At 70.4% G+C, this 109,005-nt stretch carries 121 protein-coding genes and 1 pseudogene (2 of these 122 running past the window's edge); 52 read left to right on the forward strand and 70 right to left on the reverse strand.

What is annotated here, in order from left to right:
- The 3 genes in view from benC to benA are tightly spaced (at most 10 nt apart) and all read right to left on the reverse strand, a layout consistent with a single transcriptional unit that may run on beyond the window.
- Positions 1-28: the beginning of a benzoate 1,2-dioxygenase electron transfer component BenC gene (benC, locus tag VHD82_RS35295; protein ID WP_325713690.1), read on the reverse strand. Its footprint begins 2,471 nt before the window's first position; the window shows 28 of its 2,499 coding nt (coding positions 1-28); the start codon lies at positions 26-28; its stop codon lies beyond the left edge, outside the window.
- A 10-nt stretch (positions 29-38) separates the two neighbouring features.
- Positions 39-545, reverse strand: coding sequence for a benzoate 1,2-dioxygenase small subunit (benB, locus tag VHD82_RS35300; protein ID WP_325713692.1), 507 nt, complete (start codon positions 543-545; stop codon positions 39-41).
- On the reverse strand, positions 542-1,891 hold the full coding sequence (gene benA, locus VHD82_RS35305; RefSeq protein ID WP_325713694.1) for a benzoate 1,2-dioxygenase large subunit: 1,350 nt from the start codon (positions 1,889-1,891) through the stop codon (positions 542-544). The genes benB and benA overlap by 4 nt, the downstream gene beginning before the upstream one ends.
- 210 nt (positions 1,892-2,101) lie before the next feature.
- Here benA and VHD82_RS35310 point away from each other — a divergent pair, with 210 nt between their 5' ends.
- Genes VHD82_RS35310 through catC form a run of 4 tightly spaced genes read left to right on the forward strand, consistent with a single transcriptional unit; the run spans position 2,102 to position 5,267 of the window.
- The gene (locus VHD82_RS35310) at positions 2,102-3,010 is read left to right on the forward strand and encodes a LysR substrate-binding domain-containing protein (protein ID WP_325713696.1); all 909 of its coding nucleotides are present in this window, start codon (positions 2,102-2,104) and stop codon (positions 3,008-3,010) included.
- A complete protein-coding gene (locus VHD82_RS35315) occupies positions 3,007-4,110 on the forward strand; it encodes an enolase C-terminal domain-like protein (protein WP_325713698.1) in 1,104 nt (367 codons plus the stop codon). Before VHD82_RS35310 ends, VHD82_RS35315 begins: the two co-directional genes overlap by 4 nt.
- 29 nt (positions 4,111-4,139) lie before the next feature.
- On the forward strand, positions 4,140-4,985 hold the full coding sequence (gene catA, locus VHD82_RS35320; RefSeq protein ID WP_325713700.1) for a catechol 1,2-dioxygenase: 846 nt from the start codon (positions 4,140-4,142) through the stop codon (positions 4,983-4,985).
- A 3-nt stretch (positions 4,986-4,988) separates the two neighbouring features.
- Positions 4,989-5,267 (forward strand): muconolactone Delta-isomerase, encoded by a 279-nt coding sequence (gene catC, locus VHD82_RS35325; RefSeq protein ID WP_325713702.1) that lies wholly within the window; start codon positions 4,989-4,991, stop codon positions 5,265-5,267.
- 59 nt (positions 5,268-5,326) lie between these two features.
- On the opposite strand, the gene VHD82_RS35330 is transcribed toward catC, so the two are convergent.
- Positions 5,327-6,250, reverse strand: coding sequence for a polyphosphate kinase 2 family protein (locus VHD82_RS35330; protein ID WP_325713704.1), 924 nt, complete (start codon positions 6,248-6,250; stop codon positions 5,327-5,329).
- A gap of 48 nt (positions 6,251-6,298) precedes the next feature.
- Complete coding sequence (locus VHD82_RS35335; protein ID WP_325714006.1) at positions 6,299-7,423, reverse strand: AI-2E family transporter; 1,125 nt, start codon at positions 7,421-7,423, stop codon at positions 6,299-6,301.
- A 149-nt stretch (positions 7,424-7,572) separates the two neighbouring features.
- On the opposite strand from VHD82_RS35335, the gene VHD82_RS35340 reads away from it, so the two are divergent.
- On the forward strand, positions 7,573-8,001 hold the full coding sequence (locus VHD82_RS35340) for a DUF7144 family membrane protein (RefSeq protein WP_325713706.1): 429 nt from the start codon (positions 7,573-7,575) through the stop codon (positions 7,999-8,001).
- 11 nt (positions 8,002-8,012) lie between these two features.
- Positions 8,013-8,861, forward strand: coding sequence for a YhjD/YihY/BrkB family envelope integrity protein (locus VHD82_RS35345; protein WP_325713708.1), 849 nt, complete (start codon positions 8,013-8,015; stop codon positions 8,859-8,861).
- Here VHD82_RS35345 and VHD82_RS35350 read toward each other — a convergent pair.
- The 4 genes from VHD82_RS35350 to VHD82_RS35365 are packed head-to-tail and all read right to left on the reverse strand — an operon-like array spanning position 8,812 to position 12,129.
- Entirely contained in the window at positions 8,812-10,653 is a 1,842-nt protein-coding gene (locus VHD82_RS35350) for a glycoside hydrolase family 15 protein (protein WP_325713710.1), read from the reverse strand. The two genes, VHD82_RS35345 and VHD82_RS35350, sit on opposite strands and share 50 nt — an antisense overlap.
- 32 nt (positions 10,654-10,685) lie before the next feature.
- Entirely contained in the window at positions 10,686-11,249 is a 564-nt protein-coding gene (locus VHD82_RS35355) for a potassium channel family protein (protein ID WP_325713713.1), read from the reverse strand.
- Positions 11,246-11,662 carry an SHOCT domain-containing protein gene (locus VHD82_RS35360; RefSeq protein ID WP_325713715.1) on the reverse strand — a complete coding sequence of 139 codons (417 nt, stop codon included), beginning with the start codon at positions 11,660-11,662 and terminating at the stop codon, positions 11,246-11,248. The genes VHD82_RS35355 and VHD82_RS35360 overlap by 4 nt, the downstream gene beginning before the upstream one ends.
- Positions 11,663-11,688: 26 nt before the next feature.
- Entirely contained in the window at positions 11,689-12,129 is a 441-nt protein-coding gene (locus VHD82_RS35365; protein ID WP_325713717.1) for an archease, read from the reverse strand.
- 108 nt (positions 12,130-12,237) lie between these two features.
- Here VHD82_RS35365 and VHD82_RS35370 point away from each other — a divergent pair, with 108 nt between their 5' ends.
- Positions 12,238-12,852, forward strand: a complete 615-nt coding sequence (locus VHD82_RS35370) for an HdeD family acid-resistance protein (protein WP_325713719.1) — start codon at positions 12,238-12,240, stop codon at positions 12,850-12,852.
- A 6-nt stretch (positions 12,853-12,858) separates the two neighbouring features.
- On the opposite strand, the gene VHD82_RS35375 is transcribed toward VHD82_RS35370, so the two are convergent.
- Together VHD82_RS35375 and VHD82_RS35380 are read right to left on the reverse strand one after the other, a co-directional pair.
- Positions 12,859-15,372 (reverse strand): LuxR C-terminal-related transcriptional regulator, encoded by a 2,514-nt coding sequence (locus tag VHD82_RS35375; RefSeq protein WP_325713722.1) that lies wholly within the window; start codon positions 15,370-15,372, stop codon positions 12,859-12,861.
- Positions 15,373-15,516: 144 nt separating this feature from the next.
- Positions 15,517-18,135, reverse strand: coding sequence for a LuxR C-terminal-related transcriptional regulator (locus VHD82_RS35380; protein ID WP_325713724.1), 2,619 nt, complete (start codon positions 18,133-18,135; stop codon positions 15,517-15,519).
- A 148-nt stretch (positions 18,136-18,283) separates the two neighbouring features.
- Between VHD82_RS35380 and VHD82_RS35385 the strand changes: the two genes are divergently transcribed.
- Positions 18,284-19,597 (forward strand): hypothetical protein, encoded by a 1,314-nt coding sequence (locus tag VHD82_RS35385; protein ID WP_325713727.1) that lies wholly within the window; start codon positions 18,284-18,286, stop codon positions 19,595-19,597.
- Here the strand turns inward: VHD82_RS35385 and VHD82_RS35390 are convergent.
- From VHD82_RS35390 to VHD82_RS35405, 4 genes are read right to left on the reverse strand one after another with little or no spacing between them, the layout of a single operon-like run.
- Positions 19,586-20,062, reverse strand: a complete 477-nt coding sequence (locus VHD82_RS35390; RefSeq protein ID WP_325713729.1) for a hypothetical protein — start codon at positions 20,060-20,062, stop codon at positions 19,586-19,588. The two genes, VHD82_RS35385 and VHD82_RS35390, sit on opposite strands and share 12 nt — an antisense overlap.
- Positions 20,059-20,658 carry an RDD family protein gene (locus tag VHD82_RS35395; RefSeq protein ID WP_325713731.1) on the reverse strand — a complete coding sequence of 200 codons (600 nt, stop codon included), beginning with the start codon at positions 20,656-20,658 and terminating at the stop codon, positions 20,059-20,061. The genes VHD82_RS35390 and VHD82_RS35395 overlap by 4 nt, the downstream gene beginning before the upstream one ends.
- Positions 20,627-21,067 (reverse strand): hypothetical protein, encoded by a 441-nt coding sequence (locus tag VHD82_RS35400; protein WP_325713733.1) that lies wholly within the window; start codon positions 21,065-21,067, stop codon positions 20,627-20,629. The genes VHD82_RS35395 and VHD82_RS35400 overlap by 32 nt, the downstream gene beginning before the upstream one ends.
- On the reverse strand, positions 21,064-22,455 hold the full coding sequence (locus tag VHD82_RS35405) for a DUF2252 domain-containing protein (RefSeq protein ID WP_325713735.1): 1,392 nt from the start codon (positions 22,453-22,455) through the stop codon (positions 21,064-21,066). The genes VHD82_RS35400 and VHD82_RS35405 overlap by 4 nt, the downstream gene beginning before the upstream one ends.
- 109 nt (positions 22,456-22,564) lie before the next feature.
- Here VHD82_RS35405 and VHD82_RS35410 point away from each other — a divergent pair, with 109 nt between their 5' ends.
- The gene (locus VHD82_RS35410) at positions 22,565-23,917 is read left to right on the forward strand and encodes a diacylglycerol/lipid kinase family protein (RefSeq protein ID WP_325713738.1); all 1,353 of its coding nucleotides are present in this window, start codon (positions 22,565-22,567) and stop codon (positions 23,915-23,917) included.
- A 6-nt stretch (positions 23,918-23,923) separates the two neighbouring features.
- Here the strand turns inward: VHD82_RS35410 and VHD82_RS35415 are convergent, their stop codons facing one another.
- Positions 23,924-24,430 carry a DUF1269 domain-containing protein gene (locus tag VHD82_RS35415; protein ID WP_325713741.1) on the reverse strand — a complete coding sequence of 169 codons (507 nt, stop codon included), beginning with the start codon at positions 24,428-24,430 and terminating at the stop codon, positions 23,924-23,926.
- Between the two features lie 154 nt (positions 24,431-24,584).
- Between VHD82_RS35415 and VHD82_RS35420 the strand changes: the two genes are divergently transcribed.
- The gene (locus VHD82_RS35420; protein WP_325713745.1) at positions 24,585-24,998 is read left to right on the forward strand and encodes a DUF7144 family membrane protein; all 414 of its coding nucleotides are present in this window, start codon (positions 24,585-24,587) and stop codon (positions 24,996-24,998) included.
- 96 nt (positions 24,999-25,094) lie between these two features.
- Positions 25,095-25,559 (forward strand): DUF7144 family membrane protein, encoded by a 465-nt coding sequence (locus VHD82_RS35425; RefSeq protein ID WP_325713748.1) that lies wholly within the window; start codon positions 25,095-25,097, stop codon positions 25,557-25,559.
- Between the two features lie 7 nt (positions 25,560-25,566).
- On the opposite strand, the gene VHD82_RS35430 is transcribed toward VHD82_RS35425, so the two are convergent.
- The 8 genes from VHD82_RS35430 to VHD82_RS35465 form a co-directional block, all read right to left on the reverse strand.
- On the reverse strand, positions 25,567-26,946 hold the full coding sequence (locus VHD82_RS35430) for an MFS transporter (protein WP_325713751.1): 1,380 nt from the start codon (positions 26,944-26,946) through the stop codon (positions 25,567-25,569).
- 94 nt (positions 26,947-27,040) lie between these two features.
- The gene (locus tag VHD82_RS35435) at positions 27,041-28,813 is read right to left on the reverse strand and encodes a complex I subunit 5 family protein (RefSeq protein ID WP_325713754.1); all 1,773 of its coding nucleotides are present in this window, start codon (positions 28,811-28,813) and stop codon (positions 27,041-27,043) included.
- A 4-nt stretch (positions 28,814-28,817) separates the two neighbouring features.
- Positions 28,818-29,162, reverse strand: a complete 345-nt coding sequence (locus tag VHD82_RS35440; protein WP_325713757.1) for a cation:proton antiporter subunit C — start codon at positions 29,160-29,162, stop codon at positions 28,818-28,820.
- Entirely contained in the window at positions 29,159-29,884 is a 726-nt protein-coding gene (locus VHD82_RS35445) for an MnhB domain-containing protein (protein ID WP_325713759.1), read from the reverse strand. Before VHD82_RS35445 ends, VHD82_RS35440 begins: the two co-directional genes overlap by 4 nt.
- Positions 29,881-30,114, reverse strand: a complete 234-nt coding sequence (locus VHD82_RS35450) for a DUF4040 domain-containing protein (RefSeq protein WP_325713761.1) — start codon at positions 30,112-30,114, stop codon at positions 29,881-29,883. Before VHD82_RS35450 ends, VHD82_RS35445 begins: the two co-directional genes overlap by 4 nt.
- Positions 30,111-30,398 carry a monovalent cation/H(+) antiporter subunit G gene (locus VHD82_RS35455; RefSeq protein ID WP_325713763.1) on the reverse strand — a complete coding sequence of 96 codons (288 nt, stop codon included), beginning with the start codon at positions 30,396-30,398 and terminating at the stop codon, positions 30,111-30,113. The genes VHD82_RS35450 and VHD82_RS35455 overlap by 4 nt, the downstream gene beginning before the upstream one ends.
- Positions 30,395-30,646, reverse strand: a complete 252-nt coding sequence (locus tag VHD82_RS35460; RefSeq protein ID WP_325713765.1) for a hypothetical protein — start codon at positions 30,644-30,646, stop codon at positions 30,395-30,397. Before VHD82_RS35460 ends, VHD82_RS35455 begins: the two co-directional genes overlap by 4 nt.
- A complete protein-coding gene (locus VHD82_RS35465; protein ID WP_325713767.1) occupies positions 30,643-31,095 on the reverse strand; it encodes a Na+/H+ antiporter subunit E in 453 nt (150 codons plus the stop codon). The genes VHD82_RS35460 and VHD82_RS35465 overlap by 4 nt, the downstream gene beginning before the upstream one ends.
- 88 nt (positions 31,096-31,183) lie before the next feature.
- Here VHD82_RS35465 and VHD82_RS35470 point away from each other — a divergent pair, with 88 nt between their 5' ends.
- A complete protein-coding gene (locus VHD82_RS35470; protein WP_325713769.1) occupies positions 31,184-32,032 on the forward strand; it encodes a hypothetical protein in 849 nt (282 codons plus the stop codon).
- Positions 32,033-32,074: 42 nt separating this feature from the next.
- On the forward strand, positions 32,075-33,430 hold the full coding sequence (locus tag VHD82_RS35475; RefSeq protein WP_325713771.1) for a cytochrome P450: 1,356 nt from the start codon (positions 32,075-32,077) through the stop codon (positions 33,428-33,430).
- Here the strand turns inward: VHD82_RS35475 and VHD82_RS35480 are convergent.
- The 6 genes from VHD82_RS35480 to VHD82_RS35505 form a co-directional block, all read right to left on the reverse strand.
- Positions 33,396-33,998: a class I SAM-dependent methyltransferase gene (locus VHD82_RS35480; protein ID WP_325713773.1), complete on the reverse strand. Its 603-nt coding sequence runs from the start codon at positions 33,996-33,998 to the stop codon at positions 33,396-33,398. The two genes, VHD82_RS35475 and VHD82_RS35480, sit on opposite strands and share 35 nt — an antisense overlap.
- Positions 33,995-34,303, reverse strand: a complete 309-nt coding sequence (locus VHD82_RS35485; protein ID WP_325713775.1) for a hypothetical protein — start codon at positions 34,301-34,303, stop codon at positions 33,995-33,997. The genes VHD82_RS35480 and VHD82_RS35485 overlap by 4 nt, the downstream gene beginning before the upstream one ends.
- On the reverse strand, positions 34,294-34,422 hold the full coding sequence (locus tag VHD82_RS35490) for a hypothetical protein (RefSeq protein WP_325713777.1): 129 nt from the start codon (positions 34,420-34,422) through the stop codon (positions 34,294-34,296). The genes VHD82_RS35485 and VHD82_RS35490 overlap by 10 nt, the downstream gene beginning before the upstream one ends.
- A gap of 22 nt (positions 34,423-34,444) precedes the next feature.
- The gene (locus VHD82_RS35495) at positions 34,445-34,777 is read right to left on the reverse strand and encodes a plasmid stabilization protein (protein WP_325713779.1); all 333 of its coding nucleotides are present in this window, start codon (positions 34,775-34,777) and stop codon (positions 34,445-34,447) included.
- Positions 34,778-34,844: 67 nt separating this feature from the next.
- Entirely contained in the window at positions 34,845-35,234 is a 390-nt protein-coding gene (locus VHD82_RS35500; protein WP_325713781.1) for an STAS domain-containing protein, read from the reverse strand.
- 133 nt (positions 35,235-35,367) lie between these two features.
- Positions 35,368-35,592 carry a hypothetical protein gene (locus VHD82_RS35505; RefSeq protein ID WP_325713783.1) on the reverse strand — a complete coding sequence of 75 codons (225 nt, stop codon included), beginning with the start codon at positions 35,590-35,592 and terminating at the stop codon, positions 35,368-35,370.
- Between the two features lie 467 nt (positions 35,593-36,059).
- Here VHD82_RS35505 and VHD82_RS35510 point away from each other — a divergent pair, with 467 nt between their 5' ends.
- Positions 36,060-36,257: a DUF2795 domain-containing protein gene (locus VHD82_RS35510; RefSeq protein WP_325713784.1), complete on the forward strand. Its 198-nt coding sequence runs from the start codon at positions 36,060-36,062 to the stop codon at positions 36,255-36,257.
- Between the two features lies 1 nt (position 36,258).
- Here VHD82_RS35510 and VHD82_RS35515 read toward each other — a convergent pair whose 3' ends face one another.
- Together VHD82_RS35515 and VHD82_RS35520 are read right to left on the reverse strand one after the other, a co-directional pair.
- A complete protein-coding gene (locus tag VHD82_RS35515) occupies positions 36,259-37,473 on the reverse strand; it encodes a cytochrome P450 (RefSeq protein WP_325713785.1) in 1,215 nt (404 codons plus the stop codon).
- An 11-nt stretch (positions 37,474-37,484) separates the two neighbouring features.
- Complete coding sequence (locus VHD82_RS35520; RefSeq protein WP_325713786.1) at positions 37,485-37,997, reverse strand: PadR family transcriptional regulator; 513 nt, start codon at positions 37,995-37,997, stop codon at positions 37,485-37,487.
- 136 nt (positions 37,998-38,133) lie between these two features.
- On the opposite strand from VHD82_RS35520, the gene VHD82_RS35525 reads away from it, so the two are divergent.
- The 6 genes from VHD82_RS35525 to VHD82_RS35550 all read left to right on the forward strand — a co-directional run bounded on the left by VHD82_RS35525 (position 38,134) and on the right by VHD82_RS35550 (position 43,892).
- Positions 38,134-39,168, forward strand: a complete 1,035-nt coding sequence (locus tag VHD82_RS35525) for a GAF and ANTAR domain-containing protein (RefSeq protein ID WP_325713787.1) — start codon at positions 38,134-38,136, stop codon at positions 39,166-39,168.
- 155 nt (positions 39,169-39,323) lie between these two features.
- Positions 39,324-39,698 (forward strand): DUF6292 family protein, encoded by a 375-nt coding sequence (locus VHD82_RS35530; protein WP_325713789.1) that lies wholly within the window; start codon positions 39,324-39,326, stop codon positions 39,696-39,698.
- Positions 39,699-39,790: 92 nt separating this feature from the next.
- Positions 39,791-40,966, forward strand: coding sequence for an FAD/NAD(P)-binding oxidoreductase (locus VHD82_RS35535; protein ID WP_325713791.1), 1,176 nt, complete (start codon positions 39,791-39,793; stop codon positions 40,964-40,966).
- Between the two features lie 27 nt (positions 40,967-40,993).
- The gene (locus tag VHD82_RS35540; protein ID WP_325713793.1) at positions 40,994-41,938 is read left to right on the forward strand and encodes an acyl-CoA dehydrogenase family protein; all 945 of its coding nucleotides are present in this window, start codon (positions 40,994-40,996) and stop codon (positions 41,936-41,938) included.
- Complete coding sequence (locus VHD82_RS35545; protein WP_325713795.1) at positions 41,935-43,185, forward strand: bifunctional PIG-L family deacetylase/class I SAM-dependent methyltransferase; 1,251 nt, start codon at positions 41,935-41,937, stop codon at positions 43,183-43,185. The genes VHD82_RS35540 and VHD82_RS35545 overlap by 4 nt, the downstream gene beginning before the upstream one ends.
- Positions 43,182-43,892 (forward strand): glycosyltransferase family 2 protein, encoded by a 711-nt coding sequence (locus VHD82_RS35550; protein ID WP_325713797.1) that lies wholly within the window; start codon positions 43,182-43,184, stop codon positions 43,890-43,892. The genes VHD82_RS35545 and VHD82_RS35550 overlap by 4 nt, the downstream gene beginning before the upstream one ends.
- A gap of 146 nt (positions 43,893-44,038) precedes the next feature.
- On the opposite strand, the gene VHD82_RS35555 is transcribed toward VHD82_RS35550, so the two are convergent.
- Complete coding sequence (locus VHD82_RS35555; RefSeq protein ID WP_325713799.1) at positions 44,039-44,917, reverse strand: NAD(P)H-binding protein; 879 nt, start codon at positions 44,915-44,917, stop codon at positions 44,039-44,041.
- 70 nt (positions 44,918-44,987) lie between these two features.
- Between VHD82_RS35555 and VHD82_RS35560 the strand changes: the two genes are divergently transcribed.
- Complete coding sequence (locus VHD82_RS35560) at positions 44,988-45,602, forward strand: TetR/AcrR family transcriptional regulator (RefSeq protein ID WP_325713801.1); 615 nt, start codon at positions 44,988-44,990, stop codon at positions 45,600-45,602.
- A gap of 28 nt (positions 45,603-45,630) precedes the next feature.
- Here the strand turns inward: VHD82_RS35560 and mgrA are convergent, their stop codons facing one another.
- From mgrA to VHD82_RS35575, 3 genes are all read right to left on the reverse strand, one after another.
- Positions 45,631-46,677, reverse strand: coding sequence for an L-glyceraldehyde 3-phosphate reductase (gene mgrA / locus VHD82_RS35565; protein WP_325713803.1), 1,047 nt, complete (start codon positions 46,675-46,677; stop codon positions 45,631-45,633).
- A gap of 76 nt (positions 46,678-46,753) precedes the next feature.
- Positions 46,754-46,999: a hypothetical protein gene (locus tag VHD82_RS35570; RefSeq protein ID WP_325713805.1), complete on the reverse strand. Its 246-nt coding sequence runs from the start codon at positions 46,997-46,999 to the stop codon at positions 46,754-46,756.
- Positions 47,000-47,146: 147 nt separating this feature from the next.
- The gene (locus tag VHD82_RS35575) at positions 47,147-47,656 is read right to left on the reverse strand and encodes a glycosyl hydrolase-related protein (protein ID WP_325713807.1); all 510 of its coding nucleotides are present in this window, start codon (positions 47,654-47,656) and stop codon (positions 47,147-47,149) included.
- Here VHD82_RS35575 and VHD82_RS35580 point away from each other — a divergent pair.
- From VHD82_RS35580 to VHD82_RS35590, 3 genes are all read left to right on the forward strand, one after another.
- Positions 47,630-48,796 carry an ROK family transcriptional regulator gene (locus VHD82_RS35580; RefSeq protein ID WP_325713809.1) on the forward strand — a complete coding sequence of 389 codons (1,167 nt, stop codon included), beginning with the start codon at positions 47,630-47,632 and terminating at the stop codon, positions 48,794-48,796. The two genes, VHD82_RS35575 and VHD82_RS35580, sit on opposite strands and share 27 nt — an antisense overlap.
- 96 nt (positions 48,797-48,892) lie before the next feature.
- The gene (locus VHD82_RS35585; RefSeq protein ID WP_325713811.1) at positions 48,893-49,765 is read left to right on the forward strand and encodes a LysR family transcriptional regulator; all 873 of its coding nucleotides are present in this window, start codon (positions 48,893-48,895) and stop codon (positions 49,763-49,765) included.
- Positions 49,766-49,846: 81 nt separating this feature from the next.
- Positions 49,847-50,827, forward strand: coding sequence for an NAD(P)H-quinone oxidoreductase (locus VHD82_RS35590; RefSeq protein WP_325713813.1), 981 nt, complete (start codon positions 49,847-49,849; stop codon positions 50,825-50,827).
- 20 nt (positions 50,828-50,847) lie between these two features.
- On the opposite strand, the gene VHD82_RS35595 is transcribed toward VHD82_RS35590, so the two are convergent.
- The 3 genes from VHD82_RS35595 to VHD82_RS35605 form a co-directional block, all read right to left on the reverse strand.
- The gene (locus tag VHD82_RS35595) at positions 50,848-51,225 is read right to left on the reverse strand and encodes a VOC family protein (RefSeq protein ID WP_325713815.1); all 378 of its coding nucleotides are present in this window, start codon (positions 51,223-51,225) and stop codon (positions 50,848-50,850) included.
- 77 nt (positions 51,226-51,302) lie between these two features.
- Complete coding sequence (locus VHD82_RS35600) at positions 51,303-52,514, reverse strand: MFS transporter (RefSeq protein ID WP_325713817.1); 1,212 nt, start codon at positions 52,512-52,514, stop codon at positions 51,303-51,305.
- Between the two features lie 27 nt (positions 52,515-52,541).
- Positions 52,542-53,786, reverse strand: a complete 1,245-nt coding sequence (locus VHD82_RS35605) for an FAD-dependent oxidoreductase (RefSeq protein ID WP_325713819.1) — start codon at positions 53,784-53,786, stop codon at positions 52,542-52,544.
- A gap of 88 nt (positions 53,787-53,874) precedes the next feature.
- Here VHD82_RS35605 and VHD82_RS35610 point away from each other — a divergent pair, with 88 nt between their 5' ends.
- Complete coding sequence (locus VHD82_RS35610; protein WP_325713820.1) at positions 53,875-54,765, forward strand: LysR family transcriptional regulator; 891 nt, start codon at positions 53,875-53,877, stop codon at positions 54,763-54,765.
- On the opposite strand, the gene VHD82_RS36925 is transcribed toward VHD82_RS35610, so the two are convergent.
- Positions 54,741-55,343: a TetR family transcriptional regulator C-terminal domain-containing protein gene (locus VHD82_RS36925; RefSeq protein WP_414637629.1), complete on the reverse strand. Its 603-nt coding sequence runs from the start codon at positions 55,341-55,343 to the stop codon at positions 54,741-54,743. The genes VHD82_RS35610 and VHD82_RS36925 overlap by 25 nt on opposite strands.
- 183 nt (positions 55,344-55,526) lie before the next feature.
- Here VHD82_RS36925 and VHD82_RS35620 point away from each other — a divergent pair, with 183 nt between their 5' ends.
- From VHD82_RS35620 to VHD82_RS35630, 4 genes are read left to right on the forward strand one after another with little or no spacing between them, the layout of a single operon-like run.
- On the forward strand, positions 55,527-55,805 hold the full coding sequence (locus VHD82_RS35620; RefSeq protein ID WP_325713824.1) for an SDR family oxidoreductase: 279 nt from the start codon (positions 55,527-55,529) through the stop codon (positions 55,803-55,805).
- Positions 55,769-56,128, forward strand: a complete 360-nt coding sequence (locus VHD82_RS36930; protein ID WP_414637636.1) for a hypothetical protein — start codon at positions 55,769-55,771, stop codon at positions 56,126-56,128. Before VHD82_RS35620 ends, VHD82_RS36930 begins: the two co-directional genes overlap by 37 nt.
- A complete protein-coding gene (locus VHD82_RS35625; RefSeq protein WP_325713826.1) occupies positions 56,010-56,372 on the forward strand; it encodes a DUF4440 domain-containing protein in 363 nt (120 codons plus the stop codon). Before VHD82_RS36930 ends, VHD82_RS35625 begins: the two co-directional genes overlap by 119 nt.
- 39 nt (positions 56,373-56,411) lie before the next feature.
- The gene (locus VHD82_RS35630) at positions 56,412-56,672 is read left to right on the forward strand and encodes a hypothetical protein (protein ID WP_325713828.1); all 261 of its coding nucleotides are present in this window, start codon (positions 56,412-56,414) and stop codon (positions 56,670-56,672) included.
- Between the two features lie 497 nt (positions 56,673-57,169).
- On the opposite strand, the gene VHD82_RS35635 is transcribed toward VHD82_RS35630, so the two are convergent.
- Positions 57,170-57,664, reverse strand: a complete 495-nt coding sequence (locus VHD82_RS35635) for a MarR family transcriptional regulator (protein ID WP_325713830.1) — start codon at positions 57,662-57,664, stop codon at positions 57,170-57,172.
- A gap of 60 nt (positions 57,665-57,724) precedes the next feature.
- Between VHD82_RS35635 and VHD82_RS35640 the strand changes: the two genes are divergently transcribed.
- On the forward strand, positions 57,725-59,503 hold the full coding sequence (locus VHD82_RS35640) for a chloride channel protein (protein ID WP_325713832.1): 1,779 nt from the start codon (positions 57,725-57,727) through the stop codon (positions 59,501-59,503).
- A 67-nt stretch (positions 59,504-59,570) separates the two neighbouring features.
- Positions 59,571-60,353 carry a 2-keto-4-pentenoate hydratase gene (locus VHD82_RS35645; RefSeq protein WP_325713834.1) on the forward strand — a complete coding sequence of 261 codons (783 nt, stop codon included), beginning with the start codon at positions 59,571-59,573 and terminating at the stop codon, positions 60,351-60,353.
- A 268-nt stretch (positions 60,354-60,621) separates the two neighbouring features.
- On the opposite strand, the gene VHD82_RS35650 is transcribed toward VHD82_RS35645, so the two are convergent.
- Complete coding sequence (locus tag VHD82_RS35650) at positions 60,622-61,041, reverse strand: MarR family winged helix-turn-helix transcriptional regulator (RefSeq protein ID WP_325713836.1); 420 nt, start codon at positions 61,039-61,041, stop codon at positions 60,622-60,624.
- 75 nt (positions 61,042-61,116) lie between these two features.
- Between VHD82_RS35650 and VHD82_RS35655 the strand changes: the two genes are divergently transcribed.
- Positions 61,117-61,728, forward strand: a complete 612-nt coding sequence (locus VHD82_RS35655; RefSeq protein ID WP_325713838.1) for a maleylpyruvate isomerase family mycothiol-dependent enzyme — start codon at positions 61,117-61,119, stop codon at positions 61,726-61,728.
- 78 nt (positions 61,729-61,806) lie between these two features.
- Here VHD82_RS35655 and katG read toward each other — a convergent pair whose 3' ends face one another.
- The 4 genes from katG to VHD82_RS35675 form a co-directional block, all read right to left on the reverse strand.
- Positions 61,807-64,035 (reverse strand): catalase/peroxidase HPI, encoded by a 2,229-nt coding sequence (gene katG / locus VHD82_RS35660; protein WP_325713840.1) that lies wholly within the window; start codon positions 64,033-64,035, stop codon positions 61,807-61,809.
- On the reverse strand, positions 64,028-64,483 hold the full coding sequence (locus VHD82_RS35665; RefSeq protein ID WP_325713842.1) for a Fur family transcriptional regulator: 456 nt from the start codon (positions 64,481-64,483) through the stop codon (positions 64,028-64,030). Before VHD82_RS35665 ends, katG begins: the two co-directional genes overlap by 8 nt.
- A 202-nt stretch (positions 64,484-64,685) precedes the next feature.
- Complete coding sequence (locus tag VHD82_RS35670) at positions 64,686-65,540, reverse strand: SDR family oxidoreductase (protein ID WP_325713844.1); 855 nt, start codon at positions 65,538-65,540, stop codon at positions 64,686-64,688.
- Positions 65,537-66,181: a hemerythrin domain-containing protein gene (locus tag VHD82_RS35675; protein WP_325713846.1), complete on the reverse strand. Its 645-nt coding sequence runs from the start codon at positions 66,179-66,181 to the stop codon at positions 65,537-65,539. The genes VHD82_RS35670 and VHD82_RS35675 overlap by 4 nt, the downstream gene beginning before the upstream one ends.
- Positions 66,182-66,297: 116 nt before the next feature.
- Here VHD82_RS35675 and VHD82_RS35680 point away from each other — a divergent pair, with 116 nt between their 5' ends.
- Positions 66,298-66,801 (forward strand): MarR family transcriptional regulator, encoded by a 504-nt coding sequence (locus tag VHD82_RS35680; RefSeq protein WP_325713848.1) that lies wholly within the window; start codon positions 66,298-66,300, stop codon positions 66,799-66,801.
- Here VHD82_RS35680 and VHD82_RS35685 read toward each other — a convergent pair.
- The gene (locus VHD82_RS35685; protein WP_325713850.1) at positions 66,764-68,425 is read right to left on the reverse strand and encodes a hypothetical protein; all 1,662 of its coding nucleotides are present in this window, start codon (positions 68,423-68,425) and stop codon (positions 66,764-66,766) included. The two genes, VHD82_RS35680 and VHD82_RS35685, sit on opposite strands and share 38 nt — an antisense overlap.
- Before the next feature lie 49 nt (positions 68,426-68,474).
- Between VHD82_RS35685 and VHD82_RS35690 the strand changes: the two genes are divergently transcribed.
- On the forward strand, positions 68,475-68,810 hold the full coding sequence (locus VHD82_RS35690; protein ID WP_325713852.1) for a TfoX/Sxy family protein: 336 nt from the start codon (positions 68,475-68,477) through the stop codon (positions 68,808-68,810).
- Positions 68,811-69,172: 362 nt separating this feature from the next.
- Here VHD82_RS35690 and VHD82_RS35695 read toward each other — a convergent pair whose 3' ends face one another.
- Together VHD82_RS35695 and VHD82_RS35700 are read right to left on the reverse strand one after the other, a co-directional pair.
- Entirely contained in the window at positions 69,173-74,650 is a 5,478-nt protein-coding gene (locus VHD82_RS35695; protein WP_325713854.1) for a carboxyl transferase domain-containing protein, read from the reverse strand.
- Positions 74,651-74,873: 223 nt separating this feature from the next.
- Positions 74,874-75,119 carry a hypothetical protein gene (locus VHD82_RS35700; protein ID WP_325713856.1) on the reverse strand — a complete coding sequence of 82 codons (246 nt, stop codon included), beginning with the start codon at positions 75,117-75,119 and terminating at the stop codon, positions 74,874-74,876.
- A gap of 387 nt (positions 75,120-75,506) precedes the next feature.
- Between VHD82_RS35700 and VHD82_RS35705 the strand changes: the two genes are divergently transcribed.
- Entirely contained in the window at positions 75,507-75,908 is a 402-nt protein-coding gene (locus VHD82_RS35705) for a hypothetical protein (RefSeq protein ID WP_325713858.1), read from the forward strand.
- Here the strand turns inward: VHD82_RS35705 and VHD82_RS35710 are convergent.
- From VHD82_RS35710 to VHD82_RS35735, 6 genes are all read right to left on the reverse strand, one after another.
- Positions 75,883-77,046, reverse strand: coding sequence for an acyl-CoA dehydrogenase family protein (locus VHD82_RS35710; RefSeq protein WP_325713860.1), 1,164 nt, complete (start codon positions 77,044-77,046; stop codon positions 75,883-75,885). The genes VHD82_RS35705 and VHD82_RS35710 overlap by 26 nt on opposite strands.
- Positions 77,047-77,059: 13 nt before the next feature.
- Positions 77,060-78,211 carry an acyl-CoA dehydrogenase family protein gene (locus VHD82_RS35715; protein ID WP_325714008.1) on the reverse strand — a complete coding sequence of 384 codons (1,152 nt, stop codon included), beginning with the start codon at positions 78,209-78,211 and terminating at the stop codon, positions 77,060-77,062.
- 76 nt (positions 78,212-78,287) lie between these two features.
- On the reverse strand, positions 78,288-79,901 hold the full coding sequence (locus VHD82_RS35720; protein ID WP_325713862.1) for an AMP-binding protein: 1,614 nt from the start codon (positions 79,899-79,901) through the stop codon (positions 78,288-78,290).
- Positions 79,902-79,915: 14 nt separating this feature from the next.
- Positions 79,916-80,656 carry a 3-oxoacyl-ACP reductase family protein gene (locus VHD82_RS35725; RefSeq protein ID WP_325713864.1) on the reverse strand — a complete coding sequence of 247 codons (741 nt, stop codon included), beginning with the start codon at positions 80,654-80,656 and terminating at the stop codon, positions 79,916-79,918.
- 11 nt (positions 80,657-80,667) lie between these two features.
- The gene (locus tag VHD82_RS35730; protein ID WP_325713867.1) at positions 80,668-81,813 is read right to left on the reverse strand and encodes an acyl-CoA dehydrogenase family protein; all 1,146 of its coding nucleotides are present in this window, start codon (positions 81,811-81,813) and stop codon (positions 80,668-80,670) included.
- Between the two features lie 2 nt (positions 81,814-81,815).
- On the reverse strand, positions 81,816-82,619 hold the full coding sequence (locus VHD82_RS35735) for an enoyl-CoA hydratase-related protein (protein WP_325713868.1): 804 nt from the start codon (positions 82,617-82,619) through the stop codon (positions 81,816-81,818).
- Between the two features lie 121 nt (positions 82,620-82,740).
- Between VHD82_RS35735 and VHD82_RS35740 the strand changes: the two genes are divergently transcribed.
- Together VHD82_RS35740 and VHD82_RS35745 are read left to right on the forward strand one after the other, a co-directional pair.
- Positions 82,741-83,361, forward strand: coding sequence for a TetR/AcrR family transcriptional regulator (locus VHD82_RS35740; protein ID WP_325713870.1), 621 nt, complete (start codon positions 82,741-82,743; stop codon positions 83,359-83,361).
- Between the two features lie 30 nt (positions 83,362-83,391).
- A pseudogene (locus VHD82_RS35745) lies at positions 83,392-84,254 on the forward strand (alpha/beta fold hydrolase).
- A gap of 3 nt (positions 84,255-84,257) precedes the next feature.
- Here the strand turns inward: VHD82_RS35745 and VHD82_RS35750 are convergent.
- Positions 84,258-84,626 (reverse strand): nuclear transport factor 2 family protein, encoded by a 369-nt coding sequence (locus VHD82_RS35750; protein ID WP_325713872.1) that lies wholly within the window; start codon positions 84,624-84,626, stop codon positions 84,258-84,260.
- Positions 84,627-84,703: 77 nt separating this feature from the next.
- On the opposite strand from VHD82_RS35750, the gene VHD82_RS35755 reads away from it, so the two are divergent.
- Positions 84,704-85,312, forward strand: coding sequence for a sigma-70 family RNA polymerase sigma factor (locus VHD82_RS35755; protein WP_325713874.1), 609 nt, complete (start codon positions 84,704-84,706; stop codon positions 85,310-85,312).
- Here VHD82_RS35755 and VHD82_RS35760 read toward each other — a convergent pair.
- Positions 85,278-85,649 (reverse strand): DUF4267 domain-containing protein, encoded by a 372-nt coding sequence (locus VHD82_RS35760; protein ID WP_325713876.1) that lies wholly within the window; start codon positions 85,647-85,649, stop codon positions 85,278-85,280. The genes VHD82_RS35755 and VHD82_RS35760 overlap by 35 nt on opposite strands.
- Positions 85,650-85,732: 83 nt before the next feature.
- Between VHD82_RS35760 and VHD82_RS35765 the strand changes: the two genes are divergently transcribed.
- Entirely contained in the window at positions 85,733-86,305 is a 573-nt protein-coding gene (locus VHD82_RS35765; protein WP_325713878.1) for a TetR/AcrR family transcriptional regulator, read from the forward strand.
- Between the two features lies 1 nt (position 86,306).
- Here VHD82_RS35765 and VHD82_RS35770 read toward each other — a convergent pair whose 3' ends face one another.
- Genes VHD82_RS35770 through VHD82_RS35780 form a run of 3 tightly spaced genes read right to left on the reverse strand, consistent with a single transcriptional unit; the run spans position 86,307 to position 88,589 of the window.
- Positions 86,307-87,410 (reverse strand): YwqJ-related putative deaminase, encoded by a 1,104-nt coding sequence (locus VHD82_RS35770; RefSeq protein WP_325713880.1) that lies wholly within the window; start codon positions 87,408-87,410, stop codon positions 86,307-86,309.
- 11 nt (positions 87,411-87,421) lie between these two features.
- Complete coding sequence (locus VHD82_RS35775) at positions 87,422-88,117, reverse strand: hypothetical protein (RefSeq protein ID WP_325713882.1); 696 nt, start codon at positions 88,115-88,117, stop codon at positions 87,422-87,424.
- Positions 88,118-88,145: 28 nt separating this feature from the next.
- Positions 88,146-88,589 (reverse strand): YbaB/EbfC family nucleoid-associated protein, encoded by a 444-nt coding sequence (locus VHD82_RS35780; protein WP_325713884.1) that lies wholly within the window; start codon positions 88,587-88,589, stop codon positions 88,146-88,148.
- Between the two features lie 321 nt (positions 88,590-88,910).
- Here VHD82_RS35780 and VHD82_RS35785 point away from each other — a divergent pair, with 321 nt between their 5' ends.
- From VHD82_RS35785 to VHD82_RS35800, 4 genes are read left to right on the forward strand one after another with little or no spacing between them, the layout of a single operon-like run.
- Positions 88,911-89,447 (forward strand): YbaB/EbfC family nucleoid-associated protein, encoded by a 537-nt coding sequence (locus VHD82_RS35785; RefSeq protein WP_325713886.1) that lies wholly within the window; start codon positions 88,911-88,913, stop codon positions 89,445-89,447.
- 10 nt (positions 89,448-89,457) lie between these two features.
- On the forward strand, positions 89,458-89,814 hold the full coding sequence (locus tag VHD82_RS35790) for a type VII secretion target (protein ID WP_325713888.1): 357 nt from the start codon (positions 89,458-89,460) through the stop codon (positions 89,812-89,814).
- A complete protein-coding gene (locus VHD82_RS35795; protein WP_325713890.1) occupies positions 89,804-90,661 on the forward strand; it encodes a hypothetical protein in 858 nt (285 codons plus the stop codon). The genes VHD82_RS35790 and VHD82_RS35795 overlap by 11 nt, the downstream gene beginning before the upstream one ends.
- A 21-nt stretch (positions 90,662-90,682) precedes the next feature.
- On the forward strand, positions 90,683-91,333 hold the full coding sequence (locus tag VHD82_RS35800; RefSeq protein ID WP_325713892.1) for a hypothetical protein: 651 nt from the start codon (positions 90,683-90,685) through the stop codon (positions 91,331-91,333).
- Positions 91,334-91,365: 32 nt separating this feature from the next.
- On the opposite strand, the gene VHD82_RS35805 is transcribed toward VHD82_RS35800, so the two are convergent.
- Positions 91,366-92,277: an alpha/beta hydrolase gene (locus tag VHD82_RS35805; protein WP_325713894.1), complete on the reverse strand. Its 912-nt coding sequence runs from the start codon at positions 92,275-92,277 to the stop codon at positions 91,366-91,368.
- A 134-nt stretch (positions 92,278-92,411) separates the two neighbouring features.
- Between VHD82_RS35805 and VHD82_RS35810 the strand changes: the two genes are divergently transcribed.
- Positions 92,412-93,029 carry a GNAT family protein gene (locus VHD82_RS35810; protein ID WP_325713896.1) on the forward strand — a complete coding sequence of 206 codons (618 nt, stop codon included), beginning with the start codon at positions 92,412-92,414 and terminating at the stop codon, positions 93,027-93,029.
- Positions 93,030-93,049: 20 nt separating this feature from the next.
- Here the strand turns inward: VHD82_RS35810 and VHD82_RS35815 are convergent, their stop codons facing one another.
- Positions 93,050-93,202, reverse strand: a complete 153-nt coding sequence (locus VHD82_RS35815; protein ID WP_325713898.1) for a hypothetical protein — start codon at positions 93,200-93,202, stop codon at positions 93,050-93,052.
- A gap of 131 nt (positions 93,203-93,333) precedes the next feature.
- Between VHD82_RS35815 and VHD82_RS35820 the strand changes: the two genes are divergently transcribed.
- A complete protein-coding gene (locus VHD82_RS35820) occupies positions 93,334-94,503 on the forward strand; it encodes an acyl-CoA dehydrogenase family protein (RefSeq protein WP_325713900.1) in 1,170 nt (389 codons plus the stop codon).
- Between the two features lie 25 nt (positions 94,504-94,528).
- Positions 94,529-95,179, forward strand: a complete 651-nt coding sequence (locus tag VHD82_RS35825) for a GntR family transcriptional regulator (protein ID WP_325713902.1) — start codon at positions 94,529-94,531, stop codon at positions 95,177-95,179.
- Positions 95,180-95,202: 23 nt separating this feature from the next.
- On the opposite strand, the gene VHD82_RS35830 is transcribed toward VHD82_RS35825, so the two are convergent.
- Positions 95,203-96,135 (reverse strand): NADP-dependent oxidoreductase, encoded by a 933-nt coding sequence (locus VHD82_RS35830; protein ID WP_325713904.1) that lies wholly within the window; start codon positions 96,133-96,135, stop codon positions 95,203-95,205.
- Positions 96,136-96,225: 90 nt separating this feature from the next.
- On the opposite strand from VHD82_RS35830, the gene VHD82_RS35835 reads away from it, so the two are divergent.
- Entirely contained in the window at positions 96,226-96,786 is a 561-nt protein-coding gene (locus VHD82_RS35835) for a helix-turn-helix domain-containing protein (RefSeq protein ID WP_325713906.1), read from the forward strand.
- Here VHD82_RS35835 and VHD82_RS35840 read toward each other — a convergent pair.
- Genes VHD82_RS35840 through VHD82_RS35855 form a run of 4 tightly spaced genes read right to left on the reverse strand, consistent with a single transcriptional unit; the run spans position 96,770 to position 102,145 of the window.
- Positions 96,770-97,933: a pyridoxal phosphate-dependent aminotransferase gene (locus VHD82_RS35840; protein WP_325713908.1), complete on the reverse strand. Its 1,164-nt coding sequence runs from the start codon at positions 97,931-97,933 to the stop codon at positions 96,770-96,772. The genes VHD82_RS35835 and VHD82_RS35840 overlap by 17 nt on opposite strands.
- On the reverse strand, positions 97,930-99,225 hold the full coding sequence (locus VHD82_RS35845) for an MFS transporter (RefSeq protein WP_325713910.1): 1,296 nt from the start codon (positions 99,223-99,225) through the stop codon (positions 97,930-97,932). The genes VHD82_RS35840 and VHD82_RS35845 overlap by 4 nt, the downstream gene beginning before the upstream one ends.
- Before the next feature lie 18 nt (positions 99,226-99,243).
- A complete protein-coding gene (tcuA, locus tag VHD82_RS35850; RefSeq protein ID WP_325713912.1) occupies positions 99,244-100,617 on the reverse strand; it encodes an FAD-dependent tricarballylate dehydrogenase TcuA in 1,374 nt (457 codons plus the stop codon).
- A gap of 10 nt (positions 100,618-100,627) precedes the next feature.
- Complete coding sequence (locus VHD82_RS35855; protein WP_325713914.1) at positions 100,628-102,145, reverse strand: aldehyde dehydrogenase; 1,518 nt, start codon at positions 102,143-102,145, stop codon at positions 100,628-100,630.
- 157 nt (positions 102,146-102,302) lie between these two features.
- On the opposite strand from VHD82_RS35855, the gene VHD82_RS35860 reads away from it, so the two are divergent.
- Positions 102,303-102,947 carry a GntR family transcriptional regulator gene (locus VHD82_RS35860; protein WP_325713916.1) on the forward strand — a complete coding sequence of 215 codons (645 nt, stop codon included), beginning with the start codon at positions 102,303-102,305 and terminating at the stop codon, positions 102,945-102,947.
- On the opposite strand, the gene VHD82_RS35865 is transcribed toward VHD82_RS35860, so the two are convergent.
- A complete protein-coding gene (locus VHD82_RS35865) occupies positions 102,937-104,406 on the reverse strand; it encodes an amidase (protein ID WP_325713918.1) in 1,470 nt (489 codons plus the stop codon). The two genes, VHD82_RS35860 and VHD82_RS35865, sit on opposite strands and share 11 nt — an antisense overlap.
- 113 nt (positions 104,407-104,519) lie before the next feature.
- Between VHD82_RS35865 and cmtR the strand changes: the two genes are divergently transcribed.
- Genes cmtR through VHD82_RS35880 form a run of 3 tightly spaced genes read left to right on the forward strand, consistent with a single transcriptional unit; the run spans position 104,520 to position 106,280 of the window.
- The gene (gene cmtR, locus VHD82_RS35870) at positions 104,520-104,846 is read left to right on the forward strand and encodes a Cd(II)/Pb(II)-sensing metalloregulatory transcriptional regulator CmtR (protein WP_325713920.1); all 327 of its coding nucleotides are present in this window, start codon (positions 104,520-104,522) and stop codon (positions 104,844-104,846) included.
- The gene (locus tag VHD82_RS35875) at positions 104,843-105,439 is read left to right on the forward strand and encodes a cation transporter (RefSeq protein ID WP_325713922.1); all 597 of its coding nucleotides are present in this window, start codon (positions 104,843-104,845) and stop codon (positions 105,437-105,439) included. The genes cmtR and VHD82_RS35875 overlap by 4 nt, the downstream gene beginning before the upstream one ends.
- 52 nt (positions 105,440-105,491) lie before the next feature.
- The gene (locus VHD82_RS35880) at positions 105,492-106,280 is read left to right on the forward strand and encodes a DeoR/GlpR family DNA-binding transcription regulator (protein WP_325713924.1); all 789 of its coding nucleotides are present in this window, start codon (positions 105,492-105,494) and stop codon (positions 106,278-106,280) included.
- A gap of 3 nt (positions 106,281-106,283) precedes the next feature.
- Here VHD82_RS35880 and VHD82_RS35885 read toward each other — a convergent pair whose 3' ends face one another.
- The gene (locus tag VHD82_RS35885; protein ID WP_325713926.1) at positions 106,284-107,216 is read right to left on the reverse strand and encodes a LysR family transcriptional regulator; all 933 of its coding nucleotides are present in this window, start codon (positions 107,214-107,216) and stop codon (positions 106,284-106,286) included.
- A 126-nt stretch (positions 107,217-107,342) separates the two neighbouring features.
- Between VHD82_RS35885 and VHD82_RS35890 the strand changes: the two genes are divergently transcribed.
- On the forward strand, positions 107,343-108,578 hold the full coding sequence (locus VHD82_RS35890; protein ID WP_325713927.1) for an MFS transporter: 1,236 nt from the start codon (positions 107,343-107,345) through the stop codon (positions 108,576-108,578).
- 374 nt (positions 108,579-108,952) lie between these two features.
- On the opposite strand, the gene VHD82_RS35895 is transcribed toward VHD82_RS35890, so the two are convergent.
- Positions 108,953-109,005: the end of a hypothetical protein gene (locus VHD82_RS35895; protein ID WP_325713928.1), read on the reverse strand. Its footprint extends 208 nt past the window's final position; the window shows 53 of its 261 coding nt (coding positions 209-261); its start codon lies beyond the right edge, outside the window; the stop codon is at positions 108,953-108,955.

A 109,005-nucleotide genomic window follows, 5' to 3' on the forward strand; every position in this document is an offset into this window, starting at 1 on the left:
CAAAGGACAGCGCGACCTGGTGGGTCATGACGCTCCCCTCAGAAGTGGTAGACGTCCACGACGTGGTGGATGTAGTCGTTCTTGAGCACCACGGTCTTGCGGCGGATCAACGGGGATTCACCGGAGAAGTCGATGGTGTAGAACGACGTGCCGTAGTACGGATCCACGGTCTGGTAACGGAAGTACATGGTGTGCCAGTTGAACCGCACGTCCACCAGATCCCCGCGCCGCTCGATCAGCTCCACGTTGCTGATGTTGTGGCTGGTGCGCGGTTCCGGGATCGAGGTGGCGCTGGAGCGTTCGGTGCGAATGCGGAACACCCGGTCCTCCAGGCCGCCCTTGTTCGGGTAGTAGATCAGGGAGATCTCGGTCTGCGGGTCCTCGGTCAGCAGGTCGTCCACGCCCCACGACGGCATCCAGTAGACGACGTCGTCGGCGTAGCAGTCGAGCCACTGCTCGAACTCGCGGTCGTCGAGATACCGTGCCTCGCGGTAGAGGAACTGCTCGATGTCCTGCTGGGTAACGGTCCGTTCGGTGGTGGTCATTCCCGTGCTCCGATCGCGGCCCGCATGGTCTGCTGCCAGTAGCCGTGCTGGACCGGGTAGAGTCCTTCGTCTTCGTTCTTCTGCCCGGCCGAGACGACGCCCTTCATGCCGAGCGAAAGCGCCACCTCGTCCGGGCCGGTCAGCCAGTGCCGCGCGCCGCGGCTCAGGTCGTTCCACGGGGCGGCGGTGGCCTGGTAGGTGAGCTGGCAGGAGCGGAACTCCTCCAGGTCGTCGGGGGTGGCCATGCCGGAGGCGTTGAAGAAGTCCTCGTACTGCCGGATCCGCCAGGCACGCGCGTCGGCGCTCTCGCCCTTCGGCGCGATGCAGTAGATGGTGACCTCGGTCCGGTCCGGCGCGATCGGCCGGAAATGCCGGATCTGCGTGGAGAACTGGTCCATCAGGTACACGTTGGGGTACAGGCACAGGTTCCGGGACCCGCGCACCATGAACTCGCCCTTGGCATCGCCGAACTCGCGCTTGAGCTCGTCCATCCGGTTCCACAGTGGACGGTCCTGCGGGTTGCCTGCCCAGGTCCACAGGCACAGGTGCCCGTGCGGGAACGACCAGTAGCCGCCGCCGGACTTGCCCCAGCTGCCCGCGTCGAGGGTTTTGGTCTCGTTCTTGGATTCCCCGCTCCCGCGGCGGGCGGTGGTGGCCGCGTAGTTCCAGTGCGTCGCGGTGACGTGGTAGCCGTCGGCGCCGTTCTCGGCCTGCACCTTCCAGTTGCCGTCGTAGGTGTAGCTCGACGCGCCACGCAGCACCTCCAGCCCGTCCGGCGACTGGTCCACCAGCATGTCGATCACCTTGGTGGTGTCGCCGAGGTGCTCGGGCAGCGGCAGCACGTCGGGGTTGAGGCTGCCGAAGAGGAACCCACGGTAGGAGTCGAACCGGGCGACCTTCGTCATGTCGTGCGAGCCGCCGGTGTCGAACGAGTCCGGGTAGCCCGCGCCCTCGGGATCCTTGACCTTGAGCAGCTTGCCGTCGTTGCGGAACGTCCAGCCGTGGAACGGGCAGGTCAGGGTCATCCGGTTGTCGGTCTTGCGGCGGCACACCATCGCCCCGCGGTGCGCACAGGCGTTGATCAGGCAGTGCAGCTCGCCGCCGGAGTCGCGGGTGATCACCACGGGCTGCCGGCCGATGTAGGTGGTGAAGTAGTCCCCGGGCCCGGCCACCTGGCTCTCGTGCGCGAGGTAGATCCAGTTGCCCTCGAAGATGTGCTTCATCTCCAGCTCGAAGATCTCCTCGTCGGTGAAGATCCGGCGGTTCGCCCGGTAGATCCCGGCTTCGCGGTCCTCGACGAGAGCGTCGGCGAGCACGGCCGACAGATGCTCCTGGGTCTCGGTCATTGAGTCCTCCCACCGCCGTAATCGGCTTTGATCGGCGTCGTTCTCCTGACTGTGACGGGGCCCGCCCCGGCGCACACCAGGCAAATGCCCAGTCCTGACCCAGGGTGTTATTGATTGACATCGCCTATCAATGCGACGGAAATTAGTCTTTGTGTTGTCGCAATATCCGTATCTACGGTGAATCAATCGCACCAGAAGGGAGGTCCGGCGATGGAGTTGCGGCATCTGCGGTACTTCGCCGCCGTGGCCGACACCTGCCATTTCGGGCGGGCGGCCCAGCGGTTGCACATGGCTCAGCCGGCGCTGTCCCAGGCGATCCGCCAGCTCGAGGACGAGCTGGGCGCGCCGCTGTTCGTCCGCACCACCCGGCAGGTCGCGCTCACCCCGGCCGGCGAGTTCCTGCGCGGCGAGGTGCAGCGCGTGCTCGGCACGATCGACGACAGCGTGCGCGGCGTGCGCCGGATCGCCGACGGACGCCGCGGCTTGGTGCGCTTCGCGTTCACCGGCACCGCGGCCTTTTCCCACCTCCCGCGGATCGCGCGGGCGCTCAAGCTCGCCCTGCCCGAAGTCGCGGTGGAGGTGCACGCCGACCTGCTCACCCCCGCCCAGTGCGACGGGCTGCGCGCCGGGTCGCTGGACCTGGGCGTGCTGCGCCCGCCCGCTCGCGGCGAGGGCATCGAGCTGCGCACCATCGAGACCGAGCCGCTGATCGTGGCCGTCCCGGCCGATCACCGGCTCGCCGTGGAGCCCGTGGTGTCGGTGGCCGATCTGCGCAGCGAGGACTTCATCGCCTACGCGGGCAAGGACTCCGTCGTGAACGCGGCGGTGTTGCGGGCCTGCCGCGCCGCCGGATTCACCCCGCGCCTGGAGCATCTCGTGCCGGGCACCGCCGTGCTGCTGTCGCTGGTCGCGGGCGGGCTCGGCGTCGCGATGGTGCCCGCCTCGGCGCGGGCGCTGCCGCTGGCCGGCGTGGTGTTCCGCGACCTGGCCGGCGCCGGGAGCGTGGAACTCGCGCTGGCCTGGCGGCGGGAGGAGGAGTCCTCGCTGGTGCGCGCCGTGCTCGACGTCCTCGAAGACGCACTGACCGCCGAACGACACGCCGCCGAGGTGAGCCCGTGAAGATAGCCCGCGTGGAGGCGATCCCCTTCGCCATCCCGTACCGCAAACCGCTGAAGTTCGCCTCCGGCGAGGTCCGCGTCGCCGAGCACGTGCTGGTGCGGGTGCACACCGACGACGGGGTCGTCGGGGTCGCCGAGGCGCCGCCGCGGCCGTTCACCTACGGCGAGACCCAGTCCGGGATCGTCGCGGTGATCGAGCAGATCTTCGCCCCGCAGGTGATCGGGCTGAGCCTGCTCGACCGCGAGGTGATGGCCACCAGGCTCGCCCGCACGGTCGGCAACCCGGCCGCCAAGGCCGCGATCGACATGGCCGTGTGGGACGCGCTGGGCCGCACCCTCGACGTGCAGGTGACCGAGCTGCTCGGCGGCTACACCGACCGGATGCGGGTCTCGCACATGCTCGGCTTCGACGCGCCGGAGGCGATGGTCGCCGAGGCCGAGCGGATGCGCGAGGTGCACGGCATCACCACGTTCAAGGTGAAGGTCGGCCGCCGTCCCGTTTCGCTCGACACCGCGGTGGTGCGGGCGCTGCGCGAAGGGCTCGGCGAGGACGTCGAACTGTACGTGGACGGCAACCGCGGCTGGACGGCGTCGGAGTCGGCGAAGGCGATGCGGGACATGGCCGGTCTCGGGCTGTCCTTCGCCGAGGAACTGTGCCCCGCCGACGACGTGCTCGGCAGGCGGTGGCTGGTGTCGCAGTTGGACGTGCCGTTCATCGCCGACGAATCCGCGGTCACCCCCGCCGACGTGACCCGCGAGGTTCTCGGCGGCTCGGCCACCGCGATCAGCATCAAGACCGCGCGCACCGGCTTCACCCAGTCGCAGCGCACCCACCACCTCGCCGAGGGGCTCGGCCTGGAAGTCGTGATGGGCAACCAGATCGACGGCCAGCTCGGCTCGATCTGCACCGTCGCGTTCGGCGCGTCGTACCGGCTCACGTCCCGTCGCGCCGGCGAGCTGTCGAACTTCCTCGACATGAGCGACGACCTGCTCACCGAACCGCTGGAGATCCGCGGCGGGGAGCTGGCCATCCGGCCGGGCGCGGGGCTCGGGATCGAACTCGATCCCGGCAAGCTCGCCCACTACCGCCAGGACCGCTGAAGCGGCACCAAGGAATCAAGGAGGATCCCATGACCGCCACCCACCACGAAACCGCCACGGCCGCCGGCTCCGGCGCGGGCGCGACCGCCCGGTTCAAGAGCGACAAGACCGCCGGCGCCGGTACCCCGCCCGAGCGGGTCGACCTGCTCGCCCGCGAAGTGCTTTCGGCGGTACACGAGACCATCCGCCGGCACAAGGTCACCTACGACGAGTACAACGCGCTCAAGTCCTGGCTGATCAGCGTCGGCGAGGACGGCGAATGGCCACTGTTCCTGGACGTGTGGGTCGAGCACGTCGTCGAGGACGTCGCGACGGAACACCGCGAGGGCAACAAGGGCACCATCGAAGGCCCGTACTACGTGCCCGGCGCGCCGGCGCAGGGCACGCGGATTCCCATGCGGGACAACGAACCCGGCACGCCGCTGGCCTGGACCGGCCAGGTCCGCAGCACCGACGGCACCCCGCTTGCCGGGGCGAAGGTGGAGCTGTGGCACGCCGACGCCGACGGGCTGTACTCGCAGTTCGCGCCCGGCATCCCGGAGTGGAACCTGCGCGGCACCTTCACCGCGGACGACGAGGGCCGGTTCGAGATCCACACCGTGCGCCCCGCGCCGTACCAGATCCCGACCGACGGCGCCTGCGGCAAGCTGATCGCGGCCGCGGGCTGGCATTCGTGGCGCCCGGCGCACCTGCACGTGAAGGTTTCCGCGCCAGGGCACGAACTGCTCACCGCGCAGCTGTACTTCCCCGGCGACGCGCACAACGACGACGACATCGCCTCGGCGGTCAAGCCCGAGCTGATCCTCGACCCGAGGCCGTCCGGCGACGGCGAGACCATCGACTACGGCTTCGTCCTCGACCCCGAACGGAGCTGAGCGATGCTGTTCCACGTCAGGATGGACGTGCACCTGCCGCCGGATCTCGACGCGGGCGTCCGGCAGGACATCGTGGCCAGGGAGAAGGCGTACAGCCAGCAGTTGCAGCGGGCCGGGAAGTGGCCGCAGCTGTGGCGGATCGTCGGCGAGTACTCGAACATCTCGATCTTCGATGTCGATTCCGGCGACGAGCTGCACCAGCTGCTGTCGTCGCTGCCGTTGTTCCCCTACCTGGACATCAAGGTCACCGCGCTGGCCCGGCATCCCTCCAAAGTGGACTGAAGCCGCGGGCCCGGCCCCGGGGGCCGGGCCCGCTTCGCCCTTCGGGGGACGGGGAAAGGTCAGAGCGGCGCCTCGGCCTCCAGCACCTTCTTGATCTCGGCGAGGTCGCGGCGCGCCTCGTCGCCGACCTCGGGATAGGCCGGGTCGATCCCGATCAGGGTGTGGGCGAGGATCGCGCCGGCGCAGATCCTGGCGAACCACTTGCGGTCGGCGGGAATGACGTACCAGGGCGCCCATGCGGTGCTCGTCGCGGAGAGCATTTCGGAGAACGCCCGCTGGTAGTCGTCCCAGAAGCCGCGTTCGCGGACGTCGGCCGCCGAGAACTTCCAGTTCCGCTCCGGCACGTCGATCCGCTTCAGGAACCGCTTCCGCTGCTCCTCCTTGGACAGGTTCAGGAACATCTTCACGACCTTGAACCCGTTGTCGCTCAGATAGCGTTCCCAGTCGTTGATCTCCCGGTACCGGCGTTCCCACACGCCCTCGCGTCGCGCGCTGGGCGGCAGTTTCTGCCGGTCGAGGTTGTCCGGATGCACGCGCACCACCAGGACCTCCTCGTAGTGCGAACGGTTGAAGATGCCGATCTCGCCCCGGCCGGGCAGGCGTTGGGCGTAGCGCCACAGGTAGTCGTGCGCCAGTTCCTCGGCGGAGGGCACCTTGAAGCTGCTCACCCGGACGCCCTGCGGGTTCAGCCCGCTCATCACGTGCCGGATCGTGCCGTCCTTGCCGCCCGCGTCCAGCGCCTGCAGGCAGACCAGCACGCCATACGTCTCCTGCGCCGCGAGCCGGCGCTGGTACTCCGCGAGCACGCCGATCCCGGTGCGCAGCAACGCCTCGCCGTCTTTCTTGCCGAGGAAATCCGCCTTGTAGCGCGGATCGAAGTCCTCCGCCAGCCGCACCCTGCGCCCCGGCGCCACCCGCAGCGGTTCGATGAACTCCGCGATCTGTGCCGCACGCGCGCCGTCGAAGCGCAGGTCCTCGTCCATCCGCGGTCCACCTCCGTCCGCTGCGGACATCCCCGGCGTATCCCGTCATCATTCCAGCCCCGGCCCCTCCTTGTCGTCACCTGTTACGGGCGGCCGTTTCTTCCGTTCCGGCGCCCGCACCAGCGCGTCCGCCCACGTGGCCCGCGGATCGATGTCCACCAGCAGCGCCTTGGTCAGCAGGGTGGCCGGGATCGCGAGAATCGCCCCGAGCGGGCCGAGCAGCCACGCCCAGAACACCAGCGCCACGAACGTCACCAGCGCCGAGATGCCGACCGCGTCACCGACGAACCGGGGCTGGACCAGCGACTGCAGGACGAAGTTCAGCGCGCCGTAGACGGCCACGACGATCAGCAGTTCCCGCGGGCCACCGATCAACAGCCCGAGCAGCGCGGGCGGGGCCAGGCCGAGCAGGAAGCCGACGTTGGGGATGTAGTTCGTGATGAACGAAAGCAGGCCCCAGGTGAGGGCCAGCGGAATCCCGATGATCGCGAGCGCGATGGTGTCCAGTACCGCCACCGCGAAGCCGAACACCGTCGTCACCACGAGATAGCGCCGGGTTCCCCTGGCGAAGCTGTCCATCGCGTCGCTGACCGCCGGGCGGTCCGCCGCGATGGCGGCGATCCGGTCGGCCGCTCCCCCGGCCTCCAGGCCCAGGAAAAGCAGCAGTGCCAACAGGAACGCGAAATTGGACACCAGGCCCGCGACTGTGCCGAGCACGTCGGCCACCACGGCGGTGAGCTTGCCGAGGTCCAGCGAATGGGCGAGGCTCGCCAGCTGGTCCGGCCCGACCCCCAGCTTGCCGAGCGCCGACGTGAGCGACGCGGCCAGCTCGTCCGCCCGGTCCGCGTACTGCGGTAGCAACCCGGCCAGCCGGGCGATCGAGACGATGATCCCGAGCGCCAGCACGAGCATGATGCCGTAGACGAGCACCAGCAGCACGGCCGCGGTCAGCCAGGCCGGCCAGCCGCGCCGGCGCAGCCACGCCTGCACCGGCGCGACCGCGATCACGATCACCAGCGCGAGGAAGACCGGTCCCAGCAACCACGCCGACGCGCGTACGCCCGCCACGATGATCACCACCGCGGCGGCGCCCAGCAGCACGACCAGCGCCCGTGGTGGTCCGGCGCCGGGCAGGCCCGTCCGGTCGGGCGAACGCTGGGTGGCCCGGTACATCCTCATCGGCCGAAGCTAGCCACGGGCGCACCATGCCGAGATCACCCGACCTGGGCGAGAAGCCCGCGCTCACCCCGCGCAGGCGAAGCCACCGCCGCCCGCGGGCGGCACAGTCACCGCCAACCGCCCGCGCAGAGGGGACAGCGATCATGAACCAGCAAGCACACGGTGGCACCACCACGCTTCGCCCTGCCACGTCCGAGGGCAGCGGCTGGCTGACGTTCGGCGGGGCGATGCTCGTGCTCGTCGGCCTGTTCAACGTCATACTCGGGCTGGTCGGCCTGACCAAGAGCAGCTACTACGTCGTCGGCCCGGAGGGGCTGCTCGTCTTCGACCTGACCGCCTGGTCCTGGATCCACCTGACCGTCGGGGTGCTCACGGCGGCCACCGGGGTGGCCCTGTTCTTCGGCGCCACCTGGGCCAGGGTGATCGGCGCGCTGCTGGCCGGTTTCAACGCGCTCGCGCAACTGGTGTTCCTGTCGGCGAGCCCGTTGTGGTCCACCATCATCATCGCGCTGGACATCCTCGTCATCTGGGCCGTGGTCACCCACGGCGCCCAGACGCGTCCGGAGAGGTGAAGCAAACCCGGGTGACCCGCGCCCGGGAGACGGCCGTACGCCTCGCCGAGCGCACCGGAACCGGGATCGGCCGGGCCGCGGCCCGGTACCCGTGGGTGGCCACCGCCCTGGAGGTGCGCACCCGTGACCGGGACATCTCCGGCAGGCTGCTCGCCGCCGCGCTGGCGTTCCGGATCTTCCTGTGGCTGCTGCCGTGCACGCTGCTCGTGGTGGCGGTGCTGGGTTTCGGCGCGGGTCACGAACGCGAGGTGGCCGGGAAGGCGGGGCTGAGCCCGCTGACGGCGAGCCTGCTGGACCAGGTCGGAAACCAGGCGCACCAGAGCAGGTACGTGCTGGCCGTGCTCGGTGCGGCGTCGCTGTGCCTGGCGGGTTTCGCGCTGGGGCAGACCTTCGACAGCCTCCGGGCTCGCCTCGGCTCCGGGCCGGCGGCCGGCACCCCTCGCGCCATGCTGCTGAGAGCGGTGCGCTACTCGGCCGTCGTGCTGGGCCTCAGCCTCGGCTGCCTGCTCAGCCCGCTGCTGCATACGGCGGCGCACGTGCCGAAACCCGTGGTCTCGTTGTGCACGCTCGCGCTGTTCACCTGGCTGGGCATCCTGCTGTACCGGACCGGCAATTCCTTGCCGTACCGCGAACTCCTGCCCGGCGCGCTGGTGTTCGCGGCCGGGCTGGAGGCGCTGCGGCTGATCGCGGCGTACCTGTTGCCGTCGAAGCTGGGCCGGGCGTCGGAACTGTACGGAACGCTCGGGGTGGCGGCGGCTGTGCTGGTGTGGCTGACGCTCATCGCCCGGTTCGTCGTACTCGGCCAGCTGCTCAACGTCGTGCTGGCCGAACGCGCTCGTCCAGTGCGCGATCCAGGCTGAGCGCCGCCTCGATGAGTGCGAGGTGGGTGAAGGCCTGCGGGAAGTTGCCGACCTGCTCACCCGTCAGCGCGATCTCCTCGGAGTACAGGCCGACGTGGTTGGCGTAGGTGAGCATCTTCGAGAACGTCTGCCACGCCTCGTCCAGCCGGCCCGCCCTGGCGAGGGCTTCGGCGTAGGCGAAGGTGCACAAGGAGAACGTGCCCTCCTCGCCCTGCAGCCCGTCCGGGGAAGCCGCCGGGTCGTAGCGGTAGACCAGGCTGTCGGTGACCAGCTCCTGACGCATCTCGTCCAAAGTGGACAGCCATTGTGGATCGTCGGGCGCGACGAAGCCCGCCTTCGGCATCCGCAACAGCGCCGAGTCGAGCACCTCGGTGTCGTAGTGCTGCACGAACGCGTGCCGCCCGGGATGCCAGCCACGTTCGAGGATCTCCTCGTGGATCCGGTCGCGCTCGCCGGTCCACCGCGCCACCCCGCCGGGCAGCCCGTGCTCGGCCGCCAGCCGGATGCCGCGGTCCAGCGCCACCCAGCACATCAGCCTGCCGTAGGTGAAGGGCCGCCTGCCGCCGCGGGTCTCCCAGATGCCTTCCTCGTCCTGCTGCCAGTTGCGCCCGACCCAGTCCAGCACCTCCGTGATCGCCTGCCAGCCACGCAGCGGTATCCCCATCCCCGCCCGGTCGGCGATGAAGATGCTCTCCAGCGCTTCGCCGTAGATGTCGAGCTGCAGCTGGTCGGCGGCGTCGTTGCCGACGCGCACCGGGCGGGAGCCGTGGTAGCCCGACCAGAGCGGCAGCACCTCCTCCTTCAGCTCCGAGGTGCCGTCGACCCGGTACATGATCTTCAGCGGCCCGGAGGGGCCGCCCGCGCGCTCGCGCACCCGGTCGCCCAGCCAGCCGCCGAAAGCCCTTGCCTCGTCGACGAAACCGAGGCCGAGCAGCGAGCCGACGGAGAACGACGCGTCGCGCACCCAGGTGTAGCGGTAGTCCCAGTTGCGTTCGCCGCCGATCTGTTCGGGCAGGCCCATCGTCGGCGCGGCGACCAGTCCGCCGGTGGGCGCGTAGGTCATCAGTTTGAGGGTGATCGCCGAGCGGCTCACGGCCTCCCGCCACCGGCCCCGGTAGTCGGACCGGGCCAGCCACGACCGCCAGAATCCGACCGTACGATCGAACAGCTCGCCGATCTCGGCGGCCCGCAGCTCGCGCGGCGGCCCGTCCGGGTCGGATTCCAGCACCATGCCCCGCACCTGCCCGGCGGTCAGCTCGACGGTGATCCGCACGTCCCCGTCCGCGACCTCGGCCTCGGCCAGCCGGTCGTCGTCCGGTTCGCGGACCGCGTGCAGCGCGAGCCGGGAACCGTTGGCGGAGAACAACACTCCCTGTCCGGTCGGCTCGGTTTCGTGGGCCTGGCGGCCGTAGTCGAACCGGGGCGCGATGTCGACCTGGAACCGCAGCCTGCCGCGCACGCAGCGCAACATCCGCACGAGCCGGTGGCGGGTGGTGGCCGCGCCGGTGAGCGGGGGCATGAAATCGACCACCTCACCCACCCCGGTCGCGGTGAAGAAGCGGGTGATCAGCACCGCGGAATCGGGGTGGTAGACCTGTTTGGTGTGGTAGCCGAGCGCCGCGGGCCGCACCTGGAACCGCCCGCCGTCCGCTTCGTCCAGCAGCGCCCCGAAAACGCTCGGCGAGTCGAACCGCGGGCAGCAGAACCAGTCGACCGCGCCGTCCGTGCTGATCAGTGCCGCTGTCTGCAGGTCGCCCACGACCCCGTGGTCGGCGATGGTCGTCTCGGTCATCACTGTCCTCCTGGTCCGGTCCGGCAACCGCACTACCGCGAACGACTGTGCGCGTCATCCACCGCGGGTGACTCCTTCGGCCGCGCGCGGCCACGCTGCACCGCGACCAGGATCAGCCGCAGCACCAGCCCCAGCACGAGCAGATCGCCGATCATCTGGAAGGTCACCAGCACCCGCGCGGCCGTGCTCACCGCGACGATGTCGCCGAAACCGACCGTGGCGAACGTGGTGACCACGAAATACAGCGAGTCGGTCCGGGTCAGCGCCAGCGAGAAACTGCCCGGGTTCGTGCTTTCCAGGAAGTAGTAGGCACCGGCGAAAACGAGCAGGAACAAGGGAATCACCAGCGCGAGCGCCTGCACCCCTTGCAGGAGCGGATAAGGCGCGCGCAGGATCGCGCGCACCTCCCACACCACCACGAACACGACCGCGACCAGGCCGCCGATCAGCAGGATCAGCGCACCCCCGGCCGGCGACGGCGCCAAGGGCAGCACGTAGTAGACCGTGACCAGGATCGCCACGGTCAGCACGGCACGCACCGCTGCCCGCGCCACCGGGGCGGCGGTTCCGCCCGTCTCCCCGGCGGCTCCGCTCATCGCGCGAGTGCGCGGGACTTGAGAGTCTGATACTCGCCGTCGTCGATCGTGCCGTCGTCGAGCAGCTTCTTCGCGCGGGCGATCTCGTCCGCGCCACCGTCCTGCGGGCCGGCGGCCGCCACGGCGCGTACCTGATCGTCGAACCGGATGCGCGCGGCTTCCGCCTCGGCCTTGCGCCGTTCGCCCAGATGCCTGCCCTGCGCGATGAGATAGCACAGCACACCGACGAAGGGCAGCACGAGCACCAGTACCGTCCAGCCTGCCTTGCCCCAGCCGGAGATGTCCGTGCGGCGGAACAGATCGCCGAAGATCACGATGAGCAGCCAGAACCAGGTCACCCAGCCGAAGAACACCAGCATCGTCCACATGACATCCAGGAACGGGTATCCCGTGCCGGATTGCGCCAGAACCATGACTTCTCCTTCTCGCGGAAGTGCTTTCAGACGTCGATCCGTGCCGTGCAGCACCAGCGCCCGCCGCCCGGGCGCAGGCAGTGCGCGTTCCCCGGTGACACCCCCTTCGGGACCGGCCCGGCCGGCAGGATCGCGCCGAGGTCGACCACCGCGCACACCAGGCGCAGCCCGTCCGGGGTCGCCCGCACGTCCGCCGACAACGGGATCTCCTGCCGGGAGCGCAGGTTCGTGATCACCGCGCCGAGCACCGCGGCCAGCAGCTCGTCGTCGGTGTCCCCGCGTACCTCGCGGCTGAACGTCGTCGCGGGCGCCCGGAACCGGACGCGGACCAGGCTGTCGGTCAGCGCGGTCACGGCTTCGGCGAGGCAGGACTCCCTCGTCGGCGCCCAGGCCCTGATGTGCAGATCCGCGGCGTGCACCGGCTGGCGGGCCGCGCCTGCCGGTTTCGCGACTTCGAGCGAGCTCACCACCTCAGCGTCGGCGCCGCGCGCACGAACGGCACCACCTCCTGCGGGTGAGTCCGTCACGGGCGCGAACGGGCAGGCTGCGCGGGAAGCCGACGCCAAGGAGTGGCCATGACGGAAAACGCGGCAGGCAACCGGGATACCGCGACGATGGCGGCACAGCTCACCCAGTCCTCCTCGGTGGTGATCGGGTTCGGCGCGGTCACGGCCGCCGCCGGGATCCTGGTGCTGGTCTGGCCGACCGCCACGCTGGGCCTGATCGGCATCGTGTTCGGCGTGTTCGCGTTGCTCAACGGCGTGTTCCAGCTGATGTCCGCGATCGCGACGGGCGAGCCGGCGGCGAGCCGCCGCGTGCTGCTCGCCCTGCTCGGGGTCCTGTCCCTCATCGCCGGGGTGCTCTGCCTGCGGCACCTGGTCCAGACGCTGGCCGTGCTTTCCTTGCTGCTGGCCATTTTCTGGGTGGTCAGCGGGGTGCTGGGGATTGTGCACGCGCTCGCGTCACCGCCGGGCCACGGCCGTGGCTGGGCGTTCGTGGCCGGGCTGCTTTCGCTCGCGGCCGGGATCGTGCTGCTGGCCTACCCGTCGGCCACCCTGCTGGTGCTGGTGTGGCTGCTCGGGATCGAGCTGATCGTGTTCGGGCTCGTCGCCGTCGCGTCCGGGCTCCAGGCCCGGCGGCAGGAACACGCGCCCGCGCACTCGATGCAAGCCGGGCCGCATCCCGCCTGAGCACGCTCAGTCGAGACCACGTTCCCTGGCCACCACCACGGCCTCACGCCGGCTGCTCACCCCGAGCTTGGCGTAGATGGCGCGCACGTGGGTCTTCACCGTGTTCACCGAAACACTGAGCTGGCAGGCGATTTCCTCCAACGGCCGCGGCGAGGTGAGGCGCATCAGCACGGCGCGTTCCCGTCCGGTCAGCGTCGCCCGGCCCGAGTCGTCGCCGAGCCCCGCCACCGCACGCCACACCCGGCCGGCGAAGGCGTCGGAACCGCCGAACCCGCCGAGCTGGTCGACGAGCAGCCGCCGGACCTCCGGTTCGGCGTAGGCGAAGGGCCGCAGCACATCGGCGGGTTTCGCGACGCGAAGCGCCGTGCCGAGTGCGTAGCGGGCGCGGGTCCGGCGATGCCCGGCGAGCGCGAGTGCCGCGTCGGTCAGCCAGGCCTGCACCCCGGTCATCGGTACCAGACCGTGTTGCCGGGTGGTCGGCAGGAAACGGGCGACCGAGTCGAGGTCCCCGTGGGCGAACGCGGTGCGCGCCGCCATCAGGTGGATTTCCGGTGTGCTGCCGAGCCGGTGCGCGGCCCAGTCGGCCACCTCGCGCGCCTGCGGGAACCGGCCGAGTTCCAGTGCGCACTGGTGCTCGGTCAGCGCGGCGGTGGCGACGAGCGCCGGCAGCGTGGACCGGTCGCCGAGCTCACGGCGGGCGGCGTGCAGCTGTTCCAGCCCGATCGTGCGATCGCCGCGGTCGAAACACGCCGCCCCGCCCACGAGCTGTCCGGCGAACCGGACCGCAGGCGAAGCGGATTCCCCTGTGGTGTCCACGGTTCGCAGCGCGCCTGCCGGGTCGAGGTGGACCAGTTTCGCCAGCCCGAGCATCGCCCGGCACACCGGCAGCCACGGCGAATTCTGCCAGCCGCCGCTCGCCGCCAGCGCCAGCGCTTCCTCGCACGCCCGCTCCATCGCGGGGTAGTCCCGGTCGGTCGCGGCGACGAACGCGTGCGCCACCCCGCGGTGCATCAGCAGGTAGTCCAGTTCGTGCCAGCGGCCGAGGTCCTCGGCGATCTGCAGCTCCCGCAACGCCCCCGCCCCGTCTCCGCGCGCCGCGAGCGTGACGGCGCGATCGGTGCAGGCCCACGCCACCTGGCCGCCGGAAGTTCCCACGGCCTCATCCGTGGCGGTGGGAAGTCGTCCTGCGGCACAGGCGTAGGCGGAGACGATGAGGCGCCGGAGTTCGGCGAACGCGTGCTCGGGACGCCCCGGCCCGTCGGCGGCCGCACGCGCGAGCGCCCGTTCGGCAGCGGCGAACTCGCCTTTCTCCAGCCACGCCAACGCCGAGAACAGCACCAGCCACGGATCGACCGCGGCGGCAGCGCCGGCCGCGGCCACCCCGTCGAGCACCAGATCGGGTTCGCCGAACAGCAGCATTTCCACGGCGTTGGACCGCAACAACGACACGATCGCCTGGCTGTCCTCGCTGTGACAGGCGTGCCACAACGCCTGCCGGTTGTGTCCCTCCTCCGCGTAGGTGACGGCGACGATCTTGTGCAGCACGTGCACCAGACCGGGGCTGGCCCGGTTCAGGTCGGCACTGAGGTACGAGCGCAGCAGCGGGTGGATCCGGTACCAGCGGCGATCCGCGCCCAGCGCGGTCACCAGCGAGTTCTCCCGCTCGAGTTCGGCCAGCACGGCACCGGCGTCGGCCTCCCCGGACAGGCTGCCCGCCAGTTCCGGGGTCACGTGCTCGCACACGCTGAGCAGCCGCAGCAGCCGGCGTTTGCGGTCGGGCAGCCGGCCGAGCACCTCGCCCGCGAGGAAATCCGCGATCGTGCGGTCGTCCCTGGCGTAGTTGTCGAGGAACCGGTCGGGATCTTCCGCACCCCGCAACGAACGGGCCGCCAGCCGCAGGCCCGCGACCCAGCCGTCGGTCAGCTCGACCAGCCTGCGCACCTGGCTGCCGGTCAGCTCCACCCCCGCCGCCCGTAACAGCGGCGACACCTCGTCGACGCTGAAGCGCAACTGTTCGCCCCGGAACTCGGCGAGCCTGCCCTCCACCCGTAACCTCGCCAGTGGCAAGGGCGGGTCCGCGCACGCCGCGAGCACGAGCCGGAGGTTGTCCGGCTGGTTGCGCACCAGCCCGGTCAGCACGCCGAGCGCGGCCTCACCCGGCAACGACTGCACGTCGTCGAGCACGAGGTACAGCGGCCCTGGCAGGACGTCGATCGCGTCGATCAGGGCAGCCAGCACGGCGGCGCAGTCACCGGGGCGCGGCGGGCCCAGATCGTGGATCCGGCTCTGCGCGGGCACGATCGCGCATTCGCGCACCGCGGCCAGCAGCACGGTGAGGAACGCCGCCGGGCTCGCCTCGCCGGAATCGAGGGTGACCCACGCCTTGTCCGCGACCCCCGTTGCTTCCACCCAATCCGCCAGCAACAGTGTCTTGCCGTATCCCGCGGGTGCGCACACCAATGTCACGCCGGTCGCGGAAACGGCTTCGCCGAGCCGTTCCCGCAAAACCGGCCGTCGCACGAAATAACCGGGAACGCGCGGTGGCGCAAACTTGGCGCGAGGAATGGACCACCGGCCACGCGCCCGGCCGGTGCCGGACATTTCTGCCATTTCACCGACACTAGGAACGGGATCAGCGGCCATCCAAGGGCCGAAAGACACCTGTCAGTCCGGGAAATCGTCCCGGGGCTCCAGCAGTCCCTGCCGGATCGCGGCGGCCACCGCGTCCCTTCGCCTGCGCACCGACAATTTCGCGTAAATCCCGCGGACATGTGTTTTCACGGTGTTCGGCGAAACGGTGAGATCTTCGGCGATTTCCTCGATGGACCGCAAAGTCGGCAGCAACCGCAGCACGCTGCGTTCCCGTTCGGTCAGCGGGGTGGGAATCGACGGCCGGTTCAGCCTGCGCCTGCGATCGAGCACGCGCGCGGCGAAGCGCTCCCGGCCACCGAGCGTGCCCAGCAACGACGTGAGCGCTTCGACGACGTCCGCCGGGGCAAAGACCAGCGGGAACCACACGTCCGCCTCCTCGCCGGCGGTCAGCGCGCGCGCCAGCCACCGGTGCGCGTGGTCCCGTTCCCCGGTCGCCAGCGCGATCTGCACCCCCAGCAGCATTCCCTCGATCCGCGACCAGGGGACCGCGGTGGGCGCCGCGCCGTCGAGCAGCAGGTCGAGCAAGTGCGCGGCGAGGCTGTGCCTGCCGAGCGCGAACTGCGCCCTGGCCCGCATCAGCGCGAGTTCACCGGGGCACACCCGCACACGCTGGCTCCATCGCAGAACCTCACGGGCGCGCTCTCCGGCACCGAGCAGCACCGCCGCCCGCTGCTCCAGCACCGCGCACAACGCACGGCCGTCGCCGGGCAACCCGGCGCCACCGAGACGCGCCTGGCCCATCCGCCGGAGCCCGGCGTACCAGTCGCCCAGTTCGAACTCCGCCGCGCCGCGCAGCACGCCCGCCATCACCGGCAGCATCGCCTCGACCGGCGGGGGCCGGCGTTCGGCGAACCGGCCGGCGTCCGCAGCCTGCCGCACGGCTTCCGCGGGATCGGCCCGCAGCAGCGCGCTGTAGGCCAGCAGCACGGCGCCCGCGGTGCCTTCGACCGTGCGCCCGGCGTCCTTGGTTCGCGCACCCGCCTCGCGCGCGTATGCGTGCATGGCGAGGTAATCCCCCACATTGCCCGTTATCCGGCCCAGCGCGGTGCGGCAGCGGGTCACGACATGGTGCTGTCCCAACGATTCCGCTTCGGCGAGCGCGGCTTCGAGCGGCGCGCGGTCGGCGGGCGCCATCGTGGCGCACGCGGATTGCACGGCGGCCAGCAGGCCGAGTTCCGTTCGCCGCGCCGACTTCACGTCGATTGCCTCGGCGGCGCGCGCGATTTCGGTTGGCTGGGCACCGATCTCGGCGCGGCGCGCCCGGACGAGCTGCCGCAGGATCTCCACTTCCGGTGCGGAATCGCTCGCCACGACCGATTCCGCTCTGGCCAGGTACAGGCCCGCGGTGCCGGTCTCGGCGAGTTCCAGGTGCAGTGCGGCCAGCACCAAGGTCAGCAACGGATCCTCAGCGAGCACCGGGTCGTCGAGCGCGCCCAGTGCGTGCCGGAGGGCGCGGTGCTGACCGGCGAGGAAGAGGCGGATCGCGTGCCCGGCCAGCAACGAGGCGAGCCGCGTGGAATCGCCTGCCCGCACGGCGTGGCCCAATGCGGCCGCCGGATCCGCGTTGCCGGCGAACCAGTCCGCGGCGGTGGCGTGCAGCGCCGCGAGCCGGTCCGGGTCGCGGCGGCCCAGATCGGCGAGCAGGTAGGCGCGCAGCAACGGCGAAAGCCGGTACTCGCCGGAGCTGGCCGGTGCCAGCACCATGATCCGCTCGCGTAGTTCGTGCAGGGCCGCCGCGGCATCGGGCCGTCCGGACAGCGCCCTCGCCGGGTCCGCGGAAATCACCGGGCACACGCTGATCGCGAACAGGAACTCGCGCAGGTCCTGCTCCAGCGGAGCAAGCACCTCGTCCGCCAGGTACTGCTGCAACGCCCGGTCGTGCCCGGCGAGGAGGCCGTCGAGGCGGTCACCCGTCACGGCGTCGGCGGCCAGCCGCAGCCCGACAGCCCAGCCGTCGGTCTCGGTGACCAGGCGCGTCAACGTTTCCGGCGCCGCATCGGCCCCGGCGAAGGCGAACAACGCGGCCGCCTCGGCTTCGGTGAACCGGAGCTGCTCCGCGCGCACTTCGGCGAGCTGGTCGGCCAGCCGCAGCCGGGCCAGCGAAAGCGGCGGGTCCAGCCGGCCCGACAGGATGAGCCGCAGCCTGGCGGGCCGATGCCGCAGCAACGCCTGAAGTCCGTTCCGCACAACGGGTTCCACGATCTCCTGGATGCCGTCGAGCACGAGCACGACCGGTTCGCGGGCCGCGCCGAACGCCTCGGCCACCAGCGCGAGGAACGCCGGATCGGCGCCCGGCTCGGCCGGTACCTCGACCCCGCTCAGCGGGCCGACCGCCGGATGGTTCTCCAGCGCGTCGAGGATCGCCGACCACAGCCGCCGGTCGTCGTTGTCGTCGGCGTCGAGCGACACCCAGCACACCGCGCCGCGGTGCCGCCGGTGCGCCCATTCCGCCAGTAGCAGGGTTTTCCCCGCCCCGGCCGGGGCGCACACCGAAGTCACGGCCACGTCGCCGGCCTTGTCGAGCGCGGCCAGCAGCCGTGGCCTCGATACCAGGTGTGCCGGCAGGTTCGGCACCGCGATCTTGGTGTTCGGCACCCGCCGGCGCGAGACCCGGTCGGCGGGCTCGGCCATCACCCCTCCCTGGGTTGCCGCCATTGTCTGTGCCGATGGCGCCCGATACCAGGGGACCGGCCGATCTCACCCCCGGAAGACGAGGATCCGGTGGCGCACATCCGACGACCGTGAGCCGGGCGATCCCGGCTGACGAACGGAGCCCGCGATGACCGGATCGGTGGAACACCGCCCTTCGCTCACCTCCGGGGAGCAGGAGGAACTCGCCCGGTTGCGGGCGGAGGTCGCGCGGCTGCGGGCCGGGCGCCCGAGACGGCGGTTCGCGTGGAAGTCGCTGGCGTCGGGGGTGCTACTCGTGCTCGGCTGCCTGCTCGTGCCGGTGTCGCTGATGACGGTTTGGGTGCACAACCAAGTCGCCGACACCGGCCGGTTCGTCGCGACCGCCGCCCCGCTGATCCGCGATCCCGCCGTGCAGGCCGCCGTCACCGACCGGGTCACCGACGCGGTGTTCGCCCAGGTCGACATCCCGGGGCTGGCGACCGGCGCGGTGAACGCGCTGGCCGCGCAGGGTGCACCGCCGATCGTCACCACCACGATGCAGGGCCTCGTCGGCCCGCTGACCTCGAGCGTGCACGGTTTCGTGCACGACCGGGTCGGCGACCTGATGGCGAGCCCGGGAGTCGCGGCACTGTGGGACCAGACGATCCGGGTGGCGCACGAGCAGCTGAACGCCGTGCTCTCGGGGAACAGCCAGGCGGTGGTGATCTCGGGCGGCCAGGTCAGACTGGATCTGGCCCCGTTCATCGCCGCGGCCAGGCAGCAGCTGGTGGCCTCCGGGCTCGCCGTGGCCGCCCGTATCCCGGACCTGCACCCGACGATCGCGATCACCGACGCCACCACGCTCGAGAAGGCCAGGGGCGGGTATTCGCTGCTGGACTCGCTGGCGACGTGGCTGCCGTGGGTCATGCTCGTGCTGCTGGCGCTGGGCGTCTACCTGGCCCGCCACCACCGTCGTGCCCTGCTGGGGGCCGGTCTGGGGATAGCGCTGAGCATGCTCGTCGTCGCGGCCGCGCTGCTGATCACCCGGGGTGCGCTCACCGGCGCGGTGCCGCCGCGCGCGACCATCGCGACCGGCAACTCCTACGACATCCTGGTGCGCTTCCTGCGCGGTGGGCTGCGCACGCTGTTCGCGGTCGGCATCGTGGTCGCGCTCGGCGCTTTCCTCGCCGGGCCGTCGACGACGGCGGTGGGGTTGCGCCGGGGCACGGCGAAGGCGATCGGCCGGCTGCGCGGCCTCGGCGGGAGCGGCGGGCTGCCCATCGGCCCGGTCGGACCGTGGGTGCACGCGCATCTGACCGTCCTGCGCGCCGGCCTGGTCGGGGTGGCGGTGCTGATCTTCGTTTTCCTCGACCGGCCGAGCGGGCTGACCGTGCTGGTCATCGCGCTGGTGCTGCTGTTCTGCCTGGCAGTGGTGCAGCTGCTCGATCAGCCTGCCCGGGAAAAGACCGGCTCAGCCGGATGACGTCGTGCCGGACTGGCACAGCCGCGCGGCATCCCGCAGCGCCGACAGCGTGTCGTTGGCCGCCGTGCGTGCCCCGGCCAGGTCGGCAGGCTGCGCGGTCAAGGCTGTCTGAAGTCGTTGCAGCGCCGCTTTCGCGTCGTCGAGCCGGGCGCTGGTCTGGGGCCCGATCACCGACCGGGCGGTGTCGATCGAGGTGGACAGGTCCGTGGCCGCGGCCCGCACCTGGTCGCCGGTCGCCTGCCCGGACACGAACCGCCCGACCGTGGTGACGAGGTTCTGCCCGCTCGTGACCAGGGCGCCGCATTCCGCGCCGGCCGAGGGACTCGCGGCGGCCGAAGAAGGCGGCGCGGCCGTCGACGGGGAGGTCGTGCTTCCGTTGCCGCCGTCGCCCTGGGAACACCCGGCGGCGAAGGCCGCCGCGGTCGCCAGCGTGACCCCTGCGCACCGCATCCGGACACTGCTCACGAGTCCTCCCCTCGCTGGACATCCCGGCCAGGATCACCCCACACGGGCCGGTTCGCCTCACTTGTTCCGGGTGACGTCGCCGGCAGCCGCGGGCTCCAGTCGTAGATCACCACGGTGCCCAGGATCAGGTCCTGCACCGACCGGCGCGACCGGCTGAGCACCACCCACAGCAGCCCGGCGGGAAACAGCAGGTACGTGATCGCCCGCAGGAACGCCCGGCCCCACCGCAAGCGATTCCCTTTCCGGCTCAGCACCCGCAGCCCGAGCAGTTCGTCGCCGAAGGTGCGCGCGGTCGCGGCCCACGAAACCGCCAGGTACAGCGCCGCCACGGCCAGCCCGGCAGGCACGAGCAGCCCGCTCGGCGGTGCGGGAAACGAGAAGGAGACCGGGTTGAAAACGAACTTCAGCCCGGCCAGCCCGAGGTACAGCCCGCCACAGATCAGCGCCACCACCACGACGTCGACGATCGCGGCCGTCACGCGGCTCACGATCCCCGCGTGCCGTCCCTGGAAGGCCCTGGCCTCGGCGGGCAGCCCGGTGAGCCAGGCCGGTGGCCTGGCGTCCTCACCGGCCATGTCCGGGCGTCGCGCGCCCACCGCCGAACCAGCGGGACACCGCGTCGTCCGCCGCGACCACCCGGATCCGCACGTCCCGCACGCTTTCGGTGGCCACCGACCCGGTGGAGGCGCGGATGATCTCGGGCAGATCGATCTCGGCCAGCACGTCCCGGACGATGCCCGGCAGATCCAGCCGGCCGAGCACGTCGGTCACCAAAGCCGGTGCCACGCGGCGGTACACGCGCTGCGCGAGTTCGGCAGCTTCGCGCCGGCGCCGGAAACCGCGCTCGGCCATGGCGCGCACCGGGGACGGCCAGCCTGGCGGGACGGGCTCGACGAAGGGCCGCGCCAGCCGGACGATCCGCGCACCCGCACCAGCCGCCACGCCGACGAAGATGTCGGCTACGACCGGGCCGGTTTGCCGCTGCGGCAACGAATCCGCGGTCATGACGCCGTCCGCGCGCACAGCGCGGCGTAGTCCCGCTCGTTCTGCTCGGCATAGGCGAGCGCGAACTCGTGGATCGCGTGGTCGAACACGGGGCCGGAGCCGAGGTACGCGGCGATGGCGATGCCGTCGCCCGAGCGCGCGTGGGCCCTGGCCAGCGTCCACCCGCACAAGTCGCCGTACGCGGAGAGCATCGCGGGCGTCATGTTTTCCACCGTCGCCGAGCCCTTCGCGTCGCGCAGCTGCCGGACGTAGAAATCCCTTTCCTCGCCGTCGATCCCGGACACCCGGACCCAGCCGAGGAAGATATCGCTGACCGTCTGCATCAGCCGCTGCCCGACGATGACCCGCTGCCCGTGGTTGGCGAAGCCGCTCGCGCCGGTGAACTGTTCCAGCACCGACGGGCCCGCTTCCTTGGCCTGCAGGAAAAGCGGGTCGTGTTCGTCGTTGCCCAGCAGCAGGAGCATCCAGCAACGGGTGCCGACGCTGCCCACCCCGACGACCATCCGCGCGATGTCGGCCAGCGCGTAGCGGTCCAGCAGCGCGCGGCGTTCCGGCTCCAGCGTCCCGCGGTATGCCCGAAGCACGCCGCCGAGCTGTTCCTTGAGCTCCGCGGGATCGAACCCTTCGACGTCCAGTTCGTCCGCCCGCACCACCCGGGGCGGCTCGGAGGCGATCCGCGGGACACCGCCCTCCCGCGTGGTGAACCTGGACAGCGAGCCGATGTTGTCCCGCGACCACGCCTTGGTCACGGTCCGGTCCAGCCGTTTGCGGCCGGTCGAATCCAGCCGCGGCGTGGCCTGCGCCCGCACCGACTCCAGGTCGGCGTGCGCGTACCAGACGTCCAGCGCCGTGCGCGCGGCGAACTCCCGCATCGCGGTGCGGTATCCGCCGACACCGGCGAGGACCACGTTCGCGCGTTCGGCGGCGGAGAACCCGTTGCCGCGCCCCGCGATCTCCAGGCTCGCCGCGAGCCGTTTCACGTCCCATTCCCAGGGCCCCGGCGCGGTTTCGTCGAAATCGTTGATATCGAAGACGAGCCGGCGTTCCGGGGACGCGAACAGGCCGAAGTTCGCCAGATGCGCGTCACCGCAGCTCTGCACCGTCAGCCCGGTGCGCGGGGTGGTTTCGAGGTCGTGGGCCATCGGCAGCGCCGCGCCCCGGAAGTAGGCGAACGCCGACGCCGACATCCGCTCGTACCGGATCGGGACCAGCTCCGGCACCCGTGCGCGATCCTGGCCCGCGAGCAGTTCCAGCGGCGTCGGCCGGCCTGCCACGCGGTCGAAGCCGGCGTGGCTGGACCTGGGGACCGCCGCCCGGGCGGCCTTTCCGCGCGCCGCCCGCTCCGCGCGGGTTTCGCCCGTGGCGTGCACCTCGGTGAGCACACTCATCTTCGGATCATGCCTCGCGTGCGCCCGGCTCGCCTCCCCTGACCCGGGTGAGCCCGGCTCATCCGGCGCGGGTGACGTGCCGGGCCGGGCCGGACCGCACCGTGGGAACGTGGCCACTGACGCTCGACCTTCGCCCGCCCGCCGGCTGTGCGCGGCGCTGTCCCTCCTCGCCGTACTGGTGGCGCTCGGCATCGGGATCGGCGCGCTGGTCCGGCATCCGGTCCAGCTGGTGATCGCCGTCGTGCTCATCGTTTGCGCGGTGAACGCGGCGTGGTTCGCGCTGGTGCATCACGGCGTGCGCCGGTGGTCCGCCGCCCTCGCCGCGCTCCTGGCACTGGCCGGTCTCGTCGCCTTGCCCGGATTGCACGCGATCGTGGTACTGCTCGTCGTGCTCGGGCTGTGCGTGCTCGCGATGGTGACGGCGCGGATCGCGTTCGGCCACGACCTCGCGCCCGAGCGCACGGGTGTCCGGGTCGGCCGGGCCCGGCGGGGCGTGTTGCTGGTCAACCCGCGCTCGGGTGGGGGTAAGGCGGAACGCTTCGGGCTGCTGCCGCTGGCACGCGAACGCGGCGTCGTGGCGATGGTGCTGCAACCCGGCGACGACCTGCGCGCGCTGGCGGAGGGGGCAGTCGCGGCGGGAGCCGACGTACTCGGGATGGCGGGCGGCGACGGGTCCCAGGCGCTGGTGGCCGACGTCGCACGCCGTCACGGGGTCGCGTTCGTGTGCGTGCCGGCGGGCACCCGCAACCACTTCGCGCTCGACCTCGGGCTGGACCGCGAGGACGTGCCGGCCGCGCTCGACGCGTTCGGTCCCGCGTTCGAACGGCGGGTCGATCTGGCCATGGTCGGCGACCGCGTGTTCGTCAACAACGCTTCGCTCGGGGTGTACGCCGCCGTCGTGCAGTCCCCCGGTTACCGCGACGCGAAGCTCGCCACGGTGGCGCAGCGGCTGCCCGAACTCCTCGGCCCGGACGCCGAGCGCCCCGATCTCCGCTTCACCCGGCCGGAACACGGCCAACAGCCACCCGCCGACATCCTGCTCATCTCGAACGGCGCCTACCGGCTCGATCACGTCAACGGCTTCGGCACGAGAGAACGCCTCGACGCCGGGCGGCTCGGGATCGTGGCGGTGACGGTCGACCGCGCCCGCGATGTGCCGGCGCTGATCTCCGCCGAGCTGGCCGGAAAGCTCTCGGAATTCCACGGCTACCGGGAATGGACGGCGAACGAGTTCGTCGTGGACTCCGCCAGCGCCTCGGTCGAAGTCGGCGTGGACGGCGAAGCGCTACGGCTGCCGCCCCCGCTGCGGTTCTCGATCCTGCCCGGCGCGCTGCGCGTGCGGGTGCCGGTGGACGCGCCGCAGGCGGCACCTGCGGCGCTGGTCCCCCACGGCATCACCGGCGCGATCGGTTCGCTTTTCCTGGTGCTGTCCGGTCGCCCCGCGCACCGGGAGCCCGGCTGAGCCGGGTCAGGCGTGCTGTGGTTCGGTCGTGTCGGCGAACGCCTCGCGCAGTCGCTCTTCCTGCTCGGTGGAGAGGTTGGTCGTGATCAGCGAGGCGCCGGTCTCCTTGAACGGGCCCAGCACCTTGTCCTCGACCGCGTCGCTGGACACCACGAACAACGCCGACGTGCCGGGCACGACCTGCTTCCGGACCTCGCGGACGAAGTCCTCGTCTATCCCCGCGTGCGCCATCGACCCGCTCAGCGCGCCGACCGCGGCACCCACCGCCATCCCCAGCAGCGGCACGAAGAAGATGAGCCCGAAGAGGAATCCCCAGAAACTGCCGCCCAGCGCGCCGGCACCGGTGAGCTTGCCGAGGTCCTTGGTCTTCGGCTTCTTCCGGTCCTGCGGCCAGGTGACGTATGCGGCGTCGTTGACCCGGATCAGCTGCTCCTTCTGCAGCCTGGAAAGCAGGTGCAGCGCGTCCTCCGCGCCACCCGCCGAATCGAACTTCCACACCGTCAACGTGCCCATCTGCTGCCTCCTTCGTCGGCGGGCCGGGATTCACGGCCCGGCAGCGACGCTGGCCCGGGCGGCGGGTGCTGCCATCACCCGCCAATGGTGAGGCCAGGGCGGCCGGACCCGGGGACCGTCCGGGGTATCGGAACCCGAAACCGGGGAGGACGTCATGAGCGCGACACGAACCACGGAGCGTACGACCGGCTGGACCGGCTGGGTCGCGTTCTGCGGGATCATGCTGGTGCTGCTGGGCCTGTTCCACGCGGTCGAGGGCCTGGTCGCGGTCTTCGACAAGGGGTACTACCTGGTCGCCCCGTCCGGGCTGCCGGTGCACCTGAGCTACAACGTGTGGGGCTGGCTGCAGGTCGGCATGGGTGTCGTCGCGGTGCTGGTCGGGATCGGGGTGCTGGCGGGCAACACCATCGCCCAGGTCGCCGGCGCCGTCTTCGCTGCCGCGAGCGCGGTGGTGCACCTGCTGTTCATCGCCGCTTACCCGGTGTGGGCCATCGTGATCATCACCGTCGACGTGCTGATCATCTACGCGCTCTTGGTGCACGGCAAGGAAATCACCGCGAAGGACTAGCGCGCGGAGATCTCACCCTCGACAGGCGAAGCCGCCGCTCGCGGCGCCGGGGTGTGCTGGCCCGCGACCGTCCGGACATCGACGGAAGGGAAAGCCATGACCCAACAAGCACACCCGGGCACCGCGAGCGGCACCGGGCCGATTTCCGCCGGCGCGCCGCGAACCAGGTCCCGCACGATGTGGGTGGGCTGGATCTGGTTCGGCGGCACGATGATGATCATGCTGGGAATGTTCAACGTGATCGAAGGGCTCGTCGCCCTGTTCAACGACAAGTACTACGTCACGAGCCCGTCCGGCCTGCTGGTGTTCGACATCACCGGCTGGGGCTGGGTCCACCTGATCATCGGCGTGCTGGCCGTCGCCGCCGGGTTCGCGCTGTTCACCGGTGCAGCCTGGGCACGCGTCGCCACGGTCGTCCTGGCCGGCATCAATGCCTTGGCGCAGCTGACCTTCCTGTCCGCGTACCCGGTGTGGGCCACGATCATCATCGCGCTCGACGTGCTGGTGATCTGGGCGGTCATCGTGCACGGCAAGGAAGTCGAGTCCGACCGGACCTGGTGAGCCGGGTTCACCCCGCCTCCCGCGTGGCCTTGCCACGCGGGAGGAACGCTGCCACCGCAAGGCCACCGAGTGCGGCGACGGCCAGGGTCGCCATCGCGGCGGCGTAGGCGTGCGTGGTCAGGCCGGAAACCAGGATCGTGCCCGCGATCGCCGTGCCCAGCGAAGAACCGAGGTTGGACACGCTGCGCGAGACACCCGAGATCTCGCCCTGCTGATCCTCCCCGAACGCGGACTGCACGACGTTGACCGACGGGGTCAGCATCAGCCCGATCCCCAGGCCCGTCAGCAGCAGGCCCGGCGCGGAAACCCAGGGATTCTTCGAGATTCCCGAAAGTCCCAGCAGCAGGCCGATACCGGCGGCGGTCAGCGCGAACCCCGTCATGACGAGACTGCGCTGCGCGTGGCGTTTGGCCAGCCGCTCGGCCGAAAAAGACGAAACCAGCAAGCCGGCCGTGGCCGCGCTGAAGATCACGCCGGTCTGTATCGCGTTGTAGCCGCGCACCACCTGCAGGTAGGTCGCCACCACGAACGACGTGCCCATCAGCACCAGCCATTGCAGGTTCTGGGTGACCAGCCCGAGATTGGCCACCCGCCGGCGGAACACCGCCAGCGACACCAGCGGTTGGCCGCCGCCGCGTTCCCTGGCCCGCACCCAGCCGAAAAAACCCGCCAGTACCAGGAATCCGGCGGCGAGCAGGCCCAACATGAGCCAGACATCGTTGTCCGCGGCCAGAATCCCGGTGACCAGCAGGACCAGCCCGATCGCCGAAAGCGCCGCGCCGACGCCGTCGAACGAGCGCCCGCGATCGGCGGGCAGCGGGTCGGTGATCCGGCGGCCGAGCAGCACGATGACCACCACCAGCAGGGCCTGGAACGCGAACGCGGCCCGCCAGCTGATCGCCGCCGTGATGAGCCCGCCGATCAGCGGGCCGGCGGCGGCGCCGATCCCGCCCATCGCCATGATGGCGCCGAAAGCGCGGGCGCGGGACAGGAGATCCTGGAACAGCAACGTGGTCAGGATGTAGACGGGCGGGATCAGCAGCGCCGTCCCGACGCCCTGCATGATCGAATATCCCAGCACGAGCACGACCAGCCCGGGCGCGAAAGCGGCGAGCACCGCGCCGAGCCCATACAGCAAAAGCCCGGCGGTGAAGCATTTCTTCCGTCCGAAGAGGTCGGTCAGCTTGCCGCCGGGGATCATCAGCGCCGCCATCACCAGCAGGAAGAGCGTGATCGCCAGCTGCACCCCCTGCACGGTTGTCTTGAGGTCCACGCTGATGTCGTTGATCATCACATTCATCGTGGAACCCGCGAAACTGCACAGGAACTGCGCCAGCGCCAGCGGCACGAGCACCGCTCTTCGCGCTCCGGCCACGGTTTCGGACATCGGCCTCGCCTCGATCCTTAGCGGGATCCTGCGACGGTACCGGTTTTCACTTGTGGGGAAAGAGGACTAAGTCACCGGCGTGGTCAGGAATCCCTCAGAGCAGCACGAGAAACCCGAGCACCGTCACCCCGGCCAGCAGCCACGCCACGTAATCGCCGACATGTCCGGAATGGACCCGGTGCAGCACCCCGATCGAGCGCTCGGCGGGGCGCAGCCACGAGGGTCGCCACAATGCGATCGCCGCGAGCGCCACCGCCGCCACGACGCTCGCGAAAGCCAGCAGCAGCCCCGTTCCGGTCCAGCCGGCCGGAACGGCCGCCTCCGCATGGCCCGCCGGGACCACCGGGAGCGTGTCGTGCAGGTAGCCGGCGCGATCGGCCTCCTGCGCGCCCGCCCGGCCCGCGACACCACCGGCCAGTGACACCACCATCGACGAGGCGAGCAAGAGCACGACCGCGGTGAGCATGACCACCGGCGTCCGCCGAATCCGTTGTGGCGTCTCGGGTTCTTCGTCGGCCCCGGTGGTCTTTTCGGTGTCCTCCTCCCGCGGCGGGCTGCCGAGTCCGAAGTAGACCCGCAACCCGGCACGCAGCACGCTCGCCCCGGTCACCACCGAAACCAGCACGAACACCACCGGCAGCCACGCCTGCCCGGCCTCCCCTGCCGCGTGCTCGGTGACGTCCTTGCCGAACGCGACCCCGAACGGCGGCAGCCCGCACAACACCAGCGCCGCCAGCGAAAACAGCGCGCCCTCCCAGCGGAATCCCTTGGCACGGCCGAAAAGATCGTCCTCGTCAACGTTCCCGTACCGGTCCATCAGGACACCGACGAGCAGGAACAACGCCCCCTTCGCGCCCGCGTGCGCGGCCGCGGACAACAGGAAACCGGCGGTCGCCGGACCGTCGAGGACGGCGAGGCCACCCAGGAACAGGCCCGTGTGGGCGATCGTGGAGTAGGCCAGCAGCCGTTTGAGATGCCGCTGGGTGAAACACAGCACGGCCCCCAGCACCGCGGTCGCCACGCCCAGTACCAGCAGCACCCGGGTGAGCACGGCCGCGTCCAGCACCCCGCCGAACGCCACCCGGTACACCCGGAGCACACCGTAAGTGCCCAGTTCCACCATGATGCCGGAGAACAGCACGCACACCGGGGTCGGCGCGACCGCGTGCGCGTCGGTGAGCCAGAAATGGAACGGCACCGCCGCGGCCTTCACCAGCAGCCCGGTGCACACGAGCACGAAGGCGCCACCGACCAGGGTGTCGGCGGGGTGCCCGTCCAGCGCGACCCCGACCTGCGCGAGCCCGACCTGCCCGGTGTGCGCGTAGAGCGCTCCGATGCCCATCAGGCTGAAGTACGCGCCGAGGGAGTTCACCACCCCGAAGTTCAGCGCGCCCTGCACCGAATCCGCTTCCTCGACGCGATAACCGGTGAGTGCGTAGGCCACCCCGCTCATCAGCTCGAAGAAGACGAACATCGTGAACAGGTCACCGGTGAGCAGGAAACCGAGAACCCCGGTGAGGAACAACAACATCATGGCGTGGTAGCGAGCATCCACGGCTTCGAAGTAGCGCCAGCTGTACAGCAGCGCGCAGCCGGTCAGGAACGCCGCGAGCAGGCCGAGGCCCGTGTTGAGGGTGTCGGCCACCAGCACCGTGCCCAGTGCCCTGGTGCCGTCGGGATGGTAGCCGCCGAGCCAGGTGACGATCCGTCCACTTCGGACCTGCGTCAGCAGCACGGCCAGCAGCGCGACAACCGCGCAGGTGGCGGCGGTGGCGATCGCGTCGGTCACCGCGCGCGGCAGGCGCGGGCCCGCGCCCAGCAGCAGGCAGGCCACCAGCAGCGGCACCGCGATGACGAGTGCGGTCAACGGATCACCCGCGGAGCTCGCGCAGCCGGTCGGGATCGACCGTGCCGTGCCGGTTCGCGACCTGGATGGTCAGCGCCAGCAGCACAGCGGTGATGGTCGCCGATACCACGATGTCGGTCAGGGTCATCGCCTGCACCAGCGGGTCGACGACGGGCTGCGACTGCCCGGGTGCAACTATCGGCGCCCCGCCGCCGTCCTGGTAGCCGATCGCCAGCAGCAGCACGTAGGTACCCGACTGCGCAACGGAAAGCGACACCACCGTATGCACCAGGTGATCACTGCGCACAATGCCCGCGCAACCGGTCAGCAGCAGCCACACGGCGACGGTGTAACACGCGACGGTGATCACGACGGCTCCTCGCTTTCGCTGCCCTGCGCCAGGAACTGAGCCAGCAGCACCACCAGCCCGGCGGCGACCTCGATGCCGACCAGGATGCTGAGCACCGGCACCGTGCCCGCCGACAGCAGGGAGCCGAACGACCCCAGTGGCAGCACGTTGCGCAGGAACGCCCCGCCCACCACGAGACCGAGCACGCCGACGACGGCGTAGAGCCCGGTGCTCGCCGCCTCGGCGTACTCGCACCAGTCGAGCGGACGCAGTTTCGCCAGCGCGGCCGGGGATCCGGCGATGTAGAGCAGATGCCAGCCGGTGGCCAGCACGACCCCGCCCTGGAAGCCGCCGCCGGGGGTGAGATGGCCGTGCGCCACGATGTCGAGGCCGAGCACGAGGATGACCGGCAGCAGCAGGTATCCGGCGAGTTTCACCGACGGGAGCACCCGGCCGCGGTTCCGGTGGTGGGGCTGTTTTCCGGTGGAGAGCAAGGAAAGGGCGCCGACCACGGCCGCGGCGACGATCGTCTCCTCGCCGAGGGTGTCCAGCGCGCGCAGGTCGAAGTTGACCGACGACACGACGTTCGGGGTCAACCGGCCGATGGCGGCCGGCACCGCGAGGTCGCGGTAGACGTGCACCGCGCTGCCGACGGCGGGCATCCGCAGGAACACCAGCGCCAGCAGCACGGCGACCCCGGCCAGCCCGGCCACGCTCAGCATCGTGCGCTGCCGCAGGGTCATCGGCCCGCCTTGCGGATCGTGAGCAGCACCATCAGCGGCACCACGGCCGAGCCCACCGCCAGTTCCGACAGCGCCACGTCGGGGGCCTGCAACACGACGAACAGCACGGTGAGGCAGAGCCCGTACACCGAGAGTGTGATCGCCTGCCGCTTCGGATCCCGCGTCCACACCACGGCGAATCCGCCGGCCGCGACCAGAGCCAGCGCCAGCAGCAGGACCACCGGCGTCACGACGGCAGCTCCTCGTCCAGCAGGCCCTCGCTGTTCGCCACCAGCCGCGCCGTGGCCGACTGCAGGACCGGCCCGGTCACCGCCAGCAGCACAACGGTCAGCACGATCGCCGCCGTGCCCAGATGCCAGCCGTTGCCGATGGCGAGCCCGGCGCCGATCAGCGGCGCGCCGAACGTCCCCGCCGGAGAAAGCAGATGCAGCCTCGTCAGCAGCGCGCGGGAACGGAGCATCCCCGCCGCGGAAGCCAGTACCACCGCGACTCCCACGTAGACCAGCACGATCATCGCGTCCCCAGCAGCCGGGCGAAGACCAGCGTCCCGGCGACGGCCAGCACGGTGAGCGTGAGCGGCAGGATGATCGCGCTGGAGGGCCCGTAGGCCTGCACGAGCACCAGCAGCACGAGCACAGTGCTGATTCCCGCCAGCTGGAGCCCCGCGAGCCGCCGCAACGCGTCACCCCGCGCCGCCATCCACAACGCCGGGCCGAGCCCGCCCGACATCAGCAGCGCGGCGGCGATGAGCAGCCCTGTCATCGCCGCACCCGGTCGAGCACCGGCGCCGCGCCCTCGGTGAGCCGGTGCACCAGCAGCTCGCCCGCGGGCGCCGCGATCACCATCGTGCCCGGGGTGCAGCCGATCGCCACGGTGGCGACGGCCTGCCGGGCCGCGCCCCTGGCCCGCGGTTCACAGGGCAGGGTAAGGGTTTCCACGTGCCCCGCGGCCGGCTCGCGGAACACCGTGACCAGCGCGGTGACCGACTCCCGCAACGCCGCCCACGGCACCGTCACCAGCCAGCGTGCCCAGCCCGCCCGCGGCCGCCACACGTCGCCCATCGCCAGCCGGGCGGCCCGGGCCGCGACCGCACCTGCCGCCGCGATGCAGGCCGCCGCGACCAGTTCGGGCACGGACGGCGACGACAACGTCAGTATGTACAGCCCCACAAGCGCGATCCACCACGCGCCGGCCTCCGCCACCGTTTTCACGGGCGGCGGGTACCCGCCCCGGCCGGTTTTCAAGCAGGTGTTTTCGCGACGGCGACGCGGGCTACCCGCCGGGCATGAAGGTCCGCCCATGTTGATCCTGACTGTGGACGCGTGCTCCCCCAGCGCACGTCTCGATCTCGTGGCCACCGCGACCAGCCAGGTGAAGGACTCGGAGCGGGTCGCGCAGGCGCTGGACTCGCCGCGGCTGAACGAGCTGCTGGCCCGGCTCCCGGCGCCGGACGCGGTGGCGCACCGGTTCGCCGCCGGCGGGCCCCAACCGGCCATTGTGGACGATCACGTGCGAGCCGAACTGGACGCGGCCGCCGGCCCCGGTCGTGTCCCGATGCCGGAATCGCTGGCGTTACTGGACTTCCTGCGCGAACGGCTGCCGGACGTACCACACGTCGCGTGCCCGGACTCGGCGTATACCCACCGATGGCACGGTCTTTCCCTCGACTGGTCCCTGCGGCGGGCGGCGCACCTGCTGGGCCGCCCGGCCGGCGAGCTCGACCTCGTACTGGCGCACGTCGACGAGGACTGGTCGGTCTGCGCGGCACGCAAGGGCGTCTGCCTCGACAGCGACGGGTCGCCTGCCGATCCGGTGGACACCGAGGACGAGTTCCGCAGCGCGTTGCGTCACCACATCACGAAGGCCGCGGAGAAAACCGGGCGTCTCGACGGCCTGGTCTTCACCGGTGAACTCGGCTGGGGCAGTCCCGGACTCGCCGGCGCGGTCTGTGCCGGGCTGCCGTTTCTGGGGCTGCGTGGTGACCTGGTCACCGATCGCGAAGTCGACGCCATGGTCAGCCCGGAGGGTTCGGCCGTGCCGGTGCTGGCCGTGCGGGAACGGGAGGAGCTGCAGCTGGCCGAAATCGCCCGCCGTGCCGTGGAAGGCGAACCGGAAATCGCCAACCCGGACCGCGTGCGGCTCGACTGAGCGGGCCGGTTCGACTGCCGCCGAAGTGGGTAAATCCAGCCCATGGTGACACGACAAGGACCCCAGGCGATCCCCTCCGACGAGACGCTCGCCGCGGCGGCCCGCAGCCGTGACCGTTCCGCGGCCACGGCGTCGGTCGCGGACACCGCGCGCGTGGCCGTCGAAGTGCTGGCACCGACCCTCGCCGGTGGTGTCATCAAGCGGCGGCCGCGGGCGATGGCGCTGGCGGACCGGCTGCAGCTGGACCGCCCGGCGGTCCGGCTCCTGCAGCGGTTGCGAGCCCGCTACGACGGACGTCCGGTGCGGCTGCGGCTGCCCCGGTCCGTCACGGTGCTGCTCAACCACTCCGACGCGGGCGCGCTGCTGGCCGGCACGCCCAGCCCGTTCACCCCGGCGTCGCTGGAGAAAAGGGCCACGCTGAGCCATTTCCAGCCGCACGGCGTGCTGATCTCCGATTCCGGCACCCGCGCCGCCCGCCGCGAACTGAACGTGAAGGTGCTCGAGCCGGGCCGCGAACTACACGAACTGGCGGCACCGTGGGCGGCACGAATCGCCCAGCGCATCGGCGAACTGGCCACGACGAAGCTCGACTGGGACACGTTCAACACCCGCTGGTGGCAGCTCGTCCGCGAGAACACGCTGGGCGGCGACACGGCCGAGGACCGTGAACTGACCGACCTGCTCGACCGGCTGCGGCTGGACGCCAACTGGGCGTACGTGCATCCGAAGCGCAAGCAGTTGCGGAGCCGGTTCCTCGAACTGGTCGGGCAACAGGTGGCGCTCGACCGGCCGGGCAGCCTGGCCGCCGCACTGAACGCGACCCCCGGCGCGCCCGGCACCGATCCGGCCGGGCAGGTCCCGCACTGGCTGTTCGCTTTCGACGCCGCCGGCATCGTCACGTTCCGCACGCTTGCGCTACTGGCCTCGCATCCCCAGGCCGCGGCCCGGGCGCGCGCCGAGCTCACCGATTTGGAAAATCCGCAACAGCTGCCGTTCCTGCGCGCCTGTGTGCTCGAATCCGTCCGGCTCTGGCCCACCACGCCGGCCTTGCTCCGCGAAAGCGTCGAGGACACCGCGTGGGGCCGGCAGGGCACCACGTTGCTGGTGTTCACCCCGTTCTTCCATCGGGACGGGCAGCGACTGCCCTACGCGGACCGGTTCGAACCGGACATCTGGCTCGATGGCCGCGCCGCGGACGAACCGGCGCTGGTGCCGTTCAGCGCCGGGCCCGGCGCCTGCCCTGGCCGTGATGTGGTGTTGTTCACCGCCTCGACGGTGCTCGCGAACCTGCTGCGGCAGCACCGGTTTTCGTTGCTGGGAAAGGAACTGCGGCCGGGCGCGCTGCCCGCCACGCTCAACCACTTCACGCTGCGCTTCGCGGCGGAGCCTGCCAGCTGATCAGGACACGGCCGTAGAGCAACCGCCGGACGCGCACGCCCGGCAGCACCGCTCGCGCGTGGGCGCGGACCTGCCGGAGCGTGTCGCGCGGCGGCCAGCGAAGGGGCGCGGTGTGCTCCCATTTGCCCCGCACCCGGATCGCGATGCCGATCGCGACCCAGGAAGCGAGCTGCCACAAGGTGTTCCGCGGCGCATACCGCACGAGGGTCACCACGCCCAGCGTGCCGCCCGGAGCGACCGAGGACGCCAGCCGCCGCAGCGCGAGCGCCGTGTCGGGCAGGTGGTGCAGCATCGCGTTCGACACCACCGCGTCGTAGGTTTCCGGCTCCGCCGCCAGGAAATCCTCGTTCACCCAGCGCACCGGCGCGCCGGGGAAGCGGGCGCGAGCACGCTGGAGGACCGGCCCGTCGATATCGACAGCGGTGACCTCAGGGACCCGCTTGGCCAGCCGCACGGCGAGAAAGCCGTCGCCGCAGCCCACGTCCAGCACGCTGCGCGCATCCGCCGGGACACCCGCCGCGAGTAAGCGGTCGTAATGCAGGTTCGCGTTCCACCGGGGCCGGGTCACCCGGCGATTGTGCCAGCGGCAGCGGCTGCCAACTCCGGTAACGCGTACGTCCGCGCGGCTTCGGGCAGATCCCGGCAGAACGCCGTGTCCGGACACACCACGTGCGTCGTGCCCGGCATCCTCTCGCGCAGGAAATCCAGGAGCGACAACGACTTCGGCAGGTGCAACGGCGCCGGCGACACCACCTCGTCCAGGGCCGCGCGCACCCGGTCGGTCAGCACCGTCGGCGCGGTGACCGACGATCCGCCGCGCACCAGGCGATGCGCGACACAATCCACCGGGGAGAGCCGGTGGATCAGCTCCATGAGCCCGTCACGCGCTTCCCCGGTGGCTGTTCGACCTCGGCCGCGTCCAGCACCTCGCCGTCCTCGAGGTACATCATCGCCGCGGCCAGGTAGTCGCACGCGCGCCGATACCGCCGCAAGGTGTCCTCACCGGAAATGACGTCAGCGCCCCAACGCCTTCTGCAGCTGTTTCTTCGTCATCTTCGACCGGCCGGAGATCCCGCGCTGCTTCGCCTCGTTGTACAACTGGTCCCTCGTCGGGCCTCCCGGGCCCTGCCGGTTGCCGGAGCGCTTGCCACCACGGTGCTGCGGCGAAACGTCCTTTGTGGACGTCTTGCTCGCCTGCCGGGATTCCCCGCTCTGCGCACGGTTCTTGTTCACCACGCGGGCGGCGATCTCCTCGGCGCGGCCTTCGCTCGCGCCGCGGTCCTGCTGGCTTTCCTTGACGTGCTGGTACTGACGCTCTCGTTTGCTGTTCCAGGCCTGTTGCGGCATGACGACCTCCGTTCCGCGGATCTTCCCTGACCAGCGGTTACCCGGAGCAGCCGCCGGGCAAACGGAGTTAGGCGAAGGCCAGCGCCTCACGCAGCGTCGGAGCCACGGTGAGTACCTTGTCGAGCCCGGTCACGCCGATCGAACGAAGCACCGACCGTGACGAACTCACGATCCGCAGCGGGATTCCGCGCTCCTGGCAGGCCTCGGCCTCCTGGACGAGCACGACGAGCCCGGCGGAACCGAGGAAATCCACTTCCTCCAGATCGAGTACCACCGGCGCGGGCGGGACGACGGCATGCTGCGCCCGGCGCAGCTGGCCGGCGAGATCCCCCGCCGTGGCCAGGTCCACTTCACCGGCGACGCGCACCAGCACGTGGCCATCGGCCGGCTCCTGGCGGATGCGCAGCATATCGCCGGATTGCCGTACCGAACGGGAAATGTCCGTTGTGTGAGCCATGATGCCCTCCTCTGCGACGACCTCGCGTCGCTCGTGGGCGGCAGGCTGTCTCCTCAACCCGAGTACTACCTCGACGGTAGCCCCTTCCTTGGGATACGCAACCGCCCGTGCCCACCAGGGGAGCGGCGATGACTCACGGTGCCCGGTGCGCGACGAACCTGTCCCGCGACCGCACCGCGGCCGGGCGCCGCCGGTGATACAGCCCCATCACCGCCGCGACCAGCATGGTCACGCCGTGCAGGATGGTGTCGGCCCAGCGCAGCGAGAACACGCCCTCGAGCTCCCGCGGGCCGCCCAGCGCGCCGACCACGATCCCGTACGGCGGGCAGCCCGGCGAGCACGACCATCGGTGCGGCACCGAGGAATTCGGCCGTAGGAGCGTGCCGCGCCGCCACCAGCGCGGCGAGGCCGATCGCCGTGCGCACCAGGTCGGGCAGCGGGCCCGAACTGAACCACAGCACGCTCGCGCCGGTGAAGAAACCGGCGACACCGAGCGCGAGACAGGCCAGGCCGATCGCGAGTGCGTGAGCGGCGCGGGGATGTGTTGTGCTGCCGCGCTTCCGCCCGCATCGTCCCTCCTTGTCCGTTCCCGATCGGATACCCAATCGGGTCAGGAACCGCCTTCGAGGTCGCGGTTGATCAGTACCGACCCCAGCCGGGTCTTGACCGGTTTGCGCCTGCGGATCAGCGAGCACGCGCCGCTGCCCGTCCGCCAGGGCCCGCGTCATCGGCTCCCCGGATCGTCTGGCCGAATACCGCGCGAACCGTGCGGGTATTCCCGGACCGCAGCCAGGGCGAAACCTCATCGGAAGGGAGTGAGCGCTGATGACAGCGCCGAACTACCACCGTCTCCGCCAGGCCATCGCCGGCGCCCGGTTCCCATGCGAGCAGGGTGACCTGCTCCGGCAGGCGGCCGCGGCGGGCGCGGACGACGACACGCTCGGTCACCTGTCCGCGCTGCCGCGCCGCTCCTACGACGATGCGGATGCCGTGGAAACCGCCTGCAAGCAGCTCCACGAGTGAGTCACCACAGGACGGGCACGGTGTCCACGCCGCCGGTCAGCCGATGCGTGCGCACCTCGATGTCGTCCACCCCGACCGCCAGCCGCAGCCCGGGGAAACGGCGGAACAGCGAGGAAAACACGATCCGCAGCTCGGTGCGGGCGAGGTTCGCCCCGATGCACACGTGCGCGCCGTGCCCGAACGCGACGTGCACGTTCGGTTTGCGCGTCGGGTCGAACTCCTCGGGCGCGGTGAAGGCCGATTCGTCCCGGTTCGCGGCGGCGTTGGAGATGATCACCGCTTCGCCCCGCTCGACCAGCACGCCGCCGACCTCGACGTCTTCGTGCGCGTACCGGACCAGGCCGAGCCCGCCCGGCGCCGCCATCCGGAGGATCTCCTCCACCGTGGTCTGCGCCTGGCCCTCCGGGTCGGCCGCGAAGCGGTCTCGCCGAGACGGGTCGCTGAGCAGGAACAACACGCCGTAATCGATCCGCCCGGACGTGGTCTCGTGCCCGGCGAACAGAAGCCCGGCGGCCTGCCGGGACAGTTGCTCGTCGGTGAACGTGGGATCCTCGGCCTGCATGGCCACCATGTCGGAGATGACGTCCGGCTCCGGGTTCTCCCGCTTCCTCGCGGCCAGCGCGGCGGTGTAGGCCATGAACTCCGCCATCGCCTGCTGCGCGTCGTCACCGCCGTCGAGCACCCCGATCCGCTCGGACAGCCGGCGGAAACGGGCCCGGTCGGCGTAGGGCACACCGAGCAGCTCGCAGATCACCAGTACCGGCAAGGGAAACGCGAGCAGTTCGTGCAGGTTCACCGGCTCGCCCGGACGCGCCTCGCGGGCGGCGGCCATGTCGTCGAGGCAGCGGTCGGCCAGCTCCTGGATCCGGCCTGCAAGCCGGCGCATCCGCGGCGCGGAGAACGCGGGCACGAACATCTTGCGCAGCCTCGCGTGTTCCCGCGCTTCGGTTTCGTAGTCGCCGGTGGGCCCGGCCTGCAGCGCCGCGTGCGAGATCTTGGCCGCCTGCTCCGGCGCCGGATGGGAGCGCCCGAACCGCTTGTCCCCGAAGACCTGCCTGGCCTCGGTGAACGTGGTGACCAGCCAGGCGGGATCGCCGGCGGGCGTGGTCACCCTCGTCAGCGGAGCCTCGCGGCGCAGCGCGCGGTAGAGCGGCGCGATATCGAGCGCGTTCGGCCGCTCGAACGGAAGTCTGGGCGCGGGTTCGACGGTGGTCATCAGGGCGCTCCTCAGTTGTCGTGTTCCGGGATGCCGGAACGAATCCCCGCCAGCCACGCGCGCTCGGCATCGAAGCGGCGGCACAGTTCGCCGAGCACCGTGCGGCTCCACGGGTCGGCCTGTCCGGATAGCAGCGCGGCGATGTGCTGCCGTTTGGCGGCCATCGCGCGATCTCTCGCGTCGAGCACGGCCAGCTGTTCCGCCGCCCGCAACCAGCCGAAATTTCCCAGTCTGGCGAGGAATTCCGAATCGTTGCCCGCCAGTTCCTCGGGCAGGTCGGCGAGCAGATCGTGCAGCATTTCCCGGCCGACGTCGGTGATGCGGTACACGTGCCGGGGCGGTTTGCCCTCCTGTTCCTCCGCGCTGCGGGTCACCGCCCCGGCGTCGACGAACTTGCGCAGCGACGGGTACAGCGAGTTGTTGGACAGCGTGTGCCCGGTTGAGGCTTCGACCTCCCGCCGCAGTTCGTAGCCGTGCAACGGGCCGCGGGCCAGTTTGGCCAGCAGCAGGACCTCGATCCACACCTAGGTCACGGTAACCTAGGTATGCGTGACCGCACAACGTCTCAGCGTGATATCCGGCCGGAAATCCACGAAGGTCCACTATGGACACACGGGGGCGGGACTGTCCGGCCGCCGGGGACGGGGCGATACTGAGCCGATGACCAAGAGCGGCGAAGAGCGGATAGCGGTGCGGCAGGCGCTGGTGGTGCGGCTGACCGGCGACGCCGTATCCGCCACGCTGCGGGAGGCGGCCGGAACCGGACCATCTCCTTCGCTGGTCGTGCTGGACCTGCGGGAACTGGAGCCTCTCGCCACCGAGGACGCGCTGTTGGTGCGTGAATTCGCGCGCACGCGCTCCGCGGAGGGCATTCGCTGCCATCTGGTGGCAAACGGCGCACCGGCGCGGGCGCTCGCGCTGCCCCTCTTCGCCGATGTCGACCACGCACTGGCCGGTGAATCCGGAACCGATGGCGCCCCATCGCAGGTGGAGCAGTTCGAATCCCTGACCCGCACCCTGCTCGGGGCGCCGAGCGTCGCAGCCGCGCTGGAGCGGATCGTGAACGCGGCCACCGTCGTCGTGCCCGGCGCGGACCTGGTCAGCATCACCCTGCGCACCGGGGCCGGCGAGTTCCGCACCCCGGTCGAAACCGACGAACTGGCCGCGGAGCTGGACCAGGTGCAGTACCGGTCGGGCCGGGGCCCGTGCCTCGACGCCGCGCGGCCGGAGGGGCCGGGCTACGTCGTCAGCGACGACCTCGGCATCGAACAGCGCTGGCCGGAGCTGGCCTCGGCGGCCTACAGCCACGGCTACGGCTCGATCATCGCCACCGAACTCGTGCAGGCCAAAGGCACCGAACAGCCCTCCGGCGCGCTGAACATCTACTCCCACAAGACCCGCGGCCTGACCGACACCGACCGGCACGCGGCCCTGCTGCTGGCCACCCATGCTTCGCTGGCGCTGGCGCACGCGAACACCACCGAATTCGCGGAGCTGAAGCAGGCCCAGCTGCGCCAGGCGATCGACAGCCGGGACATCATCGGGCAGGCCAAGGGCATCCTGATGAACCGGCAGGGAATCAGCGCCGACGTCGCGTTCGACCTGCTGCGCCGCACCTCCCAGGACCTCAACGTCAAGCTGGTCGAACTGGCCCGCACGCTCACCACCAGGCACGGAGACCTCGATCGCGATTGACGCGGGGGCTGGCGTGCCCGCGTAGGGTGGGTGTGGCAGAGGTCGCGGCAGTCGACGGCACCGGTGGGCGCCTTGGTCGCCGCACGGTTGAAACGGGCGGATCCGGGGAAATACCGAAGAAAGCTCACCAGTCCCACCGGTTAGGAGCGTCTCCCTTGAAACCCGACCAGAACTTCGCGCCGCCTTCGGACATGCGGCGCTACATCGAGTCCGTAGCGACCGCGCTCGGGGTGGAGCCTGCCGCGTCCCTGACCGAATACGGCAACCCGTCACACGCCTACATCGCGCTGGCCGACACCTCGAACCGGTACCCCGGCCGGTTGCTGATGCTGCTCTGGAACAGCGAGACCGGCTGGTCCCTGGCCCTGGAGCCGGAACGCTCGGAGGCGCATCGCATCCTGGCGTCCTGGCCCGGCGTGGTGAGCCCCGCTCCCGCCCGCGTGGCCGAACTCGTGCAGCGCACGCTGGCCGGCCCCGCGGCGCCCGGCGCGGTCCCCTCGCCGAGTGCCGCGGCCGCCTCGCGGCGCTAGCGGTTCGGGCGGCCTCGCGAGTCCGAAGTGGACCGGCCGCGTTTCGTGGGATCTGGCGCTTATTCAGGTGCTTTCCCGGGTACCCGGTGGGCATGAGCGACAAGGGAGACCGGTTCCTCATCATCGGCAGCGGACCCTCCGCTGTTTCAGCGGCACGCGCATACCGGGACGCCGGCGGTGTGGGCGAAGTCCGCATCCTGACCGCGGATGGGGAACTGCCGTACGCCCGGCCGCCGTTGTCCAAGGAGTTCCTGCGCGGCGAAGCCGGGGACGACGACTTGCCGCTGGAGGACTCGTCGTTCTACCGAGAGCGGGAAATCCAGGTATCGCTCGCCGACCCGGTCACCGAATGGGACCTCGCGGCGCGAACGGTGCGAACCGCGTCGGGCGAAACCGTCGGCTACGCCCGTTGCCTGTATGCCACCGGCGCGGAACCCCAGCGGCCACCTATCCCGGGCGCGGACCATCCGGACGTATGCACGCTGCGCTCGGCGCGTAGCGCGCGGGAGCTTCGCACCGCGGCGGAAGGGGCGCGTAGCGCCGTCGTCGTCGGCGCCGGGTTTATCGGGTGTGAGGCCGCGGTTTCGCTGAGCAGGCTTGGCGTCCAGGTCACCACGTGCTGTCCGGAACCGGTACCGCAGCACGGCAGGCTGGGCGCCGAGGCCGGAGTGGAAATCCTGCACTGGCTCAAGTCCGAGGGGGTCAGCGTGCTCACCGGGACCAAGCTGCTCAGCGTCGAAGCGGGCTACCGGGTCCGCACCGATTTCGTCCCGTTGATGGACACCGATCTCGTCCTGCTCGCCACCGGCGTCAAGCCTCGCGTGGAGCTCGCCGAGAAGGCCGGACTGACCACGGCACAAGGCCGTGTCGCCGCCGACGAACAGATGCGGACCAGTGCCGAAGGTGTGTACGCCGCCGGCGATGTCGCGCTCGCATACAACGTGGCGGCGGGCCGCCCACTCCTCGTCGAGCACTGGGGCGAAGCCGAGACCATGGGCGAGATCGCGGGCGCGAATGCGGCCGGTGCACAACGTACCTGGCACAACGCGCCCGGCTTCTGGACCGTGATCGGCGACCGGGTGCTGAAGTACGCCGCGTGGGGCGACGGGTTCACCGAGGCCAGGCTGACCCGTCACGACGATCCGCCGGACGCCTTCACGGTGTGGTACGGACGCGATGGCGTCACCGTCGGCGTGCTCACCCACGAAGCCGACGATGACTACGAAACCGGCGCCGAGCTCGTGGCGCGCGCCGCTCCCCTGCCCTGAAACACTCCACAAAGGACACTTCCGCAGATGACCGATGTGCTCGACGCAGCACCGATCGCGACCTCCCTGCGCCGGTTGGCCGGGGACGGCACGCTCGAGCTGCCGCTACCCGGAGGCGGCCACACCTGGGACCGCTGGACAGCGCTGCGCGGGCTCGGCGCCCGCGACCTGGCGCTGGCGAGGCTCGCCGAAGGGCACACCGATGCGCTCGCCATCCTCGCCGAGGCCGGCAGGCAGCCGGTGCCGGACGCGCTTTACGGTGTCTGGGCGGCGAAATCCGGGGGCACCGGGGCAGCACTCGAACAGGGCACGCTGTCCGGCACGGTACGGTTCTGCTCCGGCGCGCACCTGCTGGACCGCGCTCTCGTGGCCGCCGGCGACCTGCTCATCGAGGTGGACCTGAGCCGCGACGGGATCGAACGGGACGGCGAGAGCTGGCAGGCGATCGGCATGGCCGCCTCCGACAGCGCGGACGTGATCTTCCACGATCTGCTCGCCGGGCCCGCGGACGTGATCGGCGCGCCCGGCTGGTATGTCTCGCGGCCGGGTTTCGCCCACGGCGGCGGTGGAGTCGCAGCCGTGTGGCTCGGCGGTTGTGACGGGATCGTCGACGACGTGGTCACGTATCTGCGCGCACGCCGGGCCGACGAACACCAGCTCGCACATCTGGGCGCCATGCACACCGCGATTCGTGCGGCGGAAGCCCTGCTCCGGCGGACGGCCCAGGCGATCGACGAGGGCACCGACCCGGATCCGCCGCGCAGCGCGGAAATCTGCCGTGCCGCTGTCGAGGCCTGCGCTACCGGAGTGCTGGATCGCGCGCCCAAGGTCACCGGTCCGACGCCGTTGTGCCGCGACAGGTCGTTCGCCCAGCGAATGGCGGACCTGCTCGTCTACGTGCGGCAGCAGCACGCCGAGCGGGATCTCGCCGGGCTGGGCCGCAGAGTGCTCGAAGACGGGGTGACTCGATGAGCCGCCAGCTGCGTCCGTTGGACCTGCGCGGCGTGGGCCGCGTCACGATCGTCGCCGCGCATCCCGATGACGAAACGCTCGGCGCCGCCGGGCTCGTCCAGCGGCTGCATGCCGATGGCGTGAAGGTTTCACTGGTCATCGCCACAGATGGCGAAGCCGCGTTTCCCCGCTCGGACGGGCCGGAACGGAAGCGGCTGGCAGCCCGGCGCCGGGAAGAGCTCGCCGATGCCCTGCTCACGCTGGGCGCCGGAGACGTGGAGCCGGTGTGGCTGGGCCTGCCGGATTCGGGCCTGCACGAGTGCCCTGAGCGGCTGACCGCGGAACTCGCCGACCTGCTTCGGGACAGTGACCTGTGCCTGGCGCCCTGGCCCGGCGACCCGCATCCCGATCACCGCGAGGCGGGGCTGGCGACGCTGAGCGCGGCACCGGAGGGCGCCGGGTGCTGGTCCTATCCGATCTGGATGTGGCACCGGTTCGAGCTCGATGACCCCGGAATCCCATGGGAGCGGGCGTTTTCGTTACGGCTGACCGGCGCGGAGCGCTTGGCGAAGGCCGCGGCGATCGAAGCGTTCGTCTCGCAGACCAGCGCGGGCCCGCACGGTGAGGACCCGATCCTGCCGACGGACGTACTCGCCCATTTCGACCGCCCGGACGAGATCTTCTTCCGCGAACCGCCGCGGCGGTCTGCCTCGGCACAACGATTCGCCGAATTGTACCGGGATTCGGACGACCCGTGGCAGACCGGGAAACGCTGGTACGAAAGGCGGAAACGCGCTGTCGCACTGGCCGCACTGCCGCGGGAACGCTACGGCACCATCGTGGAACCGGCTTGTGGCAACGGAAACCTGACCCGTGAGCTGGCCGGGCGGGCTGATCGGCTGGTGGCTTTCGATCCCGTCCCGGCAGCCGTGCAGGCGGCCCGCCGCGCGACGGCCGGACTGTCCAATGTGGAGGTCTGCGTTGGCTCGCTCCCCGGTGGCCTTGCCGGGTCGAGTGCGGATCTCCTGGTGCACAGCGAAATCCTGTATTACCTCAGCGATGAAGATCTCGCGGAGACCCTGGCGCTGTCGGCGGCGGCACTGGGTTCCGGCGGGCATCTGCTGGCGATGCACTGGAAGCCCTGGGCTCCGGAGGCGCCGCGGGACGGCTGGGACGCGCACCGGCGGCTGCTCGCCCATCCGGATTTCGACCCTCTCGTCGCTCACGACGACGAAGAGTTCGTGTTGCATGTGCTGAAGCGGCGATGATCGAGGCGGTCGGGGTGGTCATTCCCGCCCGTGATGAGGAAACCACTGTCGGCGCCTGTCTCGACGCCGTCGGCGCGGCGCTGCAGTCGCTGCCCGGGCGGCTGGAGCGTGCTGTGTGTGTGGTCGCCGATCGTTGTTCGGACCGCACGGCGGAGACGGCGGCGGCGGCTTTGGGTGGCGGGCGTTGGGGTTCGGTGTACCGGAGCGAACATGATCTGTCCCTCGGCGAGGTGCGGGCTCTGGGTGTGCGGCAGTGCCTTTCCCGGCTCGGCACGGATCCTTCGGTGACGTTGTTGCTCAGCACGGATGCCGACAGCCTGGTGGATCCCGGCTGGGCGCCGGCACATGTGGCGAGGGCGAACGAGGGGTACCACGCCATCGCGGGTTCGGCCGAGCTGATCGACCCCGCCGGGCTGGGTCCGCTGGCGCGCTGCCGGTATGAAGCGGTGCTGGACGATGCCGCCGGCCCGGAGGGGCACGGCAACGTTTATGGCGCGAATCTCGGCGTCCGGGCCGATGCGTATGCCACTGTCGGCGGTTTCGCGGCTTTGTCCAGCAGCGAGGACCACGACCTGTGGAACCGCTTGGGCCGCGCCGGTTTCCGCCGTTGCTACGACGAGACGGCCCGGGTGCTGACCAGTGCCCGGCTTCGCGGCCGGGCTCCCGCCGGGTTGGCCGCGCTGTTGCGCCGGTTGTCCGTGGCCTGAGTTTCGAGGCCCGGACGCGACTGTCCCGCCAGCAGCCCCGCGATGGAACGAGCACCCCGACCCTGACACTGAAATGACTCCTCCCTCCCCCGCTGCGCTCCGGTCTGCGATCAAGCAGCAGCAAAGGCCGTACCTCGATCAATGAACTACGCCTGCACGTCGGGCTTGAGCTCCTCCTCACACCATTGCCGGAAACTGGTGGGCGTGGTGGCCTCCACCGTGCGCGGCTCGGCATTGTCGAGGCCGTTGTTCTTGGCCACCGTCATGTCGATCATGCCCTGGGCCATCGCCTCGGAGACCCCGCCGCCGAGCAGTGAGGCACGGAACCCCTCCAGCGGAACCTCCTGATACCGCACCGGTTTGCCGAGCACCTCGGACAGAATCCGGGCCATGTCGTCGAAGGACAGATCCTCGGGCCCCAGCACCGGCACACTGCCGACACCGCTCCACGAGCGATCGATCAGCAGCCTCGCGCCGGCGGCCGCGATGTCCCGCCTCGCGCACGTCGGGGCCTTCAGATCCGCGGGCGTCGGCCCGTAGAACACTCCCTCGTCCCGGATCGAGGCGGCCTGCCGCAGAAGGTTGTCCATGAAGGACGGCATCGTGAGCGCGCGATAGCTCACGCCGGTGGCCGCGAACATGTCGTCCATCTCCAGCGAGGCCGAGATGTTGCCCGCCTGGCCGGGGAAACCGCGGCCCAGCGCCGACACGCCGACGACATGGCTTACCCCCTGGCCGGCGAGCACCGCACAGGCCGGGCGGCAGAACTCCTGATAGACGGCTTCTAGACTCGCGGCATGCGGATTCGACGGTGGCAGCCAGAACACGGCGTCCGCACCGGCGAACGCCTTCTCCACCACGGCGGCCTCGCCGTGCGAACCCCGCACGACCTCGACCCGGTCGGCCACCTCCGGGGCAAGGCGCGCGGGCTCGCGGGCAATGACACGCACGGCCTCGCCGTGTTCGAGAAGGTGCGGTATCAGCTGACGCCCGATACTGCTCGTGGGCGCGGTGACGACGATCAAGGCAAGCTCCAAGGACGGTCGAAGGAAGTAAACTCGACTGTACCGTTTACTTCCGAGGAAGGCAAGACCGATGGCGATACGCGGTGCCGCCCTGCGCGAGCACATCCTGCTGACGGCGAAGGACGTCTTCCTGGAGATGGGTTTCGAGCGGGCGTCGATGGACGTGATCGCGATCCGGGCCGCCACGTCCAAGCGGTCGCTCTACGCGCATTTCGCCAGCAAGGAGAAGCTGTTCCGCGACGTGGTCGAACTGGTGCGGGAGCTCTACCTCGGCAGGCTCGGCACGCCCGGCGACTACGCCGAGGACATCGCGGAGGCCGTCGTCCTGTTCTGCGGCCGCTTCCTGCAGCTCATCCTCTGGGAGCCCGCGCTACGGACGTGCCGGCTCGGCATCGGGCAGGCCGAACGGCTCCCGGACGCGTCGGCGGGCTTCTACGACGCGATCTTCCACACGACGCACGAACGGCTCGAGGATTTCCTGACCGAGCACTGCCGGCTCACCCGGGCGGAGAGCACCGAGATCACGAACCAGCTGATCGGCCGCACGGTGTATCCCCGCGTGTTCCGGGCCCTGCTCGGCGTCGAGCCACCGCTGCCCGGGCAACCGGACGAAGCCACCATCGCGAAGGACATCGACCTGGCTCCGATCCGGGAAGCCGTTGCCGCACTGGTGCCGACGGACTGATCGTCCGTACACAGTGGACCGAAAGGCGTCAGCCGACGTTGCCCTCGCGGGCGTCGCGCCACAGGTCGACCGCCGCCCCTTCGGCGGTCAGCTCGTCGATCTCGGCCAGCTCCTCCTTGGCGAATTCGAGGTTCTTCAGCGCGGCCACGTTCTGCTCCAGCTGCTCCGTGCGGGACGCGCCGATGACCAGCGAAGTGACCCGCTCGTCGCGCAACGCCCAGGCGAGCGCCAGCTGCGCCAGAGTCTGCCCACGCCGCCCGGCGAGCTCGTTCAGCGCGCGCAACCGGCGCAGCATCTCCTCGGACAGCCAGCCGGTGTCGAAGGTTTTCCCTTGCGCCGCACGGGAATCCGCGGGCACCCCGTCGAGGTAGCGGCCGGTGAGCAGGCCCTGGGCCAGCGCGGTGAACCCGATGACGCCGATGCCTTCGCTTTCGGCCGCGTCCAGCAGGCCGTCGGTCTCGATCCAGCGGTTGAGCATCGAGTACGAAGGCTGGTGGATCAGCAGCGGCGTGCCCAGCTCGCGCAGGATCGCGGAGGCCTCGCGGGTGGTGTGGGCGTCGTAGGAGGAAATGCCCACGTACAGGGCTTTGCCCTGGCGGACCGCGGTGTCCAGCGCGGTCATCGTCTCCTCCAGCGGCGTGCTGGGGTCGGGCCGGTGGGAGTAGAAGATGTCCACGTAGTCCAGGCCCATCCGGCGCAGCGACTGGTCGAGCGAGGCCAGCACGTACTTGCGGGAACCGCCGCCCTGCCCGTACGGGCCCGGCCACATGTCCCAGCCCGCCTTGGTGGAGATCACCAGCTCGTCGCGGTACGGCGCCAGGTCCTCGCGCATGATGCGGCCGAAGTTGATCTCCGCGGAACCGTAGGGCGGGCCGTAGTTGTTCGCCAGGTCGTGGTGGGTGATGCCGAGGTCGAACGCGCGCCGGGTGATCGCCCGCTGCGCCTCGAACGGCTTGTCGTCCCCGAAGTTGTGCCAGTAACCCAGCGACAGCACGGGCAGGTCGAGGCCGGATCGCCCGGTGCGGCGGTAGCTCATCGTGCCGTGGTAACGCTGCTCGTCCGCGAGATAGGTCATGGCCCCCACTCTGCTGTGCGGCGACGGCGGTGTCCAACACTTCTCGGCGATCGCGGTGAGCAGCGGGACCGATCAATCACCGGTCCGGAATGGACACCGGCGACAGCCCGGCCCTCGTCTCGGTCGAGGCCAGCACACCGGGCGCGATCCTGATGGCGCGCGGCTGAGGTCGGCCACACGGAACAGGTTGCCGTCCGGGTCGGCGAGCACGACGAACGAGCCCGAGCGGGCGCGCGACCTCGGCCTGCTGTCCGGCGGCGGTGTCCACGAACAGGTCGAGGTGCAGCCGCGGGCGCGGCTCGGCGGGCGAGTCGCTGTGCATCAGCACGAGCGCCTGGCCCGGGCCGTCCGCGTGGTCCAGGTTCCGCCACGTCTCGCTCGTCCACTCGTCGCCGTCCAGAACGTCACCGCGCGCGGCAGGTCGGTCACGCCGAGCACCGGAAAACCGAGTCTGAGCATGGTTCGCACACTAACCGCGCCGCACCCGCAGCGTCACGATCTCGAACGGCCGCAGCTCCAGCTCGACCGGCTCGTCCTGCCACGACCGCGTGGCATCGGTTTCCCGCTCCAGCAGGTCGGTGGTCCTCGCCCGCGCGACGGGCTCGGAGAACTCGATGCGGGTGCGAGCCCGGCCGCCGCGCGCCTCGTACAGCCGCACGACCAGGTCACCCGAGCGGTCCTCGGCGAGCTTCACCGCCTCCACCACGACGGCGGGCGACGACACCGTGACGAGCGGCGCCACCGGGCCACCGCCGCGCACGGTGCGCACCGGCAGGTTCAGCCGGTAGCCGGTGTCGATGGCTTCGAGCACGGTCGGCGCGGGCCGCAGGGCGGTGCGCAGCACGTGTTCGCCCTGGTCCGCCTGCGGGTCGGGGAAGCGCGGCGCGCGCAGCAGCGACTGCCGCACCAGGGTCACGGTGGAGCCGTCCTCGGCCCAGTGACGCGTGATGTCGTGGCCGTACGTCGAGTCGTTGGCCACGGCCACGCCGAAGCCCGGCGCACCGGCCTGTCCGGGCAGACCGTGTCGAACATCGTGCGCAGGCTGGTCGACGCCGGGCTGATCGAACCGGCGGGCCGCGCGGAGGCCGACACCGGCGCCCGCCGGACGATGTTCCGGGTGGTGCCGCAGGGGCAGTATTCGGTGGGGCTGCACATAGACCCCGCACGCATGACGCTGGTGTTGCTGAACCTGGCCGGTGAGGTGGAGGACAGGACGTCCATCGCCACCCCGAGCACCGACGGCCCGCAGGACGTGCTCGACGCGATCGTCGGCGCGGTCACCGATCTGGTCGCGCGGCGCCGGATCCCGCTGCTGCGCATTTCCGGGCTCGGCGTGTCCACGCCCGGCCCGATACTGGCGGATTCCGTTGTGGGGCCACCGAATCTGCGCGGCTGGGGGGTCGTGCGGCTGCGGGACGAACTGGAGAAACGACTCGGCCTGCCGGTCGTGCTGGAGAAGGACACCATCGCGGCGGCGACCGGCGAGCTCTGGGCCGGTGGCGGCACGCTGTCGAACTTCGCCTTCATCTACCTGGGCACCGGCATCGGCGCGGGCATCGTGCTGGGCGGCGAGGTGATGCGCGGAGCGAGTGACAACCTCGGTGAGATCGGCCATCTGAGCGGCGATCCCGACGGTACCGAGTGCTACTGCGGCGGGCGCGGGTGTATCGCGATCACCTGTGCCCCGGTGCATCTGGTGTCGGCCGCGATCGACGCCGGTCTGCTGCCGCAGGCGGACCTGGCCGACCACCTGGCCGTGGAGACGGCGCTCGGCCGGTTGTGCGCGCTGGCGGACGGGGGTGACGAGCGGGCGACGGCCATCGTCGAGAAGTCGGCACGCGCCATCGCGAGGGCCGGCGGCAACCTCGCGAACGTGCTGGACCTCGACACCATCGTGCTGGGCGGGCCGAACTGGTCCGCGCTGTCGGCGATCTACCTGCGCGTGGCGCCACCGATCACCGCGTCCCTGCTGACCGTGCGCGATGTGCACACGGTCGATGTCCGCGGCACAACCCTCGGCGAGGACGGTGGTGCCATCGGCGCCGCGTCACTCGTGATGTCCACGATGGCCTCGGCGCGGAGCGAGCATCTGCTGGTTTCGCCGCGCCGGGGGCATTGAGGCTGTCGCGTCGCAGGGCGTCCCAGCACCTGCGACCACCCCAACCGCCACCCGGGTGTGACCGACCAGCGATCGTGATCGCCGCATACTTGAGGCGTGGAACTTCGTCAGCTGCGGTACTTCGTGACGGTCGCGGAGGAGCTGCACTTCGGCCGCGCCGCGCAACGGCTGCACATCGTGCAGGCCGCGGTCAGCCAGCAGATCCGCCGGCTGGAGCGCGAGCTCGGCGTGGAGCTGTTCGACCGCTCGCCGCGCACGGTGCGACTCACCACCGCCGGCCGGCTTTTCCTGCCCGAAGCGCGCGCGGTGCTGGCCGCCGAAGGCCGCGCGAGGGCCAAGATCGCGAGCCTGGCCCGCTCCACCGTGCTGCGGCTGGGCACGAGCAACGGCCTCGGCGAGCGGCTGGACCAGGTTCTGGACAACCTGACGGCAACCGTGCCGGGGCTGAGTGTCGAACTGGTTTCCGCCGCCACCCAAGCGCGGCTGGACCAGGTCCGTGAACACACGCTCGACGCCACGTTCGTGCGCGGAGTGACCGAAAGCCCGGGCTTGCGGCTGATCCCGTTGTGGCAGGACAGACTCGCCATCGCGCTGCCGGCCGGGCATCCGCTCGCCTCGGCGGAAACGATCGGCCTCGCCGAACTGTCCGGGATGCCGCTGCGGCTGGCCGACCGCGCCCGCAACGCTCCGCTGCACGAGCTGATGGTCGCGGCCTGTCGCGCGGCCGGATTCGACGCGGTGTTCGGCCCGCCGTCGACGACGATGCAGGACACCCTCGCCATGGTCGGCAACAGCACCGGCACATGGACGGTGCTCTACGCCACCCAGGCGCGCCGCCTGGTGACCCCGCGGGTGGCCGTGCGCCCCGCCAAGGAACAGCTCACGATGCCCACGCTGCTCGCCGTCTCCGCGACGAACCCGCCGTGGTGCCTGCCGGAACTGCTGCGCGCCTGCGATCACGATTCCTGATCGCAGCGGACACGAATCGCTCCTTGGTCACCGCGCGTTTCCGGAGTGCACTGGATCCTGCCTGCCAGACAAGGAGATCCGATGCACGCGATCACGATCCACGAACCCGCCACCTTGGCCTGGACGGAGGTGGACGACCCGCGCCCGGCCGAGGGCGAGGTGCTCATCCGCGTCACGGCCGCCGCGGTGAACAGGGCGGATGTGCTGCAACGCCAAGGGGTTTACCCGGCACCACCATGGGCGAACCAGCTGCCCGGCCTCGAATGCTCCGGCACGATCGCCGAACTCGGCGAAGGGGTCGAGGGCTGGCAGGTCGGCGACCAGGTGTGCGCGTTGCTTTCCGGCGGCGGCTACGCGGAACTGGTGGCAGTACCCGCCGCGCAGCTGTTGCCCGTGCCGGAGGGCGTCGGCCTGGTGGCGGCCGCCGCGCTGCCCGAGGTCGCGTGCACGGTGTGGGCGACACTCGCCGAGAGCGCACGCCTGCGCGAAGGCGAAGTTCTGCTCGTGCACGGCGGTTCCGGCGGGATCGGCACGCACGCCATCCAGGTCGGCAAGGCGCTCGGCGCGACCGTGGCCGTCACGGCCGGCTCGGCGGAACGGCTGGAGCAGTGCCGGCGCCTCGGCGCGGATGTCACGGTCAACTACCGCGAGCAGGATTTCGTGGCCGGGCTGAAGGAACTCGGCGGGGCGGACGTGATACTGGACAACATGGGAGCGTCCTATCTGGACCGGAACCTCGACGCGCTGAACACGGCAGGCAGACTGGTGATCATCGGCTTCCAGGGCGGGCTCACCGGCGAGCTGAACATCGGCAAGCTGATCGGGAAACGGGGCAGCATCAGCACTTTCGCGCTACGACCGCAGCCGGCGGCCGGGAAGGGGCGCATCGTCGCCGCTGTCCGCGAACACGTGTGGCCGCTCGTGGAAAGCGGCGCGGTGCGGCCGGTGGTCGGCCGCACCGTCCCGCTCGACCAGGCCGCGGAAGCCCATCGCGCGATGGAAGAAGGCTCCGTGTTCGGCAAGATCCTGTTGCGGAGTCAGTACCACTTCGACGCGCGGTGAAGCCCTTCGGACGATTCCACTCAGCCGCCGTACGGCCGGGTGATGATCTCCAGCCGGTGCCCGTTGGGATCGCACCAGTAGACCCCGCGACCGCCGTCGTGGTGGTTGATCCGGCCTGGTTCCCGGCCGAACGGGTCCGCCCAGTACTCCAGCCCCCGCCCGGTGACGCGCTCGAAGATCCGGTCGAACTCCGCCTCCCCGACGAGGAACGCGTAGTGCTGGGTGTGCACCGGGCCATCGACGTGCGCGACGTCGAGCGAGACGTCGTTTTCCATGCGCAGCACCAGGAACGGCCCGTACTCGACGGGTTCGGCCAAGCCGAGCACGTCCGCGAAGAAGGCCGCTGTCGCCTCGCGGTCGGCGGCTTCGACGATGGTGTGGTTGAGCTGTACCGACATGATGTGCCCCTCTCAGCTAACGCCCCCTCCATCGTCCTCCCGCGCGGCGACGACGTCCAAGCATCGGCGGCGTCGGTTCAGCGCCCCGCGGCGGTGACCGGCTCGGCCTCCTGCCTGCTCGGCCTGTCGTCCCGCACCCCGAGCAGCACCGCCGCGCCGAGCAGCGGGCCGACGGCGAGGAGCGCGAACGCGGCGTAGAACGAGCCGGTCGCGTGGAACACCGGGCCGACCGCGGCGGGCACCAGGACACTGCCGAGCTGCCACACCGCGTTCACCGCGCCTGCCGCAGAACCCGCGAGCCGGTCACCGGCAAGCCGGGGGATCATCGCCGCCGTGAGCGGGCTGTAGGCGTACGCCGCGATACCGAGAACCGGTGCCACGGCAAGGAAGGCGCCATAGCTGTGCAGTGCGCCGAACACCAGCAGCGCGGCGGTGAACAGCACCAGGATCGCGATGATCGGCAGCCGCATGCCCAGCCCGATCCGGTCGGTGATCCAGCCGATCAGCGGTTTCACCACGACCGCGGACGCGGAGAAGATCACCACCACGATCCCGGCGTCGACCGCGGAGATGTGGCTGCCCTTGATCATCAGCGTGTTGGACCACGTGACGAACCCGTAGGTGCCCCACAGGCCGCCAAAGCCCGCGATACCGAGCAGCAGCAGATCCTTGTTGCGCGCCAACGGCCGCACGTCCGGCAGCGCCCGCTTCGCACCACTCGCCTGCACATCGCCGTTGCGGATGAAGATCGCGCAAAGCACCGCCAGCACCATCGTGACGATGCCGAACGTGTGGTACGCGGTGCCCCAGCCCGCCTTTTCGATCAACGTGGGCACCACCGCGTTCGCGATCACCGTGCCCAGCGAGGTGGCGGTCATGAAGATCCCGCTCGCCATCCCGATCTCGTGCGGCGGATGCCAGGTGGTGATGAGCTTCATCCCGGCCGCGAACTCCACCCCGGCGAACAGCCCGACCAGGCCCTGCACCACCAGGCCGAGCGGAATCGACGTGGTGGAGCCGAAAACCGTCATCAGCGCGCCGGCCGCCAGCAGGCTCGTGCCGAGCACCACCCGGCTGCCGAGCCAGTCGGTCAGCAGGCCGCCGCCGGCGTTGGAGATGACGTAGCCGATGTAGTAGCAGGTCGCGAACACGCCGAGCGCGGCGAGCGGGACATGCCAGGAGTCGCTGACCGCCGAGGAGGCCGGTCCCCAGGTGGACCGGTCGGTCGAGGTCATGGTGAAGCTCGCCCAGCACAGGGTCAGCACGACCCAGCGGTAGCGGGAACTCATCGTTGAGGCTCCAATCGGGAACAAGGGTCAGACGATCGCGTCCTGGCGCCGGAGCTCGGCCCGGATCGCCGCCACGTCATGGTTTTCGTGCTCCGCGTGGCGGGCCGCCGCGACACCGGCGGCGTGCCCGGTGGCGAAGGCGGTGCCCATCACCCGCACCGAGGCGTAAGCCCGCGGATCGGCGCTGGTCAGCCTGCCGGCGCCCCACGCGTTGTCGGTGTCGGCCGAGGTGATGGCCCCGTAGGGCACGTCGTACCAGCCCTTGCCCGCCAGTTCGGTGTAGCGGGTGATGCCGGGCCCGGCGTGGTCCTCGATCGGCCAGCCGCAGCGCGCGATCGAGGTGTCCGGCCGCTTGCGGGCTTCGAGCACGTCGGCCGCGGTGATCGTTTCCCGGCCGACGAGGTGCCGGCTCTCGCGGATCCCCAGCTGCGGGCCGGTCTCGATCAGATAGGCCGCGGACCAGCCGGGCAGATGTTTGCGCAGCGCGTCGAGGTATTGCCACGCCTGGCGCCGCGCGCTCGCCTCGTCCCGGCTGAACGCCTTCGCGTCCAGCACGTCGGCCTGCTCGTCCACCAGCAACGCGATGACTTCGCGGGTCAGCGGCAGGTGCACGGCGATGCCGTAGTCGCGGGCGAGCCTGACGCCGGAGCTCTCCGCGTACGCGGCGACGGCCGTGCGCAGCCCGTCGCGGGACAGGTCGGCATCTTCGGCGACACCGCCGAAGCGGCACACGAGAGTGCTCGTCTGGCGCTGGTCCACCGGCTCGACGCGCACGCCCGCCCCGGCAGCCGCAAGGAGAGCCCCGTCGCCACTGGCGTCGACGAACGCGTCGGCGCGGATGTGCTCACGGCCGCCGCGGTGGTGCAGCTCGACCTCGGTGATCCGGCCCGCTTCGCGTCGCGCGCCGATGAGCGTGCTGTGCAGCCGGACCTCCACGCCCGCCGCCTCGGTGACCCGGTCCGCGGCCAGCTTCGTCGCTTCGGTGTCGAGCAGGACGATGCGGTTGCCCGTCCAGTTCATCGTCTTCTCCTCGTACGCGCCCAGATCACGCAGCCGCCGCAGCATCTCCTCCCCCACCCCGGCGACGACCCGCTCCCCCTGCTGGTCGAAGAACCCGCAGAACGTCAGCACCGAACTGATCGTCGCGGCGCCACCGAGAAACGGGTACTGCTCGACCTGCAGCACGCGGGCACCGGACCAGGCCGCGCCCACGGCCGCCCCGATCCCGCCCGCGCCGCCACCGATCACCACGACGTCGTACTTCTCGCCCATGAACCTCCCTTTCCGTCCGGGCCAGTAGACGACGGGCACGGGCACCGGCGCCAATATCAATCCGGCAGCCGGGGCATAACCTGAAGGTATGGAGCTGCGGCAACTACGGTACTTCGTAGCCATTTTCGAGCATCGTTCGATCTCGCGCGCGGCCGAGCACCTGCGCATCTCGCAGCCCGCGCTGACCCGCCAGCTGCACCAGCTGGAACGCGAACTGACCACGACGTTGTTCGAACGAGTGACCACCGGGGTGCTGCCGACGCCGGGCGCGCTCGCCCTGCACGAACACGCCACCACCGTGCTGCGGCTGGCCGACGCGAGCCGCGATGTGGTCCGCTCCACCCGCCCTGCCAAGGAGATCGTCCGGACCGGACTGCCGCCCGGCACGTCCGCGGCCTGGCTCGACGGGCGGCAGCGGGCGTTGATGGAGCGGGTGCCCACCGCGGCGATCGCGTTCACCGACGCCAGCAGCACCGACCAGCTGCGGATGGTCCGGCAGGGCCATCTCGATCTCGCGCTCGTGCACCAGCGCCCGCCGGAGCAGCTGACCGGGCGGCTGCTCTACGAACAGCCTTTCGGGCTGGCCATGCGCCCGGGGCATCGGCTGGCAGGGCGCGAACGGTTCGGGGTGGCCGACCTCGACCGGCTCCGGGTGCTGGCGCACAGCCGCGACCAGGTGACCACCGAGGGCGAGCAGATCAGCGCCGCCGCCAGGGCGCAGGGCCTGCATCCGGACTGGGTTTTCGCCTGGTTCACCGAAAACGCGCACGCGTGCGCCGTGGCTAGCGAGGCCGACGCCGTGCTGCTCACCGAGCCCAGCGCGCGACGGTTGTTGCCGGACTGGCAGTGGGCGCCGCTGACCGACCCCGGGTTCGCCCTGCCCACCTGGCTGGCGCGCCAGGCACAGGTGCGCGCCGTCGTCGCGCAGGTGGCCGAAGTGCTTGCGGCGGCGCCTCAGCGGGTCAGGGATTCCACATGAACGAGGATCGCGTCAAGCGCAGTCTCCAGCGGTTTCACCTTGCGCCGCAACTGGGTCAGCAGCAGGCCACCCTGCAACGCGGCCAGCACGGCCAGCGCCAGGTCGTCGGGGTCGCCGCGGAGTTCACCGCGCGCGTGCACCCCGCGTAACCCGGACTCGATCGCGACGGCGAGGCGCGCCCCGGGATCGGTCTCCGCGACCTCACTGCCGAGCGAGCCGATCGGGCAGCCGCCCCGGCACTGCGGGCGCCGGTGGTACTCCACCATCGCGTCCCGCCGGCGGCGCAGCCCGGCGAGGGAATGGACAGGAAGTACGGCGCGCGGATGTTGGCCGCCACCACGGTGTCGAACGTCGCCACGTCCTGGGTGACCGTCGGTGCACCGGGAACAGGGCGACGTTGTTGACCAGGATGTCCACCGGGCCCGCCTCGCCGGCGAGCCGGCGCAGTTCGCCGAGATCGGTGAGGTCCGCGGCGACGAACCTGGCCGACCCGCCCGCCGTGGTAATCGCCTTGCCGTGGCCGCGCCGCGTTCGGCGGTGCGACCGGTGATGATCATCCGGGCGCCCGCCGACGCCATGAGTTCGGCGGTTTCGCTCGGCCGGAGTGGATTACCTGACCCACTTTGCCGAGGAAGAAAATGGGCTGATGTACGAACGGGGAGTCACCGAAGCCACAGCGGAGGAGGTGCGCCTCGCCGCCCGCCGCGCTCGTGCCGGCCATGCTGGGGCGGGGCTCGGGCAGCATCGTGAACGTCAGCACGATGGCCGCCGGCGTCTGCATGCCCGGGCTTTCGGTCTACGCCGCGACGAAAGCCGCGCTCGAATCGCTGACCCGCACGTGGGCGGCCGAGTTCAGCCCGTCCGGCGTGCGCGTCAACACCATGTCGCCCGGACCCACCGGCACCGAGATGTCCAGCACCGCCATGGACGAGGAGACGATCGCGCAGATCGCGGCTCCACCCTGCTCGGCAGGCCGGCCGAGCCACGGGAAATCGCCGAAGTCATCGCCTTTCTCGCCTCCGGCAGCGCCGGCTTCCTGACCGGTGCCACGGTGGCCGCGGACGCGGGCCGCACCGCGGCCTGGCGGTTCACCACGGGCACGGCCGGTTCCGGCGACCGGCCGTGCCCCGTCTTTGCGCACGGCAAATGTCCACAAAGGATGATCCGCGGGAATCGGCCGCACCAGCAAAGTTTTGCTCTATGCTCCGGATGTCCCTGTCACGAGGTTTCCGGAGGCAGCCAGGGTGCGGACAGCGGAACCGCTCGAACTGGAACACGCGGCCTGGCAGGCCGCGGCCGCCGGGCGGGCCGCCGAGTTCTACGCCGGGGTGATGGCCTCGAACGCCCGGGTTTTCCTTGTTGACAAGCAGTTCACCCGGGCAGCCGCGCTCGCGGACTGGGCGCCCGGCCTGACCTACCGGCGGTTCCGGCTCTCCGGCGAGACCGTGCTCCCGGTGACCGGCTCGCTGACCTACGTCACCTACCAGGCCATCGTGCAAGGCGGCCGGGTGCACTGCTCCACCCTGTATGTCCGCCACGGCGGGCGCTGGCTGCTGACGCTGCACCAGCGGCGGCCGTTGCCGGCGACGGAAGAACCGCCGGCCTGAGTTACCGCGGAAGATTTCTTACGCATCTTCGCGGGCGGTGTGCCGGGAGGTCCTGCACTGGCCGGGGTCCGCCGGACGGTGCGGGAGCTGCTGCCAGGCAGGACACCGGAGCCGGCGGAGGTCCGGGCCGCCGACACAGCAGTGGAGGACGCCACGCTGATCGCCCGAGCCAACGACACGGCAGTGCAGGACGCCACGCTGATGGCCCGGCTCCGCACCCCGCCGGTCGCGGTGCCCGACCACGGCGAACTGGCCGGCGTGATCACGTCCTCCCGGCTGCTGGAACAGGCACTGCGCTGAGCCGGGGCCGGCGATGAGCCCCGCCATCGCCGTCGCGTACGCGCTCATCGCCGGCGAGAAGATCCCCAAGATGGTGGCCCCGCCGACCGGCGCGGCGGTGGTTCTCGCCATCGGTGCGGTCAGCTCGGATGAGGCCTTCTGCGCCGGCTTCGGCCTTCCTGGACAACCTCGCGCCACTGGTGATCATCGATATAGCCGTGCTGGCAGTGCTGCTGCCGTGGCTCTTCCGCGGTGTGTTCACCCATGATCCCGAACGCGCCGCGGAGATCGTGGCCCTCAACGAGCGGGAGGCGATCCGTGACCGCGCCCCGCTGATCGAATCCGGCGTGGTGCCGGCGGTGGTGTTCCCCGCGTTCGCCGGGCATTCCGTGTTCCACCTGGAGCCTTCGATCGTCGCGCTGATCGGCGCCGGGATACCGGTGCTGGTCTCGGGCACCCGATCTCGCGACCGTGCTGGTGGCCGTCCCGTATCTGAGGCTGCGGTATTTCGTGGTCGGCTAGAGCCAGAGCGGGTCGCCGTGTTCGACGCTGGGCTCGCCCCCGGCTTCGCTGAACGCGGTCAACGCGCGGACCAGACCGGTCCGGGTGCCCTCCGGCATCCGGCTGACGATCCGGGTGATCTCGCGCCGCCTGCGCTGGGTGACCTCGCGGACCACGGCCGCACCGCTTCCGGTCAGCGACACGACCAATTCCCGCCGCGACGCCGGATTCGCCTCCCTGCTGACCAGCCCAGCCGCGACCAGCCGGTCCACCATCCTGGTGGCCGTGGACGGGTTCACCGCCAGTGCGTCCGCCACCGCCGTCAGCTTCACCGGGCCGCGGCTGGACAGCACGACGAGCAGCCGGAACTGCGGGATGGTGATGGACTCGTCGACGGCCGCGATCGACTTCGCGGACACCGCGACGAGCAGCCGGGACGCGGTGAGCACGGCGTCGGTGACGGCATCGACGTCACTGGCGGCCGGCGCGCCGGGGGTACGACGGGAGGGCATGGCACTGTTCTACCTCACACTCCATACATATGCTCTGGACAAGTGTTGCATACTGCAAACATGACGGTGCGGACGGGCGGGAACGGGCGGAAACCGGGTGCGCGGCTGGAAGTCCCGGCGCAGCAGCCCGCCGGCGTGTGGCTGCGGGAGAGCTCGAGCGGGCTGGCGGTGCTGGCTGTCACGATCGGCGCGGGGGCCGGTCTCGGCGCGGTGGCGTTCCGCTGGCTGATCACGACGTTCACCCACCTGTTCTCCGGGCACGCCGACTACTCCGCGGCCGGCGGCGAGGCACATCCGTGGTTTCCCGCCCTGGGGCCGTGGTTCCTCTTGATCGCACCCGTGCTCGCGGGTCTCGTCTACGGCCCGCTGGTGTACCGCTTCGCCCCCGAGGCGCGCGGGCACGGCGTACCCGAAGTCATGTACGCGGTGGCCGAGAAGGGCGGGCGCATCCCGGCACAGGTCACCGTCGTCAAAGCACTCGCCTCGGCGCTGACCATCGGCTCCGGCGGGTCGGTCGGCAGGGAAGGGCCGATCGTCCAGATCGGATCGGCGCTCGGGTCCACCTTCGGCCGCTGGTTCCGGCTGCCCGAAAGCAGGCTGCGGGTACTGGTCGCCTGTGGCGCCGCGGGCGGGATCGCGGCCACGTTCAACGCCCCGATGGCCGGCCCGTTCTTCGCGATGGAACTGATCCTGCGCGATTTCGCGGTGGAATCGTTCGGCGCCGTGGTGCTCTCCAGCGTCACCGCCGGCGTGGTCGGCCGCGCCGTCTTCGGAAACGTGGCCTTCCTGGATCTGCCGCCGTTCACACTGCGAAACCCGGTGGAGTACCTGCTGTTCGTCGTGCTCGGCGTCGTCGTCGGCGCCTGCGGGGTGCTGTTCACCAAGGTGCTGTACCGGATCGAGGACGCCTGCGACTGGATCTGGCGCGGACCGGAATGGCTGCGGCCCGCCGTCGGCGGGCTCGTCCTCGGCGGACTGCTGCTCGCGCTGCCCGAAATGTATGGCGTGGGCTATCCCGTGCTGCAGAACGCCGTGGAAGGCAAGTACGTCTTCGGGTTCCTCCTGCTCCTGCTGGTGGGCAAGATCGTCGCCACGAGTCTCACCATCGGCATCGGTGGCTCCGGCGGGGTGTTCGCACCGTCCCTGTTCATCGGCGCCATGGGCGGCACCGCCTTCGGCATCGCCGTGCACGCCTGGCTGCCCGGAATGACGGCTTCCCCCGGCGTCTACGGGCTGATCGGGATGGGCGCGGCCTTCGCCGGCGCCGCCCGCGCGCCGATCACCGCCGTGATCATCCTGTTCGAACTCACCGGGCAGTACACCATCATCCTGCCGCTGATGACCGCGATCGTCGTCGCGACCCTGACCAGCAAGACTTTGCTGCGCGAGGACACCATCTACACACTCAAACTGCGGCGGCGCGGGGTCGACATCGACAAGAGGCCCGAGGCACGGCGCCTGGCCGGGACCACCGTCGCACAGGTGCTCGAGCCACTGCCGGACGCCCTGCGCGAGGACACCGGGCTCCGTCCCGCCGCTCGCGCGCTGGCCCTGTCCGGGCACGGCATCCTGCCGGTCGTCAGCGCGGACGGGCGATACCACGGCTGCGTGACCGCACGGGCCGTCGCGGAGGCGCTGACCGACGACCGCGCCGAAACCGTGGGATCCCTGGCCGAACTGCCGCCGGTGGTGACCGGGGAATCACCACTGACCGACGCGCTCGACGCCCTCACCCAGGCCGCCGGCACCGGACTTCCCGTACAGGACAAGGAAACCGGCACGCTGAGCGGCTGGATCACCCACCAGGCCATCCTGACCGCCCTGCGCCCGGCCGGCTGACCGGGCCGCGATCGCGCAGGGCCGTTACGGTGTCTGCAACTCGTTCCACCGAGAAGGAGCCGGCCGCATGACGAACTGGGACATCGACACCGCCGCGGACGTGCTGCTGGCCGCCGAAGCGCGACGGCGGGACCGCGGGCCGCTGACCGGGGAATGGCCGGAGCTCGACCTGGAAACCGCCTACCGGGTGCAGAAACGGCTCATCGAGAAGAAGGTCGAGGCCGGTGAGCACGTGGTGGGCGTCAAGCTCGGCCTGACCTCGCGCGCCAAGCAGGAGCGGATGGGCATCGACTCGCCGCTGACCGCGGTGCTGACCGACGGCTACGTGCTCGCCGCCGGCGAGCCCATCCCGCTGAGCAAGCTGATCCACCCGCGGGTGGAGCCGGAGATCGTGTTCGTCATGGGAAAACGCTTGGCAGGGCCCGGAATCACGGCCGCGACGGCGCTGGCCGCGGTGCAGAGCGTGCACGCCGGGCTGGAGATCATCGACTCCCGCTACCTCGATTTCAAGTTCACCCTGCCCGACGTGGTCGCCGACAACGCCTCGTCGGCACGGTTCGTGGTGGGCGGGAAAGCGCTTTCCCCGGAGAACCTGGATCTGGCGCTGGAGGCGTGCGCGCTGTCGGTGAATGGAATCGTGGTCGACACGGCGACCGGCGCCGCGGTGCAGGGGCACCCGGCCGAGGCGCTGGCGCGGGCCGCGAACGCGCTGGCGGCCCGGGGCGAGGCGATCGAGGCCGGGCAGATCGTGCTGACCGGCGGGCTGACGGACGCGGTGTTCGCGCACGCCGGGGACCAGATCTCGGCGGAGTTCACGCATCTCGGGTCGGTGTTCGTCACCGCGGCCTGAGGGTTGGGTCGCGTCGGGGTGGCAACGGACGCGCGTGGCCGTGCTGTGTGCCCACGCCCGCCCCGTTCGCGCAGTGTTCAACGGTCGTCGCGCCGACCGTCCAGGGCGCTGAGGATCGGTTCGGTGGCCGGGTGGCGGCGCATTTCACGTTGCCGGGACGATGACGCGGACGGATTCCTTCAGCGCTGCAAGGGAATCCATTGGGCTTCGCGGTGACGCGGCCGCCGGGCTGGGCCGCCCCGCTGCCCCGCCGCTGCCCGAACGACGATCACCGGTAAGGATCGGTGACCTCACACAGCAACTCCAGCGTCTCCCGCAGCTGAGCCATTTTCCGCTTCCCCACGTGCCGCTCCCACTCCGCCTCGATGCGCTCGATCTCGGCGCTGCCGACGGGCACCGCCGCGCGGGCCTTGCCCGTCAGGCACACGAGCCGTGCACGGCCATCCGTCGGGTCCGGCACGCGCTCCACCAGACCCGCCTTTTCCAGCTGGTCGACCAGGAATCCCGCAGTCTGCTTGGTGACCTGCGCGGCCTCGGCGAGCTCGGTCAGCCTGCTGCCGCGTGCCCCGACCCGCTGCAGTATCCGCGCCTGCGCGACGGTGATGTCGAAACCCGCGGCGGCGATGGCGTCCAGCACCCGGGTTTCCAGATACCGGTACGGAATGAAGAGCAGCAGTCCGATGTTCACCCGCACTCCTTGACGATAGTCAGAGAGACTGATTAAAGTAGTCAGAGCATCGTACCAAATCCGGGTGAGGTCTCCATGGATCCCAAGGAAAAATGGGCAGCGATCGACGCGGAACGTACTCGCACGGCCGCTCTGCTCGAGCAGTTGTCCGAACAGGAATGGGCCGGGCCGTCACTCTGCGCGGGCTGGACGGTGCGTGACGTGGCCGCACACCTCACCTCGGTCGAGCGCCTGTCCACGCCGGCACTGGTGAAGGCCATGATCAAAGCGCGGGGCAGTTTCAACCGCATGGTGTACACCACGGCGAAGACCCTCGCGGCGGCCGGCACACCGGAAGAGCTGACCGCGCTCCTGCGGAAGTCGGCAGGCTCCCGCAAGCTCGCCCCCAGCCAGAGCCTCGACAACGCGCTGATGGATGTCCACGTGCACGCGCAGGACATCGCGATCGCGCTGGGCCGGCCCCACCCGATGCCCGTCGCGGCGGCGGTGGCGTCCGCGGAACACTTGTGGGACCTCGGTTTCCCGTTCCACGCCCGCCGCACCTGGTCCGGTCACCGGCTCATCGCGACCGACGCGGAATGGAGCGCGGGCGCCGGCACCGAGATCACCGGACCCATCGAGGCGCTGGTGATGCTGCTGGCCGGCCGCACCGCCACGATCCCCCGCCTGACCGGGATCAATCGTTAGCCCCAGTGCGGCAGCGCGCCCCGGAAACGCGGCCAGGCCGGCCACCCGAAGGTGACCGGCCTGGTCGAGCGGCGAAAATCAGACCAGATCGTACCGGTCCAGCATCATGACCTTGTCCCACGCGGCCACGAAGTCGCGCACGAACTTCTCCTTGGCGTCGTCGGCGGCGTAGACCTCCGCGACGGCACGCAGTTCGGAGTTCGAGCCGAACACGAGGTCGGCGCGGGTACCGGTCCACTTGACCTCGCCGGTGGCGCGGTCACGGCCCTCGAAGGTCTCCGCGTCGTCCGACGTGGACTTCCACTCGATGCCCATGTCGAGCAGGTTCGAGAAGAAGTCGTTGGTCAGCTTGCCCGGCGTCTCGGTCAGCACACCCGCCTTGGACTGCTGGTAGTTCGCGCCCAGCACCCGCAGGCCGCCCACGAGCACGGTCATCTCCGGCGCGCTCAGGTTGAGCAGGTTCGCGCGGTCGACCAGCAGGTACTCGCTGGGCAGCCGGTGCGCCTTGCCACGGTAGTTACGGAATCCGTCGACGGTCGGCTCCAGCGGAGCGAACGAGTCGGCGTCGGTCTGCTCCTCCGTCGCGTCGGTGCGGCCCGGGGTGAACGGCACCTTGATGTCGACGCCCGCGTCCTTGGCGGCCTTCTCGACACCCGCGACACCGCCGAGCACGATCAGGTCGGCCAGCGAGATCTTCTTGCCCCCGGTCTGGGCGCTGTTGAAGGACTCCTGGACACCTTCCAGCGTGCGCAGTACCTGCGCGAGCTGGTCGGGCTCGTTGACCTCCCAGCCGCGCTGCGGCTCCAGCCGGATCCGCGCGCCGTTGGCGCCGCCCCGCTTGTCGCCGATGCGGAACGTCGAGGCCGACGCCCACGCGGTGGAGACGAGCTGGGCCACGGTCAGGCCCGAGTCGAGCAGCTTGGCCTTCAGGTCGGCCACGTCGGCGTCGTCGACCAGCTCGTGGTCGACGGCGGGCACCGGGTCCTGCCAGATCAGCGTCTCCTGCGGCACCAGCGGGCCAAGGTAGCGCTGGATCGGGCCCATGTCGCGGTGGGTCAGCTTGTACCAGGCGCGGGCGAACGCGTCGGCGAACTGGTCCGGGTTCTCGTAGAACCGCCGCGAAATCGGCTCGTACACCGGGTCCACGCGGAGCGCGAGGTCGGTGGTCAGCATGGTCGGCTTGCGGGGCGGGTCACCGGCCTCGGGGCCGGGGATGATCGCCTCGGCGTCCTTGGCCACCCACTGGTTGGCACCGGCCGGGCTCTTCGTCAGCTCCCATTCGTACTCGAACAGGTTCTTGAAGAAACCGTTGCTCCATTGGGTCGGCGTGGCCGTCCAGGTGACCTCGAGGCCACTGGTGATCGCGTCGCGGCCCTTGCCGCTGCCGAAGCTGTTCTTCCAGCCGAGGCCCTGCTGCTCGATCGGGGCGCCCTCGGGCTCCGCACCGACGAACTCGTCGGCGTCGGCCGCGCCGTGGGTCTTGCCGAAGGTGTGCCCGCCCGCGATCAGCGCGACGGTCTCCTCGTCGTTCATCGCCATCCTGGCGAAGGTCTCGCGGATGTCGCGGGCCGCGGCGAGCGGGTCCGGGACGCCGTTGGGGCCTTCCGGGTTGACGTAGATGAGGCCCATCTGCACGGCCGCGAGCGGCTCCTCCAGCTCGCGGTCACCGGAGTAGCGCTCGTCGCCGAGCCAGGTGCGCTCGGGACCCCAGTACACGTCCTGGTCGGGCTCGTAGACGTCCGCGCGGCCGCCGGCGAAGCCGAAGGTCTTGAAGCCCATGGTCTCCAGCGCGCGGTTGCCGGCGAAGATCATCAGGTCGGCCCACGAGATCTTGCGGCCGTACTTCTTCTTGACCGGCCACAGCAGGCGGCGGGCCTTGTCCAGGTTCCCGTTGTCCGGCCAGCTGTTCAGCGGCGCGAACCGCTGCATACCCGCGCCCGCACCCCCGCGGCCGTCGTCCACGCGGTAGGTGCCGGCGCTGTGCCACGCCATGCGGATCATCAGGCCGCCGTAGTGCCCGAAGTCGGCAGGCCACCAGTCCTGCGACGTCGTCAGCACCTCGTCGACGTCCCTGGCGAGGGCGTCGAGGTCCAGGCTCTGGAATTCCTTGGCGTAGTCGAAGTCCTCGTCCATGGGGTTGGCCACGGTCGAGTGCTTCCGGAGGATCGACAGGTTGAGCTGGTTCGGCCACCAGTCACGGTTGCTGCCACCCTCGGTCGGGTGCGCGATGCGCCCCGTGTGGACCGGGCACCCGCCCGCGCTCTCCACATTGAGTTCGCCTACTTCGGCGTTCGGGCTGTCAGACACGGGAGTCCTTCCGGGAATCGGATTTGCTGGCGGTGGAGCATTCGGGGCACAGGCCCCAGTAGATGACCTCGGCCTCGTCGATGACGAAGCCGTGGTCGTCGGACGCGGTCAGGCAGGGCGCGGGGCCGACCGCACAGTCCACGTCCGCGATCGCGCCGCACGACCGGCACACGACGTGATGGTGGTTGTCCCCGACCCGTGCTTCGTATCGCGCCACGGAACCCGTTGGCTCGATACGACGCACCAGTCCTGCCGCGGTCAGCGCGCTCAGGACGTCGTAGACGGCCTGATGGGACACCTCACCGAGGTCAGCACGCACCACACCGATAATCGACGCGGTGTCGGCGTGCGGGTGCTCGTGCACCGCGGACAGCACGGCGAGCCGGGGCCGGGTCACGCGCAGCGCGGCCCTGCGCAGCATGCGCTCGTAGTCCGTAGTCGTAGGCACACCGCGAGTCTGCACCACTTTCTGGAATGAATCAAGAATGAGTTTCCGGCGCGTCGCCGGTCCCGGCTCCGGGGCCGCCACCGGATCCGGAATCCGCCCAGGTCCGCGCCCGCGAGTGCCCTCGAGTTCACACCATGTTCGCCGGCCGGGTCCACCCGGTCCGGTGAACGGTCCGGGACTCCGAGAGCCGCCGGCGGCGTGCTCAGCCCTGGAAAGCCATTACGTGATCGACGGCCCATTCCGCGAAGGTGAGCCCGGGACGGCCGAGGATCCGTTCGACCTCCCCGGTCACCAAGCGCTCCTGCCCATAGGATTCCGCCTGCATGGCAAGGAATCCCGCGGCCATCCGGGCGGGCATCCCCGCCCTGGCCATCGCGGCCTCGACCGCGTCCGCGCCGACCTCCTCGAACCGGAGCGCCCGCCCCGTCGCCGCGCCGATCGCGGCCACCATCTCCTGCTGGGTCAGCGATCGCGGCCCGGTGAGCACGGGGCTCGTGCCCAGCAGTTCGCCGGAGCACAACGCACGCACGCCGACCTCGGCCAGGTCCTCCTCGTGGATCGGCGCCCACGACGCCGCCGCGTACGCCCCGCGCACGACGTCTCCGCGGCGCAACTGCCCGGCCCACATCCCGATGCTGTTGGCCATGTAGGTGCCGGGGCGAAGGCTCACCCACTCCAGCCCGGACGCCCTCGCCGCCGCCTCGACCTCCTTGTTGTACTCACCGGTCAGCCGCGAGGGCTGGCGCGACAGCTCGAAGTCCACGTTGAGCGCCGAAATGGCCACCACCCGCCGCACACCGCTTTTCCTGACCAGCGCCAGCAGTTCGTCCGCATGCGTTCCGATGGCGCGCGGGTTCAGGAACACGGCGTCCGCGCCTTCGAGGGCTTGCGCCAGAGTGTCCGGCCAGGACGGATCGCCGGCCGCCAGCTCCACTTCCCTTGGCAGCCCGGCGTTTTCCGGATCCCGGGTGACCGCCCGTACCGGGATTCCCGCTTCGCACAGCCGTTCCACCAGCGGCCGGCCCACCAGGCCGGTGGCGCCTGTCACCAGGATCATCGCCCGCTCCAGCGCGCCGTCCGGACATAACGGGGGCGCCACGCCAGCCGGAACAGGATCCGGGCAGGCGCGGGGAGCCCGGCCAGCACGCGCCTGCGCAGTTCCGGCCCCGCGCCGTCGAGCAGCCATGGCAGGAATTCCGCGCCGCCGCGCAACCCTTGCCGCCGGCGGATGGCATCGAGGAACCCGGCCCAGCCCGGCACGCCGAGACGCAACTCGACCAGCGGCAGCGCCTCGTCCTCCTCGTGTTCCATGTGTGCTCCCAGCGCATCGGAAAGCGCTTGGGCGCGGTCGGCGAGACCGGCCCGGTCGTCCGCCGCGATCGCCTTGTCCACACTGGACAGCAAGGGATCCAGCTGTGCGTGTTCCGCTTCCATCGCGTCCAGAATCGCGGCCTCGTACGGGCCGTGCACCTTGTCGCGCAAGGGCGGCCACAACGCGGTGTCCTCCACCGTGTGGTGGATGTGCAGCTGGTTCTTGAACGTCGCCCAGCCCGCCCGCACCGCCGCGTCGGCCGCACGGCCCGCACTGGCAACAGAAACGAGCGCGGCGAGGTCACGCCGGAAGGCGTCATGGGCCGCGTACATCATCGTGAAGTCCACCCGGCCCTTCGCCGGGCGTTCCTTGTCCTTGGTGGTCATGAGAACTCCGTTCGATTCAACGCGCCTGATCGGGTACGGGCGATGTTCATAGACTCAAAGTACATGAGTACCGTATCTTATGGAAACAATACTTTCTCGAATCAGGAAGGTGCGCCATGACAACAGCCTCGCCCGGCGCGCGGCGGAGACGGCGGCTGCGGATCGCCGTCAAGGAGTCCCTGCGCGCGCTGGCCATCCAGCTTTCCTTGCTGAACCGCCAGGTCAGCGGCCATCTCGACCTGAAAGACGCCGACCTCGCCTGCCTGGACGCGGTCAACCGGCGGGCTTCGTGCAGCCCGGCCGTGCTCGCCCGCGCGACCGGACTGCACCCGGCCACCACGACGGGCGTGCTCGACCGGCTGGAACGCGGTGGCTGGGTGGCGCGCGAACGGGACCCTGAGGACCGGCGGGGTGTCGTCGTGCGGGCGCTGCGCGACCGGAATGTCGAGCTGTACCGCCTTTACGGCGGGATGAACTCGGCGATGGACGAGGTCTGCGCCGGCTACGACGAGGAACAGCTGGCCCTGATCGAGGACTTCCTCCTCCGCGCGCTGGCGGCGGGCCGCCAGGAGACCGAGGCCCTCAGCCGCGACGCGGACACACGTCGATCGAGTCCGTGACGTGGATGGCCTGGCCGCAGTCGTACAGCTCGTCGACGCGAGTGCTCACCACGGGTGCCATGCCGGGCAGATCGAACCAGGAGCGGTCGATCAGCAGGTAGTCCTCCGCACTGTCCAAACAGGACAGATTGTCGGCGTAACTGGCGAAATCCCGGACATAGTGCAGTGCCGCGGAACGCTGTAACCACACCGGCGACGGGTAACGGCACTCCGTGGGATAGCCCAGCAGGTAGCTCACATCGCCGAATGCGAGGTACTGCATCGTGAGGTCCGGGCCGAGCCGGGCACGCAACTGGCCGAACCGGCCGCGCATGTCCGCAGTCGCCTGATAGCGCGAAAGGTTCGTGTCGCCCGCGTGCCCCACAGTCACGCTGTAGCTCGCGGCCGGCAGGTTCGCGGCGCCGAACGCGACCACCGCCGCGACGACGGCCGGCGGCGTCGCGGCCCGGAAGCCAGGTAGGAACGCGAAACCCGAGCCCAGCACGGCGGCGAGCACACATCCGGTCAGCAGCAAGGGAAAATGCGTCGCGCGCCAGTCCACCGAACGCGTCAGCGCGAACATCGACAGCACGCCCCCGGCCAGCGCCGGGACCAGCACCGCCGCGGGGGCCTTCGCGAGCGCCGCCGCGCCCAAGCCCGCGGCGAGCACCGGCAATGCCGCCCACTGATACAGGTAATACTCCCCCTGCGCGAGCACCGGTACCGCTGTCAGCACCACGGCCACGACCACCGCGCACACGACCACGATCGGCCGCGCCACCGAACGCGCGACCGCCGCGGTCGCCGCCGGGATCACCAGCACGACGGGCGAGACCACGAGCAGATTTCCCGCAGATTCGGCAAATCCCGGCCAGTCCAGCCGACCCGGCGGCGTGTTCACGGGCGTGTTCGGGGCCAGCGCCGCCATGTCCCCCATCCACTGCCACTCCAGCGGCAGGAACAGCCAGGTGAGCACCAGCCACACCGCCACCAGCCCGGCCGACCAGCCGGCCACCAGGTACGCGCGGCGGCGGTCCAGCAGCCACACCACGCCGCCCGCGATCACCGCGTACGGGGCTGTGGTCAGCTTCGTGGCCACACACAGCAACACCAGCAACGCGGCGAGAATCGTGCCTACCCAGGCGCGGCGCGGTAACAGCGCGGCCCCGGCCGCCGCCACCGCGAACAACGCGCCCGCCCAGTCGGGCTCCAGGAAAGTCCAGTTCGGGGCCAGCGCGAACGCGCACCAGATCCCGGCCGCCACCAGCACCGGCAGCCGGCCGGGGCGGTAGCGGCGCAACCCCGCCCACAACAGCACGCACGCCGCCGTCACCAGCAGAAGTGCCTCGCCGCGGATGATCACCTCGGCGGCCGCGCCCGACCGCGCGCCCGGGGTCAATACCGAAGGCCCCAGATCCAGCAACCACGTCACCGCCCGGAACGCCAGCGGCCGGTGCTGGAAGTCGCCGTAGAGCGAGCCCGGGCCCGCCCGCAGGCCGCCGAACCCATACCGGACGTCGAAATTCAGGCCCAGCCACGCCGAGCACCCCAGCCCCGCCAGCGCCAACGGCACCAGCGGCAACCACCGTCTTCGGCGCACGACGGCCGCGCCGGTTTCGTTGATAAGCACAAGCAAGTATGTCACGGTGCCGGGACCAGATCCCGGATCACGCCCGATGTCCGATACTGCCCACATGGCATACGACCAGGAAATCGCCGGCAGGCTCCGCGCGTTGCTCTCCGGCGAGAAGGGCATCACCGAACGGGCCATGTTCGGCGGCCTGGCCTTTCTCGTCGACGGCAACATGGCAGTCACGGTCAGCGGGCAGGGTGGCCTGCTGGTGCGGGTGAACCCCGAGGACGTCGAAGCCCTGCTACGGGAAGACAGCGTCGAGCCGGCGGTGATGCGCGGACGCGAGATGCGCGGCTGGCTCCGGGTGGCGCCCGAGAGCCTGCACACGCCCGGCCACCTCGAACACTGGGCCGGGCGCGCGCTCACCTACGCCCGTTCCCTGCCCGCGAAGGGATAGCCCAGGCGCCTCCCCCGGCCGGCAGGTGGTGTAGCGGTTCGGAGCACTGACCGTCGAGCTGTTCGCCGGAATTGCGGTCCGCGACTTGGCACGCCGGCCACGCGAGGCACACCCTTTTCGTCGACGCCTTCGACGCCAGGCCGGGCGGGACATCGGAACGTGGGCTGGCACCGGCGAAGCGCGAGACCTAGGAGAACGGGCTGCGGAAAACGACGTACGCCGATCCTGATGGGAACGAGACCGGGTTCGGTGGGAATGCGGGATGACACCCGGCTCCCCTTCCCAGCGCCTGCCCCTCCGGCGAGGTGTGGGCGCCGCGGTGGTGCCGGGCGCGAGGAGTCAGCCCGCGCCCGGCACCGAGATCACGCGCGGCGCAAACCCGCCTCGACCGCTGCGATGATGCGCGGGCGCAGCTCCTCCGGCGCGATGATCGCGTCGACGGCGCCGACCTCGACGGCGCGCTGGATACTGTGCACGCCATCGAACTCGGCCGCTACCTCGCCCAGTTTTTCCGCCCGCACCGAGGATCGCGCCTCGTCCAGCTGGGCGGACAGCGCCGCCCGCTCCGCTCCCTCAGCCGCGCCGAGGCGCGCCGTCAGGTCGGCGACCCGTGAGTCCTTCGCCGTGCGCGCGTTGACTTCGGCGGCGAAGACCACCGCGGCCGCGGGCGCGCCACCGATCACCGACGCGAACGAACCGTCGACGGCGAGCACCGTCATGTTCGGGTTGAGCGTCTTGGAGAACACCACGAAAGCACCGCCGTGGTACCGCGAGATCACGCAGAACACGATCGGGCCCTGGAAGTTCACGATCGCCCTGCCGATCTCGGCGCCGTACTCCAGCTGCAGTTTCCGCATCGACTCCGGCGAACCGTCGAACCCGGACAGGTTCGCCAGCACCACCAGCGGCCGGTTCCCGCTCGCCGCGTTGATCGCGCGCGCGGCCTTCTTCGACGAGCGCGGGAACAGAGTGCCCGCGGTGTAGGTGTCCGGGCCGTCGGTGGGCGGGAAACCGCGCCGTGGCACGGAAAGCGACTCGATGCCCAGCAGGCACACCGGGTAACCGCCGAGGTGCACGTCCTGCACGACCGCCGTTTCCGCGTCGGCCATCCCCGCCCAGCGTTCCAGGATCGCGTGGTCCTGGTCGGCCAGCGCCCGCATCACCGTCCGGATGTCGAACGGCTTCTTGCGGTCCGGGTTGGTCTCGCGGGAGAAGATCTGGCCGACCGTGGTGAAGTCCGTGCCCACCACCGCGTGCGGGTAGCCCGAGACGTCACGGTCGACCGGGTCGCTGGTGGCGGCCCGGCGCGGCCCGGGCTCTCCCGGCGCGATGTAGGTGTGGTCGTAGTGGGACATCAGCACGTTGCGGGCCGCGCCGAGGTCCGGCGCCCAGTACTGCGCCTGCCCGTTCGGGCCCATCACGCGGTCGTAGCCGCCGATGCCGAAGTTGTCCTCCGCCGAGACACCACCGGAGAAGTCCAGCGACTGCTTACCGGTCAGCACCATCGCCGAATCCGGGGTCATCACGAGGATTCCCTTGGTGTGCATGAGCATCGTGGCTTCGGCGTTCCAGTACGGCTGCGCGCCGACGTTGATGCCCGCGACGACGATGTTGATCTCGCCGCCGCCCTGGGTGAACTCGACGATGCGCTTGAGCGCGGCGGCGATCCAGTCCATGTTCTCCACGCCGGAGTCCATGGCGATCTTCGCGCCCGCCGACAGCGCGAACCATTCGACCGGCACGGCCATCCGCTCGGCGAGATCCAGCGCCGCGATGATCCGCGCGCATTCCGGCTCGGCCAGCGCGCCCAGCGCCCGCGTCGGGTCGCCGAGCAGCGCGACCCGCGTGACGCCCTCGGGGTAACGCTCGGTCGGCGTGGTCACCACACCGGCCACAATGGACGCTTTGTTGAGCCCCTTCGGCCTGTCGACCGGCACCAGTGCGCCCTTGTCGTCCAGGTCGTACTCGGTGAAGCCGCCACCGTCGCCGGCGAGCATCCCGGTCAGCTCGTACGGGTAGACGGTGGCGCGGCGGCGGGCCCGCAGCACCTTCTGGCCGTAGTCGTCCAGCGGCTGGATCAGCTCCGTCGGCGGGTCGGTGAGATCGACCCGCACCCCGGCACCCACGTCGTAGGAGATCCGCACCGCGAGGTCACGCAGCTCCCCGGTCTCCCGGTCGCGCTGGCGGCCAAGGAACGTGACCTCCTCCAGGCCCGCGCCCGCCGTGGTCGGCACGACGCGCTGGGCCACGGCGTTGAGGTCCTCGACCGTCAGCTCGCTCGGCGGCCAGACGTAGATGAAGACCCGGTTGGCGTCCAGGCGTTTCTTCGCCGGGCGCTGCGCCTGGAACTTGCGGATCGCGTCGAGGCACGCGTCGAGCGCGCCTTCGACCGCGGGCAGCGCGACCACGCGGCCCTCGGAGTCCCGCAGCGGAGTCAGGTCACGGACCTGCGCCATCGCGACCAGCCGCTCGTCGGCCGGGTTTTCCGGGGCCACGCAACGGAAGAGGTAAACGTCCTCGTCCGCGGAAGGCAGCCGGGTGCGGTCGAACTCCGCCAGCCGCTCCAGGTTCAGCCGCCGCGCGATCATCGGGTGCAGGCCACGGATCAGCCGGTCCTCGCCGAACCCGTTTTCCGTGCGCAGGAACGTGAAATGGTGGTGCATCGACGCGCCGCTGCGGCCGGCGACGGTGGTCGTCACCCGCTTCACCTGCGGCGGCAATGGAACCGACGCGAGCACGTCACCGAGCCGCGTGGCCATCGCCCCGGCGTCCTCGGGCTGGTCCTGCCAGGTCAGGTAGAGATCGGCCGAGACCTCGGGCCCCGTCGCGGCTTCGGCGACCGCGCGCACCGCGTCCGGCAGCTCGCTGAAATCGGCGGCCGTCGCGGCGAGCTGGAACCGCTCGCCGTCGATCTCGAACCCGGCGGTGAAGAACGTGCGCCCGCCGATCGTCGAACAGCGCTCGTCCGCGGACCCGCGGTTGGCATAGTACCGGCGCGACAGCACTTCCAGCAGCGGGCCGAGGTCGACCCCGGGGCGCCCGATGCGCTGGCCGACGAGCCGCACCAGCGGCTCGGGGCTGGCGACCATCGCGGCGATCCGCTCGGCGCGATCCGCCGCGTCCGGATGCGCGTCGAGATAACGCAGGTGGCCGCGCACCCTCGTGTAGACCTCGGCGCGGTTGCGCCGCAGCATCGGCTGCGCGAACCAGCGGAACACCACGCTGCGGGCGAGGTCGGACACGACCGGGAAGCGCAGCTGGGTGGCCAGGATCAGGTGCTCCAGCGCGTGCCCGGCGACCTCACGCAGCCCGTTGGCCGGCGGCGGTTCGGCCAGCCAGCGCTGCAGCAGCGTGGTCGCGACCGTCACGTCGGCCGAAGCCCGTTGCTGCGCAAGGAAAATCCGGAAGACCGCGTCCTCCAGCTCAGGGGTGCGGTCGAGGCTGTCGATCCCGTAGTGCGCAAGGACTTTCGCGAGCCGGTTCTGGAACGTCTCCGACAGCCCGGCGCGCTCGACGTCGAGGCTCTGCAGGTACGTGTGGAAGAACTCGCGCGGGCTGTGCACCCGGGTGTCGGCCTTGGTCTCCTCGCCCGCCGGCCGGTTGCGGGTGAGCTCCGACAGGTCCGCGAAGACCCGCAGCAGCCCGACCTCCTCCTCGATCGGACGGCGCGGCAGCGCGGCGCGCGCGGCGAGGTAGTTCCTGAGCGTGCGGCCTTCCTCGGCCGGGTCGACGTCGAAGCCGAGCAACATGCTGCGCAGGTCTTCGAGGCCGCGCGCGGCACGATCCGCGGGCGAGACGTCTTCGCGCTCCGGCGGCAGTTCGAGGTCCACGCCCTCGTCCTGGCTCGCGGCCTCGGCGGCCGCGTCGCCCACCGGCTCCAGGCGCAGCAGCGGCGCGCCGGTGCCGACCTGGCTGCCGACCGAGACGGCGCTTTCCTTGAGCCGGGCGCGGAACGGGGCGCGCAGCACGGTCTCCATCTTCATGCTTTCCAGCACCAGCACCGGCGCCCCGGCCTCCACCTCGTCGCCGACCGACAGCGGGGTGGCGACCACCAGCGCGGGCGCGGGCGAGCGCACGACGCCGCCCTCGTCGCGGCTGACGCGGTGGGTGACGCCGTCGACCTCGACGAGGTGGATCGGGCCGTGGGTGTCGGACACCAGCCGGTGCCGCTGCCCGTTCACCAGGATCTGGCCGGTGTGCTCGTCGTAGCGCTCGATGTCGACGTCCACCGGGTGCACGTGCTCGCCGCTGGCGACGCCGACGCGGAAGCGCGACCGCCCGATACGGGCGACGGTGACACGGTAACCCGTGCCCCGCAGCTTCAGCTCGATCGCGCGGCCGACCTCGTGCTGGACCTGGGGGCGGCCGCCGTGCGCGGTGGAGAGCAGGCGCTGGCGCTCGACCTCCTCCTCGTCCTCGTACGCCTCGATCGCGGCCGCCGCTAGCGCGACGCCGGACTGCTTGGTGGAGACCAGCCTGCCCTCGGCGCGCACGCGGTCGATCCAGCCGGTGTCCGCGGCGCCGCTGATCACCTCGGGCTGGTCGAGCAGGTCGAGGATGAAGCTCTTGTTGGTGGTGCCGCCCTCGATGATCACGGTGGTCTGCCGCATCGCGCGGCGCAGCCGGGCCAGTGCCTCGTCGCGGGTGCGGCCGTAGGCGATGATCTTGGCGATCATCGAGTCGAAGTCGGCGGGGATGGTGTCGCCCTCGCTGACCCCGGTGTCCACCCGGATGCCCGGGCCCGCGGGCAGGTCCAGCAGCTCGATGTGGCCGGGCGCGGGGGCGAAATCACGATCCGGGTCTTCGGCGTTGAGCCGCGCTTCGACAGCGTGCCCGAGCTCGGCCGGGGGCTCACCTTCGAGCTTGCCGCCCGATGCCACGTGCAGCTGCGCCTTGACCAGGTCCAGGTCGGTGGTGGCCTCGGTGATCGGGTGCTCCACCTGCAGCCGCGTGTTGACCTCGAGGAACGCGAACAGCTTCTCGCCAGGGTGGTAGAGGAATTCGACGGTGCAGGCGCCGCGGTAGTCCACCGCGACGGCGAGCCGCTCGGCCGACGCCTTCAGCTCGCGGACCTGCTCGGGCGCCAGTACCGGGGAAGCGGATTCTTCGATGACCTTCTGGTTGCGGCGCTGCACCGAGCAGTCACGGACACCCAGCGCCCAAGCGGTGCCCTGCCCGTCGGCGATGACCTGCACCTCGACGTGCCGCGCGCCGGTGACCAGGCGTTCCAGGAAGACGACGCCGCTGCCGAAGGCACGCTCGGCCTCCAGGCTGGTGCGCTCGTAGGCGTCGGCCAGCTCCTCGTCGGAGCGCACGACGCGGATGCCGCGCCCGCCACCACCGGCGGTCGCCTTGAGCATCAGCGGATAGCCGATCTCGGCGGCCTTGCGCTTCGCCTCGTCCAGCCCGGTGACCGGACCGCGGCTCCACGGCGCGACCGGCACGCCGACCTCTTCGGCGATCAGCTTCGCGCCGATCTTGTCCCCGAGCCGGCGCATCGCGTCCGGGCCCGGGCCGACGAAGGTGATGCCGAGCTTCTCGCACAGCTCGGCGAACGCCGGGTCCTCGGCCACGAAACCCCAGCCGACCCATGCGGCGTCCGCCTTCGTGTCCAGCAGCGCGCGCTCGAGCACGCCCAGGTCCAGGTAGGGACGCGCGGACGCGGGCCCGAGGCAGTAGCTCGAATCCGCCTCACGCACGAACGTGGCACCGGCGTCGGCGTCGGTGTAGAGGGCGACGGTCTCGATCCGCGCGCCGCCTTCCGCGTTCAGCTCTCCGACGGCGTGGATCAGCCGCATGGCGGCCTCTCCCCGGTTGACTATCGCGACCCGATGAAACACTGACCGATCCTCACAAAAATCCGACGGCACGAAAGCGGCGACTCCCCCGCAGCCCGGGCGGCGCCCGCCCGGCTCCAGCCTGTCGGATACCGGCGGGTAACGCTTCGTTGGGCACGCCACGTCCTGAGGCCGTCTGTTTGTGGGGTTCCGCCAAAAACCGGGACTGATCGTGACGGGGGACACGTGCGGGCCAGGCATTCGGCGGATGACGTATGTCCGGTGGCTACAGATGCCGGGCGCAGCGCGCTTCGACGGTCCGCACCAGCCGCCGCACGCGCCGGGGCCGGCTGCCTCGGCGGATCCGGAAGAAAGCCAGCGCGGACAACTCGATCGCCGCACCGGATTCCCGCAGGTAGAGCACGGGCACGCTGGTCAGCTCCGGGAGGGCCGCGGCCTCGGCACACTCGATGGAGATTCGGGCCACGTCGTCCCAGAGGTACTTCGCACGACCGGGCTCGCGAACAGTCACCCCTTCGTCATCGACCACGACGCCGCGGCGGGTACTCAGCGCGGCGGCGAGGCCCAAAAGGACACCGGCCGACCCGAGGATCCACGAAACGGGACTGTGATCGGTGATCGCTCTCCGCGCGCAGAGGCCCGCGAAGGCCACCGCGCAAATCAGCGGAAGCCACCGGACCGACGAAAAGACACCCACCGAGAACCTACCCAGACGCCAGGGATCGATCCGGCAAGTTTCCCCGACCGGACCACCCGGACGCAATCCGCCGTCGGCAGCAACCACACGTAACGCCCAGGTCCCGTCGTCGATCCTGGGTGAGTGCGAAGACTCCTTGTGGTGCTCGCTGCCCGCGTGCTCACCGGGGACTCGATTTCGGCGGCCGCCCGGACGAGATGGGTGACGAAGGCCGGGGATCTTGTTCTGTTCACGAGCCCGATGCCGGCGCTCTACCGCGGCACCATCGGCGCCGCCGTCGTTGACCAGATCGACGAGACGCCCGGCTGCCACGACGCGGACGAAAGGTCGACCTGCCGCCGATCGCGGGCGTCGAGCGGCAAACCGCATCGGTCATGCCCCCGACCGGATCGTTCGTCACCAGACATCCTGATGTCCCAACGGATTCCGTCCATCGCACCGGCACAGGAAGCCGTCGTCGCCCCGCGTGAGTCGCACATCGATCCAGGCGCCGTTTCCGAGGTGTACGCCGACGAGACGGCGTTCGCCGAGCGTCGGCACAGCGCGGCGATGGCTGCGGCAAACGGCCCGCACCGGCTCAGCGGAAGGCGGACTGGCCGGTGAGCGCCTGGCCGATCACCAGCTGGTGCACCTCGGAGGTGCCCTCGTAGGTGAGCACCGATTCGAGGTTGTTGGCGTGCCGCAGCACCGGGTATTCGAGGCTGATCCCGTTGGCGCCCAGCAGGGTCCGGCATTCCCGCGCGATGGCCAGCGCCTCGCGGACGTTGTTCAGCTTGCCGAGGCTGACCTGCTCGGGCCGGATCCTGCCCTCGTCCTTGAGCCGGCCGAGGTGCAGCGCCAGCAACATCCCTTTGCCCAGCTCGAGCGTCATGTCGGCGAGCTTGAGCTGGGTGGCCTGGTACGCCGCCAGCGGTTTGCCGAAAATGTCACGCTGTTGCGTGTACGCGATCGCTGTCTCCAGGCAGTCCCGCGCCGCGCCCAGCGCGCCGAACACGATGCCGTAGCGGGCTTCGTTCAGGCAGGACAACGGCCCGGACAGGCCACGGGCCCCGGGCAGCATCGCCGAAGCGGGCAGGCGCACGTTGTCGAGCACCAGTTCACTGGTGACCGACGCGCGCAGCGACAGCTTCCGCTTGATCTCCGGGGCCGAGAACCCGGGCGTGGTGGTGGGCACGACGAAGCCGCGGATCTTGTCGTCGGTCTGGGCCCAGACGACGGCGACGTCGGCGACGGATCCGTTGGTGATCCACATCTTCGTGCCGTTGAGCACCCAGTCTTCGCCGTCGCGCCGGGCGCTGGTGCGCATGTCACCCGGGTTCGAGCCGAAGTCCGGTTCGGTGAGGCCGAAACAGCCGATGGCCTCACCGGCGGCCATCCGGGGCAGCCACTCCTGCTTCTGCTCTTCGGAGCCCCAGCGCCAGATGGCGAACATGGCCAGCGAGCCCTGCACGGAGACCAGGCTGCGCAGGCCGGAATCGGCCGCTTCCAGCTCCAGGCACGCCAGGCCGTAGGCGGTGGCGCTGGTGCCGGCGCAACCGTAACCCTCCAGGTGCATGCCGAGCACGCCGATCTTGCCCAGCTCGCGCGCGAGCTCCCTGGCCGGGATCGACGCCGTCTCGAACCACTCGGCCAGGTGCGGGCGGATGCGGTCGGCCGTGAACTCGCGCACCGTGTCCCGGATGACCTTCTCGTCCTCGCCGATCAGGTCCTCGGTGCCGAACAGGCCCAGCGGGGTGTCCATGGGTCTTCCTCTCCTACAGAAATGCGCTGATGCCGGTCTCGGCCCGGCCGATGAGCAGCTTCTGGATCTGGCTTGTGCCTTCGTACAACGTCATCACCCGCGCGTCGCGCATGTACTTCTGCACCGGATACTCGTCGATGTAACCGTAACCGCCGAAAATCTGGATCGCATTGTTCGCGGCGCGCACCGCGGCCTCGCTGGCGTAGTACTTGGCCTTCGACGCCGCGACACCGAACGGTTCGCCCTTCTCGATCAGGCTCGCCGCCCGGTACACCAGCAGCCTGGCCGCGTCGAGTTCGACCGAGATGTCCGCGATCATGTCCTGGATCAGCTGGAACGACGCGAGCGGACGGCCGAACTGCCGCCGTTGCGTCGCGTAGTCGCGCACGGTTTCCAGGCAGCCGAGGATGATTCCGGCACACCCGGCACCGACCGAAACGCGGCCCTTGTCGAGCGAGTGCATCGCGATCGAGAAGCCCTGGCCCTCTTCGCCGAGCCGCGCGGAGGCCGGCACGCGGACGTCGGTCAGGTAGATCTCGCCGGTGGCCTGCCCGCGCAGTCCGAGCTTGCCCTTGATCTCGCGGGTCTCGAAACCCGGCGTGCCCGTCGGCACCAGGAACGCCGACACACCCTTGGGCCCCGGCTCGCCGGTCCTGGCGAACACCAGGCACACATCGGCCCAGGTGGCGTTGGTGATGAACATCTTCTGTCCATTGAGGACATAGTCCTCGCCATGGCGCACGGCGCGGGTCTTGAGGTTGCCCGCGTCCGATCCGGTGTCCGGCTCGGTGAGGCCGAAACAGCCCAGCACCTCGCCGGTGGCGATGCCCGGCAGCCACTGCTTCTTCTGTTCCTCGGTGCCGTGCGACAGGATCACCTTGCCCACCAGCCCCATCGACACCGACACGATGCCCCGCACGGCCGAGTCGGCGCGGCCGAGCTCCTCCATGCCGATGCAGTAGGTGATGTAGTCGCCGCCGAGCCCGCCGTATTCCACAGGAATGGTGAGGCCGAAGAAGCCCATTTCGCCGAGTTTGGGGATGACCGCGGTGTCCACGGACTCGGCACGGTCCCAGGCGGCGCGGTGCGCGACGACTTCGTTGTCCAGGAAGTCGCGGGCGTACTCGCGGAACTTCTGCTGGTCGTCGGTGAAGGTCAGGTCCATGGTTGGCAATCCGATCGAAAGTAGGCGGATACGGGCCGCGGCCGATCCGCTCGCAGACACCTGTTTCCGAGCAAGGTCATCCCTGCCCACCGATCTCGGCCCGCAGCTGGAACTTCTGGATCTTGCCGCTGGCGGTGCGTGGCAGTTCGGCGAGCACTTCCAGCCGTTCCGGCCAGTACTGCTTCGCGACACCCTTCTCCGCCAGGAAAGCCCGCAGCTTCTCGAAGGTCAGCTCGGACGCGCCCGGTTTGAGCACCACGCACGCGCACGCGCGTTCCTGCAACCGTGGATCGGGGATCGCGACCACCGCCACGGCGTCGATGTCGGGATGTTCGTAGAGCACGTTCTCCACGTAGGCGACGGGGATGTTCTCGCCGCCGCGGATGATGACGTCCTTGGTGCGCCCCGCGATCCGCAGGTACCCGTCGGCGTCGATGGTGGCGATGTCGCCGGTGTCGAACCACTCGCCGGTGAAGCTCTCCCGGGTCAGGTCGAGCCGTTCGGCGTAGCCGACGAACAGGAACGGCCCGGCGACCTGCAGCCTGCCTTCGGTGTCCGGCGGCAGCTCCGCCCCGTCCGCGTCGACGACGCGGATTCGCATACCGGGCCAGGGAAAACCGTCGGTGTCGATGAGTTTCTCGTCGGGGTCGCCGGGGATGCCGAGCGTCACGAGCGCGTCCTCGCTCTGGCCCCAGCCACCGAGCACCACCAGACCGGGCAGCTTCCGCCGCGCCTGACGTACCAGCGCGCGCGGGATCGGCGCGCCCATGCAGCAGAACCGTTGCAGGGACGACAGGTCGTGCTCGGCGAGGTTCGGCGCGGACAGCAGGTCGTGCAGGAACGGCGTGGCCGCCGAGGTGTAGGTGATGCCGTGCTCGGCGACCAGCTCGACGAACCTTCGCGCGTCCCACACGTCCTGCAGCACGCAGGTGGCCCCGTTCTGCACGGAAAGCCTTGCACCATAAAGGAACCCGGTGAGGTGCGCCAGCGTCGAGGCCATGTGGAAAACGCTGTCCGCGGTGATGCCCAGCCGCTGCGGCAACGGGTTGTTGGCCGCGATGGCGGTGTTGTGCGTGTGCATCACGCCCTTGGGCTCGCCGGTGGTACCCGAGGTGAAGATCAGCAGCGTGACGTCGTTCGGGTCGGGCCGCAACGCGTCCAGCTCACTTACGTCGCGCCGCTCTTCCCACGGCGTGGCGGCGAACTCGTCCCAGCTGGAGCCGACCGCGAGCACGTGTGCCAGGTCCGGCCATTGTGGACGGACGCGCTCGACCATCGCCGGGTAGTCGAACCCGCGGAACTCACGCGGCACGACGAGAACCTTCGATTTCGCCAGCCTCACCATGAAACCGACCTCGCGCTCCCGGTAGATCGGGATCAGCGGGTTGCTGACGGCGCCGATCCGGCTGGCCGCGTAGTGCACCACGACCCATTCGATCCAGTTGGGCAGCTGGAACGACACCACGTCGCCGGGCCGCACGCCCAGTTCCAGGAAGCCGAGCGCGCAGCGGTCGACCTCGTGTTTCAGCTGGGCGTAGGTGACGCTGCGCCGCGAGTCGGTGAACGCGGTCTTGTCCGGGGTCGCGGCCGCCACCTCGTCGAGGTGGTCGGTGATGGTGCGGCCCACCCAGTACCCGGCTCGGGTGTGGGCTTCGATCTGCTCGTCGCTGAGGATCGTCGCGAAGGACATGGATGGTCTCCGGGTCAGCTCATGGTGAGGCCGCCGCTGACGCTGACGGTCTGGCCGGTGACATAGTCGGCCTCGTCCGAGGCGAGGAAGGCGACCACGTTGGCGAGGTCGCTCGGCTGCGCGAGCCGACGGAACGGGATCGCCTTGGTCAGCGCCTCCCGCAGTTTCGGGTTGTCGCCACCGATCGACGCGAACAGCGCCGTGTCGGCGGGGCCGGGGCAGACGGCGTTCACGTTGACCTGGCTGCGTGCCAGCTCGCGTGCGACCGACTTGGTGAAGGCGATGACCCCGCCCTTGGCCGCCGAGTACACGGCCTCGCCGGACGAGCCGACCCGGCCCGCGTCGGAGGCGATGTTGACCACCGAGCCGTGGCCCTGCGCGGCCAGGATCGGCAGCACCGCCTTGCAGGTGTTGAGCACGCCGTAGAGGTTGATCTGCACGACGCGGTCCCAGTCGGCGGGGTCGGAGTCCACGAACGGGCCCGCCTTGTCCCAGCCGGCGTTGTTGACCAGCGCGTCGATCCGGCCGAACCGGCCGTGCACCTGCTCGATCATCGCGTTGACGGAGTCGAGGGAGGTCACGTCGGTGCGGATGCCGACGCCACCGATGGCGGCCGCGGTCTCCTTCGCGGTCGTTTCGTTGATGTCGGTGACCATCACGGTCGCGCCCTCGGCGGCGAGCTTCTCCGCGATACCGCGGCCGATGCCCTGCCCTGCGCCGGTGACGATGGTGATCTTGTCCTGCAGTTTGCCCATGGATCTTCCCTTCACGGTGCGTAGGTGCGGCCCAGCAGGTTCCGCGAGATGACGAGCTTCGAGACCTGCGCCGTGCCGTCGCCGATCTCCAGGCCGATGACGTCACGCAGCCGCTGCGCGATCGGGCTCTCCGAGGAATAGGCGAGGTGGCCGAACGTGAGCAGGCATTGGTGGATGGCCTCGGCGGCGAGCTTCGGCGCCCAGAACTTGGCCATCGCGGCCTCGGTGCTGTGCTCGATACCGTTGTCCTTGCGCCACAAGGCTTCGTAGCAGACGTGCCGCGCACCGCGCAGGTAGGTGGCGTACTCGGCGAGCGGGAAGGCCACGCCCTGGAACTTGCCGATCGGGCTGCCGAATGCCTGCCGGTCGCGGGCCCACTGCAGCGCTTCGGCGAGCGAAACCTGTGCCGCGCCAAGGCAGGCGAGCCCGATGATGGCGCGGGAGTAGTCGAACCCCTGCATCACCGACACGAACCCAGCGCCCTCGGCGCCGACGAGCGCTTCCCTTGGCACGGGCAGACCGTCGAAATGAAGGGACGCGCGGCCGATGGCCCGGCTGCCGAGATCGTCGAACGCCGCGCGCGACACGTAACGTTCGTCGAGCTCGACCCAGAAAGCGCTTACCCCACGGGCCCCGGGCCCGCCGGTGCGCGCGAGCACCAGCGCGGAATGTGCCGACATACCCAGAGTGATCGAGGTTTTCTCCCCCGTGAGCCGCCAGCCGTCACCGTCGGGCTCGGCCCGCATTTCCAGCTTCGCGGCGTCGGTGCCGTGCTCGGGTTCAGTGATGCAGAACGCGGGCACGACCTCGCCGGACGCGATCGGCGGCAGCCAGGCCGCCTGCTGCTGCCCGGTCGCGTTGCGGGTGAGGATGTCGCTGACCAGCGCGCTGACGATGATGAGGTACGCCGCGTTGAAGTCGCCGTGCGCGACCTCCTCGGCCGCCATCCCGGCGATGACCGAGCTGGCCTCCTGGCCACCGTGGCGTTCGGGGATGCGCAACCCCAGCAGCCCCATGCCGGCCAGGTCCGCGACCAGCTCCGGGCGCAGCTTGGCCGCCTTGTCGTCGGATTGGTAGTGCGGCGCAAGAACTTTCGTGGTGAACCGCCGCAGTTCGTCGCGGTAGGCGCGCTCTTCTTCGGACAGGGTGAAATCCATGATCAGTGCCAGTTCACGCGGGAGTTGAAGTCGGGCTTGCGTTTCTCGGCGAACGCCGCCGCGCCTTCCAGGCCCTCGGGCGACGCGGTGAACAGGTCCAGCGCGGACATGGCCAGATTGGACAGTCCGGCCTGATGGTCGGTGTCGGCGTTGAAGGACTGCTTGCAGAACCGGATCGCGGTCGGGCTCTTCTCGGCGACCTCGCCGGCCCAGGCCTTCGCGGTCTTGAGCAGTTCACCCGGCGGTACGACGACGTTGACCAGCCCCATCCGCTCGGCCTCGGCCGCGTCGTACTGCCGGCACCAGAACCAGATCTCGCGCGCCTTCTTCTCCCCCACGACGCGCGCGAGGTACGCGGTGCCGAAACCGGCGTCGAACGAGCCCACCTTCGGCCCCGCCTGACCGAACCGCGCCGTCTCGCTGGCGATCGTCACGTCGCAGAGCACGTGCAGCACGTGCCCGCCGCCGACGGCGATCCCGTTGACCGCGGCGATCACCGGCTTGGGAATGTCGCGGATGAGCTTGTGCAGGTAGCCGATCTCGAACATGCCGCTCTCGGTCGGCCCGTAGTCGCCGGTCTCGGCACGCTGCTTCACGTCGCCGCCGGTGCAGAACGCCTTCTCACCCGCGCCGGTGAGGATCACGGCCTGCACCTGCTGGTCGGCCCAGGCGGCACGGAAGGCCTTGATCAGTTCCTCGACCGTCTTGCCGCGGAAGGCGTTGTAGCGCTCCGGCCGGTTGATCGTGATGACCGCCGCCGGGCCCTCGACCTCGTGGCGGATGTCCTCGTACTGCTGCGTGCCCACGGTCGTCTCCTTCGTCGAACGGGTTGCCGACTACGGTGACAAAATTTGACTCTCAAGTCAATAGCTGTCCCGAGAGTCAAAAAGGTACGCTGGGGTCCGGTACGCGACGAGAGGAACGGCATTGGTTGCCGAACAGGCGGTGCAGACGTCCACCCGGGTTCAGCGCAAACGCGGCAAGCGGATCCAGGAAATCCTCACCACGGCCGCCGAACTGTTCGGCGAGCGCGGGTTCGACGCGGTGAGCCTGGAGGACGTGGCCGAACGCCTCGACGTCACCAAGGGTTCGCTGTACTACTACTTTTCGAGCAAGGACGAGCTGGCCACCGCGGCGATCGAGACGCTGGGCCGCGACTGGACGGCGCGCCTGGAAGCGCTGCTGGCCGATCTGCCCGGCAGCACGACGGAGCGGTTGCGCGCGCTGATCCACGAGCACGTGACCATCGCGGTGCGGGACTATCCCGCCGCCCTGCGCCTGTTCCTGGTGCCGCACGAGTGGCCGAAGGCACAGTACGAGCGCGTCAAGGCGCTGCGTCAGCAGCACGACAGGCTGTTCCGCACCCTCGTCGAGGAGGGCGCGGCGTCCGGCGAGTTCACCGTGACCAGTGTCGCCACGGTGCTGCAGTGCATGCACGCCGCGATGAGCCAGGCGCCGCTGTGGTGCGCCGGCCTCGGCGAGCGCGCCCGGCGGCGGTCGGTGGACGAGCTCGCCGACACGCTGATGATGCTGGTCGGCGTCCGATGACTTTCCGCCCCGGCGCGGGTCTGCATCGGTATGACGCAGATTTTGCAGACCCCGGGGGCGGAGATCGCGTATGACGTGCACGGCCCGTTGCCCACCGCGGACGGGCGCCCGCCGCTGCTGATGATCGGCCAGCCCATGGAGGCGGCCGGTTTCGCCACACTGGCTTCGTACTTCCCCGACCGCACGGTGGCACCTACGACCCGCGCGGGCTCGGCCGGAGCGTGCGCAAGGACGGCCGGACCGACCACGTGCCCGCCGTGCAGGCCGGCGACGTGCACGCGCTGATCGAGGCGCTCGGCGCCGGCCCGGTCGACTTGTTCGGCAGCAGCGGCGGCGCCGTCACCGCGCTCGCGCTCGTCGCCGCGTACCCGGACGACGTGCGCACCCTGGTGGCGCACGAACCGCCGGTCATCCCCGTCGTCACCGACGCCGCGGCGGCCGCGCGCGCCCGCGCCGGATGCCGGGATGCCTACGAGGCCAAGGGATCCGGTGCCGGGATGGCCGCGTTCATCGCGATGACGTCGTGGCCGGGCGAGTTCACGGACGAGTACTTCGCCCGGCCGCGGCCCGATCCCGTGCAGTTCGGCCTGCCCACCGAGGACGACGGTTCGCGCGACGACCCGCTGCTGTCCGAACTTTCCTGGGCGGTCAGCGACTACGAGCCCGACATCGACGCACTGAAAACCGCGCCGACCCGTGTCGTGATCGCCGTGGGCGAGGAGTCCGAAGGCCTTTTCACCGGCCGCACGTCGGTCGCCCTCGCCGGGCTGCTCGGGCGGCAAGCGACCGTTTTCCCCAGCCACCACGGCGGTTTCCTCGGCGGCGAGCACGGTTATGCCGGACAGCCGGAGGCCTTCTCCCGCAAGCTGCGCGAGGTGCTCGACGAGGACTGATGGTCAGAAGAACGCGTTGGGGTTGAGCGGTTTTTCCGGGATTTCCTGGACCACGTCCCAGTGCTCGGCGATGCGCCCGTCGCGGACGCGGAACACGTCCACCGTGGCCAGCCCGCCTCCCCGCCCGGTGTCGATGCGTGTGTGCACGGCCACGTGATCGGCGTCGGCGAGGACCCGTTTGACGGCGACTTTGCTGGTGCGCAGCCAGTCACTGGCACGCAGGTACTCGCCGAAGGCGGCGCGCCCGGCGCCGCGGACTCCGGGATTGTGGGAGACGAAGTCTTCGTGCAGCAGGTCCAGGAAGGCGTCGAGGTCACCGGCGGAGAACCGGGCGACCGCGGCCAGCACCAGATCTCGGCTCGTGGTTGTCATACTGGGATGACGGATCGCGGTGGGTCCGGCGTCACGCGTGTGACGCCCAGGCGATCCGGATCGTCCCAGAGGACATCATGAACGAGTTCGAACGACACCGGGCGTCGCTGCTCGCGCTCGCCCGCCGGATCCTCGGCCACCATGCCGACGCCGAGGATGTCCTGCAGGACGCCTGGCTGCGCTGGCACCAGGCGGACACCAGCACGGTCGAGAACCCCAAGGCGTATCTGCACCGGCTGGTCACCCACCAGGCCATCGACCAGCTCCGCCGGACCCGGGCACGCCGCGAGGACGACATCTCCGTGCCCGGCGCCACGGTGACGGGCGACGCGGAAGCAACCGAGGTGGTGTCGACGGCGCTGCACGTGCTGCTGGAAACCCTCGACCCGGTGGAGCGAACGGTTTTCCTGCTGCACGAGGTGTTCGCCTTCTCGCACGCCGAGATCGCCCCGGTCGTCGGCCGCACCGAGCGGGCCGTCCGGCAGCTGGCGTACCGGGCCCGGCAGCGGATCCGCGCCGGCCGGCCGCGCCACCGGCCGACCGCGGCCGAACACCGCCAGACCACCGAACGTTTCCTGCTCGCCACCAGCACCGGCGACCTGACCGCCTACGCGAGGCCCTGCGCCGACCAGGCGACGACAGGCCGAGACATCAGGCCAGGAACAGCAGTACGGCGCAGACGATGATCGTCACGGCGGTCGCGAAGTGGATGCCGAACGCGACCGCCTTCGTGCCCCCGTTGCGCAGCACGATCACGGTGTCGCCCAGCGGCAGGAGCGCGACCACGATCATGAACCAGGCCTCGGCCTGGGTGCCGGCGAACGCGAGCAACGCCAGGCCGACCAGGCCGTAAGTGCCGTCCCGCAGACCCTTGATCAACAGGTACGCACGGTCGCCGTTCTCCTTCGCCGGCACGCCGTACCCACTGGCCGCCGCCCGCGGCACGGCGAGGAAACGCGCGCCGATGAACAGGATCAGCAGGTTCAGCAGAATGGCGAGGACGTAGGCAACGGTGGTGATCATATGCACTCCTTCTAGCGTCGCTAGGAACAGGAGCAACTGTAACAGATCACCGAAAGAGTATCTAGCGTCGCTAGACTGATGGCATGTCGATCCAGGAGCGCCGGGAGCGCGAACTCGGGAGACGGGAGCGGCTGATCGTCGCCGCTGCCAGGGAACTGGCCGAAACCGACGGCTGGGACGCAGTGACGACACGCAGGCTGGCCGAGCAGGTCGAGTACAGCCAGCCGGTGCTCTACCGCCACTTCAAGGACAAAAACGCCATCGTGGCCGCGGTCGCGTTGGACGGCTTCGCCGAGCTGGCCGCACAACTGCACGCGGCCCGTTGCGCCGCCTGCCCCCGCCAGGCGCTCGGGGCGACGAGCGCCGCCTACACGAAGTTCGCCGACGACCATCCCGCCTTGTACGACGCCATGTTCAGCCGGGCGGTCGGGCTACCGTTCGCGCCCGACGAGGCACCGGCCGCCCTGCGCGCGGGCTTCGCCGAACTGGTGGAGACCGTCCGGCCGCACGCGGCCGACGACGAGCCAGGCCTGCTGGCCGAAACCTTCTGGGCCGCGCTGCACGGGCTCGTCGTGCTCACCCGGGCCGGCCGGCTCCCCCGCCACGCGCACGGGAGCCGGCTCGAAATCCTCCTCGCGCACTTCCGGCGCGAATGAGCTAGACGACGTTGATCTTCCCGGGAGTCTCGCTCCGGTTGTCCCACGGGAAATGCATCAGGTCGTCCTTGCCGGTCTCGGGGTTGTGCACCGTCTGCGGGGACATCGCGTTGATCCCGAGTTTATGGGTCATGTAGCTGCAGCTGACGCACGGCGGCGTCTCCACCGGGTCCGGGTTCTTCTTGCTGGACGGCTGATGCGCCACCGTCGCGCCCCCGACCTGTTCGAAGTGGTTCCGCGCGTCCTGCACGCTCCACGTGCCGTTCGGATCGACCTTGTGCAGGTAGTCGGAAATGGCCCCGACCTCCGCGCACTGGCCGTGCCCCTTGCCCGCCGGGCCGACGCCGGTCTCGTGCACGTTGCCCTGGTCGTCGCGTGTGGCGAGTTCGTCGAGCAGGTTCTGCACGAGCGGGTGACGGTTGGGGGTGCCGCCCTTCATGCTGCTGTGTGCGGTGGTCGTGTCGCCGGTCTGCAGGGAGCTGGCCATCCCGGGCCGGGTCTTGTTGGAGAAGCCCGCGCCGATGTCCTGGCCCTGCTGGTGGGACACCTTGGTCATGTTCGGGGTGTCGTTCTCGTCGAGCCCGGTCTTGAGCGGATGTGTCCCGGTCTGCGGGTCGCCCGCCAGATGATGGGTGCCGTCGCCGGTCTTCGCCGGGTTCGTCGCCGTATTGACCTTCGGGGGCTTGTACGTGCTGCCGCCGTCGTGCTTCTTCGCGGAGTCGTCGAAGCGGACGGCCTTGCCCTCCTCGATGGTCTCCAGCTTCGACGGGACCTTGGTGTCCGAGTGCAGCTTCTTGATCGAGGCGACGTGGTCCTGCTCGGTCTTGTCCATCGCGTCCGCGCCCTTGTGCAGGTTCTTCCCGGACTGGCCGGTGACCCGCGAGCTTTCCCCGAGGAACTTCTTGAACACCCCACCGGCCTTGTCGGTGAACTTGCCGATCAGGGAGCCGAGGCCGCTCTTGTCCTTGCGCGTGTTGCTCGACACCTTGGTGTGCAAGGTTTCCAGCCGGGAGCTGTGCCCGCTGAGCCGATCGGAAAAGGTGTTCAGATCGGACCCGGTCTTGCGCAGATCCGGCGTGTTCAGGTGAAAACCCTTGCCGGGCATGAACTTTCCTCTCAGCTGCCGCTGTGCGCCGTGGCCATCCCCGGCACGGACGCCTTGCTTTCTTCGATGCCGTCGGCGAACCCGCCGCCCGCGCTGTCGGCGACCTTGCCGAGGTCCACGCCGCTGCCGCTGCCGACAGCGTCGCCGAGCAGCTGGCCTGCCAGCTCCTCACCCGCGCTGCCCAGCGCGTCGAAAACCGGGCCTTCCACCGCGTTGAGCAGCGCCTGCTCCACCTGGTCGACGATGGTCTTCTCGATGCCCTTCATGATTGCCCTGGTCGCGGCGGTCTCGATGGGGATAGCCGCTTCGGACGCGCCGAACGTGAACGGCGCGGCGGCCTGGTCGGCGATGATCTCCGCGGCGAGGATGGCCAGCTGCGCGATCGCGGCCGCCTTGAGCCCGACGACCAGGCCCGCCGCGACGTCCAGCGCGTCGGCGAGCAGGCCCATCCCCTTCGCGAACTGCGGCAGGTGCCCGTCGGCGAGCTTCTTCCACAGCTCGCCGAACAGCTCCAGCCCGTCGGCGGTGTTCGCGCCCAGCATCTTGGCGACCGACTGCTGCGCTTCGTCCGCGTGGCCGTTGAGCTCCTCGGCGATCTGGCGGAACTCGGACGCCGCTTCGCGAAGCTGGTCCTCGTCGATGTCCGGCCAGTCGACGCCGACCAGATCCAGCACCCAGGCCAGCGCGTCGGGCAACATCATGCTCATCGGTTGCTCACTTTCCCCAGTGCGGCGATCACCACGGTGCCGCCTCGTCCTCGGCCTCGTCCGGGATCGGCACCAGCACGTCGTCCGGCTCGTCCGGCTCATCCTGCTGCCGCGCGGCGCCCGGATCTTCCGCGGTGCGCGGCACCTCGGGCACGGTCGTGCGCAGCTCGGCGAGTTCCGGGTTGTGCTCCAGCATCGCCTTGCGGATCTGCTCGTTCTGCTCCCGCAACGGCGCCAGCGCCTCGCTCATCCGCGCCCGCGCCTGCGCCGCGGCCGACTGCGCGGTGGCCACGACCGTCGCGGCGAGCTTGTTCGCGTTTCCCCGCGACAGAGCCAGTTCCGTCAGTTTCAGGTCGGTGATCACCCCCGTCGCGTCCACTTCGACGGTCACCTGTCCGTCGCCGGAGGTGGCGGCGCCGCGCACCGACATCGCCTCCTGCTGCACCGCCAGCGCACGGTCCGAATCGAGCATCCACGGTTCCTACGGGGTCGTCCGGGCGTGCGGCTGCCCGCCCCAGGACAGCCGCACGGAGAATTGGCCGCCAATATAGTCACCTCGCGATCATGCGAACGGCGGGCAGCGTGAATCCGTGGCAAAAGCAAAGATCCGTAAGGGATGTTCTGGACTAATCGGCGATCCCTTGTGCGCCAAGGAATCTCCGGGAGGTTCAGACCTTCCGCAGGTCAGGCGGCCGTCGAGTCCACCTTGGACGGCGGGCGCGATCGGCCGTCTTCGCCCGATCGCGCGAGGGAAATGCCGATACGGTGTGCGCGAGAGGGAGGGCACACCGAAATGCCAGATGAGTCGCTGCTGTCCGGCGGGCCGGACGAGATCAAGCGGAAGCTGCGCGCCATGGCCGAGGCGGCCAAGGCGAAGTCCGAGCGGTTCGGCGCCGTGCGGCGGCAGGTCGAATCCTCGGTGATCGACGAGGAGTCGCCGGACGGGGTCGTCAAGGTGAGCGTGCGGGCCAGCGGCGCGCTCGCGGGCCTGCAGCTGTCCGACCGCGCCCGCGAGCTGTCCCCGCCGCAGCTCGCGTCGCTGGTCATGGCCACGGTCGGCCGCGCGCAGGGGCGGATCGCCGGGCGGGTGCGGCAGATCGCGCGGGACAACGGTGTCGGCGAGGACCCGGCCACGTCGACGATGGTCGCCCGGTTCGCCGAAGAGTTCCCCGAGCCCGATCCGGCCGAGAACCCGGCCGGTCCGGGGGAAATGCGGCTGGGCAAGCTCGAGGACGAGCCCGCGCCGCCACCACCGCCGCCGTCCCGGCAGGCCCCGCCGGACGAGGACGACGGGTACTGGGACAAGCAGTCGTTCCTGCGCGGCACCTGAAGGGGAGCAGATGAGCCAGGGTTTCGAGGTCGACACCGGCCGGCTGCGCCAGCACGCCGCCGATCTGAACGGGGTCCAGAGCCAGTCCGCCGAGGCGGTGGACGCCGGGCATCAGGTCACGCCCGGCGGCTGGGACAACGCGTACGGCGTGATCTGTCAGTCCTTCCCGCAGCTGCTCCGGCCGACGGCCGAGCGCGGGATCGACGCGCTGCAGCAGGTCACCGACGGCCTGGCGAACCACGTCACGCAGCTGAACTCGGCAGCCGACGCGTACGACGAGCTGGATCGGCAGATCGCCGACAACCTGCGCGAGATCCTGCGCGACCTGGACCGGGCGATCGGAGGCAGGATCTTCGATGGCCACTGAGAACCCGCTGGTCGATCCCTCGTCCCAGTTCGACCCGGACGACTACGGCCCGGACGCGAAGAAGATCGCCCAGGGCGACCTGAGCACGCTGAACCCGGTCACCTCCGGCGGCGACTGGTGGGCGGGTTCGGGACTGTGGGACGACTGCAACCAGCTCGCCCAGTCGATCAAGGACCGGGACCTGGTCGGCGTCTTCTTCGGCACGGTGGCCGTCGAACTCGACGCGATCGGCGTGCTGATGGATCCGATCGGCACGGCGCTGTCCGGGCTCGCCGGCTGGATGATCGAGCACCTCAAGCCGCTGCGGCTGGCGCTCGACGAGCTGGCCGGGAATCCGGACACCATCAAGGGTGTCGCCAAGACGTGGACCAACATCTCGGACCGGATGAAGCAGGTCGCGCAGGCGCAGCACGACGCGGTCCAGCAGGGCACGGCGCACTGGCAGGGTCCGGCGCCCGACGCGTACCGGCAGGCCGCCGGGAAGCTCTACGACGCGGCCGGCGCGACGAGCAGCCTGTCCGAGGGGATGAGCTCGCTGATCCAGGCGATGGGCGAATGCGTGGCGACGGTGCGCAGCCTGGTCCGCGATCTGATCGCCACCCTCGTCGCCGAGCTGGTGCAGGACGCGCTGGAGGAGGCCGCGTCGGTCGGGTTCGCCACGCCGCTGGTCATCGAGGAGGCGACGGGCGCGATCAGCCGCTGCACCGGCCGGACGGTCTCGACGATCGAGAAGCTGGTGGACGTGATCGGCGAGGTGCTCGACATCGCGACCAAGATCAACACCCTGCTGCAGACCATTGTGAAGGTGGTCCAGGACCTGCCCAAGGCGACGCAGGCGGCGGGCTGATCCTTGCTCACACTCGTCGTCGTGCTCGCGATCGTGCTGCCGCTCGCCGTGCTGGGCGGGGTGCTTTTCGTGCCGGTGCGCAGAATCTGGCGGCAGGACGCGGCCACCAAGCCGTGGCGGGGGCTGGGCACGTGGTGGCCGGCGCAGCCCGAGCAGGGGGCGCTGGAGTGGATCCGCGCGACGTATCCCGCCGGGGCGTCGCGGGCGCTCGGCATCGGCCACGGCGACAGGATCACCGCCACCGTGTACGGGCAGCATCGCGGCTACCGGGTGTCGGCGCACGAGTGGGAATGGCGGGAGCTGGGGGCGAACCGGCCGAGGACGGTCCAGCGCACCGTGCTCGCGATAGAACTGCCGATTTCCGTGCCAGGGCTGGAAATCCAGCGCTGCGGCGGGGGTTCGGACCTGGTGCTGGGGATGCCGGAGTTCGACTCCGCGTTCCGGGTGCTGGCCGCGGACCCCGGCTTCGCGCGCGCGGTGCTGACCCCGCCGGTGACGCGGTGGCTGCTCACCGACCCGCGAGCGGAGTACTACCCGGTCCGGTTCCTGGGCGCGATGGTCAGCACCGCCGAACGCGGCAGCCTGCGCACGGAGTCGCTCGGCCCGCCCGCCGACTTCCTGATCGAACTGCTCAGCCGCGTGCCGGCGCAGGTGTGGCATCGCCGGGTCTGAGCGCCGTCCCACGGCCCGCGCGGGAATCCCTGCTACGAAACGGGAACGTGCTCGACCGCGAGGTGTGACCCGAGGAATATTCCGGCGCGGGCCAGCGCCGCCGCGCCTTCGTCGAGCAGGGCCGCGAAGCCCTGGAACACGTGCGGGACGCCGGCGGTCACCTCGAGGGTCACGTCGACGTCGGCGGCCGCGGGCCTGGCAGCGAGCCGGGTCGCGTCGTCGAGCAGGATCTCGTGTGAGCCGGCCTGGACGAGCAGCGGCGGCAGGCCGGTGAGGTCCGCGAACACCGGGCTGACCGCCGGATCGGCCGGGTCGCGACCGGCCACGTAGTCCGCCGCTCGACGCCGGAGGCCCGCCGGGGTCAGCGACGGGTCGACCCCCGCCTTGGTCGTCATACTCTCGCCACTCCCTGTGAGGTCGGCCCACGGCGAAAACACCACCGCGGCGGCCGGGCGCGCGAGGTTCGCCTTCACCGGCGCCACCACTGTCGCGATGGCCAGCCCACCTCCGGCGGACTCACCGGCGATCGCGATGCTCTCCGGCGCGACTCCCGCGTCCAGCAACCCGCGGTAGGCGGCGACGGCATCTTCCAGCGCGGCGGGATACGGATTTTCCGGGGCCAGCCGGTAATCGACCGAGATGACGGTGCCGCCGCTGTGCCGCGCCAGGCCCGACGCGAGCCCTGCCGACGAGGCTGCCGTGCCCAGGGCATAACCGCCGCCGTGGAAGTACAGGATCGTGCCCACCGGCGACCGGCCCGCCACCCCGACCCGGACGGCCGGCACTCCGCCGAGCTCTTCGGTGGTGGTCACGACGTCCGCTGCCAGCGGTTCCGCCGTCATCAGCTCCTCGAAAACCGGCCGCTGCCCGGCAACGTCACCCCCGATGTCCAGCGGCCCGGTCCGCAACATCTCCTCGACGACGGCGCGCTGCTGAGCACTCACGAAGACTCCTCCTGGACGGCTGACACCCATCTTGTGGACGCATCGTCCATATGTCAGCCGGCTCCCGGCGAAAGCGCTTTCCGGTACCCGCCGCGATACCCGGGCCGGCCGCCGCCCCGGTACGATCCCCGCCGATGGTCACGAACGCGCCCCGCCTCGTCACGTCCCCAGCCTGGGTGGGGCAGAAGGTGCTGCTGCGCGACGTCCGCCCCGCCGACCAGCGCACTCTGATCGGGTTCGATCGCGCCGACGACCGCACCGAAGACAGGCGGGTCGGCGGCTACCGCCACTGGGCGACGCACCGCGCCGACGCGGCCGACGACTTCCACTTCGTGATCGAGACGCTGCACAGCCGGACGGTCGTCGGCTCGATCTGGATCCAGGCGGACGCCGCCCGGGGCCGGTTCAGCTACGGCATCGGCATCGGAGCGCAGCACCGCCGCTGCGGGTACGCCGCCGACGCCGTCGCCGCGCTGCTCGCGTACATGTTCGAGCAGCGCGGCTACCGCAAGTGCGAGGTCAGCATCTACGGCGGCAACTTCGCGTCGCTGGCCCTGCACGGGGAACTCGGCTTCGCCGAAGAGGGCAGGCCCCGCGACACCGAACTGCTGCGCGGCGAGATCAAGTACCCGGTGCTGATGGGCATCACCGCCGAGCGGTTCGCCGCACGCCACCCGGTGCTGGCCGCCCGCCCCTGGCGCGGCCGCCACTGGCGGATGCCCCGGCGTGGACGGCACTGGCGTCCGTCCTAAAAGGACGGCAGCATCGGCACCTACACCGGCGGGGTTTCCGAGTAGCGCACCGGGTTGCCCGCCACCACCACAGTCCCGCCGCACACCAGGCTGCCCACCACCACCACAGTCCCGCCGCACACCAGGCTGCCCGGCACCGCCACGGTCGTGCCGTGCGGCCGGGGCAGTCGCACGATCGGCGTGCACGTTGCCGGCGAACAGACCCGGCCGGAAGTCCTCCACCCGGAGGTTGTCGTGCGTGGATTTTCGAAAATCGAAAATCGGGCTAGGATCGAGCCCACCCGAGGTCAAGGAGTAACCGACGATGCCCGCTGCCACCGATCCGCTGGACTACCTCGCCATCGCCAGCGTCCTGTCCGACGAAGAGCGCGACATCCGCGACACCGTGCGCGCGTTCGTGCGGGACCGGGTGGTGCCCGAGGCCGGCGACTGGTTCGAGCAGGGCCGGATCCCCCGCGAACTGGTCGGCGAGCTGGGCAAGCTGGGCGTGCTCGGCATGCATCTCCACGGCTACGGCTGCGCGGGCACCAGCGCGACCGCGTACGGGCTGGCGTGCCTGGAGCTGGAGGCGGGTGACAGCGGAATCCGCAGCCTGGTGTCGGTGCAGGGCTCGCTGGCGATGTTCGCGATCCACCTCTGGGGTTCGGAGGAGCAGAAGCAGGAATGGCTGCCGCGCCTGGCGGCCGGCGAGGCCGTCGGCTGCTTCGGCCTGACCGAACCGGACTCGGGCTCCGACCCGGGTTCGATGCGGACCTACGCCCGGCGCGACGGCGAGGACTGGCTCCTGCGCGGCCAGAAGATGTGGATCACCAACGGTTCCTGGGCCGACGTCGCGGTGGTGTGGGCCCGCACCGACGAGGGTGTGCGCGGTTTCCTGGTTCCCCGGGGCACCAAGGGTTTCAGCACGCGGGACATCCACCGCAAGATGTCGCTGCGCGCGTCGGTCACCTCCGAGCTGATCCTGGACGAGGTCCGGCTGCCCGCCTCCGCGATGCTGCCGGGCGCGACGTCGCTGCGTGGCCCGCTGTCGTGTCTGAACGAGGCGCGCTACGGCATCGTGTGGGGTGCCGCCGGGGCGGCGCGCGCCTGCCTCGAAGCCGCGCTCGACTACGGCACCACGCGCGTCCAGTTCGGCAAGCCCATCGCGTCTTTCCAGATCCAGCAACAGAAACTCGCGATGATGGCGCTGGAGGTCAACCGCGCCACGGTGCTGGCGCTGCACCTTGGCCGGCTCAAGGACGCCGGGCGGCTGCGGCCGGACCAGGTGAGCATGGGCAAGCTGGGCAACGTGAACGCGGCGCTCGACGTGGCCCGCAACGCGCGCCAGGTGCTCGGCGCGAACGGGATCACGCTGGAGTACCCGGTCATGCGGCATCTGACCAACCTCGAAACCGTCGTCACCTACGAGGGCACGGCGGACGTGCACGCGCTGGTCATCGGCGGCGCGCTGACCGGGATCGACGCGTTCCGGTGAGCGTGGCACGGCTAGAGTCGGCGCGATGACCACGAGGCCCGGCACCACGACGCAGCACGCACTCGACGAGCTGCGGCTGTCCATCGTCGCGGGCGACTACCGGCCCGGCCAGCGCGTGCTGCAGGAGGAGATCGCCGAGCGGCTCGGCACAAGTCTCGCGCCCGTGCGCGAGGCGTTGCGGGCGCTGGAACAGGAAGGGCAGGTCGTCTACCGGCCGCGCCGCGGGTACTTCATCACCGAGCTGCGTGTCGAGGACCTCCAGGAGATCTACGCCTTACGCGCTCTGCTGGAGGAGCGAGCCGTCCGGACGACACTGCCCACCCTGGACGACGACGCCGTCGAACGCATCGCGCTCGCCGCCCGCGACTGCGCGGAAGCCGCGCAGCGCGGCGATGTCGCGGCCGAGCTGGAGGCGAACCGCCGCTTCCACTTCGGCATGTTGGAGGCCCCGGAGCAGATCCACACCATGCGGCTGATCCAGCTGCTGTGGGATTCCACCGAGGCGTACCGGGCGATGTACTACAACTCCCCCGAGGAACGCGCGACGACCGTCGCGGCGCACGACGACATCCTCGACGCCGTGCGCCGCAAGGCGATCGACGAAGTCGTCGCCGCGCTCGACGAGCACCGCACGCGCGCGCTCGACGTCCTCACCGGGATCCTGTCCGCGGACTGAAAGTCCACTGTGGACCGAACGGGTCAGCCGCCGATCCGCAGGACCAGCTTCCCGCGCGCGTGCCGGGACTGGCTGAGTTCCGCGGCGGTGCGCCATTCCTCCAGCGGGAACGTCCGCGCCACCGGTACCGAGAACTGCCCCTTCGTCGCCAGTCGCGCGTATTCGCCGAGGACGTAATTGTGCGGCGCGGCGTCGGCTTCGCTGTCAGGGCCTTGAAAACGCACGCCCAGTTCGACTGCCGCGGCGAAGTCACTGACTGTCAATACGTGATCCGGCGCTTTGACGGTACGCACAAGGCTCGGCAAGGCGTTGCTGACCGGCGCCGCGTCGAGGGCGAGATCGACCGGGCCGCCCGCGATCGTGCGCACCCGCTCGACCATGCCGTCGCCGTAACCGGTGACTTCGGCACCGGCGGCGCGCAGGGCGTCGGCGTACGTCTCGCCCGCGGTAGCGATCACCCGCGCCCCTTGCCGGATCGCGATCTGCACCGCGGCGTACCCGACGGTGCTTCCGGCGCCGTGCACGAGCACGGTCACGCGGTCACGGACGCCGAGCGCCACCAAGCTCCGGTGGGCGGTCTCGACCGCCATCGGCAACGCCGCGGCGGCGACGGCACCAAGGCCCGGCGGGCGCGGGAACCAGTCGTCGAGCAGAGCCTGCTCGGACGCGCCGGCGGCCGGGCCCTGGAACGGCGCGGGTCCGAATACCGCGGCACCGATCTCGACGCCGGTGACGCCATCGCCGACCGCGTCGACGGTGCCGGACACTTCGAGCCCGATCCCGCGCGGCAGGTCGCCGGCGAACAGGCCGCCACAAAGCGCCCAGTCTGCCGGGTTCAGCCCGCATGCCTGGACCGTGACGCGAACCTGACCCGGCCCGGGCGCAGGCGGTTCGATGTCCTCGATCCGCAGAACGTCGAGCGGTGCACCGTACTCGTGGAACCGAAGAGCGCGCATGAAGTCTCCCATGAGGTGATGACAGCATCTGCTGTCATAAGTCCACGATAGCAGAGTGATGACAGCATCTGCTGTCGCTATCCTGGGCGCATGGCACGGTGGGAGGGCAACGCACGCGGCAGGCTCGAACGGGCGGCGCTGGACCTGTTCACCGAGCAGGGCTACGACCGCACGACGGTCGCGCAGATCGCGCAGCGGGCGAACCTCACCGAGCGGTCGTTCTACCGGTGGTTCGCCGACAAACGCGAGGTGCTGTTCGGCGGCGGCGAGGAACTGGAACAGCTGATCGTCTCCCGGATCGACGCCGCTCCCCCGGAGCTGGACCCGCTGCCCACGCTGCTGGCCGCGTTCACAGCCGTGCCGGAGGTGGTGCGGCCGCGCGAGTTCCTGCTGGAACGGTCGGCGGTCATCGCGGCCAATCCACCATTACAGGAACGTGAGCTGATCAAGCTGGCGTCGCTGTCCGGGGCCATCACCGCCGCACTGGTCCGCCGCGGCTGCGAACCACAGCTGGCCCGCCTCGCCACCGACGTCGGCTCGGCCGTGCTCCGGTTGACCGCCGCCCGGTGCCTGGCCGACGAACGAGCCGATTTCGCCGAGGTGCTCCAGGCGAGCGCGGCGGATCTGCACGCCATCACCGCGTCCCGATGAACTCCGCGAGCCGGTCGAGCGCCGTCTCCAGCATCGGGGTGGCCACGGCGTAGCTGAGCCGGACATGGCCCGGCGCCCCGAAACCGGTGCCGGGCACGAGCCCGACCCCGGTCCCGGCGAGCAGCCGCGCGCAGAATTCGTCCGAAGTGGACTGTCGCTCGCCCAGTACCGCCGAGATGTCCGGGAACAGGTAGAACGCGCCCGTCGGCAGTTCGCAGCGCACGCCGCTGATCGCCGAAAGACGTTGGTGCGCGACGTCGCGCCGCGCGCGGTAGGAGCCGATCGCTGCCCACGGCACGTCGTTCATCGCGCCGATGGCGGCGTACTGGGCCACGACGGAGACGTTCGAGGTGGACTGCCCCTGCACCCGCCGGATGAGCCCGGCGATCCCGGCCGGCGCGGCGGTGTAGCCCACCCGCCAGCCGGTCATCGCACAGCTTTTGGACACCCCGTTGACGACGATCGTGCGGTCCTGCAGCTCCGGCCCGAGCGCGGCGATACTCGGCACCGCGCCCTCGCCGTAGTGGAAGTACTCGTAGATCAGATCCTCGACCACGAACAGGTCGTGCCGCAGCACCACCTCGGCGAGCGCTTCCAGTTCGGCCAGGGTGTAGGTGGCCCCGGTCGGGTTGCCGGGGCTGTTGAGCACGACCGCCTTCGTCCGCGGGGTGACCGCGGCGGACAGCTGTGCCGCGGTCAGCTTGAGCCCTTCCCCGGCCGGCACGACGACCGGTGCGGCGCCGGTCAGCCGCACCTGCTCGGGATAGGTGACCCAGTACGGCGCGGGAATCACCACCTCGTCGCCTTCCTCGCACAAGGCCAGGAAAGCGTTGCAGAGAGCGTGTTTCGCGCCGTTGGCCACCACGATGTCGCCGGGCTCGTAGTGCAGGCCGTTGTCCTCGGCGAGCTTGCGCCGGACGCGTTCCCGCAGTTCGAGCACACCGGCGACGTCGGTGTAGCGGTTGCGCCCTTCGCCGATGGCCTTCAGCGCGTACTCCCGAGCCAGCTCGGGCATCGGGAAGTCCGGCTCGCCGACGGAGAGGTTGAGCACCTCCTCCCCCGCTTCCTTGCGGGCGCTCAGCTGGGCGTTCAGCGAGAGGGTCGGCGAGGGGCGCAGTGCGGTCGCGCGGCTCGACAGCGGTTTCACGTCAGTGGCCTGCCCTTGGTCTCGGGGGTGAGCAAAGTGGTGATCAGCCCGATCGCGACCAGCACGACGAGGTACGCGGAGAACAGCCAGTCCAGCTGATGCGTGTGCAACCACGTCAGCACGTACGGCGCGGTGCCGCCGAAGATCGCGACCATCACCGAATACGGGACGCCGACGCCGGAAGCGCGTACCTCGGTGGGGAACAGTTCCGCGAAGTAGGCGGGCATGATGCCGACGAACGCGCCGAGGAAGAACAGCGCGACCCCCATCAGCACGCCCAGCCGCACCGCCGAACCGTTGAGCAACGCCATCAGCGGGAACGACAGCGCCAGGAACGAGATCCCGTAGGCGATGAAGACCGGCTTGCGGCCGAACCGGTCGGACAGCTTGCCCCACAACGGCAACGTGATCATGAAGAACACGTTCGCCGCCACGGTGGCCCACAGCCCGGCGGTGGCGTCCACGCCCTTGGCGTCGATGGCGAACCCGGAAATACCGACGGCCCAGATGTAGTAGACCACCGTGACACCCGCGGTGAGCCCGAGGATCCGGGCGAGGCTCTTCTTGTTGCGCGCCAAGGCACGCAACAGTTCACGCGTGCTGCGGGTACTCGCCCCTTCGGTGTAGGCCTCGGTTTCCTTCAGTGAGCGCCGCAGATAGAGACCCACGAGCCCGAGCGCGCCGCCGATCAGGAACGGGACCCGCCACGCCCAGTCCCGCAACGCCTGCTCGCCGAACAGGCTGGACCCGGCCGCGCCGATCAGCGACGCGAGCACGATCCCGGCGGTGACCGAGATGTACAGGCTCGTCGACCACAGGCCCCGGCGCGCGGTCGGGGCGATCTCGGCGACATAGGTGTACGACGCGGCGATCTCCCCGCCGTGCGCCAGGCCCTGCAACAGCCGCGCCAGCAACAGGATCACCGCCGCGCCGACGCCGACCGTGGAGTGCGTCGGCGCGATGCCGATGATGATGCTGCCCGCGGCCATGGTGACCATCGAGGTGGTGAGCGAAAACCGGCGGCCACGGCGGTCGGCGAGCCAGCCGAAGAAGAACCCGCCCAAGGGGCGCATCAGGAAACCGACCGCGAACACGGCCAAAGTGGACAGTAGCGCGCTGGTGGCGTTGCCACCGACGAAGAACTGCTTGGCGAAGAAGGGGGCGAAGATCGCGTAGACGCTCCAGTCGTACCACTCGAGCGTGTTGCCGATACCCGCCCCGAACAACGTCCGGAACTTACCGGGTGCCTTGCCGGTCGCCGCCTGCGCCGGCACGGAGATGGGAGCCGTCATGGGTCCTCCAGGAAAGGCTCAGGCGGTGGCGGCGGCTTGGCCCGCCACCCGCCCGAACACCATGCCCCGCAACACGGACGTGCCGCCGGGATACTTGTCGTGGTAGATGCCGGTGCACTCACCGGCCGCGTATAGGCCGGGAATCGCCGCGCCGTCCTCGTCGACGACCCGGGCGCCCGCGTCGGTTTCCAGGCCACCGAAGGTGAACACGATCGCGCAAGCCACCGGGTACGCCAGCAGCGGCGCCTCGTCGACGGTCAGCGCCCAGTTGCTCTTGGGCGGTTCGATCCCCTCGGTGCCCTTGCCGTCGGGGCGGCGCCAGTCGAACTCACCGTCCGCAACGGACTTGTTGTAGGCGCCGACCGTCTCGGCGAGCCGGTCGGCGGGCAGCTCCAGCGCCGCCGCCAGTTCCTCGATGGTGTCTGCCGAGACCGGTTTCCGGCCCGTCAGCAGGCCGCGCTCGCGATCGGCGACCCGCTCGAACTTGCGGTCGGTGATGAAGTAGGCAACGCCGCCCGGCTGCGCCCACACCGCCCGCGCGGTGCTCTCGTAGGTCTCGTCGACCGTGCCGCGGCCTTCGTCGATGAACCTTTCCCCGTGCTTGTTGACGAGGATCCCGTACGGGAAGACCATCACCAGCGCCTCGGGATTCTCCGCGCGCGGGTCGACGGGCTCGGCGTGGAAGCTGTCCCACTGCCCGCCCCGCCGCGCGCCGATCTCCAGCGCCATCCGGATGCCCTCGCCCTTGTTGAACGTGACCCCGGGCGCGATCGGGATGAGGTTCGTGACGTCGCCCGGCAGCGCCTCGCCGAGCGCCGCCTGGTCGCCTTCGAACCCGCCGGAAGCGATGATCACCGCACGGGCGCGCAGCACCTGCTCGCCCTCGGGGCCGCTGACCTCGACCCCGGTCACCCGCCCGTCTTCGGTCATCAGGCGCTGTGCCGTGCAGTGGTAGCGGAACTCCACGCCGAGCTTCTCCGCCACCGGGCGCAGCGCCGAAAGCAGCGCCTCGCCACCGCCGTGGGGCTGGAGCCGGGGCCGGTTGCTGTTGATGAAGTAGGTGGGCAGGCGCCGGAACCGCGCCCCGTGGCCCTGGATCCACTCCATGGTCTCGGGCAGGCGCTCGACCAGCTCCTCGAAATACCAGGCCGGGGTGCGGCCGCCGGAGAATCCGACCACTTCGTCCACAAAGGACTCTCCGGGTTCGTAGACGTCGTCCAGCCGGAAGTAGGCCGAGGTCCACCTGGTGTTGCCGCCCGCTTCCAGCGGACCCGCACGATCCACCAGTACCACGGGCGCGCCCTGTTCGGCCGCCGAAACGGCGGCCGAGAGGCCCGCGATGCCCGCGCCGATCACCACGACCGGGTTCGGCGACGATGCCGATTCAGACATGTGCTGCTCCTCAGGCGCGCGGGTTGAACGGGTCCTTGACGCCCTGGCCGGTGTCGACCCAGACGCTTTTCTCCTCGGTGTACTCACGCAGGGCGTCGGCGCCGTTCTCCCGGCCGAGGCCGCTTTGCTTGTAGCCGCCGAACGGGGTGGCGTAGGAGGTCTTGCGGTAGTTGTTGATCCACACCGTGCCGGCGCGCAGCCGCTCCGCGACCCGGTGCGCCCGCTGCACGTTGCCGGTCCACACGCCGGCGGCGAGCCCGAACTGGGTGTCGTTGGCGATGCGCACGGCCTCGTCCTCGTCGTGGAACCGGATCACCGAGGCGATCGGCCCGAAGACCTCTTCCTGCGCGATACGCATGTCGTTCGTGACATCGGCGAACACGGTGGGCCGGACGAACAGCCCGTCCGGGAACCCGTCGACCGGCGCCGCGGCGCCGCCCGCCACCAGCCGCGCCCCGTCGGCCTTGGCGACGTCGATGTAGGACAGCACCTTCTCGTACTGCGGGCGGCACGCGACGGTGCCCATCTCGCTGGCGGGGTTCTGCGGGTCGCCGACCTTGATCGCCTCGGCGCGGCGCCCGAGCTCGGCCACGACCTCGTCGTAGATGGTGTCCTGCACCAGGATCCGGGAGCCGGCCATACAGGTCTGCCCGCTGGCGCCGAAAATGCCGGCGACGAGGCCGTTGACGGCGCTGGTCAGATCCGCGTCGTCGAAGACGACGTTCGGGGATTTCCCGCCCAGCTCAAGGGAAACCCGCTTGAGCGTGCGGCCGGCCTGCGCGGCGATGGCCTGCCCGGTGGCGGTCGAGCCGGTGAACGCGATCTTGTCCACCCCGGGGTGGCCGGTCAGCGCGGTGCCCGACGGGCTGCCCAGCCCGGTGACGACGTTGAACACGCCCGGCGGGAGGCCGGCCTCGGCGGCGAGCTCGGCGAACCTGATCGCCGACACCGGGGTGACCTCGGATGGCTTCGCGATCACCGTGTTGCCCGCGGCCAGCGCCGGGCCGAGCTTCCACACCAGCAGCAGCAGCGGCGAGTTCCACGGGGTGATCGCGGCGACCACGCCGAGCGGTTCGCGTACGGTGTAGTTCAGCATCTGCTTGACGTGCAAGGGATTCGTGCTGCCGCCGGGCATCTGCGCGAGCCCGGCGTAGTAGTTGAAGTACTCGGGCATGAGCTTGGCCTGCCCGACCATCTCGCGGATCAGCTTGCCGTTCTCGTTGACCTGCAGCTGGGCGATTTCCTCGGCGTTGTCGGCGATCGCCTGACCGAACCGGATCAGGAACTTCGCCCGGTCGGCGGCGCGGTAGCCCGGCCAGTCACCTTCCTCGAACGCGCGGCGGGCGCTTTCCACGGCGGTGTCGACGTCCTTCGCCGACGCGTTCGGCACCTGGGCCCAGACCGCGCCGGTCGCGGGGTTCATGACGTCGAGGTACTCGCCCTCGATCGGGGCGAGCTGCTGGTTACCGATGAAGAGGCCGTAGCGGGTGACACCCTCGGCGGAGGTGTCGGGCAGCGACTGGGACATTGATGCGCCTTTCGAGTCGTCGGTGACGCCACCGAGGCTAAGCGATTGTCCCACAATCGGTCAACTACAACGCTGTGACCTGCTGTTATATGACTATTAGATCGTTTTTCGTCAATCTTGGTTTGACCTACAATGGGGCAATCACTAGGCTGGTTCCGTGAAGGCGATTGCTGCCGCCGCGACGGTCCGGACGCAGGCGGCCGAGGCCATCCGGGCCGAGATCATCAACGGCGCGCTCAAACCCGGCCAGCGGCTCGTCGAGCGCGAACTGTGCGAGCAGCTGGACGTTTCGCGCAACACGATCCGCGAGGCCTGCCGCCAGCTCGAGGCGGAGGGCTTCCTGGTCATCCCGCCGCACAAGGGCCCCACCGTCGCGCGGCTGAGCGACGATGAGGCCCGTGCGATCTACGAGGTGCGCGAAGCGCTGGAATGCTTCGCCGTCCGGTTGTTCGTCGAGCGGGCCACCGACGAGATGGTGGCCCGCCTGCGGGACGCGCACGCGAAGCTCAAGGCAGCACACGAATCCGGCCGCGTCGCCCGGATGCTCAGCACCAAGAACAAGTTCTACGACGTGCTGTATTCGGGCGCGGGCAACGAAATCCTGCACGCGCAGGCGAGCCTGCTGCACGGGCGGCTGGCCCAGCTGCGCGCGCGGTCGCTCCGGCACCAGGGCAGGCCGCAGTCCAGTATCGCCGAGATCGACGAGGTGGTCGCCCGCATCGCGGAGCGGGACGCCGACGGCGCGAGTGCGCTCTGGCGTGACCACATCCGCAATGCGGCGGCGACGGCCCTCAGTTCCTGACCACTGGGCCCTGCGGCGCCTGGAAGCCGCCGATCTTCTCTTCGAGCAGTTCGGCCAGCCGCAGCGGGGTGCGGTCCTCGAACATCGGGCCGAGGAGCTGCACTCCCACCGGCAGGCCCTCCGGCGAGCGGCCCGCCGGAATCGCCGTGGCGGGCAGGCCGGGCATGGTGGCCAGGCCGGCCCAGACGAGCTGGTCGAAGTACGGGTACCGGACGCCGTCGATGTCGATCCGGCGTTCCATCCCCTCCGGATTGTGGTCATGCGGGAACGCGGGAGTCGGCGTGACCGGCGCGACCACGGCATCGAACTCGGCGAACAGCTGCCGCCAGCCGTGGCGGTGGAGTTCGCGGCGGCTGTCCGCCGCGAGCCAGTCGCGGTGGCTGAGCAGAATACTGCGCAGCCGCACCGCGCCGAGGCTCCCGTCGTCCGCGCTCAGTCCGGCGGCGTCGGTGCACACTTGCTCGTAAGCTTCGGCAGGAAGGCCCGCAGAGGCGCCGGAAAACAGCAACTGCGTGTAGAGCGTTCCGGCTTCGGCCAGGTCGGGCAGCAACGGACTGTGCCGTTCGACGCGGGCGCCCTCCTCGACGAGCGCGCCGGCCACCCGGTTCACGCCCGCCCGCACGGCGGCCCCGGTCGGAATGAGCGGATGCTCTTCCAGGATCAGGACCCGGAAATCGCGGAGCCGCTCGTGGCGCGCGGGCGGGAGCCGCAATCGATACGCCACGCCGCGCGTCAACGGATCCGGCCCGGCCATGACGTCGAGCAGGAGCGTGAGGTCACGGGCGGTGCGCGCCATCGGACCGACGACGGCGAGGTCGAGATCGACCGGCAGGGCCGGCGCGGCGGGCGAGACCATCCCGCGGTTCGCCGCCAGCCCGAGTGTCGGCTTGTGCGCGTAGACCCCGCAGAAATGCGCGGGGGTGCGCAACGACCCGGCGATGTCGGAACCGAGGGACAGCGCACCGAACCCGGCCGCCAGCGCCGCCGCCGAACCGCCGGAGGAGCCGCCCGGGGTGCGGTCGTGATCCCACGGATTGCCGGTGGTGCCGTAGATCTCGTTGAAGGTCTGGATGTCTTGCAAGCCCGGGGGCACATTGGTCTTGCCGAGCACCACCGCACCGGCGGCCTTCAGCCGCGACACCTGTACCGCGTCCTCGGCCGGCACATGGTTGCGGTACTGCGGCAGCCCCCACGTCGTCGGCAGCCCGGCGATGTCGTAGGACTCCTTGACTGTCACCGGAATCCCAAGCAGCGGCTGATCCTCGCCGCGGGCACGCGCCCGATCGGCACGGAGCGCGGCTGCCCGCGCCCGGTCGAAGTCCGGTACGCAGATCGCGTTGATCGCCTTGTCGTCCCGCTCGATCCGGGCGATCGCTTCTTCGGTCAGCTCCGCCGAGGTCACCGCGCGGGCACGCAACGCTGCCACGAGTTCTTCGGCCGACCGCGGATTCCATTCCATGGATCCGAAGCTACCGGCGTGGCGCACAGGCCACGAAATACCAATACGCGCAAGGAAAAAAGGTGTCCTCGGAACACTTCCAACAGTTCAGCCTTCGCTGTACTGTCGTACCCGTGCTGAAGTGTGAGACGCGCGGCGACGCCCTGGCCCGGCTCGGGCGGGCGCTCGCCGACCCGACCCGCTGCCGGATTCTCGTCGCGCTGCTGGACGGCACCCGCTACCCCAGCGCGCTGGCCGACGAGCTGGGCCTGTCACGGTCCACAGTGTCCAATCACCTGGCCTGCCTGCGCGGCTGCGGGCTGGTCGTCGCGACCTACCAGGGCCGGCAGGTGCATTACGCGCTCGCCGACCCGCACCTGGCCAAGGCGCTCGACGAGCTGGCCAAGGTCGTGCTCGCGGTCGATACCGCTGAGCCCTGTCTCGACGAGGTGGCCCGGTGACCAGCCGCGAATCGCGGCTTTCCCGGCGGGTGCGCCTGCTCGTCGCGGCGACGATCACCTACAACGTCGTGGAAGCCGTCGTCGCGATCACGGCCGGTTCTTCCGCCTCGTCCACCGCGCTGATCGGGTTCGGGCTGGACTCGGTGATCGAGGTCGCCTCGGCCGCCGCGGTCGCGTGGCAGTTCTCCGGCAGCGAGCCGGAAGCGCGGGAACGCACGGCGCTGAAAATCATCGCGGTGTCGTTCTTCGCGCTGGCGGTTTACGTCGCGGTGGAAGCGATCTGGTCACTCGCCGGTGGTACGCCCGCCGGCCACTCGACCGCCGGCATCGTGCTGGCCGCGGTTTCCCTGCTCGTCATGCCGGTCTTGTCCTACGCCCAGCGCCGTGCGGGCCGGCAGCTCGGCTCCGCCAGCGCCGTGGCTGACTCGAAGCAGACGCTACTGTGCACCTATCTGTCCGGGGTGCTGCTCGTGGGCTTGCTGCTCAACAGTTTGTTCGGCTGGTACTGGGCCGATCCGCTCGTCGCGCTCGTGATCGCGGCCGTGGCCGTGCGGGAAGGCCGCGAAGCCTGGCGTGGCGACGAGTGTTGCTGACGTGGCCGCCTGCCTGTGCCGTTCACTACCGCCGGATCAGTAATCTGTGCAGGTGGGACAGACAGCCAGCGGCAGCGCCCGGTCGCGCACCATCCGGCAGCAGCGGATCGCCGACTACGTGATCGGCAAGGGCTCCGCGTCCGCGGCGGAGCTGGCCGAGCTGACCGGGGTCAGTGTGATGACGGTGCACCGTGACGTGGACGAGCTCGCCCGCCGCGGGCTGCTGCGCAAGTTCCGCGGCGGGGTGTCCGCGCTCCCGTCGACCGTGTTCGAGAGCAACGCCGAATACCGCCTCAACGCGCACGTCGAGGCCAAGGCGGCGATCGCGCGACAGGCGCTGACCCACGTCGAACCGGGCATGTCCATCCTGCTCGACGACTCGAGCAGCGCGCTGGAACTGGCCAAACTGCTGCCCGCGGCCACCCCGCTCACCGTGGCGACGAACTACCCGCGCACGATCGAAGCGCTGAAGAACGTCGACGACCTGCGGCTGATCTGCATCGGCGGAGACTACTCCCCCACGCACGATTCCTACCTCGGCATGCCCTGCCTGGAAGCCGTCGAGCGGCTGACCGTGGACGCGACTTTCGTGTCCACGTCGGCGATGAACGCGGAGATGACCTTCCACCAGGAGCCGGACATCGTGATGGTCAAGCGCGCGATGCTGGCCAGCGCGGGCAAGCGGGTGCTGCTGATGGATTCGAGCAAGATGCCGCGCACCGCGTTGCACCGGCTGGCCCCGGTGACCGACTACCACCAGCTGGTCATCGATTCGGGCGCGCCGGAGAAGCTCGTCGAGGAGCTGCGGAACCGGACGGCCGTGGACGTCGTGAAGCTCTGAGCCTCAGCGGGCCCACTCCGGCACCCACACCTGCCCGCCCGCCGTCGCCTGGTACCGGGCCCGCAGATAGTCCACGAAGTTCGCGAGCACGGGATGCCGGTTGTCCGCCCGCCAGATCACCGACAGCGGGTAGACCGGGGCCGGGTCGACGACCGGGATCCGGCGGAGGTCGTAGCTTTCCGGCCAGATGTACCGCGAGCCTTCGCAGGCGAAGGTGGCGAGCCGGGTCGAGTCGGCGAGTTCGGCGAAGAGCATTTCGACGCCGAAGCTCGGCCCGATGGTGTCGATGGTGAGACCGAAAGCGTTCGCCAGGTCCTCGTAGTAGCCGATCGGCTCGGCGTCGGTCATGCCGGGCATCCAGATCGGGTGCTCGGCGAGTTCGGCCAGTGTCACCGTTTTGGCGTTCGCCAGCGGATGTCCTGGGCCGACGAGGATCTCGTGCCGGTCGTCGATGACGCGCGCGGCCCGGAGCCCGCCCGGGACTTCGCCGGCGGAGGCTCGCAGCGAGCGGAAGGTCGCGTCGAGGACACCGGCGCTGATCTCGTCCATCGCCGACGGGGCGTCGACGTTGGCGAGGGTGACGACATCGAGTTCGATGCCCGGGTATTGCCGGTAGAAGGCGTAAAGCAGGTTCGACGGCGCGATCCGGCGGCCGAGGACGTCGACCCGCAGGGCGCGGCGTCCGGGCGTCACGGCGGCCGTGGCGCGTTCGGCCGCGCGGAGAAGTTCGCGTGCGTGGGGCAGCAGCGCCTGCCCGTCGACGGTGAGCCGGGCGCCCCGTGCGGCCCGGGCGAAAAGCCGCACGCCCAGCTCCCGTTCCAGGGCGGCCACCCGCTTCGACGCGGCCTGTTGGGTGATCGCCAGGTCGTCGGCCGCGGCCTGGAACTGACCGGTCTCGGCAACCGCGACGAAGGTACGAACCGCATCGAGATCCACCGGGAAAAGGTACGCCCACAACGGAAAGTTGTGACACGCCGTCGGATCCGTTGTTGGTGCCGGGGCCGGACGGCCCGCTTCGATCTCCCTGACGACAACGGGTTGTCCACGAAGGGAGAACAGCACATGTGGCGGAGAGCGCGCCTCGGCCGGTCGTTCGGGTGGTTGTGGGCCGCTTACGCGGTCAGCGCCTACGGGACCGGGCTCGGCTTCGGCGCCTTCTCGGTCATCGCCATCGAGGTCCTGCGCGCCGGCTCGGTGGAGGTGGCCGCGCTGTCGTCGGCCGGGCTCGCGATCGGGGCGCTGCTGGCCGTCCCGCTCGGGCCGTGGATGGAGTTCCGCGCCAAGCGGCCGGTCATGATCGCGATGGACCTGGTCCGCTTCGCGGCCTTGGCCTCCGTGCCGTTCGCCTACTGCCTGAGGGTGTTGTCCTTCACGCAGCTACTGGTGGTTTCCGTCGTCGCCGCGGCGGCGAAGATCGCGTTCGCCGCCGCCAGTGGCACTTACCTCAAAACCCTCGTCCCCGCCGACGGGCTGCTGGTGGCCTCCAGCCGGTTCGAGTCCACCACCTGGTCGGCCACGGTCGTCGGGCCACCGCTGGGCGGCGCCGCCATCGGGCTGCTGGGGCCGGTCGTCACCGTCATCGCCGACGCGCTGAGCTACCTCCTCTCGGCGCTCGGCATCACCGCGATCAGGGAACCCGAGCAGGCGCCGGACCCGAGCAAGACCCAGCGCCGATGGAGCGACGTCGCCGAGGGCTGGCGCTACATCCTCGGCCACCAGACGTTGCGCCGATTGTTCTTCAACACGGTCCTGGTCAACGCGCTGCTCATGGCCGGGGAGCCGTTGCTGTCGGTGCTGATGCTCTCCCGCCTGGGGTTCCCGGTCTGGCAGTACGGGCTGGCGTTCGCCGTGCCGTGTCTCGGCGGGCTGATCGGTTCGCGGCTCGCCCGCCGCGTCGCCGCCCGCTACGGCGAACGAAAAGTGCTGCGCGTCTTCGGCGTGCTCCGCGCGTGCTGGCCGATCGGGCTCGCGTTCATCCAGCCGGGCCTGCCCGGGCTCCTGATCGTGATGGGCACCGAGCTGGGGCTGATCCTCTGCATCAGCCTCTTCAATCCCGTTCTCGCCACGCACCGGCTCACCAGCACCGACCCCGCCCGCCAGGCGAGGGTGCTCACCGCCTGGTCGGTCACCAGCAGCGCCACCATCGCCGTGGTCACGGTGCTGTGGGGCCTGCTCGCCGAACTCACCGGCCCGCGCGCGGCTCTCGCGCTCGCCGGGCTGCTGCTCCTGGCCACGCCGTTCCTGCTGCGGGAGTGTCTTGAAAGTGGTTTGCGTGGCGGCGCAAGGAGCGGAACCTGAGGCGGCCCGGCGTCTCGCGCAGGTCGTCGTTGCTGACGAGTGCGGTGCCGACGCCGGAGGCGAGATGCTTGGGCGCGGCGGTCACCAGCTCGCGGTGACGAACACCGCACGGAGGACGCCGTCCACAATGGAGAGTCAGGGGTTTCCGGCCGGGCCCGGTCCCACTTTCTCTCTACCAACCGAGCGTTTGACAGTCCCGCCGGCGGTGGCGAACCTCCTTACCGGCGTGGAAACCCGGGAGGAGCGGACGCTGTGCGCGAGATCCTGGTGGTGGGCGGCACCGGCCCCACCGGCCTTCCGCTGATCGAGGGCCTGCTCGCGCGGGCGCGGCTGTGTCCAGCGTGTGCCGAGGGCGCGTCAGCGAGTGAACGCGGCTACCGGGACTTGGCGGCCGGGCGCTTGGCGGGCTTCGCGGCCGCGGGATCGG

This window comes from Amycolatopsis sp., assembly GCF_035546795.1.
Taxonomy (GTDB): domain Bacteria; phylum Actinomycetota; class Actinomycetes; order Mycobacteriales; family Pseudonocardiaceae; genus Amycolatopsis_E.

Coding starts and splice junctions, on each gene's coding strand:
- benB (WP_325713692.1), bottom strand. CDS start 545: ATGACCACCACCGAACGGACCGTTACCCAGCAGGACATCGAGCAGTTC.
- benA (WP_325713694.1), bottom strand. CDS start 1,891: ATGACCGAGACCCAGGAGCATCTGTCGGCCGTGCTCGCCGACGCTCTC.
- VHD82_RS35310 (WP_325713696.1), top strand. CDS start 2,102: ATGGAGTTGCGGCATCTGCGGTACTTCGCCGCCGTGGCCGACACCTGC.
- catA (WP_325713700.1), top strand. CDS start 4,140: ATGACCGCCACCCACCACGAAACCGCCACGGCCGCCGGCTCCGGCGCG.
- catC (WP_325713702.1), top strand. CDS start 4,989: ATGCTGTTCCACGTCAGGATGGACGTGCACCTGCCGCCGGATCTCGAC.
- VHD82_RS35330 (WP_325713704.1), bottom strand. CDS start 6,250: ATGGACGAGGACCTGCGCTTCGACGGCGCGCGTGCGGCACAGATCGCG.
- VHD82_RS35335 (WP_325714006.1), bottom strand. CDS start 7,423: ATGTACCGGGCCACCCAGCGTTCGCCCGACCGGACGGGCCTGCCCGGC.
- VHD82_RS35340 (WP_325713706.1), top strand. CDS start 7,573: ATGAACCAGCAAGCACACGGTGGCACCACCACGCTTCGCCCTGCCACG.
- VHD82_RS35350 (WP_325713710.1), bottom strand. CDS start 10,653: ATGACCGAGACGACCATCGCCGACCACGGGGTCGTGGGCGACCTGCAG.
- VHD82_RS35355 (WP_325713713.1), bottom strand. CDS start 11,249: ATGAGCGGAGCCGCCGGGGAGACGGGCGGAACCGCCGCCCCGGTGGCG.
- VHD82_RS35360 (WP_325713715.1), bottom strand. CDS start 11,662: ATGGTTCTGGCGCAATCCGGCACGGGATACCCGTTCCTGGATGTCATG.
- VHD82_RS35370 (WP_325713719.1), top strand. CDS start 12,238: ATGACGGAAAACGCGGCAGGCAACCGGGATACCGCGACGATGGCGGCA.
- VHD82_RS35380 (WP_325713724.1), bottom strand. CDS start 18,135: ATGGCCGAGCCCGCCGACCGGGTCTCGCGCCGGCGGGTGCCGAACACC.
- VHD82_RS35385 (WP_325713727.1), top strand. CDS start 18,284: ATGACCGGATCGGTGGAACACCGCCCTTCGCTCACCTCCGGGGAGCAG.
- VHD82_RS35400 (WP_325713733.1), bottom strand. CDS start 21,067: ATGACCGCGGATTCGTTGCCGCAGCGGCAAACCGGCCCGGTCGTAGCC.
- VHD82_RS35405 (WP_325713735.1), bottom strand. CDS start 22,455: ATGAGTGTGCTCACCGAGGTGCACGCCACGGGCGAAACCCGCGCGGAG.
- VHD82_RS35415 (WP_325713741.1), bottom strand. CDS start 24,430: ATGGGCACGTTGACGGTGTGGAAGTTCGATTCGGCGGGTGGCGCGGAG.
- VHD82_RS35420 (WP_325713745.1), top strand. CDS start 24,585: ATGAGCGCGACACGAACCACGGAGCGTACGACCGGCTGGACCGGCTGG.
- VHD82_RS35425 (WP_325713748.1), top strand. CDS start 25,095: ATGACCCAACAAGCACACCCGGGCACCGCGAGCGGCACCGGGCCGATT.
- VHD82_RS35430 (WP_325713751.1), bottom strand. CDS start 26,946: ATGTCCGAAACCGTGGCCGGAGCGCGAAGAGCGGTGCTCGTGCCGCTG.
- VHD82_RS35445 (WP_325713759.1), bottom strand. CDS start 29,884: ATGACCCTGCGGCAGCGCACGATGCTGAGCGTGGCCGGGCTGGCCGGG.
- VHD82_RS35455 (WP_325713763.1), bottom strand. CDS start 30,398: ATGATCGTGCTGGTCTACGTGGGAGTCGCGGTGGTACTGGCTTCCGCG.
- VHD82_RS35460 (WP_325713765.1), bottom strand. CDS start 30,646: ATGACAGGGCTGCTCATCGCCGCCGCGCTGCTGATGTCGGGCGGGCTC.
- VHD82_RS35470 (WP_325713769.1), top strand. CDS start 31,184: ATGTTGATCCTGACTGTGGACGCGTGCTCCCCCAGCGCACGTCTCGAT.
- VHD82_RS35475 (WP_325713771.1), top strand. CDS start 32,075: ATGGTGACACGACAAGGACCCCAGGCGATCCCCTCCGACGAGACGCTC.
- VHD82_RS35485 (WP_325713775.1), bottom strand. CDS start 34,303: ATGGAGCTGATCCACCGGCTCTCCCCGGTGGATTGTGTCGCGCATCGC.
- VHD82_RS35495 (WP_325713779.1), bottom strand. CDS start 34,777: ATGCCGCAACAGGCCTGGAACAGCAAACGAGAGCGTCAGTACCAGCAC.
- VHD82_RS35500 (WP_325713781.1), bottom strand. CDS start 35,234: ATGGCTCACACAACGGACATTTCCCGTTCGGTACGGCAATCCGGCGAT.
- VHD82_RS35510 (WP_325713784.1), top strand. CDS start 36,060: ATGACAGCGCCGAACTACCACCGTCTCCGCCAGGCCATCGCCGGCGCC.
- VHD82_RS35515 (WP_325713785.1), bottom strand. CDS start 37,473: ATGACCACCGTCGAACCCGCGCCCAGACTTCCGTTCGAGCGGCCGAAC.
- VHD82_RS35525 (WP_325713787.1), top strand. CDS start 38,134: ATGACCAAGAGCGGCGAAGAGCGGATAGCGGTGCGGCAGGCGCTGGTG.
- VHD82_RS35535 (WP_325713791.1), top strand. CDS start 39,791: ATGAGCGACAAGGGAGACCGGTTCCTCATCATCGGCAGCGGACCCTCC.
- VHD82_RS35540 (WP_325713793.1), top strand. CDS start 40,994: ATGACCGATGTGCTCGACGCAGCACCGATCGCGACCTCCCTGCGCCGG.
- VHD82_RS35545 (WP_325713795.1), top strand. CDS start 41,935: ATGAGCCGCCAGCTGCGTCCGTTGGACCTGCGCGGCGTGGGCCGCGTC.
- VHD82_RS35550 (WP_325713797.1), top strand. CDS start 43,182: ATGATCGAGGCGGTCGGGGTGGTCATTCCCGCCCGTGATGAGGAAACC.
- VHD82_RS35560 (WP_325713801.1), top strand. CDS start 44,988: ATGGCGATACGCGGTGCCGCCCTGCGCGAGCACATCCTGCTGACGGCG.
- mgrA (WP_325713803.1), bottom strand. CDS start 46,677: ATGACCTATCTCGCGGACGAGCAGCGTTACCACGGCACGATGAGCTAC.
- VHD82_RS35570 (WP_325713805.1), bottom strand. CDS start 46,999: ATGCACAGCGACTCGCCCGCCGAGCCGCGCCCGCGGCTGCACCTCGAC.
- VHD82_RS35590 (WP_325713813.1), top strand. CDS start 49,847: ATGCACGCGATCACGATCCACGAACCCGCCACCTTGGCCTGGACGGAG.
- VHD82_RS35595 (WP_325713815.1), bottom strand. CDS start 51,225: ATGTCGGTACAGCTCAACCACACCATCGTCGAAGCCGCCGACCGCGAG.
- VHD82_RS35600 (WP_325713817.1), bottom strand. CDS start 52,514: ATGAGTTCCCGCTACCGCTGGGTCGTGCTGACCCTGTGCTGGGCGAGC.
- VHD82_RS35605 (WP_325713819.1), bottom strand. CDS start 53,786: ATGGGCGAGAAGTACGACGTCGTGGTGATCGGTGGCGGCGCGGGCGGG.
- VHD82_RS35610 (WP_325713820.1), top strand. CDS start 53,875: ATGGAGCTGCGGCAACTACGGTACTTCGTAGCCATTTTCGAGCATCGT.
- VHD82_RS36925 (WP_414637629.1), bottom strand. CDS start 55,343: ATGGCGTCGGCGGGCGCCCGGATGATCATCACCGGTCGCACCGCCGAA.
- VHD82_RS35620 (WP_325713824.1), top strand. CDS start 55,527: ATGGCCGCCGGCGTCTGCATGCCCGGGCTTTCGGTCTACGCCGCGACG.
- VHD82_RS35635 (WP_325713830.1), bottom strand. CDS start 57,664: ATGCCCTCCCGTCGTACCCCCGGCGCGCCGGCCGCCAGTGACGTCGAT.
- VHD82_RS35640 (WP_325713832.1), top strand. CDS start 57,725: ATGACGGTGCGGACGGGCGGGAACGGGCGGAAACCGGGTGCGCGGCTG.
- VHD82_RS35645 (WP_325713834.1), top strand. CDS start 59,571: ATGACGAACTGGGACATCGACACCGCCGCGGACGTGCTGCTGGCCGCC.
- VHD82_RS35655 (WP_325713838.1), top strand. CDS start 61,117: ATGGATCCCAAGGAAAAATGGGCAGCGATCGACGCGGAACGTACTCGC.
- VHD82_RS35670 (WP_325713844.1), bottom strand. CDS start 65,540: ATGATCCTGGTGACAGGCGCCACCGGCCTGGTGGGCCGGCCGCTGGTG.
- VHD82_RS35675 (WP_325713846.1), bottom strand. CDS start 66,181: ATGACCACCAAGGACAAGGAACGCCCGGCGAAGGGCCGGGTGGACTTC.
- VHD82_RS35680 (WP_325713848.1), top strand. CDS start 66,298: ATGACAACAGCCTCGCCCGGCGCGCGGCGGAGACGGCGGCTGCGGATC.
- VHD82_RS35690 (WP_325713852.1), top strand. CDS start 68,475: ATGGCATACGACCAGGAAATCGCCGGCAGGCTCCGCGCGTTGCTCTCC.
- VHD82_RS35710 (WP_325713860.1), bottom strand. CDS start 77,046: ATGGACACCCCGCTGGGCCTGTTCGGCACCGAGGACCTGATCGGCGAG.
- VHD82_RS35715 (WP_325714008.1), bottom strand. CDS start 78,211: ATGGACCTGACCTTCACCGACGACCAGCAGAAGTTCCGCGAGTACGCC.
- VHD82_RS35720 (WP_325713862.1), bottom strand. CDS start 79,901: ATGTCCTTCGCGACGATCCTCAGCGACGAGCAGATCGAAGCCCACACC.
- VHD82_RS35725 (WP_325713864.1), bottom strand. CDS start 80,656: ATGGGCAAACTGCAGGACAAGATCACCATCGTCACCGGCGCAGGGCAG.
- VHD82_RS35730 (WP_325713867.1), bottom strand. CDS start 81,813: ATGGATTTCACCCTGTCCGAAGAAGAGCGCGCCTACCGCGACGAACTG.
- VHD82_RS35750 (WP_325713872.1), bottom strand. CDS start 84,626: ATGACAACCACGAGCCGAGATCTGGTGCTGGCCGCGGTCGCCCGGTTC.
- VHD82_RS35755 (WP_325713874.1), top strand. CDS start 84,704: ATGAACGAGTTCGAACGACACCGGGCGTCGCTGCTCGCGCTCGCCCGC.
- VHD82_RS35760 (WP_325713876.1), bottom strand. CDS start 85,649: ATGATCACCACCGTTGCCTACGTCCTCGCCATTCTGCTGAACCTGCTG.
- VHD82_RS35765 (WP_325713878.1), top strand. CDS start 85,733: ATGTCGATCCAGGAGCGCCGGGAGCGCGAACTCGGGAGACGGGAGCGG.
- VHD82_RS35770 (WP_325713880.1), bottom strand. CDS start 87,410: ATGCCCGGCAAGGGTTTTCACCTGAACACGCCGGATCTGCGCAAGACC.
- VHD82_RS35775 (WP_325713882.1), bottom strand. CDS start 88,117: ATGAGCATGATGTTGCCCGACGCGCTGGCCTGGGTGCTGGATCTGGTC.
- VHD82_RS35780 (WP_325713884.1), bottom strand. CDS start 88,589: ATGCTCGATTCGGACCGTGCGCTGGCGGTGCAGCAGGAGGCGATGTCG.
- VHD82_RS35785 (WP_325713886.1), top strand. CDS start 88,911: ATGCCAGATGAGTCGCTGCTGTCCGGCGGGCCGGACGAGATCAAGCGG.
- VHD82_RS35790 (WP_325713888.1), top strand. CDS start 89,458: ATGAGCCAGGGTTTCGAGGTCGACACCGGCCGGCTGCGCCAGCACGCC.
- VHD82_RS35795 (WP_325713890.1), top strand. CDS start 89,804: ATGGCCACTGAGAACCCGCTGGTCGATCCCTCGTCCCAGTTCGACCCG.
- VHD82_RS35810 (WP_325713896.1), top strand. CDS start 92,412: ATGGTCACGAACGCGCCCCGCCTCGTCACGTCCCCAGCCTGGGTGGGG.
- VHD82_RS35820 (WP_325713900.1), top strand. CDS start 93,334: ATGCCCGCTGCCACCGATCCGCTGGACTACCTCGCCATCGCCAGCGTC.
- VHD82_RS35825 (WP_325713902.1), top strand. CDS start 94,529: ATGACCACGAGGCCCGGCACCACGACGCAGCACGCACTCGACGAGCTG.
- VHD82_RS35830 (WP_325713904.1), bottom strand. CDS start 96,135: ATGCGCGCTCTTCGGTTCCACGAGTACGGTGCACCGCTCGACGTTCTG.
- VHD82_RS35835 (WP_325713906.1), top strand. CDS start 96,226: ATGGCACGGTGGGAGGGCAACGCACGCGGCAGGCTCGAACGGGCGGCG.
- VHD82_RS35845 (WP_325713910.1), bottom strand. CDS start 99,225: ATGACGGCTCCCATCTCCGTGCCGGCGCAGGCGGCGACCGGCAAGGCA.
- tcuA (WP_325713912.1), bottom strand. CDS start 100,617: ATGTCTGAATCGGCATCGTCGCCGAACCCGGTCGTGGTGATCGGCGCG.
- VHD82_RS35855 (WP_325713914.1), bottom strand. CDS start 102,145: ATGTCCCAGTCGCTGCCCGACACCTCCGCCGAGGGTGTCACCCGCTAC.
- VHD82_RS35865 (WP_325713918.1), bottom strand. CDS start 104,406: ATGGAATGGAATCCGCGGTCGGCCGAAGAACTCGTGGCAGCGTTGCGT.
- VHD82_RS35890 (WP_325713927.1), top strand. CDS start 107,343: ATGTGGCGGAGAGCGCGCCTCGGCCGGTCGTTCGGGTGGTTGTGGGCC.